This is a genomic window from Rhodococcus sp. H-CA8f (assembly GCF_002501585.1).
Lineage (GTDB): Bacteria > Actinomycetota > Actinomycetes > Mycobacteriales > Mycobacteriaceae > Rhodococcus_F > Rhodococcus_F erythropolis.
In genome coordinates, this window is sequence record NZ_CP023720.1 from 968,120 (window position 1) to 1,082,288 (window position 114,169).

107 protein-coding genes and 1 pseudogene (2 of these 108 cut by a window edge) are annotated in these 114,169 nt (G+C 61.8%); 65 read left to right on the forward strand and 43 right to left on the reverse strand.

Features of this window, described 5'->3' with window-relative positions; all coding sequences use genetic code 11:
• The 8 genes from CPI83_RS04670 to CPI83_RS04705 all read right to left on the reverse strand — a co-directional run.
• A protein-coding gene (locus tag CPI83_RS04670) for a cytosine permease (RefSeq protein WP_020909179.1) crosses the window boundary here: on the reverse strand, positions 1-1,323 show its 5' portion. 114 nt of this gene lie to the left of the window's left edge; 1,323 of the gene's 1,437 nt are visible here — the first part of the coding sequence; the start codon lies at positions 1,321-1,323; its stop codon lies beyond the left edge, outside the window.
• A gap of 202 nt (positions 1,324-1,525) precedes the next feature.
• Positions 1,526-2,890: an FAD-linked oxidase C-terminal domain-containing protein gene (locus tag CPI83_RS04675; RefSeq protein WP_020909178.1), complete on the reverse strand. Its 1,365-nt coding sequence runs from the start codon at positions 2,888-2,890 to the stop codon at positions 1,526-1,528.
• A gap of 16 nt (positions 2,891-2,906) precedes the next feature.
• Positions 2,907-3,980: a histidinol-phosphate transaminase gene (locus CPI83_RS04680; RefSeq protein ID WP_031333802.1), complete on the reverse strand. Its 1,074-nt coding sequence runs from the start codon at positions 3,978-3,980 to the stop codon at positions 2,907-2,909.
• On the reverse strand, positions 3,977-5,545 hold the full coding sequence (hutH, locus tag CPI83_RS04685) for a histidine ammonia-lyase (protein ID WP_097386854.1): 1,569 nt from the start codon (positions 5,543-5,545) through the stop codon (positions 3,977-3,979). Before hutH ends, CPI83_RS04680 begins: the two co-directional genes overlap by 4 nt.
• Positions 5,546-5,654: 109 nt before the next feature.
• On the reverse strand, positions 5,655-6,446 hold the full coding sequence (locus CPI83_RS04690; protein WP_019745347.1) for an IclR family transcriptional regulator: 792 nt from the start codon (positions 6,444-6,446) through the stop codon (positions 5,655-5,657).
• Positions 6,447-6,536: 90 nt separating this feature from the next.
• Complete coding sequence (locus CPI83_RS04695) at positions 6,537-7,199, reverse strand: IclR family transcriptional regulator (protein ID WP_019745346.1); 663 nt, start codon at positions 7,197-7,199, stop codon at positions 6,537-6,539.
• A gap of 37 nt (positions 7,200-7,236) precedes the next feature.
• Positions 7,237-8,379, reverse strand: a complete 1,143-nt coding sequence (locus tag CPI83_RS04700) for a CoA transferase (protein ID WP_097386855.1) — start codon at positions 8,377-8,379, stop codon at positions 7,237-7,239.
• Between the two features lie 11 nt (positions 8,380-8,390).
• Complete coding sequence (locus CPI83_RS04705) at positions 8,391-9,560, reverse strand: acyl-CoA dehydrogenase family protein (RefSeq protein WP_019745344.1); 1,170 nt, start codon at positions 9,558-9,560, stop codon at positions 8,391-8,393.
• 235 nt (positions 9,561-9,795) lie between these two features.
• Here CPI83_RS04705 and CPI83_RS04710 point away from each other — a divergent pair, with 235 nt between their 5' ends.
• From CPI83_RS04710 to CPI83_RS04735, 6 genes are all read left to right on the forward strand, one after another.
• Positions 9,796-14,442 carry an NAD-glutamate dehydrogenase domain-containing protein gene (locus CPI83_RS04710; protein ID WP_232816864.1) on the forward strand — a complete coding sequence of 1,549 codons (4,647 nt, stop codon included), beginning with the start codon at positions 9,796-9,798 and terminating at the stop codon, positions 14,440-14,442.
• Between the two features lie 109 nt (positions 14,443-14,551).
• Entirely contained in the window at positions 14,552-15,307 is a 756-nt protein-coding gene (hutC, locus tag CPI83_RS04715) for a histidine utilization repressor (RefSeq protein ID WP_198586358.1), read from the forward strand.
• Between the two features lie 217 nt (positions 15,308-15,524).
• Positions 15,525-16,919, forward strand: a complete 1,395-nt coding sequence (locus CPI83_RS04720; protein WP_029537034.1) for a serine hydrolase domain-containing protein — start codon at positions 15,525-15,527, stop codon at positions 16,917-16,919.
• A 98-nt stretch (positions 16,920-17,017) separates the two neighbouring features.
• A complete protein-coding gene (locus tag CPI83_RS04725) occupies positions 17,018-18,097 on the forward strand; it encodes a dipeptidase (RefSeq protein ID WP_097386858.1) in 1,080 nt (359 codons plus the stop codon).
• A gap of 32 nt (positions 18,098-18,129) precedes the next feature.
• Positions 18,130-19,065 carry an alpha/beta hydrolase gene (locus CPI83_RS04730; protein ID WP_097386859.1) on the forward strand — a complete coding sequence of 312 codons (936 nt, stop codon included), beginning with the start codon at positions 18,130-18,132 and terminating at the stop codon, positions 19,063-19,065.
• 87 nt (positions 19,066-19,152) lie between these two features.
• Positions 19,153-19,659 carry a ClbS/DfsB family four-helix bundle protein gene (locus CPI83_RS04735; RefSeq protein WP_097386860.1) on the forward strand — a complete coding sequence of 169 codons (507 nt, stop codon included), beginning with the start codon at positions 19,153-19,155 and terminating at the stop codon, positions 19,657-19,659.
• Here CPI83_RS04735 and CPI83_RS04740 read toward each other — a convergent pair.
• Positions 19,650-20,228: a GNAT family N-acetyltransferase gene (locus tag CPI83_RS04740; protein ID WP_097386861.1), complete on the reverse strand. Its 579-nt coding sequence runs from the start codon at positions 20,226-20,228 to the stop codon at positions 19,650-19,652. The two genes, CPI83_RS04735 and CPI83_RS04740, sit on opposite strands and share 10 nt — an antisense overlap.
• 214 nt (positions 20,229-20,442) lie before the next feature.
• On the opposite strand from CPI83_RS04740, the gene CPI83_RS04745 reads away from it, so the two are divergent.
• Complete coding sequence (locus CPI83_RS04745) at positions 20,443-21,237, forward strand: SDR family NAD(P)-dependent oxidoreductase (protein WP_097386862.1); 795 nt, start codon at positions 20,443-20,445, stop codon at positions 21,235-21,237.
• A gap of 1 nt (position 21,238) precedes the next feature.
• On the opposite strand, the gene CPI83_RS04750 is transcribed toward CPI83_RS04745, so the two are convergent.
• Genes CPI83_RS04750 through CPI83_RS04765 form a run of 4 tightly spaced genes read right to left on the reverse strand, consistent with a single transcriptional unit; the run spans position 21,239 to position 24,005 of the window.
• Positions 21,239-21,697 carry a nuclear transport factor 2 family protein gene (locus CPI83_RS04750; RefSeq protein WP_021331968.1) on the reverse strand — a complete coding sequence of 153 codons (459 nt, stop codon included), beginning with the start codon at positions 21,695-21,697 and terminating at the stop codon, positions 21,239-21,241.
• A 51-nt stretch (positions 21,698-21,748) separates the two neighbouring features.
• Complete coding sequence (locus tag CPI83_RS04755; protein WP_097386863.1) at positions 21,749-22,537, reverse strand: SDR family NAD(P)-dependent oxidoreductase; 789 nt, start codon at positions 22,535-22,537, stop codon at positions 21,749-21,751.
• Positions 22,538-22,567: 30 nt separating this feature from the next.
• Positions 22,568-22,864: a hypothetical protein gene (locus tag CPI83_RS04760; protein ID WP_019745334.1), complete on the reverse strand. Its 297-nt coding sequence runs from the start codon at positions 22,862-22,864 to the stop codon at positions 22,568-22,570.
• Positions 22,842-24,005 carry a Rieske 2Fe-2S domain-containing protein gene (locus CPI83_RS04765; RefSeq protein ID WP_019745333.1) on the reverse strand — a complete coding sequence of 388 codons (1,164 nt, stop codon included), beginning with the start codon at positions 24,003-24,005 and terminating at the stop codon, positions 22,842-22,844. Before CPI83_RS04765 ends, CPI83_RS04760 begins: the two co-directional genes overlap by 23 nt.
• Positions 24,006-24,242: 237 nt before the next feature.
• Between CPI83_RS04765 and hsaA the strand changes: the two genes are divergently transcribed.
• From hsaA to CPI83_RS04800, 7 genes are all read left to right on the forward strand, one after another.
• Positions 24,243-25,409: a 3-hydroxy-9,10-secoandrosta-1,3,5(10)-triene-9,17-dione monooxygenase oxygenase subunit gene (gene hsaA / locus CPI83_RS04770; protein WP_020970820.1), complete on the forward strand. Its 1,167-nt coding sequence runs from the start codon at positions 24,243-24,245 to the stop codon at positions 25,407-25,409.
• Between the two features lie 38 nt (positions 25,410-25,447).
• A complete protein-coding gene (locus tag CPI83_RS04775) occupies positions 25,448-26,740 on the forward strand; it encodes a glutamine synthetase family protein (protein ID WP_097386864.1) in 1,293 nt (430 codons plus the stop codon).
• Positions 26,741-26,805: 65 nt separating this feature from the next.
• Positions 26,806-27,165, forward strand: coding sequence for a metalloregulator ArsR/SmtB family transcription factor (locus CPI83_RS04780; RefSeq protein WP_097386865.1), 360 nt, complete (start codon positions 26,806-26,808; stop codon positions 27,163-27,165).
• The gene (locus CPI83_RS04785; RefSeq protein ID WP_232816865.1) at positions 27,158-27,514 is read left to right on the forward strand and encodes an SRPBCC domain-containing protein; all 357 of its coding nucleotides are present in this window, start codon (positions 27,158-27,160) and stop codon (positions 27,512-27,514) included. Before CPI83_RS04780 ends, CPI83_RS04785 begins: the two co-directional genes overlap by 8 nt.
• A 186-nt stretch (positions 27,515-27,700) precedes the next feature.
• Positions 27,701-28,582 carry an SMP-30/gluconolactonase/LRE family protein gene (locus CPI83_RS04790; protein ID WP_041816247.1) on the forward strand — a complete coding sequence of 294 codons (882 nt, stop codon included), beginning with the start codon at positions 27,701-27,703 and terminating at the stop codon, positions 28,580-28,582.
• A gap of 1 nt (position 28,583) precedes the next feature.
• Positions 28,584-29,600 (forward strand): TIGR03617 family F420-dependent LLM class oxidoreductase, encoded by a 1,017-nt coding sequence (locus CPI83_RS04795; RefSeq protein ID WP_097386866.1) that lies wholly within the window; start codon positions 28,584-28,586, stop codon positions 29,598-29,600.
• Between the two features lie 30 nt (positions 29,601-29,630).
• A complete protein-coding gene (locus CPI83_RS04800) occupies positions 29,631-30,182 on the forward strand; it encodes a pyridoxamine 5'-phosphate oxidase family protein (RefSeq protein ID WP_097386867.1) in 552 nt (183 codons plus the stop codon).
• 79 nt (positions 30,183-30,261) lie between these two features.
• Here the strand turns inward: CPI83_RS04800 and CPI83_RS04805 are convergent, their stop codons facing one another.
• Positions 30,262-31,794: an FAD-dependent oxidoreductase gene (locus tag CPI83_RS04805; RefSeq protein ID WP_020909157.1), complete on the reverse strand. Its 1,533-nt coding sequence runs from the start codon at positions 31,792-31,794 to the stop codon at positions 30,262-30,264.
• 153 nt (positions 31,795-31,947) lie between these two features.
• Here CPI83_RS04805 and CPI83_RS04810 point away from each other — a divergent pair, with 153 nt between their 5' ends.
• From CPI83_RS04810 to CPI83_RS04840, 7 genes are all read left to right on the forward strand, one after another.
• Entirely contained in the window at positions 31,948-32,574 is a 627-nt protein-coding gene (locus tag CPI83_RS04810; protein WP_019745323.1) for a TetR family transcriptional regulator, read from the forward strand.
• A gap of 193 nt (positions 32,575-32,767) precedes the next feature.
• Positions 32,768-33,931, forward strand: coding sequence for a steroid 3-ketoacyl-CoA thiolase (locus tag CPI83_RS04815; protein ID WP_029256270.1), 1,164 nt, complete (start codon positions 32,768-32,770; stop codon positions 33,929-33,931).
• A gap of 34 nt (positions 33,932-33,965) precedes the next feature.
• Positions 33,966-36,146, forward strand: a complete 2,181-nt coding sequence (locus CPI83_RS04820; RefSeq protein ID WP_047889699.1) for an acyl-CoA dehydrogenase — start codon at positions 33,966-33,968, stop codon at positions 36,144-36,146.
• A gap of 7 nt (positions 36,147-36,153) precedes the next feature.
• Positions 36,154-37,356 (forward strand): lipid-transfer protein, encoded by a 1,203-nt coding sequence (locus tag CPI83_RS04825; RefSeq protein ID WP_019745320.1) that lies wholly within the window; start codon positions 36,154-36,156, stop codon positions 37,354-37,356.
• Positions 37,356-38,225: a MaoC/PaaZ C-terminal domain-containing protein gene (locus CPI83_RS04830; protein WP_020909153.1), complete on the forward strand. Its 870-nt coding sequence runs from the start codon at positions 37,356-37,358 to the stop codon at positions 38,223-38,225. The genes CPI83_RS04825 and CPI83_RS04830 overlap by 1 nt, the downstream gene beginning before the upstream one ends.
• On the forward strand, positions 38,225-38,875 hold the full coding sequence (locus tag CPI83_RS04835) for a PaaI family thioesterase (protein WP_019745318.1): 651 nt from the start codon (positions 38,225-38,227) through the stop codon (positions 38,873-38,875). Before CPI83_RS04830 ends, CPI83_RS04835 begins: the two co-directional genes overlap by 1 nt.
• Before the next feature lie 23 nt (positions 38,876-38,898).
• Positions 38,899-39,687, forward strand: a complete 789-nt coding sequence (locus CPI83_RS04840) for a glucose 1-dehydrogenase (protein WP_029256266.1) — start codon at positions 38,899-38,901, stop codon at positions 39,685-39,687.
• Between the two features lie 31 nt (positions 39,688-39,718).
• Here CPI83_RS04840 and CPI83_RS04845 read toward each other — a convergent pair whose 3' ends face one another.
• Positions 39,719-40,543: a mycofactocin-coupled SDR family oxidoreductase gene (locus CPI83_RS04845; RefSeq protein WP_097386868.1), complete on the reverse strand. Its 825-nt coding sequence runs from the start codon at positions 40,541-40,543 to the stop codon at positions 39,719-39,721.
• Positions 40,544-40,678: 135 nt separating this feature from the next.
• Between CPI83_RS04845 and CPI83_RS04850 the strand changes: the two genes are divergently transcribed.
• Positions 40,679-40,861, forward strand: a complete 183-nt coding sequence (locus tag CPI83_RS04850) for a hypothetical protein (RefSeq protein WP_097386869.1) — start codon at positions 40,679-40,681, stop codon at positions 40,859-40,861.
• A 40-nt stretch (positions 40,862-40,901) separates the two neighbouring features.
• Here the strand turns inward: CPI83_RS04850 and CPI83_RS04855 are convergent, their stop codons facing one another.
• The 5 genes from CPI83_RS04855 to CPI83_RS04875 all read right to left on the reverse strand — a co-directional run bounded on the left by CPI83_RS04855 (position 40,902) and on the right by CPI83_RS04875 (position 46,029).
• Positions 40,902-42,398, reverse strand: a complete 1,497-nt coding sequence (locus tag CPI83_RS04855; protein WP_097386870.1) for a DUF222 domain-containing protein — start codon at positions 42,396-42,398, stop codon at positions 40,902-40,904.
• Between the two features lie 78 nt (positions 42,399-42,476).
• Complete coding sequence (locus CPI83_RS04860) at positions 42,477-42,992, reverse strand: nuclear transport factor 2 family protein (RefSeq protein WP_021331984.1); 516 nt, start codon at positions 42,990-42,992, stop codon at positions 42,477-42,479.
• A 1-nt stretch (position 42,993) separates the two neighbouring features.
• Entirely contained in the window at positions 42,994-43,890 is an 897-nt protein-coding gene (locus CPI83_RS04865; protein ID WP_021345554.1) for a TIGR03619 family F420-dependent LLM class oxidoreductase, read from the reverse strand.
• Between the two features lie 10 nt (positions 43,891-43,900).
• A complete protein-coding gene (locus tag CPI83_RS04870; protein ID WP_020909146.1) occupies positions 43,901-44,371 on the reverse strand; it encodes a nuclear transport factor 2 family protein in 471 nt (156 codons plus the stop codon).
• On the reverse strand, positions 44,368-46,029 hold the full coding sequence (locus CPI83_RS04875) for a class I adenylate-forming enzyme family protein (RefSeq protein WP_097386871.1): 1,662 nt from the start codon (positions 46,027-46,029) through the stop codon (positions 44,368-44,370). Before CPI83_RS04875 ends, CPI83_RS04870 begins: the two co-directional genes overlap by 4 nt.
• A gap of 182 nt (positions 46,030-46,211) precedes the next feature.
• On the opposite strand from CPI83_RS04875, the gene CPI83_RS04880 reads away from it, so the two are divergent.
• Genes CPI83_RS04880 through CPI83_RS04890 form a run of 3 tightly spaced genes read left to right on the forward strand, consistent with a single transcriptional unit; the run spans position 46,212 to position 49,644 of the window.
• A complete protein-coding gene (locus CPI83_RS04880; RefSeq protein ID WP_051636507.1) occupies positions 46,212-47,915 on the forward strand; it encodes an AMP-binding protein in 1,704 nt (567 codons plus the stop codon).
• 20 nt (positions 47,916-47,935) lie between these two features.
• Complete coding sequence (locus CPI83_RS04885; protein WP_020909144.1) at positions 47,936-48,766, forward strand: SDR family oxidoreductase; 831 nt, start codon at positions 47,936-47,938, stop codon at positions 48,764-48,766.
• Positions 48,763-49,644, forward strand: coding sequence for an LLM class F420-dependent oxidoreductase (locus CPI83_RS04890; RefSeq protein ID WP_019745306.1), 882 nt, complete (start codon positions 48,763-48,765; stop codon positions 49,642-49,644). Before CPI83_RS04885 ends, CPI83_RS04890 begins: the two co-directional genes overlap by 4 nt.
• Before the next feature lie 85 nt (positions 49,645-49,729).
• Here CPI83_RS04890 and CPI83_RS04895 read toward each other — a convergent pair whose 3' ends face one another.
• Both CPI83_RS04895 and CPI83_RS04900 read right to left on the reverse strand, forming a co-directional pair.
• Positions 49,730-50,293 carry a GtrA family protein gene (locus tag CPI83_RS04895; RefSeq protein ID WP_003939753.1) on the reverse strand — a complete coding sequence of 188 codons (564 nt, stop codon included), beginning with the start codon at positions 50,291-50,293 and terminating at the stop codon, positions 49,730-49,732.
• Between the two features lie 65 nt (positions 50,294-50,358).
• A complete protein-coding gene (locus CPI83_RS04900) occupies positions 50,359-51,714 on the reverse strand; it encodes an enhanced intracellular survival protein Eis (protein ID WP_019745305.1) in 1,356 nt (451 codons plus the stop codon).
• Here CPI83_RS04900 and CPI83_RS04905 point away from each other — a divergent pair.
• Entirely contained in the window at positions 51,698-52,918 is a 1,221-nt protein-coding gene (locus tag CPI83_RS04905; RefSeq protein WP_003939858.1) for a fatty acid desaturase, read from the forward strand. The genes CPI83_RS04900 and CPI83_RS04905 overlap by 17 nt on opposite strands.
• Before the next feature lie 4 nt (positions 52,919-52,922).
• Here CPI83_RS04905 and CPI83_RS04910 read toward each other — a convergent pair whose 3' ends face one another.
• The 4 genes from CPI83_RS04910 to CPI83_RS04925 all read right to left on the reverse strand — a co-directional run bounded on the left by CPI83_RS04910 (position 52,923) and on the right by CPI83_RS04925 (position 56,051).
• Positions 52,923-53,591, reverse strand: coding sequence for a methionine ABC transporter permease (locus CPI83_RS04910; protein WP_007732650.1), 669 nt, complete (start codon positions 53,589-53,591; stop codon positions 52,923-52,925).
• A complete protein-coding gene (locus CPI83_RS04915) occupies positions 53,588-54,607 on the reverse strand; it encodes an ATP-binding cassette domain-containing protein (RefSeq protein ID WP_097386872.1) in 1,020 nt (339 codons plus the stop codon). The genes CPI83_RS04910 and CPI83_RS04915 overlap by 4 nt, the downstream gene beginning before the upstream one ends.
• Before the next feature lie 12 nt (positions 54,608-54,619).
• Positions 54,620-55,477, reverse strand: coding sequence for a MetQ/NlpA family ABC transporter substrate-binding protein (locus CPI83_RS04920; RefSeq protein WP_097388123.1), 858 nt, complete (start codon positions 55,475-55,477; stop codon positions 54,620-54,622).
• Positions 55,478-55,592: 115 nt separating this feature from the next.
• Entirely contained in the window at positions 55,593-56,051 is a 459-nt protein-coding gene (locus CPI83_RS04925) for a nuclear transport factor 2 family protein (RefSeq protein ID WP_019745302.1), read from the reverse strand.
• A 130-nt stretch (positions 56,052-56,181) separates the two neighbouring features.
• Here CPI83_RS04925 and CPI83_RS04930 point away from each other — a divergent pair, with 130 nt between their 5' ends.
• From CPI83_RS04930 to CPI83_RS04955, 6 genes are read left to right on the forward strand one after another with little or no spacing between them, the layout of a single operon-like run.
• Entirely contained in the window at positions 56,182-57,348 is a 1,167-nt protein-coding gene (locus tag CPI83_RS04930) for an acyl-CoA dehydrogenase family protein (protein ID WP_020970792.1), read from the forward strand.
• Entirely contained in the window at positions 57,345-58,292 is a 948-nt protein-coding gene (locus CPI83_RS04935) for a MaoC family dehydratase N-terminal domain-containing protein (protein ID WP_097386873.1), read from the forward strand. Before CPI83_RS04930 ends, CPI83_RS04935 begins: the two co-directional genes overlap by 4 nt.
• Entirely contained in the window at positions 58,292-59,407 is a 1,116-nt protein-coding gene (locus CPI83_RS04940; protein ID WP_021345543.1) for an acyl-CoA dehydrogenase family protein, read from the forward strand. The genes CPI83_RS04935 and CPI83_RS04940 overlap by 1 nt, the downstream gene beginning before the upstream one ends.
• On the forward strand, positions 59,404-59,832 hold the full coding sequence (locus tag CPI83_RS04945) for a MaoC family dehydratase (protein WP_003940399.1): 429 nt from the start codon (positions 59,404-59,406) through the stop codon (positions 59,830-59,832). The genes CPI83_RS04940 and CPI83_RS04945 overlap by 4 nt, the downstream gene beginning before the upstream one ends.
• A complete protein-coding gene (locus tag CPI83_RS04950) occupies positions 59,832-61,010 on the forward strand; it encodes a lipid-transfer protein (RefSeq protein ID WP_020909132.1) in 1,179 nt (392 codons plus the stop codon). Before CPI83_RS04945 ends, CPI83_RS04950 begins: the two co-directional genes overlap by 1 nt.
• A gap of 14 nt (positions 61,011-61,024) precedes the next feature.
• The gene (locus tag CPI83_RS04955) at positions 61,025-61,846 is read left to right on the forward strand and encodes a MaoC/PaaZ C-terminal domain-containing protein (RefSeq protein WP_029537016.1); all 822 of its coding nucleotides are present in this window, start codon (positions 61,025-61,027) and stop codon (positions 61,844-61,846) included.
• Positions 61,847-61,956: 110 nt separating this feature from the next.
• Here CPI83_RS04955 and CPI83_RS04960 read toward each other — a convergent pair whose 3' ends face one another.
• Positions 61,957-62,733, reverse strand: coding sequence for an SDR family oxidoreductase (locus CPI83_RS04960; RefSeq protein WP_070386386.1), 777 nt, complete (start codon positions 62,731-62,733; stop codon positions 61,957-61,959).
• Between the two features lie 198 nt (positions 62,734-62,931).
• Between CPI83_RS04960 and CPI83_RS04965 the strand changes: the two genes are divergently transcribed.
• Positions 62,932-63,693: an SDR family oxidoreductase gene (locus CPI83_RS04965; protein ID WP_020909130.1), complete on the forward strand. Its 762-nt coding sequence runs from the start codon at positions 62,932-62,934 to the stop codon at positions 63,691-63,693.
• Between the two features lie 15 nt (positions 63,694-63,708).
• On the opposite strand, the gene CPI83_RS04970 is transcribed toward CPI83_RS04965, so the two are convergent.
• The 3 genes from CPI83_RS04970 to CPI83_RS04980 are packed head-to-tail and all read right to left on the reverse strand — an operon-like array spanning position 63,709 to position 64,869.
• Positions 63,709-64,053, reverse strand: coding sequence for an SDR family oxidoreductase (locus tag CPI83_RS04970; RefSeq protein ID WP_019745294.1), 345 nt, complete (start codon positions 64,051-64,053; stop codon positions 63,709-63,711).
• Between the two features lies 1 nt (position 64,054).
• Positions 64,055-64,234 (reverse strand): hypothetical protein, encoded by a 180-nt coding sequence (locus tag CPI83_RS31165; protein WP_097386874.1) that lies wholly within the window; start codon positions 64,232-64,234, stop codon positions 64,055-64,057.
• The gene (locus CPI83_RS04980) at positions 64,231-64,869 is read right to left on the reverse strand and encodes a hypothetical protein (RefSeq protein ID WP_097386875.1); all 639 of its coding nucleotides are present in this window, start codon (positions 64,867-64,869) and stop codon (positions 64,231-64,233) included. The genes CPI83_RS31165 and CPI83_RS04980 overlap by 4 nt, the downstream gene beginning before the upstream one ends.
• 188 nt (positions 64,870-65,057) lie before the next feature.
• Between CPI83_RS04980 and CPI83_RS04985 the strand changes: the two genes are divergently transcribed.
• The 5 genes from CPI83_RS04985 to CPI83_RS05005 all read left to right on the forward strand — a co-directional run bounded on the left by CPI83_RS04985 (position 65,058) and on the right by CPI83_RS05005 (position 70,011).
• Positions 65,058-65,957: a LysR family transcriptional regulator gene (locus CPI83_RS04985; protein ID WP_097386876.1), complete on the forward strand. Its 900-nt coding sequence runs from the start codon at positions 65,058-65,060 to the stop codon at positions 65,955-65,957.
• A gap of 84 nt (positions 65,958-66,041) precedes the next feature.
• On the forward strand, positions 66,042-67,073 hold the full coding sequence (locus CPI83_RS04990) for a hypothetical protein (RefSeq protein ID WP_097386877.1): 1,032 nt from the start codon (positions 66,042-66,044) through the stop codon (positions 67,071-67,073).
• A 5-nt stretch (positions 67,074-67,078) separates the two neighbouring features.
• Positions 67,079-68,065, forward strand: coding sequence for a hypothetical protein (locus CPI83_RS04995; protein ID WP_084324962.1), 987 nt, complete (start codon positions 67,079-67,081; stop codon positions 68,063-68,065).
• Positions 68,066-68,077: 12 nt separating this feature from the next.
• Positions 68,078-69,364: an adenylosuccinate synthetase gene (locus tag CPI83_RS05000; RefSeq protein WP_097386878.1), complete on the forward strand. Its 1,287-nt coding sequence runs from the start codon at positions 68,078-68,080 to the stop codon at positions 69,362-69,364.
• Positions 69,361-70,011: an NUDIX hydrolase gene (locus tag CPI83_RS05005; RefSeq protein WP_097386879.1), complete on the forward strand. Its 651-nt coding sequence runs from the start codon at positions 69,361-69,363 to the stop codon at positions 70,009-70,011. The genes CPI83_RS05000 and CPI83_RS05005 overlap by 4 nt, the downstream gene beginning before the upstream one ends.
• A gap of 6 nt (positions 70,012-70,017) precedes the next feature.
• Here CPI83_RS05005 and hppD read toward each other — a convergent pair whose 3' ends face one another.
• The gene (gene hppD / locus CPI83_RS05010; protein ID WP_019745286.1) at positions 70,018-71,223 is read right to left on the reverse strand and encodes a 4-hydroxyphenylpyruvate dioxygenase; all 1,206 of its coding nucleotides are present in this window, start codon (positions 71,221-71,223) and stop codon (positions 70,018-70,020) included.
• Between the two features lie 195 nt (positions 71,224-71,418).
• Between hppD and CPI83_RS05015 the strand changes: the two genes are divergently transcribed.
• Entirely contained in the window at positions 71,419-71,931 is a 513-nt protein-coding gene (locus tag CPI83_RS05015) for an Lrp/AsnC family transcriptional regulator (RefSeq protein ID WP_003939810.1), read from the forward strand.
• Here the strand turns inward: CPI83_RS05015 and CPI83_RS05020 are convergent.
• On the reverse strand, positions 71,919-73,463 hold the full coding sequence (locus CPI83_RS05020; protein ID WP_097386880.1) for an MFS transporter: 1,545 nt from the start codon (positions 73,461-73,463) through the stop codon (positions 71,919-71,921). The genes CPI83_RS05015 and CPI83_RS05020 overlap by 13 nt on opposite strands.
• 56 nt (positions 73,464-73,519) lie before the next feature.
• Here CPI83_RS05020 and CPI83_RS05025 point away from each other — a divergent pair, with 56 nt between their 5' ends.
• Positions 73,520-74,170, forward strand: a complete 651-nt coding sequence (locus CPI83_RS05025) for a TetR/AcrR family transcriptional regulator (protein WP_019745284.1) — start codon at positions 73,520-73,522, stop codon at positions 74,168-74,170.
• A 4-nt stretch (positions 74,171-74,174) separates the two neighbouring features.
• On the opposite strand, the gene CPI83_RS05030 is transcribed toward CPI83_RS05025, so the two are convergent.
• Positions 74,175-75,320 carry an adenylate/guanylate cyclase domain-containing protein gene (locus tag CPI83_RS05030; protein ID WP_097386881.1) on the reverse strand — a complete coding sequence of 382 codons (1,146 nt, stop codon included), beginning with the start codon at positions 75,318-75,320 and terminating at the stop codon, positions 74,175-74,177.
• 161 nt (positions 75,321-75,481) lie between these two features.
• Between CPI83_RS05030 and CPI83_RS05035 the strand changes: the two genes are divergently transcribed.
• Positions 75,482-76,201, forward strand: a complete 720-nt coding sequence (locus tag CPI83_RS05035; RefSeq protein WP_003940205.1) for a DUF6319 family protein — start codon at positions 75,482-75,484, stop codon at positions 76,199-76,201.
• 74 nt (positions 76,202-76,275) lie between these two features.
• Positions 76,276-76,932, forward strand: a complete 657-nt coding sequence (locus CPI83_RS05040) for a S1 family peptidase (protein WP_007732621.1) — start codon at positions 76,276-76,278, stop codon at positions 76,930-76,932.
• Positions 76,933-76,945: 13 nt separating this feature from the next.
• On the opposite strand, the gene ilvD is transcribed toward CPI83_RS05040, so the two are convergent.
• Positions 76,946-78,640, reverse strand: coding sequence for a dihydroxy-acid dehydratase (ilvD, locus tag CPI83_RS05045; RefSeq protein WP_003940201.1), 1,695 nt, complete (start codon positions 78,638-78,640; stop codon positions 76,946-76,948).
• Between the two features lie 142 nt (positions 78,641-78,782).
• Here ilvD and CPI83_RS05050 point away from each other — a divergent pair, with 142 nt between their 5' ends.
• From CPI83_RS05050 to CPI83_RS05060, 3 genes are all read left to right on the forward strand, one after another.
• Complete coding sequence (locus CPI83_RS05050) at positions 78,783-79,124, forward strand: hypothetical protein (protein WP_019745280.1); 342 nt, start codon at positions 78,783-78,785, stop codon at positions 79,122-79,124.
• Between the two features lie 103 nt (positions 79,125-79,227).
• Positions 79,228-80,916, forward strand: a complete 1,689-nt coding sequence (locus CPI83_RS05055; protein WP_069145606.1) for an alkaline phosphatase D family protein — start codon at positions 79,228-79,230, stop codon at positions 80,914-80,916.
• A complete protein-coding gene (locus CPI83_RS05060) occupies positions 80,913-82,187 on the forward strand; it encodes an alkaline phosphatase family protein (RefSeq protein WP_020909119.1) in 1,275 nt (424 codons plus the stop codon). Before CPI83_RS05055 ends, CPI83_RS05060 begins: the two co-directional genes overlap by 4 nt.
• On the opposite strand, the gene CPI83_RS05065 is transcribed toward CPI83_RS05060, so the two are convergent.
• Positions 82,184-82,741 (reverse strand): TIGR03086 family metal-binding protein, encoded by a 558-nt coding sequence (locus CPI83_RS05065; RefSeq protein ID WP_020970773.1) that lies wholly within the window; start codon positions 82,739-82,741, stop codon positions 82,184-82,186. The genes CPI83_RS05060 and CPI83_RS05065 overlap by 4 nt on opposite strands.
• A 101-nt stretch (positions 82,742-82,842) precedes the next feature.
• Here CPI83_RS05065 and CPI83_RS05070 point away from each other — a divergent pair, with 101 nt between their 5' ends.
• The 6 genes and pseudogenes from CPI83_RS05070 to CPI83_RS05095 all read left to right on the forward strand — a co-directional run bounded on the left by CPI83_RS05070 (position 82,843) and on the right by CPI83_RS05095 (position 89,350).
• Entirely contained in the window at positions 82,843-83,838 is a 996-nt protein-coding gene (locus CPI83_RS05070) for an aldo/keto reductase (RefSeq protein ID WP_019745276.1), read from the forward strand.
• A 45-nt stretch (positions 83,839-83,883) separates the two neighbouring features.
• Positions 83,884-85,155 (forward strand): MFS transporter, encoded by a 1,272-nt coding sequence (locus tag CPI83_RS05075; RefSeq protein WP_019745275.1) that lies wholly within the window; start codon positions 83,884-83,886, stop codon positions 85,153-85,155.
• A 70-nt stretch (positions 85,156-85,225) separates the two neighbouring features.
• Complete coding sequence (locus CPI83_RS05080; RefSeq protein WP_019745274.1) at positions 85,226-85,654, forward strand: DUF6325 family protein; 429 nt, start codon at positions 85,226-85,228, stop codon at positions 85,652-85,654.
• A gap of 24 nt (positions 85,655-85,678) precedes the next feature.
• The gene (locus tag CPI83_RS05085) at positions 85,679-85,999 is read left to right on the forward strand and encodes an SHOCT domain-containing protein (RefSeq protein ID WP_021332003.1); all 321 of its coding nucleotides are present in this window, start codon (positions 85,679-85,681) and stop codon (positions 85,997-85,999) included.
• Between the two features lie 68 nt (positions 86,000-86,067).
• Entirely contained in the window at positions 86,068-87,975 is a 1,908-nt protein-coding gene (locus CPI83_RS05090; protein WP_097386882.1) for an alkyl sulfatase dimerization domain-containing protein, read from the forward strand.
• 114 nt (positions 87,976-88,089) lie between these two features.
• Positions 88,090-89,350 (forward strand): annotated as a pseudogene (locus CPI83_RS05095) (DUF222 domain-containing protein).
• A 70-nt stretch (positions 89,351-89,420) separates the two neighbouring features.
• On the opposite strand, the gene CPI83_RS05100 reads toward CPI83_RS05095, so the two are convergent.
• Both CPI83_RS05100 and CPI83_RS05105 read right to left on the reverse strand, forming a co-directional pair.
• Positions 89,421-90,416, reverse strand: a complete 996-nt coding sequence (locus CPI83_RS05100; protein ID WP_097386883.1) for an endonuclease/exonuclease/phosphatase family protein — start codon at positions 90,414-90,416, stop codon at positions 89,421-89,423.
• A 67-nt stretch (positions 90,417-90,483) separates the two neighbouring features.
• Positions 90,484-91,905, reverse strand: a complete 1,422-nt coding sequence (locus tag CPI83_RS05105) for a short-chain fatty acyl-CoA regulator family protein (protein WP_097386884.1) — start codon at positions 91,903-91,905, stop codon at positions 90,484-90,486.
• Between the two features lie 167 nt (positions 91,906-92,072).
• Here CPI83_RS05105 and prpD point away from each other — a divergent pair, with 167 nt between their 5' ends.
• The 6 genes from prpD (at position 92,073) to CPI83_RS05135 (ending at position 97,981) form a co-directional block, all read left to right on the forward strand.
• Positions 92,073-93,575 (forward strand): 2-methylcitrate dehydratase PrpD, encoded by a 1,503-nt coding sequence (gene prpD, locus CPI83_RS05110; protein ID WP_019745268.1) that lies wholly within the window; start codon positions 92,073-92,075, stop codon positions 93,573-93,575.
• A complete protein-coding gene (gene prpB / locus CPI83_RS05115; RefSeq protein WP_097386885.1) occupies positions 93,575-94,492 on the forward strand; it encodes a methylisocitrate lyase in 918 nt (305 codons plus the stop codon). Before prpD ends, prpB begins: the two co-directional genes overlap by 1 nt.
• Positions 94,489-95,610: a bifunctional 2-methylcitrate synthase/citrate synthase gene (locus tag CPI83_RS05120; RefSeq protein ID WP_020909098.1), complete on the forward strand. Its 1,122-nt coding sequence runs from the start codon at positions 94,489-94,491 to the stop codon at positions 95,608-95,610. The genes prpB and CPI83_RS05120 overlap by 4 nt, the downstream gene beginning before the upstream one ends.
• 189 nt (positions 95,611-95,799) lie before the next feature.
• A complete protein-coding gene (locus CPI83_RS05125; protein ID WP_097388124.1) occupies positions 95,800-96,582 on the forward strand; it encodes an enoyl-CoA hydratase in 783 nt (260 codons plus the stop codon).
• 60 nt (positions 96,583-96,642) lie between these two features.
• A complete protein-coding gene (locus CPI83_RS05130) occupies positions 96,643-97,503 on the forward strand; it encodes an SDR family NAD(P)-dependent oxidoreductase (RefSeq protein WP_097386886.1) in 861 nt (286 codons plus the stop codon).
• 10 nt (positions 97,504-97,513) lie between these two features.
• Positions 97,514-97,981: a MerR family transcriptional regulator gene (locus tag CPI83_RS05135; RefSeq protein WP_031330817.1), complete on the forward strand. Its 468-nt coding sequence runs from the start codon at positions 97,514-97,516 to the stop codon at positions 97,979-97,981.
• A gap of 11 nt (positions 97,982-97,992) precedes the next feature.
• Here CPI83_RS05135 and CPI83_RS05140 read toward each other — a convergent pair whose 3' ends face one another.
• The 4 genes from CPI83_RS05140 to CPI83_RS05155 form a co-directional block, all read right to left on the reverse strand.
• Positions 97,993-99,498, reverse strand: a complete 1,506-nt coding sequence (locus CPI83_RS05140; protein ID WP_097386887.1) for an MFS transporter — start codon at positions 99,496-99,498, stop codon at positions 97,993-97,995.
• 112 nt (positions 99,499-99,610) lie between these two features.
• Entirely contained in the window at positions 99,611-101,014 is a 1,404-nt protein-coding gene (lpdA, locus tag CPI83_RS05145; protein ID WP_097386888.1) for a dihydrolipoyl dehydrogenase, read from the reverse strand.
• Between the two features lie 26 nt (positions 101,015-101,040).
• Positions 101,041-102,537, reverse strand: coding sequence for an MFS transporter (locus tag CPI83_RS05150; RefSeq protein WP_232816866.1), 1,497 nt, complete (start codon positions 102,535-102,537; stop codon positions 101,041-101,043).
• A gap of 236 nt (positions 102,538-102,773) precedes the next feature.
• The gene (locus CPI83_RS05155; RefSeq protein ID WP_037127430.1) at positions 102,774-103,409 is read right to left on the reverse strand and encodes a TetR/AcrR family transcriptional regulator; all 636 of its coding nucleotides are present in this window, start codon (positions 103,407-103,409) and stop codon (positions 102,774-102,776) included.
• A 235-nt stretch (positions 103,410-103,644) separates the two neighbouring features.
• On the opposite strand from CPI83_RS05155, the gene CPI83_RS05160 reads away from it, so the two are divergent.
• The 6 genes from CPI83_RS05160 to CPI83_RS05185 all read left to right on the forward strand — a co-directional run bounded on the left by CPI83_RS05160 (position 103,645) and on the right by CPI83_RS05185 (position 110,491).
• The gene (locus CPI83_RS05160) at positions 103,645-104,628 is read left to right on the forward strand and encodes a thiamine pyrophosphate-dependent dehydrogenase E1 component subunit alpha (RefSeq protein ID WP_097388125.1); all 984 of its coding nucleotides are present in this window, start codon (positions 103,645-103,647) and stop codon (positions 104,626-104,628) included.
• Positions 104,625-105,647 (forward strand): transketolase C-terminal domain-containing protein, encoded by a 1,023-nt coding sequence (locus tag CPI83_RS05165; protein ID WP_097386890.1) that lies wholly within the window; start codon positions 104,625-104,627, stop codon positions 105,645-105,647. The genes CPI83_RS05160 and CPI83_RS05165 overlap by 4 nt, the downstream gene beginning before the upstream one ends.
• Positions 105,648-105,672: 25 nt before the next feature.
• Complete coding sequence (locus tag CPI83_RS05170; protein ID WP_097386891.1) at positions 105,673-106,986, forward strand: dihydrolipoamide acetyltransferase family protein; 1,314 nt, start codon at positions 105,673-105,675, stop codon at positions 106,984-106,986.
• A gap of 25 nt (positions 106,987-107,011) precedes the next feature.
• The gene (locus CPI83_RS05175; RefSeq protein ID WP_097386892.1) at positions 107,012-108,109 is read left to right on the forward strand and encodes an alcohol dehydrogenase catalytic domain-containing protein; all 1,098 of its coding nucleotides are present in this window, start codon (positions 107,012-107,014) and stop codon (positions 108,107-108,109) included.
• A gap of 50 nt (positions 108,110-108,159) precedes the next feature.
• On the forward strand, positions 108,160-109,197 hold the full coding sequence (locus tag CPI83_RS05180) for a phosphotransferase family protein (protein ID WP_097386893.1): 1,038 nt from the start codon (positions 108,160-108,162) through the stop codon (positions 109,195-109,197).
• An 82-nt stretch (positions 109,198-109,279) separates the two neighbouring features.
• Positions 109,280-110,491 (forward strand): acyl-CoA dehydrogenase family protein, encoded by a 1,212-nt coding sequence (locus CPI83_RS05185; RefSeq protein WP_097386894.1) that lies wholly within the window; start codon positions 109,280-109,282, stop codon positions 110,489-110,491.
• Positions 110,492-110,920: 429 nt separating this feature from the next.
• Here the strand turns inward: CPI83_RS05185 and CPI83_RS31300 are convergent, their stop codons facing one another.
• Complete coding sequence (locus CPI83_RS31300) at positions 110,921-111,049, reverse strand: hypothetical protein (protein ID WP_257784562.1); 129 nt, start codon at positions 111,047-111,049, stop codon at positions 110,921-110,923.
• Between the two features lie 569 nt (positions 111,050-111,618).
• Between CPI83_RS31300 and lipA the strand changes: the two genes are divergently transcribed.
• Positions 111,619-112,647 carry a lipoyl synthase gene (gene lipA, locus CPI83_RS05195; protein WP_097386896.1) on the forward strand — a complete coding sequence of 343 codons (1,029 nt, stop codon included), beginning with the start codon at positions 111,619-111,621 and terminating at the stop codon, positions 112,645-112,647.
• Positions 112,648-112,685: 38 nt separating this feature from the next.
• On the opposite strand, the gene CPI83_RS05200 is transcribed toward lipA, so the two are convergent.
• Positions 112,686-113,207, reverse strand: coding sequence for a MarR family transcriptional regulator (locus tag CPI83_RS05200; protein ID WP_097386897.1), 522 nt, complete (start codon positions 113,205-113,207; stop codon positions 112,686-112,688).
• A gap of 95 nt (positions 113,208-113,302) precedes the next feature.
• On the opposite strand from CPI83_RS05200, the gene CPI83_RS05205 reads away from it, so the two are divergent.
• Positions 113,303-114,169 carry the 5' portion of an NAD(P)/FAD-dependent oxidoreductase gene (locus tag CPI83_RS05205; protein ID WP_060938000.1) on the forward strand. 102 nt of this gene lie beyond the right edge of the window, so the window shows 867 of its 969 coding nt (coding positions 1-867); its start codon is at positions 113,303-113,305; its stop codon lies beyond the right edge, outside the window.

The window sequence follows — 114,169 nt, forward strand, 5'->3', positions numbered from 1 at the left end:
GATCCAGGAGATGTCGGCGCCGCCGAGCATGTCCGTGACGGGGCCGGTGTACATCTTCTGGGCGAGGAACGGGATCTGGGCGAGAACGCCGGCGGCGTAGCAAGCCAATGCGGTGAAGTTCCATGCTCCGTATCGACCGTTGACGTCGTAGAGCGCCGGAATGTCGATGCGCTCCTTGGAGATCAGGTAGTAGTCGATCAGATTGATCGCACTCCACGGCGTGAACACCATCAGCAACACCAGGACGAAGTTCTTGAAGTTGTCCAGGAAGTCGGCGCTGGCGGCGATGGCGATCAACACCGAGACAGCGGTGAAACCGAGAATGTAGAGGGTACGGGCGGTGCTCGAGATTCGTGACTGGCCGTTGAAGGCTGTGACGGTGGTCAGGATCGACATGAATCCGCCGTACGCGTTGAGCACGTTCACCGTCAGCTTGCCGACCAGGATGACGAAGTAGATCAGGAAGGCGATGGCAGCGGGTCCGGCCAGATCTCCCATGAAGCCGACCTGGTTACCCAGGAACGCGTCGCCGGCGCAGGCCGCGACGAGGGCGCCGAAGGTCATGGACCACTGTGACCCGATGACGCTACCGAGGAACGTCGACCAGAAAGTGGTGCTCTCGGAGGTGCTGCGCGGCAGGTATCGCGAGTAGTCGGCGACGTACGGGCCGAACGTGAGCTGCCAGCCGGCACCCAGCGAGATCGCGAGCAGGAAGGTGACGATGTCGAAGCCCTTGATACCGACGTACGAGGCGACGTCGTACTCGAGGAACAGTCGAACGGCCAGGTAGGAGAATCCGACGATGCCCACGACGGTGGCGATCCTGCCGACGATGTGGATCAGCTTGTAGCCGGTGACCGCGACGAATGCGGTGAGGAGACCGAAGACGACGATGCCGACGGTGGGGCTGTCGATGTGCAGGATCTTGTTGACGGCTTGGCCGGCCAACACGGTGCCGGTGGCAGCGAAGCCGAGGTACATCAGGATGACGAGAACAAGCGGTACGACGGCTCCCTTGACGCCGAACTGGGCGCGACTCGAGATCATCTGGGGGAGGCCCATGCGCGGGCCCTGTGCGGAGTGAAGCGCCATGACAGCGCCACCGAAGATGTTGCCGATCAGAAGTCCGACGATTGCCCAGATGGCGTCCGCGCCGAATACGACGGCGAGAGCACCGTCGACGATTGCCGTGATCTGCATGTTGGCGCCGAACCAGAGAGTGAACTGGCTGCGCGGGGTGCCGTGTCGTTCTGCATCCGGGACGACGTCGATAGTGCGTCGTTCCGGAGTGAGGATGACCTCGGCCGGTCCATCGTGAGTCATAGGCCTGTCTTTCTGCTGCGAGCCCGTCGAGCGACGGAATCGACGTCGGGGTATTGCCCACCTTCTTCGTGCTTGGTGCTTTGCGCCTGGCGCTCTGTGCGCTGGGTCACTGTCACTGCGGATAAATGTATATGCCTGTATATACAGGCGTCAATACCTGAAACCCGATTTCGCGTAAATGCTGTGTAACACCGCTCGAGAATCAGAAACCCTTACCAGGGTTGAGGATTCCGAGTGGATCGAACGCGGCCTTGATCGATCGGTGCAGTTGCATGCTGTCCTCACCGAGCTCGAGAGAGAGCCAGCGACGCTTCAGAACGCCGACGCCGTGCTCTCCGGTCAGAGTTCCGCCGAGTTCGAGAGCGCGCCGGAAGACCTCGTCCGCGGCGGTCCACACGGCTTCGGGGACCGAGCCGTCGGCAGTGCGGTCGAAGACGAAGGTCGGATGGACGTTGCCGTCACCCGCGTGCGCGACGGTCATGATCTTGACCGAGTGCTCGGCGGCAGCCCGGTCGATACTTTCGAGCATGTCGGGCAGTTTCGACCGCGGGACCCCGACGTCTTCCACCAGACATTGCCCGAGTCGTTCGGATGCAGGATAGGCGAGTCGGCGAATCTCGAGTAGCTGTGCGGCTTCTGCTGCGTCCTGTGAGACGGCGACAAAATCGGCGCCGGCCTGCTCGAAGTGCTTCTGCATCGCCGCGGCTGCTGCGTCGGCGTCGACCCCATCGGCCTGTGCGATCAGCATCGCGGCGGTGTTGTCTTCCAACCCGATTCGTTTCCAGTCGTCGACTGCGCGAAGGGTTGCTCGATCGATCAGCTCCAGCAGGCTCGGCCCGATCCCGCCGCGAACGACCGCGGCAACCGCGTCCGCTGCGGAGCGGAGAGAATCGAAACTGCCGACGACGGTGACCGGTGCTCTCTTGGGCTTGGGCTGCAACTTGAGCGTGGCACTCGTGACGACTCCGAGTGTTCCTTCCGAACCGACGAGAAGACTGGTCAAGTCGTATCCCGCAACACCTTTGACGGTCCTTCGGCCTGTCCGCACGATCCGACCGTCGGCGAGCACAACCTCGAGACCCAAGACTGAATCGCGGGTGACGCCGTACTTCACGCAACGAAGTCCACCGGCGTTGGTGGCGATGTTTCCGCCGATCGTGGAGATCTCGAAGCTGCTCGGATCGGGGGCGTACATCAGCCCGTACTCGTCTGCTGCTCGACTGATGTCAGCGTTGATCACCCCGGCTTCCACGACAGCGAGCTGATCGTCCGGATTGACCTCGAGAATCGAGCGCATGCGAGTGGTCGAGATGACCAGGCAGCCCTCGACGGCTGTCCCGCCACCCGCCAAACCGGTTCCCGCACCGCGGGTTACCACCGGGACACGGTGAGCAGTAGCCCATTTCAGAGCCTCGGAAATGTCGGCCGCAGTTTCAGCGAGCATGACGGCTGCCGGATGGCCGGGTTCGGCGAGATGGGCCTCGTCGCGACGGTACGAGTCCATTACCGCCGGGTCGGTGATCAGGCGACTCGAACCGATCGACCGAGCGAGTTCGTGGACGGACATTCTTTTCTCCAGTCGGTCAAAGGTTGTGTGCGAGAGCATCCACAGCGGCGATCACGGCGTCTTCTGCGGCCCGCTCGCCGACGGTGACCCGCACTCCCTCGCCGGGGAACATCCGGACCGAGACACCCTGGGCGACGCAAGCCGCTTCTAGTGCAGAAGCTCTCTCGCCGAGAGGGATCCAGACGAAGTTCGCTCCGCTGGGGACGGACTCGACGCCGCGCACAGCGAGTTGCTCACGTAGGTGAGCGCGACCCGCGGTTACCGTTTCGACTATCGAATCGGTGTGCGCCGGATCGGTCAGCGCTGCGCAGGCCGCGGCCTCGGCAACGGCGCTGAGCCCGAAGGGCGGTGCCGCGCTGGAAAGATCCGCTGCGATCGCCGGATTGGTGATGGCATAGCCGGCACGAAGGCCGGCCAATCCGTAAGCCTTGGAGAAGGTTCGGAATACGACGATGTTGGGAAAGGCTCGAAGCAGGTCGACGCCGTCGACATCGCTGGTCGCGAACTCCCGGTAAGCCTCGTCCAGAAGGATGAGGACGTCACCCGGGATCGAGCGGGCGAACGAGACGAACTCGGCGGTCGAGAACTCGCTTCCGGTCGGATTGTTGGGGTTGCAGACGAGTACCGCGCGGGTCTGCGGAGTCACGGCTGCCGCCATTGCACTCAGATTGTGCCGGTGTTGGGAATCGAGTGCGACGGGTACACCGCTCGCCCCGGCGATTCCGATCAGTATCGGGTACGCCTCGTAGCTGCGCCACGGGTAGACGACTTCGGTGCCCGGGCCCGTGTATGCGGTCAGTACCTGCTGGAGCAGTGCCAACGACCCGGCGCCGACCAATACCTGGTCGTCGCCGACACCCAGGCGGTCGCTCAACCGGGCGATCAGCGTGTCGCCGAACAGCGACGGATACAAGTGCGAGTGTGAGGCCGCGAGATTGACGGCCTCGAGAATTGCCGCCGAGGGTGCAACCGTCGACTCGTTGCTCGACGCCCGCCACCGAACCTGCTCGAGGCCGGCGGCTTTGGAGTACCGAGGGAGTGCTTCGATTTCGGGTCGGGGGCGAGGCCGCAGCGCTCCGGGCGCGCTCATGCCAGGGCGCCGATCGCGTTCTCCGCGGCCGCAACGAGTGCACCCGATGCCGCCAAGTCCACCGCGGCCTCGATCTCGGGGGACAGGAAGCGATCGGTGCCCGGCCCCTGCACCTTCTCGCGGAGGGCCCGAAGGACGGCTCCGGTGGCTGGTGAGGGTTCGAGTGGGGAGCGCAAATCGATTCCTCGTGCTGCAGTGAGTATCTCGATCGCGAGAACGCGGGTGAGACCGTCGATGGACCGGCGGAGCTTACGTGCACCCGACCATCCCATGGAGACGTGATCTTCCTGCATGGCCGAGGAGGGAATCGAATCGACGCTGGCGGGGCTTGCGAGTCGCTTGAGTTCGGACACGACGGCAGCTTGTGTGTACTGCGCGATCATCAGTCCGCTGTCGACTCCGGGGTCGTCGGCAAGGAAGGGAGTCAGACCGTGGTTGCGTGCTACGTCGAGGAAGCGGTCGGTGCGGCGTTCGCTGATCCCCGCGACATCCGCGGTCACGATGGCGAGGAAGTCCAAGACGTAGGCCACGGGAGCTCCGTGGAAGTTTCCGTTGGATCGAACCCGTCCGTCGAGGGTGACAACGGGATTGTCGACAGCACTGGCCAATTCGCGCCCGGCGACGAGGCGGGCGTGATCGACGGTGTCGCGTGCGCCGCCGGCGACCTGCGGTGCGCACCGCAGTGAGTACGCGTCTTGAACCCTGGTGCAGTCAGGGCCCGCATGGCTGGCGACGATCGGGGAATCGGCAAGCAGACGCACCATGTTCGACGCGGCCGCGCCCTGGCCGGGGTGGGGGCGAAGCGTTTGGAGGTCCGCGGCGAACACCTGATCGGTGCCGAGCAAGCCCTCGACGCTCATGGAGGCAGCGATGTCGGCCAACTTGAGCAGATGATCGAGATCGGTGATCGCAAGGGCCAGTTGGCCGAGCATCCCGTCGGTACCGTTGATCAGTGCGAGGCCTTCTTTCTCGGCCAGAACCACCGGTTCGAGGCCATGGGCAGCCAATGCTGTTGCCGCATCGGTGAGTTCACCGTCGGCGGTGCGGACGGAACCTTCGCCGATGATTGCCATCGCCACATGAGCCAGTGGTGCCAGATCTCCCGAGCATCCGAGGCTGCCGTATTCGTGCACCACCGGGGTGATGCCTGCGGTGAGTAGGTCGGCGTACGCCTGTGCGACCACGGGGCGCACTCCGGTCCTTCCGGTGGCGAGCGTCGACAGGCGCAGAAGCATCAAGGCCCGGATCACTTCGCGTTCGACTTCCGGTCCCGAACCTGCCGCGTGTGAGCGGATCAGGCTGCGCTGCAACTGCGTCCGCAGATGCGCCGGAATGTGCCGGGTGGCAAGTGCGCCGAATCCGGTGGAAACCCCGTAGACCGGCGTGGGATCTGCGGCCAGGGCCTCGATGCGTGCACGACTTTCGGCGATCGCGGTCAGTGATTCCGCGGTCAATGCGACGCCGTAACCGTTGCGCGCGACGTCGACGACGTCGGCGATGGTGACAGCGCCGATTCCGACCTCAATGGTTCGGGTGGCTGTATGGGTGGCAGGGGTGGCGTTCATGGGACTCCAATGATGATGCGGTGGTGATCCAGCAAGTCTTGTATACGAGACTCTAGTCTTGAATATGAGACGAAAACAAGGCCCGCAAAGTACGCAGCGGAGAAATTGGCTACATGTCTGCGGTCGGGGTCTCCACCATTCGATCTCCGAGATCGGCAGAGAACTCGGCGCTGACGGCGCGCACTCGGTCGGCGATCAGGGCACTCTCCTCGGCCGATTTGGAGCCCGAGAGGAAGGTGACGCCGAGAGCTGCGACCGGACGACCGTCCCGCGTGATCACGGGGCTGGCGATGCAATTGATCCCGGATGTCGTCGCATTCTCTTCGACCGCATATCCGCTCTCACGTGCTGCGGCGAGCAGTTCTCGCAGTTCGGCGAGCGTCGACGGTCCCGTTCCGGTCCGCGTCGGCCAGGTGTATCCCTCGTAGAGCGCGCTGATCTGTTCCACGTCCAGACGGCTCAGAATCGCGCGCCCGACTGCGGTGAGATGCGCTGGAAGGCGAGTCCCGATTTCGGTCACCAATCGCACGCCCGGCTTCAGTGGTTCACGTTTGTCGAGGTAGATGACGTCAGACCCCTGTAGTACCGCGAGATGAGACGTCTCATCCGTCGACTGAGTGAGTGCCAGCATGAATCGTTGGCCCTCACGGTGAAGTGGGCCTGAGCGCATGTACGACGCACCGACTTCGAACGCCGAGACACCCAGGGTCCAGGCGCGTTGATCAGCCCAGTACGAGACGAACCGTCGATCCCGCATGACATTGAGCAGATGATGCGTCGTGCTCTTGGGCAGGTCGAGGGCGCTGGAGATGTCCGCGGTCGCCAGCGGCACACCCCGGCGAGCCAGCAGATCGAGCACGTCGAGCACGCGCTCAGCGGATTTCACGCGGCTCGTGCTCATGGGGTGTGTCCTTACAGGTAGGTCGGAGGAGGGAGTGGGGAACCCACATTGTCTCGGATACGAGACTGAATCGCCAAGCGCTCGGGGTGGTCAGGGAGTCTGGCTGCCGAGTTCCGCGGACAACCGTGCGCAGTGCTCCACCAAGACGCGACCGTGGCTGGCGCAGACCTCGTCCGTCAGACGGAATGTCGGGCCGACGACGCTGAGCGCTCCGGCTATCTGACCGACTGCGTTGTAGATCGGCGCGGCAACTCCGGTCGAGTGATCCTCGATGGTGTCGTGCGCAATGGCGTACCCGCTCTCTCCTACCTTGCCGCTCAACGCTGCGCCGACGGCGGTGCCGTCCAGGGGAACGCTCTGTCCCACCCACCCCATGTGGCGGATCGCGTGCGTGCCCTCGATCTGATCGAGATACAGCGCAGTGTCTTTCGGTCCCATCGTCGACAGGTAGGTCGATTCCCTCGTGGTTTCGGCGATGGCCTTCATCGCGGGCCGGGCTCTCGGCAACAGTTGATTGTCACCGAGAGCGCGAGCTCCGATCTGCAGTAGCCGCGGGCCGACGCGATAGACGTTGTCCTCGCCGCGAACGACGAACTCGGTTTGTTCGAGGCTTCTGATCAGGCGAAGGGCGGTACTGGTTGCCAGATCGGTTGCCTTGGCGGCGTCGCCGAGCGTCAATCCGCCGTGCTCGACGATCGCACCGAGAAGTTCGAACGTGCGATTCGCGCTGCGGGTCACGTCGCCGGGGGCCATGTCCTACTCCAAGTGCCGAGGGATGTCTGCGCTGAATCTATCGCGAGCCCGGCAGTACCTCACCGTGGTGCTCGTCCAGCAGGGGACTGCGGCGGACATCGGGGCGTCGGCTCTCACCGAACACGACGGGTTGTCGTACGTAGGAGATCTTTCCTGCTACCGGGTGCTCGAACGATTCGACGACTCCGCGATACTCGGCCTGTGCGGAGGTGAGTGCCTGCTGGACGTCCCAGATCTCCGAGCCGGCGAGGCCCGCGTCGCCGAGAATGCCGACCACGTCGGCGACGGTCTTTCCTGCAGCCCAGTTTTCGATCTCCTTGCGCAGTGCCGGCTCGTTCTCGGTCCGGGCGGTGTCGTCGGCAAATCGAGGATCTGCGATCAGGTCGATGCGATTCATCGTCTGCGCCAATTTCTCGAAGCCGGATTGGCTCGCAACTGCGAGGACAAAGAGACCGTCGTCGGCCTTGTAGGTGTCGAACGGTGTCGACACCGGATGACGGTTGCCGACGCGTGGGGGAGTGACCCCGGTGGATTGCAGTTGGCTGTGTGCTGTCGGCAGCATGGCGAGCATGCTGTCGAACATCGCGACGTCAAGGTGCTGCCCGAGTCCGGTCGCCCGTGCACTCAGCAGGGCGGTACTGATTCCCCAGGCAGCGAACAGCCCGGCGACCAGGTCTCCGAACGACTCACCCAGCCGGGTCGGGCCGGATTCTTCCGAGCCGGTGATGCTCATGATTCCCGAAAGAGCCTGGACTACAAGGTCGTAGGCGGCGGCGCCGGACATGGGCCCGTCCTGTCCGAAACCGGAGATCGACGCGTACACGATCCGCGGATTGCGAGCCCGCGCAGCCTCGTAGTGGATTCCCAGGCGCTTGGTGACGCCCGGGCGAAAGTTTTCCACGACGACGTCGGCGGTCTCGATGAGCGTCAGCAGCGCCTCACGGTCCTCGTCGTTCTTGAGGTTGAGTGCCACCGAACGCTTGCCGCGATTGAGCACGTTGAAGTAGATGCTTTCACCGTCGCGGAACGGGCCGAGGTGCCGAGAGTCTTCACCGTGTTCGGATTCGATCTTGACGACGTCCGCACCGGCGTCGGAAAGCAGTGCGGTGCAGTAGGGTCCGGCGAGGACGCGCGAGAGGTCGATGACCCGGATGCCGTCGAGTGGGGGAAGTGCAGACATGTCCGCGCCTTTCAGAAATCGGTGGAACGCGGCGACGGAGCGTTGCCGGCAATGGTGAGCAATTGGATCTGCGAGGTGCCCTCGAAGATGCGGAGAATGCGGCAATCGCGGTACAGGCGTTCGATTTCCGATTCGCGCATGAATCCCGCGCCACCGTGGATCTGCACGGTTTGATCGACGATCGAGAAGCAGGCCTCGGTGGCGACGTACTTCGAAATCGATGCGGCGCGGCGGATGTCCTGACCGGCATCCTTGACGTCGGCGGCCCAGTCTGCGGTGACGCGTGATGCGACCAGTTGCGCGTCGCAGCCACCGAGGAGTAGCTGGATTGCCTGGAAGTCGAAGATCGGCGTGCCGAACTGCTTTCGCTCCGTTGCGTACTCGCGTCCCAGTTCCCAAGCGCGCAAAGCGATGCCGTTTGCCATTGCCGCTACGTCGATGCGTGCTCGGTTCAGGGCGGTCAAGGCGATGTTGCCGCCGCGACCTTCGGTGCCGATCACCGAGTCGAGCGGCAGCACGACGTCGTCGAGGTAGACGGTGTATGTCGGAGCCGAACGAATTCCCATCTTGTCCTGCGGCTCCGAGTAACTGATTCCCGGAGTGCCCTTGGGGACGACGAAGGCGGTGATGCCGCGGAATCCTGCGCTCGGGTCCGTCTTGGCGAAGAGCACGACCAGGTCGGCTTCCTTCGCGTTGGAGATGTACGTCTTGGATCCGGAGAGATGCCAGCCGTCGTCCTCGCGTCGAGCGACGGTACGCATCGAGGCGATGTCGGAGCCGGCGTCGGGTTCGGTGAGTGCAAATCCGGCCAGCAGTTCGCCCGACGCGAGCTGGGGCAACCAGCGGTGCTTCTGCTCTTCGGAACCGCCGACGAGAATCGGCTCGAGGCCCAGGTAGTGCGCGGTGTAAATCGATGCCAGTGCGGCGTCGGTGCGTGCAACTTCTTCGATGGCGACCAGTTGGGTTCGTGTCGACAGGCCCAGACCGCCGAATTCCTCCGGCACGGAAATGCCCATGAGGTCCTGCTGTCCGAGGCGCTTGACCAGCTGCGCCGGGAACTCTTTGGATTCGTCGCGTGCGGCTGCTCCGGGTTGGATCTCGGCGTTGGCGAAGGCTCGGACGGTGCTGCGGAACTCAGCGAGATCAACGCTGTCGATGTCGTGCGCGGTCTGGGTGGTCACGGGGGGCTCCTTCGAAGCGAGGTAGTTCACGAATTTCATCTAATGGAATCTAATTGCCATTAGTTGGCACGACTGACTATGGCTGAGGGTGGCGAATTTGTCCAGGGGTGGAGCTGTTGTGTCGCGGCTCACGTTCTGCAATGATCAACTTGTCTAAACCTGTATAGACAAGTTGATCGCGGATCGAACCCACTACAAGTCGGAAGCAGCGTGGCTTTCGGCGGAAGGTGCTGACATGAGCCTCGTTTCAGTCGACACGACACCGGACTCCGAGAATGTGAGGAGGGTGTGCAGTACGTATTTCGAGGGCTTGTCGGCTGATCGATACGCGGCGCTCGCCGAAGACCGCAAGCTTGCGATGGTCGCCGCGCACATGGATCTTTCGCGCCGACGGGGACACAACTCGTCGATCTCGAGACTCGCGCCGGCCGGGGAGCTGGGGGACGGGCCGGCAATTCAATACGTCGGCGACGACATGCCGCAGCTCGTCGAAGCGGTACTGGCGACACTTGCCCGCGCGCGCATGGAGCCGGAATTCGTGGTGCACCCTGTGCTTCGCACAGTCGTGCATCCGGCGCACAGCACCGAAGACGCCCGGGTCGGGGAGCGTGCCGAATCATGGATCCACATAGGACTACCCGCACATTGTTCGGACGCGCAGGCGCAGGTGATCGCTGATGACGTCGGTGGAATCCTCGACCGTATCGCGCGTGCCTTCCGCGATTCCGTGCCCCTGCGAGATCTCGTCGACGAGGCGCGCGGGCAACTGACCTCGGGCGGTCACGCCGAAGAAGCTGACTTCCTCCAGTGGTGCAGTGCCGGAAACTTCAGTGTCGTCGGCGGTGCGCGAACAATCGACAGGCACGAGCCGTACACCCTCGGCGTGCTCCCCGATCCAACCGGCTCTTCGGATTCGAAGGCGGTGCCCCTCGCGATCGGAGTGGTGTACCTCGGGCAAGGGTTCGGTGGATCCGCATACGCCACAGAGATCGACGTGTCAGTCGGTGACCGTGAATACCGATTCATCGGGTCCTTCACCTCGACCGGACTTGTCGCAGACGTCAGGCGATCCCCCCTCGTGCGAGGGCGCGTCGCAGACATCTTCGACGCCTCCGGATCCACCGTGGATTCGTTTGTCGGACAATCGATGCTGGCGGTGATTCAGTCGATTCCGATCACAGTCCTCTTTGCCGCCGACCCGGCCCGAATTGCGGACGCACTGGACGAACTCACTTCTGTGGACGGCCGCACGTCGTTCCATCTGTTCCTGCAACCCGTGGGATGCTCTCCGACGACGGGGCAAGACCAGGAGCTGTCGGCTTTGCTGTTCGTTCCGCGCGAGAAATTCAGTACGACGATCAGAACAACGGCCGAGTCGGTACTCGCCGAGGCGCTTGGTGCCCGCACCATCGAGTTCTCCAGTCGAGTATCGGAATCTCCCTTGGCCGTCGTGCATTTCACGGCCACAGTCGGCGGCGGCGCGAACTTTGCATCGGCGCGACAAGCGCGGGAGATTCGGGATCTCGTCGTCGACGCGTGCCTGACGTGGGACGAGCGTTTCGTTCTGGATGCTTCGCACTACGACGAGCAGCGCAGGCGTGCTCAGTTCGCCGAGCGAGTTCCGGTGGCGTACAAGCAGGATTTCGACGCCGTCCGAGCCGCCGAGGACATGGCGGTATTCGACGGCCTCGAACTCGGAGAGGTGAGCCCACGGTTGGCCCGATCTGTCGACGGACCCGGTACTCACCGACTCGGGCTGTACGTATCGGGTGACCCGCTCTCGCTGGGCGAGGTGCTGCCCGTATTGCAGAGCCTGGGCGTCGACGTGGTCGACGAGCGTCCGTACGAGCTCGTCTCGGCAGGCTCGGAACAGTCCTGGATCTACGAGTTCACGCTCGACTATCCGAGTGCGCCGGTCGAAGGCTTCGACAACTTTGCCGCGCGGTTCGCGGCGACGTTTGCCGCGGTTCGAAACGGCTCCGCCGAGCCGGACTCGTTCAACGAACTTGTCGCGATCGCCGGACTCGGTTGGAAACAAGTAGTGGTGCTGCGGGCATACGCGGAGTTCTTGCAGCAAGCAGGATTTCCGTACAGCACCAGTCGCGTCGCCGAGGTACTTGCCGATCATCCCGAGATCGCCGCCGGTCTGTGCGAATTGTTCGAGAGCCGTTTCGATCCCGACGTCGTAGACGGAGATCGAGGTGCGCATGCAGCAGCGGAGATGGAAACGGCCGTGGCACAAGTGCAAGGACTCGACGCCGATCGGATCCTGCGTGCATTGTCCGAACTGGTCCGTAACACGTTGCGTACCAACTACTTCGTCTATGGCACCGAATCGCTCGGCGCACTCTCGTTGAAGTTCGATTCGGAGAAGCTGTCCGTACTGCCCTTCCCTCGACCGAAGTTCGAGATATTCGTGTACTCACCCGATGTAGCAGGTGTGCACCTTCGCTTCGGTACGGTTGCCCGCGGCGGCTTGCGTTGGTCGGATCGGAAAGAGGACTTCCGCACCGAGGTACTGGGATTGGTGAAGGCGCAGGCAGTCAAGAACGCGGTCATCGTGCCTGTCGGTGCGAAGGGCGGATTTGTCGTCAAACGCCCGCCGGTTCCAGGGCAGGGTGTAGACGCAGACCGAGAAGCTACCTTGGCGGCCGGGATCGAGTGCTACCGATCCTTCATTCGCGGACTACTTGATCTCACCGACAACGTCGACAAACAGAGCGGCGCCGTTGTCGCGGCGCGAAGGGTCGTTCGCCACGACGGGGACGACACTTATCTTGTTGTCGCCGCGGACAAGGGCACTGCAAAGTTCTCCGACATCGCGAACGACGTTGCCGCGCAGTACGGATTCTGGCTCGGCGACGCCTTCGCATCCGGTGGATCGGTCGGCTACGACCACAAAGCCATGGGTATCACGGCGAAGGGCGCCTGGGAGAGTGTCAAGCGGCACTTCCGGGAATTCGGCGTCGATACCCAGCACGACGACTTCACCGCGGTGGGGATCGGAGACATGAGTGGTGACGTCTTCGGCAACGGTATGTTGTGCAGCAAGCACATTCGTCTCATCGCGGCGTTCGATCATCGGCACGTGTTCGTCGACCCGAACCCGTCACCTGAGCGCTCGTACGACGAGCGATCACGTCTCTTCTCGCTCCCACGATCGTCGTGGGCCGACTACGACCCGACCTTGATCAGTGCGGGTGGCGGAGTGTGGGAACGCTCGGCGAAGCGCGTTCCGATCAGTGACGAGATGCGAGAGGCACTGGGTCTCGACGCCGACGTCACCGAACTGACTCCACCGCAACTGGTTCGGGCGATTCTGCGGTCCCCGGCAGATCTCTTGTGGAACGGCGGCATCGGAACGTACGTCAAGGCCTCCGGTGAGTCCGACCTCGAAGTCGGCGACAAGAGTAATGACGCGGTTCGGGTGAACGGCAACGAAGTGCGTGCACGTGTGATCGGTGAAGGAGGCAATCTCGGCCTCACCCAAGCAGGACGAATCGAATACGCGCGTATCGGCGGACGGATCAATACAGACGCCCTCGACAATTCCGCGGGAGTCGATTGCTCCGATCACGAGGTGAACATCAAGATCCTTCTCGACTCCCTGATCAGCTCAGGCGTCGTCGCGGACTCACATCGCGACGCACTGCTCGAATCGTTGACCGATCAGGTCGCCGAACTCGTTCTTGCAGACAACCGTTCACAGAACGAACTGATGGGCACCACGCGTGCGGATGCGGGGGCAATGATCGGCGTGCACGGCAGAGTGATTTCGAACCTCGAATCTCGCGGAATCGTCGACCGCGTCATCGAAGGGTTTCCGACCAAGAAGCAGTTCGCCGCGGCCGAGAAGACGGGAACGGGGCTGACGTCGCCGGAACTCGCCACACTGATGGCCCACGTCAAACTCGATCTGAAATCCACGCTGTTGGCTGGAAGCTCGATCGACAACCAGATCTACCGCAAGGCGCTGGTGAACTACTTTCCGGAGGGCGTTCGAGATGCAGGGGGCGACGCCCTCGACCGGCACCCACTGCGGCGCGAGATCGTCGCGACCGTGCTGACGAACAACGTCATCGATCGGGGCGGCATCACCTATGCGTATCGGCTCGGTGAAGAGGTCGGCGCTGATCCGGAAGACGCGGTACGTGCCTTCACCGTGGTTTCCGAGGTGTTCGGACTGTGGAAGTTGTGGCACGACATCAGCAAAGCCTCGATCTCGACCGCCGTATCCGACGAGTTGATCCTGCTCACCAGGCGACTGCTCGACCGGGCGTCACGGTGGATGCTGACGCGTCGGCCGCAACCGCTGGCCGTCGGGGCCGAGATCAGCAGATTCGGTGATCGCATCGCGGAGGCGTCGACCGAGCTCGATGACTGGCTGGTAGGCGCAGATCAGCGGAACCTGGCTGCGCGAACGGTCCTCATTACGGACAAGGGCGCGCCGGAGAACCTGGTCAGGCGAGTGGAGATATTGCTCGATCAGTTCGGACTGCTCGATGTGGTGGAGATCGCTGACCTCGCCGATCGCGCAATCTCGGAGACCGGTGAACTCTACTTCCGGCTCGGTGAGCATGTTGGGCTCGTCCCGATGCTCAATCGAGTGTCGGCATTGAGCAAGGACGGAAAATGGAACGCGTTGGCGAGGTTGTCGCTGCGGGACGAGTTGTACTCGACGGTGCGGGCCTTGACCCTCGACGTCTTGGCCGACGCGGAAGCGGGTGACTCGACAGCGGAAAAACTCTCCAGGTGGGAAGAAAGGAATGCGTCGAGAATCGAGAGGTCGACTCTCGCGCTCGCCGAGATCGAGGCATCGGGGCAACGCGATCTTGCTGCGCTTTCGGTTGCGACGAGCCAATTGCGGCGCATGGTGGGCTAGGCCCGGCGCGGACGCCCGCGGATTGATCGGAAAGGTGCGCGAGACGGATAGACTTCGAAGGCCGAACGGGAGAACCGACTCGGTGGTTTTCGACGAACGGGTGGTGGCGATGGCGATTGCTGAAGTGGACGCAGAACTCGCCGTGCTGTTCAACGAGGCAGGCGGCGAGTCCGCCCCTGCCTACGAACGGGTGAAGAACCTCGTGGTCTCGCAGATCAATTCGGGTCGGTGGACCGAAGGCGATCAGCTGCCTTCGGAAAATCAACTGGTCAGTGCGCTTGGGTTGTCACGCATGACGATCAACCGAGCGCTTCGTGAACTCACCAGCGACGGTCTGATCGTGCGGATGATGGGGGTCGGTACTTTTGTCGCCGCCACGAAGACCGCGTCCCCGCTGTTCGAAGTAAAGAACATCGCCGACGAGATTCAGCGCCGCGGCCACCGTCATCGAACCGAGGTCGTGTTCGTTCGTGAGGAAGAAACCGACCACGGGCAGACGTTCCTTCGTGAATCGGTGGGCAAACGGGTGTTCCATTCGCTGATGGTGCACTTCGAGGACGAAACCCCGATTCAGGTGGAAGACCGGTTCGTGAATCCGAACGAGGCGCCCGACTATCTGCGCCAGGACTTCACCGCGATCACCCCCAACAACTACTTGAGTGACGTTGCGCCTCTGGTTCGCGGCGAGCATGTCGTGGAAGCAGTGTTAGGGAGCCCGGACGAATGCGAGCTGCTCCGCATCGGTCGAGGGGAACCGTGTCTGTTGATTCGCCGCCGCACCTGGTCGGCCAACGGGTTGGTCAGTGCGGCGCGCTTGATCCACCCCGGTTCACGCAATCGCTTGGAAGGAACCTTCGAGCGCTGATCGTTTCGAGTGGCGAGTCCTGAACGCAGGCTCGTCCGATCGCACCATTTTCGGGGTCGAGTTCGGTGCAATCGACCAGGACGTGACTGCGAGCACACTGAGATCATGGGTGGACGGTTATTGCTTCCGCAACCTCACTTCCCGACGAGTGAGACCTGAGCGGATCGCAGCAACGCTATCTACGCCACTGGCTTCCATGATCGAAGGAGTTCGACCTGTGACCGACTTGCCCAAGGACCTACTTGTCGCCCCGAAGTGGCAGGAACGCCTCGACGAACTGGCAGCCAAGCATTCGGTACCTGGCGCGCAGGTCGGTGTGATCGCGCTGGGCGAAGACGGTGCAGCGGATATCCGTGTCATCACCACCGGAGTGACGAGCCTGAACACGCGTGTCGACGTCGACGCAGACACCCTGTTCCAGTACGGATCCGCGAGCAAGATCTGGACGACGACGCTGATCATGCAGCTCGTCGACGAGGGCAAGCTGACGCTGGACACCCTGGTGGTGGAGGTGCTTCCGGAGTTCACGATCGCGGATCCTTCCAACACGAAGGAAATCACGATCCGCCAGTTGCTCACGCACACAAGCGGTATCGACGGAGACCTGTTCAACGACACCGGCGACGGCGACGACTGCGTCGAGAAGTACGTCGACGAACTCGCGACCGCGATCAGCGTCACCGAGCCCGGCGGGCATCTGAGTTACAGCAATGCAGGTTTCGCCGTTGCCGGCCGTATCGTCGAGGTTCTTCGTGAGATGACGTGGGACGAGGCGTTGGTCGAATACCTCTGGAAGCCACTCGGATTGACGCACATCATCACCAAGGCCAAGGATGCCCCGCTGTTCCGCACCGCCGTCGGTCATGTGGCGAACCCGGATCGGACGTCGCCGGACAAGGTGGTTCCGACCAAGCAGTGGCTGCTTCCCCGCGGTATCGGTCCGGCCGGGATCATCACCGGATCCGTCAGCTCGCTTCTGACCTTCGGCGCTGCACACATGCGTGACGGCCTCGCGTTGACGGGTGAACGCATTCTGTCCGAAGAATCCGCGCGTCTGATGCGCACCCCACAGTTCGACCTGACTGCCGTCTCGAGCGTCGATCAGGCCTGGGGTCTCGGCTGGATCCTGTCCGACTGGGGCGGTGTTACGTCCGCGCAGCACGGTGGTGCGACGATCGGCCAGATCACTCGTTTTCACACCTTCCCCGAACTCGGCCTGGCCATGGCAGTTGTCACCAACTCGCGTGGTGGCGGCGCCCTGGCTCACGACATCGAGAAGGAGATCGCTCAGGAGCTCGATCTCGTTCTGCCGGAGCCGAAGTCCGAACCGGATGCAGCAGACATCGATCTGTCTCACATTCTCGGGACCTATGAATCGACAACCGTTCGAATCGAACTCACGCGTGGCGACGACGGCGGATTCCAGGTTCAGAACTTCGCCAAGGTCGAGATCGACGGCGAGCCGCCGGCCCCGCCCACCAAGGTCGTGCCTCTGTCTGCTTCCCGGTTCTCGATCAGTAACGAGAGCGCTTCTGGCGAGATGGCTCACCTCACGATCGATGGCGAGGAATATCTGTACATGACACGGCTTTTCAAGAAGATTTCCGACTAGCCGCGGCGAGATGATTCTCTCCGCTGAATGAAATCTCGGGCAGGTCGAGGGCGATGAGGGCCCTCGACCTGCCCGCACTACTTTCTCGAGGAAAACTCATGTTGAAACCTCTCGCTCCTTTTCCGGACGTGAATCACCCAGCGGCACTGGATGCTTACGGCCTTGCGCCGATCATCGACGGTCACAACGATCTGGCATGGACGGCTCGCGAAACTGCCGCATACTCGGTGGAAAATCTGGAGAAGGATTCCATATTCCAAACCGACATCGACAAACTCGGTCGCGGTGGCGTCGGTGCGCAGTTCTGGTCGGTTTACACCCCGTGTGACAGGACGGAGGCCGAGGCTGTTCAGTACACACTCGAGCAGATCGACTATGTATACCGGATGATCGAGCGGTACCCGGATACTTTCGAATTCGCGCGCACCGGTGACGACGTGCGTCGCATCTGGAGCGAGGGCAAGGTCGCGTCATTGTTGGGTGCGGAGGGCGGTCACAGCATCGGCAGTTCGCTCGGCGTTCTGAGAATGATGGCGCGCCTTGGTCTTCGGTACATGACTCTGACGCACAACGACAACACCGGGTGGGCGGACTCCGCGACGGACACTCGAGTACACGGCGGGCTGACCGACTTCGGTCGCGAGATCGTGCGCGAAATGAACCGGCTCGGCGTGCTCGTCGATCTGTCGCACGTCTCGGTGGAAACGATGAGAGATGCCATCGAGACGTCGTCGGCGCCGGTGATCTTCAGCCATTCGTCCTGCACTCAGCTATGCGGTCACCCCCGTAATGTTCCCGACGACGTCATGAGGCTGCTCGCGGACAACGGCGGGGTCATCATGATCGCCTTTGTGCCCATGTTCCTTTCTTCCGAGTACAACGAGTGGTTCAAAGGCGGGCGGGTCGGCCCACGGCCGGCGATGACGGTGGACCATCTGGCCGATCACGTCGAGCATGCCCGAGACGTCGCGGGCATCGATCACATCGGTTTGGGTAGTGACTACGATGGGTTCGACGACTTTCCGGACGGTATGCAGGACGTATCCGGTTTCGCGGTGTTGATAGACCGTCTGGCGGAACGCGGTTGGTCCGCGGAGGACTTGGCAAAGCTGATGGGCAACAACGTGTTGCGTGTGCTCGACGAGACCAGTGCGGCCTCGATATCGAGCCTTTCCTAGCCGTATCGACGCCCGAGAAGATGAGGATGAGAATGAAGAAGATTCGTACCGTTGCACTGAAGGTGGTTGCTTCGGTGTCCGTAGTTCTGGTTGTGCTGGTATCGATAGCGCTCGTATTCAACGTCGGCTCCAGCAAGGCGAACGTTCCGACCGCGGAAACGGGCAACCAGTTCGTGTCCGTCGACGGCAAGAACATGAGCTACTCGATTCGCGGCAGCGGTGATCGGACCATCGTGCTGCTGCCCGGGTTCGGAACGTCCGCACCGATCCTCGACTTCAAATCACTCATCGACGAGCTTGCACCTGACTACCGAGTTGTCGCGATCGAGCCCTTCGGCTACGGATACAGCGACGCAACCGACAAGGACCGCACGGCTGAGAACATCGTCGAAGAGATACACGAGGCTGTGCAGGCCTTGGGGATTGACGAATACATCCTCATGGGTCACTCCATCACAGGTGTTTATGCCTTGGACTACACCGCGAAGTACGGCGACGAGGTCACCGCTTTCGTAGGCATCGACAGCAGCGTCCCGGGGCAGCCGAACATGGACACCAAGTTCCCGATCGAAGTCTTCCGCGTTGCAAAGAAATTGGGCTTCTCCGACGTTCTGGCGAAACTCGGTGGCAGTGAGGAAACCGATGCCTACCTCGATGAAGCCGAGAAGGCAGAGATGAGCCGACTGGTCGCGAAGAACAACTTCAGCGACACGTATCTGAACGAAATGGATCACCTTTCCAGCAACTTCGCCGCGGCGATCGGCAAGACGTTCCCTGCCGATCTCCCGATTCTGTTGTTCGCTGTACAGAATTCCAAGGTCCAGGGTTGGACAGAGCTGCACGAAGAACAGGCAGCATCGGTCGATCACGGTGAATTGGTCTTGCTGGACGGAGACCACTACCTACACCACACCAAGTCGAAGGAGATCGCCGAGAACCTCGAAAGGTTCCTGGGCGAGCTGAACTGAAACCCGTAGGACGTTAATGTTGAATGCGGGGCCATCGAGTCGAGATGGTCCCGCTTCTTCTTTCTCTACTGATCGTTCGGAGGCGTTGTGGCACAGACCTTGTCACGTGATGAACTGGCGAGTGCGCTGGACTCGGCGTATTCGAAACTCGACGCGTTACTCGACGGCGTCGCCGAGGCCGATGCGTTCGACGCCGTTGCCGTCGATGCGTGGACGGTGCACGACGTACTCGCTGTGCGTGTCTGGTGGGCAGAGGCCGTCGTAGAGTGGATAGGTGCCGGACTGCGAGACGAGACACCGCAGACGCCGGCTGCGGGTTACAAGTGGACGCAAACACCCGCGCTGAACCAGTCGGTGGTCGAGGCGAGTGCAGGTACCTCGGTTCGAGAGCTTCGGGATCGTTTGCGCGCGGCTGTCGCAGCGCTGCGTCGATACGTGGGAACTCTCGAAGACGATCAACTGCTGTCGGTCGGGGTTTTCTCGTGGACCCGGACGTGGCCGGTCTCGAGGTGGATCGCCGTCAACACGATCACCCAATACGCGTCGTTGTCGAAAATGATTCGGCGAGTGCTGAAGTCGAACAATCAGCCCTGAAGTCGATGCATCCGCCATACGTCCGGTCCGTCGGGGAGCGAGGTCTGGCCGACGATCGTGAAACCGAACCGTTGGTACAGCGGGAGATTTCGTTCGGTCGACGTGTCGAGCCAGCAAGCCTGTTCGGTTCGATCCAGTTCCGCCAAAGCATGTTTCAGTAGTGCAGAGCCCAATCCACTGCCCTGCGAACGCGGTGTCGTACCGATCGTTGCCAACGACCACGCGTGCTCGAGGGCGGGAAGCGCAGACAGTTGTTCGTCAGCCTGGAGAACGCGCTCGAACCGATCTCCGTGCAGTTCCACGATCTTCTCGACAGTCGCTTCATCAGGCTCCGGGGCGTCGGGCGGCAGGACTGCGATGACGCCGTTGCCTGAATCATCGATGTATGAACGTCCGAACGGTAGTGCCAGGTGTTCGAGGTAGATCCGTTGCAGAGCGGCGACCCGTTCCACGTGAGAGTCTTCGGCGACGCACCAGTTCGTCCAGGGATAGTCGGCAAAAGCCTCGCCGAGAACCTCGGCGGCACGGTCGAGGTCGTCGATGGACAGCGGTCGAACAGAATTCTGCATAGTGCCACTTCAGCACAATGGTGTCTTCCGTCGCCACTCGATTTCGGCGGTGTAGCAGGTGCGCGGGCCGTGGTCACGTACTTGTGAGTTCATTCAAGAAAGTTGGACGCGGCTGTCGATCCTGCGTTCACTGGTAGTGATCGGGTAATCGCCGAGCTGTCAATTTCGGGCACATGAGATCCGGGTACGGCGATTCCCCGCGAAGGGAATGAATATGAACAGGCTCGAAGGCAAAAATGTAGTGATCACCGGCGCCGCCAGCGGAATCGGGCGTGCAGCAGCACAACTCATGGCGGCAGAAGGCGCCAAGGTGCTGGTCGCCGACCTCGATCCAGCTCGAGCGGAGGAAGCAGCGGCGGCGATACGCGAGACCGGCGGCACTGCGCTGGGTTTCGGCGTCGATGTCATGAACGAGGAGTCTCTGGCAGCGATGATCGAAAGGGCGGTCGCCGAATTCGGTGGCATCAACGTCTTGTGCAATCACGTGGGCGGTAGTAATCCGCGCAAGGATCTCGACCTGCTCCGGATGGACCTGGACGAGTGGGATCGCGTGATGTCGCTCAACGTCCGCAGCACTGTCGTCGCTTCACGACTTGCCATTCCGCACATGAACAGTGCCGGTGGAGGATCGATCGTCAACACGGCCTCGGTAGGTGGATTGATCGGGGATTCCCTGCAGTCTGCCTACGGATCCGCCAAAGCGGCAGTCATTCGTCTGACGCAGTACATCGCAGTCCAGTACGGAGCAAACGGTGTTCGGTGCAACGCCGTAGCGCCGGGCGCGATCATGACACCCGCACTCGTGGACAACATCCCTGCTGATGTCATCGACGGCATGAAGCAGGCAAACGCGCTGCCCTACCTCGGTGAACCCGAGGATATCGCACACGCCATGGTCTACCTGGCCTCGGACGAATCTCGCTACATGACGGGGCAAACCTTGGTGGTCGACGGTGGACTCACCAGCAAGAGTCCACTCGCGACCGGCCGTTCGTCGATGTTGAGCTGAGTCAACTCCGCCAACCGCTGGGGCCGGCGCCCAGAACCTCGATGGATCCCTGACTGGCGTGTGAATGCTTGGTGCGGTGCGTCATTCGCCACCTTCCGTCGATTCGGGTCCACGAATCGTGGTAGTCGCCGAGGGTGAAGAAGTTCAGGTGAGCTTTGCTCCCGGTGCCCACATGCATGTCGCTGACATAGGAGCGGCTGGTGGCAATATCACCGACCACCTCGACCAGCACGTTGCCGATCAGATGTTGGGTGGGACCGCACTCGTCGAGGAACGAGCGGATGGAAGCCACAACCTCGGCAGGTCCGCGCAGAGTTCCGGTTCCCAGTTCTGCCGTAGCGTCCGGAGTCATGATCCGGTGGAGTTCATCCCAGTCCCGCGCATCCATGGCTCGGGCGAACTCGAAAATGGAGCGGGTGATCTCGCGTTCGTCGAGAAGAGTGGTGATGTCGACGCCCATGCTGTGCGCCTTTCTTAACGTCGGGGGGTTAATAAAGGCGCACAGCAGAAGTCAGCGGTTCAGCAGCTTGCGCATCGCTTCGGCAGCGCCCTTGACCATCTTGTCTCGGGGGAAGCCGCTGCGCTTCTTGGCGCCTTCGTAGTTTCCTGCAGCAACCCAGATCGGGCCGTCGGCAAGGTGTTCGAGGCCTTCGCGTGCAACATCCTTGGGCTCTGCGACGTTCATGCCCGGGATGTCGAAGTTCAATCCCGCGCGAATCATGGCCGGCGTGCGAGTGACACCGAGAATGAACTCGACGACGTGAACGCCGTACGGCTGAAGTTCGAGCCACAGGCTTTCGGCGAAGATGCGACCGAAAGCTTTCGAGGCCGCGTAGATGCTCTGGTGCTCGGAGCCCATGAATCCGGCCAGCGAACCGAGCAGCATGATGCCGCCTCGTCCGCGGTCCTTCATCAAACCGCCGAAGTGGTGCGAGAGTTCGAGTTGCTTGTTGATGTTCAGCTCGATGACTCCGGCAAATCCCGTCAGATCACCGGTGACGAACTCGTGGCCGTAGCTGTTGGCGCCGGCGTTGAAGATGAGCAGGCCGACCTCGACGTCGTCGGTGACAGCCTTGATCTGGTCGAGCGCGTCGGGAACCAATAGATCCAGTGCGAGAGTGCGTACTTCGACGCCGTTGGCGCGTGCCTTGGCCGCAGTCTCCTCGAGCGGCCCCGGCTTGCGGGCGATGAGAACGAGGTTGATGCCGATCTTGCTGAGCTCGTCGGCGAACCCTGCGCCGACACCTTCGGAACCGCCGGCGATGACTGCCCACGGGCCGTAGTACTGGGGATCGATCATTACTACCTTCTTCGAAAGATGTTGGCTCGGCTAGTGAAACGGAGCGGGTACTGGTTCGCTGTCGTCGACGATCGGCTGAGGCACCGGCTCGTCGTTGAGAATCTCGAGCTTGCCGGCCGTTGCAGCGTTCACGATGGACGCGATCAAGGCGCCGCACTCCTTGCGGGGAGCACCGGGTCGTCCCTCACGTTGCCCGAATTCACGGTCGTCGGCGATTTCGAGGCACTGGGCGCGGGCCTGGTCACTCCACTGAACGGTGGTGTGTTCCCAACTGTTCTTCTGGACCAGGACCTGCGCCTTGCACTCAGCGCACTGAAGAGGCTGCATCTTCGTCTGCCTTCTTCGCAGCGAGGTTGTCTTCGACTTCCTTCTGCCAGGCGGCGACGGGTCGCGCGGTGTCGAGTTCGAATTCGAAGCGTTCGGTCATCTCGGGAGCGATGTCCGCGACGTCGACGTAGAACTGCTCGTACCAGCGGCGGAGCTGGTAGACCGGGCCATCCTCTTCGCACAGGAGCGGGTTCTCGATGCGAGTCTTGTTCTTCCAGATCTCGACGTCCTGCTCGAAGCCCTTGGCGATGAACGTGCCGAAGTTCGCGGCCATCGCGTCGGCGGCTTCACCCTGGAAGCGATCGGACTTCTTGACGATGATGCCGTACTGGAGCACGAACTTGTCAGCGCTGACCGGGTAGTGGCAGTTGATGAGCACAGAGTCGACGTTGTAGTCCTCGTACTCGTAGGTCAGGTCGTCGACCATGAAGGAGGGGCCGAAGTACGTGGCAACCGAGTTGCTGCCGACCATCTTCGGGGTGCCTGCTGCGTGGGGACGCATATCGGAGCGAGCGACGCCGCGCATGTACTGCGTTGCGGCGTGGCCTTCGAAGACGTTCTTGAAGTACGTCGGGAAGGAGTAGTGCACGTAGAAGAAGTGCGCCATGTCGACGATGTTGTCGACGATTTCACGACAGTTGGTGTCGACGGTCGTGGTGTACCAGACCCAGTCGCTCCACTCGTCGCTGAGCGCGCCTTCGATACGGGGGATGGCTACGTCGTCGGTCGGCGGGTTGCCCTCGGGGTCGTGCCAGACGAAGAGCATGCCGTCCTGGTCGAGGGTCTGCCATGCGCGCGTCTTGGCCAGTGGGGGAACGCGGCGTGCATACGGAATCTTCTGGCACTTGCCGTTGCCGCCCCAGCGCCAATCGTGGAACGGACAGGCAATGGCGTCGCCCTTGATGGTGCCCTGGCTCAGGTCGCCACCCATGTGGCGGCAGTACGCGTCGAGGATCTTGACGTTGCCTTCACTGTCGGCGAAGACGACGAGCTTGGTGCCGAACGCCTCGATGGAGTGCGGCTGGCCGTCCTTGAAGGACTCCGTGAGCCCAATGCAGTGCCATCCACGTGCAAAGCGAGTAGGCGCGGTTCCAGCTTGGATCTCGCGAACTTCGTCGTTGTCGGACTGATTGATCGTCACGATGAGTCCCGTCCTTTCCAGGGTCAGTGTCGACGCCCGACGCTAGGGGAGCGTGAATTACCGCTGGGGCCTCGTCTCACTGGCCGGGACCAGCGGCGAGCGAGTGGATCCGGCGGCTGATCCCGGCCTCCGGGACTTCAGATCATCGGAACGCGTGACCGACATATCGTGACGGGGCAGCCGTTATGTCTATCTGCCGATCCGCTCCCTCACGGTTCGGTGCGAGGAGTGTCTTCCATGGTCAACAAGGTTCTGAGCTCAGTCCGTGATCTGCTTCCGAAGATCGCGGCCCGCGCTCAGAAGGTCGACGATTCGCGCAAGATCTCCGAACGGACCATCCGGGAGCTTTCCGAAGCCGGCGTCTTCTCCATGCTGGCGCCGAAGAGATATGGGGGCGCCGAGAGCGACCCGGTCCACTTCTACGAAGTGGTCAGGGCAATCTCCGCTGCCTGTGGTTCGACCGGTTGGGTCGCGTCGGTGGTGGGAGTGCACCCGTGGCATCTGGCGCTTTTCGACGACCAGGCACAGGCCGACGTGTGGGGAGAGGATCAGACGACGCTCATCTCGTCCGCGTACGCGCCGGTCGGTCGACTGACGGCGGTGGACGGTGGTTACGAACTGTCGGGCCAGTGGGGCTTCTCTTCCGGCTGTGATCACGCGAGTTGGGCATTGCTGGGCGCGATGGTGGTCGGGATGGACGGCCGGCCGGTCGATTTCATGACGGTGTTGGTGCCGCGTACGGATTACGAGATCCGAGATGTCTGGGATGTCGTGGGGATGCGCGGCACCGCGAGCAACGAGATCGTGGTCGACAAGGCCTTTGTGCCCGAGCACCGATTGAAGCGCAACTACGAGACCGCACAACTTCGCGGCCCAGGCCAAGCAGTCAATCCTGGTCCGCTGTACAAGCTTCCGTTCGGGAGTATCTTCACCTCGACGGTCGCGGCTCCGTGTGTGGGCATCGTCGCCGGTTGTTACGAGGGATACCTGGACGTGATGCGTGAGCGGGTCCGTCTGAGCTTGGGTGGTGGACGGTTCAGTGAGGACCAGTTCGCTCAGGTTGCCGTCGCGCGTGCGTCGTCGGAGATCGATGCCGCGATTCTGCAGATGGATCGCAATATCCGGGAGATGTACGAACTTGCTGTCGCCGGCAAGGAGCTTCCGCTCTCGATGAGGCTGCGCGCGCGTCGTGATCAGGTTCGCGCGACGGAACGTTCGGTGGAGGCGATCGACATGCTGTTCAAGACAGCAGGCGGGAACTCCCTCTCTCGTGGAAACCCGATCGAGCGTGCGTGGCGAGACGTTCATGCGGGCAGCGTTCACGTTGCCAACGAACCCGAGCGCGCGTTGGCGCTGTACGGCCGGGCGGCGTTCGGACTGCCGGTGGAGGACAACCTGATCTGACCGGTTGGCGTGCCGCCGAGTGGGGTATTTGCCTCTGGATGAGGGAAGTTCCGGCGCTGACTATCGGCTCGATCGTGGACATGGCGGGTGTCGCGCGGGCGAAAGTGATGCCGGCAGGCCGAAGCGGTGTCTTCGAGGAAGTCGGTGCGGGGGTCTCGCCGAGTTGGAATGTTTTCTGCAGCGACGATCGGATTGCCTTCACCGATTCCTTTTCCGTCGTGGGTGATCTCCGGTTGCGTATCGACCGTTCCGACCTCCGTGATCTCGGCGAGGGTGTGTCGTGGGCGCCGGCCACTTTGTACGAGCAAGACGGTTCGACGGCTGCCGTGTGCACCCGGTCCGCACTCACTGCCGTCGTGGCGCGGCTTGCTGCCGACGGACTGGAAGCTCGGGTGGGTCACGAGATCGAGTTCACTCTTTTCGGTGATTCGCGCGACGGAGCGTGGTCGGCGTACGGGTTAGGTGCAGTCCTTCGCCGCGAGGACTTCCTCAAGGACCTTCTGCGCAATGCCGAACGCGCACAACTTCATATCGAGCAAGTTCATGCGGAGTACGGACCGGATCAATTCGAGATCTCCATCGCTCCGAGCGCTCCTGTTCAAGCGGCCGATCTTGTGGTGCTGGCCCGGATCTTGATCAGCCGCACTGCCAGAGCCCATGGATTGGCGGCATCGTTTTCACCGATACCTACGATCGGAGGTGCCGGGAACGGTGCACACCAGCACTTTTCGTTGATCTCAGGTGGGCGGCCCGTCTTCTCCGGTGGTGGTCAGGACTACGGGATGACCGACGAAGGATCATCAGCTTTGGGTGGAATCCTTTCTCACCTCACGGAATTCACGGCCGTCTTTGCTTCCTCGCCGCTCTCCGGCCCCAGGCTGCGTCCGGACAATTGGTCGGGGGCCTACGTCTGTTGGGGGCTCGAGAACCGGGAAGCGGCACTGAGGTTCTGCACGGAGTCACTGTCGAATCCACACGGCGCCAACGCCGAAGTCAAGATCATCGATCCATCGGCCAATCCGTATCTGGCCACCGCTGCGGTACTCGGTCTTTCGCAGATCGGTATCGACAATGCCGCGCCATTGCCGCCTGAAATCGTGGTGAACCCGTCGACTCTCACAGAGGCGGAACGTGATGAGCGCGGGGTGACCCGAGTCCCCACCGATCTCGGCGAGATCGTGCAGAAGTTCAACTCCTCCTCGGTGGCGAGGGAAATCTTCGGGGAGTCGATCATCGAAGCGATGGTGTCCGTGAAGGGAGCTGAGCGGGAGACGTTCTCCCAGATGGACGAGGCGACAACCGTCGAGCGGCTTCGATACACCTGGAGTTGAAGGGGTTGACGCTTAGGATCGTGAATTCTATGTTTAAGTTATTCCTTAATTAAGGAGTTGCTTACATGGACGAGCGAAGTGGTCGACTCGATTCAGTGTTCAGCGCACTGGCCGACCCGACGAGGCGTGAAATGCTCTCTCGCCTGACGGATGGTTCGATGACCGTCGGTGAGCTGGCCGAGCCGTTCGAGATGAGTCGGCCCGCCATCTCGCAGCATCTGAAGGTGCTCGAGCGAGCCGGTCTCATCGAACGAACCGCCACCGCGCAATGGCGCACGTGCACCCTTCGCGCAGAGGGTCTCGACGACGCCAGCGCATGGGTCGACGAACACCGGCGCGGTTGGAACGAACGCTTCGACCTCCTCGACGAGCGTCTACGTGAGCTGAAGCAACGCCGACCGAAGAAGGAGAAGGACAATGAGTGACCAGAATGCCGATGCCACCGCAGAATTCACCATCACCCGGATCTTCGATGCGCCGCGTGACCTTGTCTGGCGAGCGTGGACCGATCCCGACGAGGCGGCGCGGTGGTGGCACCCCGAGGGTGTCAGCAGCCCTCGGGAGCACGTCACGATCGACCCCAGAGTTGGCGGAACGTACCGCTACCTGATGATCAACGACGAGAATGGTGCCGAGTTTCCCACCGGTGGAACCTATCTCGAGGTCGACGAGCCGAAGAAGCTAGTCTTCACCTGGGGGATCCGGGAGATTCGGTGGACACCGCGCCTCGAATCACGGTCACGCTCGCAGATCGGGGAGACAAGACCGAGATGACATTCCATCTGGTCGGGATCCCGGGTTTCAAGGGCGACGGCAACGTCTACGACGGGTGGGAATCCGCGTTCGACGTGCTGGACAAGGTATACCGCGGCGAGTAGTCGGGAATCGGACACCGCCACCGGGGCACCGGTGATTGAATGGAGTGAACACACCATTCAATCACCGACGTGGGAGAGCCTGATGGCACCAGAGGTTGCGGTAGTTCTCGAGGGATATACCTACTTCGAATGCCCGCGCTGGCACGAGGACCGAATTTGGGTGTCGGACTTCTATACCTACCAGGTGATTTCGGCCCGTGAGGACGGGACCGACGTACGCGTCGAGGCGGAGATTCCAGGGCAGCCGTCCGGGTTGGGGTGGCTTCCGGACGGCAGATTACTGGTCGTCTCCATGCGGGACCAGAAGATTCTGCGGCGAGAATCTGATGGCGATTTGGTGGTGCACGCAGACTTGTCCGAGTACGTGAGTGCCAACGTCAACGACATGCTGGTCGACGCGCAGGGACGAGCGTACGTGGGCAACTTCGGGTTCGACCTGATGAACCTGGCCCCCGTCGAGACGGCAGATCTCCTCCGCGTCGACCCGGACGGATCGGTGCACGTCGTGGCGCGAGATCTCCACTTCCCCAACGGGATGGCTCTGACGTCGACCGAAGATCTGCTCGTGGACGAAACGCTGGGAAATCGAATCAGTGCGTTTGCCGTCCAGCCCGACGGCTCTCTGGGCGAACGCCGTGATTGGGCGTCGTTCGGGCCGGTACCTGGTGGACCCGAGATGGAGACCACCCTCGCTGAGATCGTTGTTGCGCCCGACGGATGTTGCATCGACGGAGACGATTCGATGTGGGTGGCCGACGCACTCGGAAGTCGAATTCTCCACGTCGACCCGTCTGGCAAGACAATCGATGAAATTGCCTTCGACAGCGGCGTCTTCGCTTGCGGGCTCGGCGGTTCCGACGGTCGTACGCTGTTCGTCTGTGCCGCCCCGGACTTCAACGAACACGCTCGCAAGGTGGCAACAGAAGGAAAGCTGCTGTCGATTCGTCTGGAGCCTTTGGGCTGACATGGAATTGGTGACCTCGCTACCTGCCGACACTCCGCTGCGGCAGGTGGCTCAGCACGTCGAACGCATCGAGAACCTCGGTTTCGACACGGTGCACATCTCCGAGACCATTCGCGACCCCTTTGCCGTGGCGGCACTGGCCGTCGAGCACAGCAGTACTCTCACTGTCCGGACGTCGATGGTTGTCGCGTTTGCGCGCAGTCCCATGGTGACGGCTTTGGCTGCCTGGGATCTTGCAGGTTTCTCGGGTGGGCGATTTCAACTGGGGCTCGCAACGCAGGTGCGCGGGAACATCGTCGGGCGGTACTCGATGCCGTGGACCAATCCTGTTGCACAACTGCGCGATTACGTCAGTGCTGTACGGGAGATATTTCAAGCGTTCCAGACGGGCGGCGAACTCGACTATGCCGGCTCGCACTACACCTTCAACCGACTGCAGCCCTACTTCAATCCGGGGCCGCTCGACGTTCCAGCTCCCGAGATCTGGACCGGGGGAGTGAACTCCCGCATGTGCTCACTGGCAGGAGCCGTCGCCGACGGCTTTGTTGCTCACCCCACCAGCTCCCATCCGAAGGTGCTCGCGGAGAGGATCATTCCATCATTGACGGCCGGCGGAAGGAAGCCGCGGCTGATTGCCGTTCCGAAGACGATCACCGGCAAAGATCGTGCCGCGATACTTGCTCAACGAGAAGCGGTGCGCAGTGAACTTGCCTTTCTCTACTCCACACCGGCATATCGAATCGCGCTCGAGGTTCTCGGCTTGGCGGGGATCGGCGAGAAGCTGACTGCGATGGCACGAACGGGTGATTGGGCTCGACTACCAGCTGTGCTCACGGACGATGTTCTCGACATCTTGGTCACGCAATGCACCTACGCCGAACTCCCCGGGGTGCTGAGTTCGAAATACGCGAGTCTCTGCGACGGCATTGCACTGGCAGTGCCGGCGGATCCCGCCGACGACCGCGCCTTCGCAGCGATGTGTGAGGAGATTCGAGCCGCCGCAGCGTCTGCCCCCTGACGTCCAGTCGGCGCGAACTACACTCTCGACATGGGGCGCGTCTACGAAGGCATCGATGAAAAGCTCACCACGTGGTTGCAGGCCCAACCGCTGTTCGTCGTTGCTACCGCACCTTTGTCTCCTGACGGGTTGATCAATTGCTCACCCAAAGGGGGAGTCGGATCGTTCGTGGTGCTGACATCAACCCGCGTGGCGTACCTCGATCTCACTGGCAGCGGTGTGGAAACCATCGCGCACGTGCGCGAGAACTCGCGAATAACCCTGATGTTCATGGCATTTGACGGACCACCGAAGATCGTTCGACTGCACGGTCACGGACAAGTTCTGCCCGCAGGGTCGGAACCGTTCAACGAGCTTGTCGGTAGGTTCCCCGAGCACCCGGGACTGCGGTCGATCGTCGTGGTCGATCTGACGCGCATTTCGGATTCGTGCGGATACGCAGTACCGCTGATGGACTACCAATCCGATCGTGACGTGCTCGACCGCGTAGCGGAGAAGAAGGGTCCGGAGCGGCTCATCGCCTATCGCGCCGAGAAGAACGCGAAGAGTGTGGACGGCTTACCTGGCATCGACGCGGAGTGATACAACATCGCGACGCCGTGAGAAAGAGTGTGGGGCAGGTGATTCTGACATCGCCTGCCCCACGTCCTCGTTGTGCTGGTTACTTCGCCATGTCCTGGGCTGCTCGGTACGAGAAGACCATGGCCGTGCCGAGTGGAACTCCGGGGCCGGGGTAGAAGCGGCCGCTCAGTGACGCGCTCGTGTTGCCTGCGGCGTACAGGCCGTCGATGGCGCTGCCGTCAGCACGCAGGACTCGGCCGTTGACGTCGGTGACCAATCCGCCCTTGGTGCCGAGGTCACTGAGGACGATGCGGGCCGCGTAGAACGGACCGTTCTCGATGGCCGTCAGTGCCGCATTCGCGCCGCCGTTGGGTGGGCAGAAGAACGCGTCGTACGGGTCTTCGCCGCGATGGAACTCTTCGTCGACGCCCAGTTTTGCGGCATCGTTGAACTTTTCGACAGTGCTGCGCAATGCGTCGGCCGGTAGTCCGGTCTTGGCAGCGAGTTCTTCGAGAGTGTCGGCACCGACCCACGTTCCGGCTTCGAGGTGCTTGGCGGGCGCCGTGTTCGGGATGCAGATGGCGGGCAGTCCGCCACCCTCGCGCGAGTCGAAGATCATGAACGACGGCACGGCAGAACCGTTGTCGTCGTGAGCATCCATGGCTCGTCCGAACTGGTCGTACGGAAGCGATTCGTTGAGGTAGCGCTCACCGGCGCTGTCGACGACGAGCCCACCGCGAACGCCGACCATGAAGGCGGCGCTGCCGTCGGGCTGCTCGACGCCGGGGCAGAACCACGCCTGATCGAGCAAGGCTGTTGCGCCGCCGACGGCAATTCCGGCGGAGATCGCGTCGCCGGTGTTGGCGCCGAAGGGACCCATACTCCAGATCGCCTTGCCGGGGGTGCCGGCCTGCTCACGCATCTCGGCGTTGCCTTCGATGCCGCCTGCTGCCATCAGGACACCGCGGTTCGCCTTGATTCGCTGGGTTTCGCCGCCGGATTCCACCTCGGCGCCGACAACACGGCCGTCTTCCACGATCAGGGAGGTGAGGACGGATTCGGTGCGAAGTTCTGCCTTACCGGTGCTCTGAACTGCGGCCAGCAGACGGCCGATCAGTGCGCGCCCACCGATCATCGGGCCGGGAGCATGATCCTGACCGGTGCGGTCTTGGTCCAGTTCCGGACGCACCTTGCCGGCGAGGTCACCGATGTCGGCGGGATCGAGATCGAGAGGGTTGATGGAGCGTCCCGTGTCCATCCGGCCTTCGGCTTTGTAGTAGTCGGGGAACGCACGGAACTCGAATTCGATGTTCGGGTTCTGCTCGAGTAGAGCGACGACAGCGGGAGCAGTCTCGACGTAGGCGTCCTGGCGCTCGGACTCGGCGTCACCGAGCAACGCGCGCAGATAGGTGCGGGCATTCTCGGTCGAGTCGGGAAGTCCGGCGCGTTCCTGCACCTGGGTACCTGGGAGCCAGATCGAGGCACCCGAGTAGGCGGAGGTCCCGCCGAAACGATCGGTTTTCTCGAGGACGATCGTCGTCAATCCCTGAGCAGCGGCGGTATATGCGCCGGTCAGCGCTCCGCCGCCGGAGCCGACTACCAACACGTCGCACTCGCTGGTCCAGTCCTGCATCATTGCGTCCTTACTCCAAGAGGGTGGGGTGTCCACGGAATACCGCACGGCACTGGAAGGCCATGCCAGGTCCCACTGAGCGGGCAATATGCCGAGATGGGTGGTCCAGGTGAGAGAATTAGCGCGGTCGTTCGCGGCCGGGACACATAATCGATGATGGGGGCGACGTTGCCGAGAATTGCCGAGGTCAGGGACGCTGCTGAGCCCAGTTCGGACGAGCAGCGGGCGCGCCATGTGCGGATGCTGGAAGCGGCCGCCGAATTGGGGACCGAGAAAGAACTCTCACGGGTTCAGATGCACGAAGTTGCCAAGCGGGCAGGCGTGGCCATCGGCACTCTCTACCGTTATTTCCCTTCGAAGACGCACCTCTTCGTCGCTGTGATGGTCGAGCAGATCGATCAGATCGGCGACAGTTTTGCCAAGCATCAGGTGCAGTCGGCCAATCCGCAGGACGCCGTGTACGAGGTCCTGGTGCGCGCGACTCGCGGGTTACTGCGTCGGCCGGCCCTTTCGACTGCGATGCTGCAGTCGTCCAGTACCGCCAACGTCGCGACGGTGCCGGACGTGGGCAAGATCGATCGCGGCTTCCGGCAGATCATCCTCGATGCGGCCGGGATCGAGAACCCGACCGAGGAAGACAACACCGGGTTGCGTCTGCTGATGCAGCTGTGGTTCGGGGTCATCCAATCGTGCCTCAACGGTCGAATTTCCATCCCGGATGCGGAGTACGACATCCGCAAGGGGTGCGACCTGCTTCTGGTGAATCTCTCACGACACTGACGTGACCTCGCCCCTTCTCGGGGTGGGTTCGTCGTATCCTCAAAATTGAAATCAATTCTATTATTTGAGTCAGGCTTGGTTCAAAGATGACGTTCATTCCGGCATTGCCCTGACATCAACAATAGAATACATTGCAGAAAAGTTGACGGTGAGTCAGCTCACCGACCGAAAACTCCACGAAGGAGCGCACATCATGGGTCATGCAGTCATCGTCGAGGCCGCTCGGACACCGATCGGCCGTCGTCGCGGCGCCCTGGCGGGGCTGCACCCCGCCGAGATTCTGGGAGCAGCGCAACTCGGCGTTCTCGAACGAGCAGGCGTCGCACCGGAAGACATCGGGCAGATCATCGGTGGCTGTGTCACCCAGGCAGGTGAGCAGTCCAACAACGTCACGCGGCAAGCGTGGCTGCACGCCGGATTGCCGTACAGCACAGCGGCAACCACCATCGACTGCGCCTGTGGATCTGCCCAGCAGGCAGTGCATTTGATTTCCGGCCTGATTTCCTCGGGTCAGATCTCAGCCGGTATCGGCTGCGGCGTCGAGGCGATGAGCCGTGTGTTCCTGGGCCAGGCAAACGCGCCCGGTACGGGAAACCCGTACCCGGACGACTGGACCATCGACATGGGTGACCAGTTCACCTCTGCGCAGCGTATCGCCGAGAAGCGTGGCATCACACGCGCCGACGTCGACGCCTTCGGCCTGGAATCGCAGCGCCGCGCAGCCCAGGCTTGGGCAGAAGGACGCTTCGACCGTGAGATCGTGCCCGTCAAGGCTCCTGTCGTCACCAAGGAAGGTGTGCCGACCGGTGAGATCGCCACTGTCACGCGCGACGGTGGCCTGCGCGAGACGACAGCCGAGGCGCTGGCCGGACTCAAGCCGGTCATCGAAGGCCATATCCACACCGCCGGCAACTCGTCGCAGATCAGTGACGGCGCGGCTGCGGTACTGCTGATGAGCGAAGAGCGCGCACAGGAACTGGGATTGAAGCCCCGCGCGCGGATCGTCGCGTCCGGCATGGTCGGATCTGATCCCTTCTATCACCTGGACGGACCGATCGAGTCCACCCAGATGGTGCTCGACAAGGCCGGAATGACTCTGAACGACATCGATCTCGTCGAAATCAACGAAGCGTTCGCCTCGGTAGTGCTCTCCTGGGCGCAGGTTCACGACGCAGATCTGTCCAAGGTCAACGTCAACGGCGGTGCGATCGCACTCGGGCATCCCGTCGGTTCGACCGGCGCTCGTCTGATCACGACCGCGCTGCACGAACTCGAGCGCTCGAACAAGTCCACGGGGCTGGTCACGATGTGCGCCGGTGGCGCTCTCTCTACCGCCACCATCATCGAACGCATCTGACCCGTACTCAAACTGTCGAATTGACGAGGTAGACATGACCATTGGATTGAGTGAAGAAGATCGTGACCTCCGCGACTCCGTACGGGGCTGGGCGGCACGTCACGCAACACCCACCGCTATCCGTGAAGCGGTCGAGGCGAAGGTCGAAACTCGCCCCCAACTCTGGAGCGGGCTTGCCGAGCAGGGACTTCTCGGACTACACGTGGCCGAGGAATTCGGCGGCGCTGGATACGGATTGGTCGAGCTCGCGATCGTCGTCGAGGAACTCGGGCGCTCCATGGTTCCCGGCACGTTCCTGCCGACAGTCGTGGTCAGCGCCGTTCTCAGCGACGCCGGAGTCACCGCTCCGCTGGCCGGACTGGTCGACGGCAGCACGCTCGGAGCCGTTGCACTGCAGCCGGGTTCGCTGAAGATCGCCCGCGACGGCGACACCGCCACCCTCAGCGGAACATCCAGCCAGATTCTCGGTGGCCATGTCGGCGACGTGTTCCTCCTCGCGACGGACAGCGGATTCGTTCTGCTCGGACGTGACCGCCTCGAGGTCACGGACTTGGCCAGCTACGACGTCGTACGTCGTAACTCCGAGGTCACCGTCGACGGTCTGATCCTCGCCGATTCCGAGATCCTCACCATCGATACGCAGCGTGTACTCGACATTGCCGCAACACTGTTCGCGGCCGAGGCATCAGGTTTGGCCGACTGGGCCGTCACGACCTCGGCCGACTACGCGAAGGTGCGTCAGCAGTTCGGTCGCCCGATCGGCCAGTTCCAGGGCGTCAAGCACAAGGCCGCTCGGATGCTCGCTCTTGCCGAGCAGGCGCGCGTCTGCGCGTGGGACGCTGCGCGCGCACTGACGCCCGCCAACGGCGTCGGTGCCGAAGAGGCTTCTCTCGCAGCAGCTGTCGCTGGAGCCACGGCCCTCGAAGCCGGCTTCTCCGTCACGCGTGACTGCATCCAGGTGCTCGGCGGAATCGGCTACACGTGGGAGCACGACGCGCACCTGTACCTGCGCCGCGCGCAGTCCCTGCGAATTCTGCTGGGTTCCACGGCATCCTGGCGTCGTCGCGTTGCCGAGCTGACCATTGCCGGCACCCGTCGCGTGCTCAGCATCGAGTTGCCGCCCGAGGCCGAGGCGATCCGCGCCGACGTCCGCGCCGAGCTCGCTCCGGCTCTCGAACTCGAAGGTGCCGCGCAGAAGACGTACCTCGCGGAAAAGGGCTACACCGCACCGCACTTCACGGCTCCGTGGGGCAAGTCCGCCGACGCCGTCAGCCAGCTGGTCATCGCCGAAGAACTGCGCGCTGCGAAGATCAAGCCGCACGACATGATCATCGGCAACTGGGTCATCCCGACGCTCATCGCGCACGGCAACGAAGAGCAGCTTGCCAAGTTCGTCCCGCCGTCATTGCGCGGCGACATCGTCTGGTGTCAGCTCTTCTCCGAGCCCGGCGCAGGTTCCGACCTCGCGGCTCTGAGCACCAAGGCCACCAAGGTCGACGGTGGCTGGAAGTTGCAGGGCCAGAAGGTGTGGACATCGATGGCACGCGACGCGCACTGGGGAATCTGCCTCGCGCGCACCGACGCCGACGCCCCCAAGCACAAGGGCCTGTCCTACTTCCTGATCGACATCAAGAACAGCGGCCTCGACATTCGCCCGCTTCGCGAGATCACCGGTGAAGCACTGTTCAACGAAGTCTTCTTCGACGACGTCTTCGTCCCCGACGAGTGCCTGGTCGGCGAGCCGGGGGACGGCTGGAAGCTCGCTCGCACCACACTGGCCAACGAGCGTGTCTCGCTGTCCAACGACTCGTCTCTCGGATCGGGTGGTGAGGCTCTTCTGAGCCTGGTCGACGGACTACCCGGTGGCATCGACGACGAGCAGCTGACGGTGCTCGGAAAGGTGCTGTGCGACGCGCAGTCCGGCGGTCTGCTCGGTCTGCGCACCACGCTGCGCTCGCTCACCGGCGCGCAGCCGGGGGCCGAATCCTCGGTGGCGAAGTTGATCGGTGTCGAGCACATCCAGCAGGTCTGGGATGTGGCAATGGAGTGGGCCGGGCCGAGTTCACTTCTGGGCGACCAGCATCGGATGTCTGCAACCCAGATGTTCTTGAACTCGCAGTGCATGTCCATCGCGGGTGGTACAACCAATGTTCAGCTCAACATCATCGGTGAGCGAATCCTGGGTCTGCCTCGCGACCCCGAACCGGGAAAGTGACCTGCACATGAGCAATCGCACCTTCGTCATCGGCGTGGGCATGACCAAGTTCGAGAAGATCGAGACCCGCGACTGGGAATACCCGGACATGGTGACCGAAGCCGTCTCGAATGCACTCACCGATGCCGGGATCAGCTACGACCAGATCCAGCGTGCTGCAGTCGGTTACGTGTTCAACGCGTCGACAGCAGGCCAGCGTGCCCTGTACGAAACGGGTCTGTCCGGTATCCCGATCTTCAACGTCAACAACAACTGCGCCACCGGCTCGACGGCACTGATGACGGCGCGCGAGTGGGTACAGGCCGGACAAGCGGACTGCGCACTGGCCGTCGGCTTCGAAAAGATGACCAAAACGGCGCTGACCGGAACCGGTGAGATGCCCAAGGTCACCACTTTGGACTCGCAGCTGAAGATCATGGTCGAGGACTACGGCTTCGCCCGATCGCCCATGACCGCTCAGTTGTTCGGTAATGCCGCCGTCGAGCACATGAAGAAGTACGGCACCACGGTCGAGCAGATTGCGGCCGTGGCGGTCAAGAACCACAAGCACTCGGTCAACAATCCGTATGCGCAGTTCCGTGACGAGTACACCCTCGAACAGGTGCTCGGCGACAAGATGATTCACGAGCCGCTGACGCGCTCGCAGTGTTCACCGACTTCGGACGGTGCCGGTGCTGCCGTCGTCGTGAGTGAGAAGTTCGTCCGTGAGCACGGACTCGAGGACCGTGCGATCGAGATCGTCGCTCAGGCCATGACCACCGACACCTCGGCAGCGTTTGCCGAGAAGTCGATGATCGACGTAGTCGGCGCGCCGATGACGGCTGCGGCCGCCGAGCAGGTCTTTGCCGAAGCCGGCATCAGCATCGACGACGTCGATGTCATCGAACTGCACGACTGCTTCGCGATCAACGAGATCATCACCTACGAAGGTCTCGGAATGTGTGGCGCCGGTGAAGGCGGAAAGCTCGTCGAATCCGGTGCCACTACGTACGGCGGCCAGTGGGTCGTCAACCCGTCTGGCGGTCTGATCTCGAAGGGCCACCCGCTGGGTGCCACCGGGCTGGCACAGTGCGCCGAACTGACGTGGCAGCTTCGCGGGACCGCAGATGCTCGCCAGGTCGAAGGCGCACGAATCGGATTGCAGCACAACCTCGGACTGGGCGGCGCGTGCGTCGTGACCGTCTACCGAGCCGGAACTTTGGAGAACTGATGGCTATCGATCTCGAGGTGGCATTGTCCGCCGAACCGACTGTGCGCGAAGCGTCGTGGACCGACCGCGACGTCATGCTCTACCAGTTGGGGCTCGGAGCCGGCGTGAACGCTCTGGATCCCGCCGAGCTCACCTGGGTGTACGAAAAGGGTCTGAAAGTGCTCCCGACCTTTGCAATGGTTGCGGGCCAGGGAGTTTCGGCGGGTGTACTGCCCGCAGCGTCGATGAGTATGCCGGGAATCGACATCGACCTGCGCAAGATTCTGCACGGTGGGCAGTCGCTGACACTTCACGCGCCGATCCCGTCGACGGGTGCTGCTCGTATTTCCACTCGCATCGCTGACGTGTGGGACAAGGGCAAGGCTGCCGTCATCGTGCTCGAGACGGCGGCCGAGGACCTTGACGGGAATCCGTTGTGGACCACCGGAATGCAGATCTGGGCCCGCGGCGAAGGTGGATTCGGCGGCAGCGCCGGTCCCGAAGTTGTTGCCGGGGTGCCTGACCGGGCGCCCGACAAGGTACTGACGTCGAGCACGAGTACCTCACAAGCCCTGGTGTACCGACTCAGTGGAGACATGAACCCGCTGCACGCTGATCCCTCCTTCGCGAAGATGGCGGGATTCGACGCTCCGATTCTGCACGGTCTGGCGTCGTACGGCATCGTCTGCAAGGCGGTGGTCGACGGAATTCTCGACGGAGATCCGACGCGGGTGAAGAACTACTCGGTGCGGTTCGCCGGTTCGCTGTTCCCCGGCGAATCCATCACCACCTCGGTATGGCAGGACGGCAACACACTGACCTTGGCGGCGACGTGCCCCGAGCGCGAGAACTCCCCGGTTCTCACACACGCAACAATGGAGATCAACTGATGGACCTCGGCACGCACCCCACGGCAGCCACACACCCGGGCGGCACGATTTTGACTTCGCCGCCGCAGGACGCCCCGGTCGACCGGGCCACGGCAGCAGCGCGTCGCGTTGTCGACGCGATGCTGCGCACCGACCGCGGAAACGCCAATCTGGATCGGGTTGCGGAGGAGCTCAACAGCATTGCCGAGCACCTCGAGCAGCACTCGCCCGAGGTGGCCGAGCGCTTGATCGACATGTGGAACGGTGAGGGCGTGACTCGTCACGATCCGGTGACCGGCCCCGAGAATGCCATTGCGCCGCCGCTGGTTCTGGAAGGGCTCGCTGACGGGTCGGTGCAGGGAGTGGTCACGTTGACGCTGCCGTACCAGGGCCCTCCCGGCCATGTACACGGCGGTGTTTCGGCGCTGCTGCTCGATCACGTTCTTGGCGTCGCGAACGCCTGGGGTGGAACTTCGGGCATGACAGCACAATTGAGCACTCGGTACCATCGCCCGACTCCACTGTTCGAGCCCCTCACGATCAGCGGCAAATTCCTTTCCAAGGACGGCCGCAAGATTCACACCGTCGGTGAGATCAAGACTGCGGACGGCGAATTGTGTGTGTCGGTAGAGGGATTGTTCATCGACAAGACCGTGCCGCGCCCCAGGTAGGGGTTCTGACGAAGGAGGGCCCAGTGGGCAAGCTCGACGGACGTGTAGCAGTGGTCACCGGTGCCGGTATGGGCATCGGGCGCGGAGTGGCAGGCGCGTTCGCGCGTGAAGGCGCGTCGGTGTTGGTTGCCGAGATCGACGAGGCAGCGGGCCTCGAAACCACCCAGTGGTTGCGGGACGAATGGGGCGCGGAGGCGGAATTCGTCCGGACCGACGTCACCGACAAAGCTCAGGTTGTTGCCATGGTCGACAAGTCCGTCGAGCGGTTCGGACGCCTCGACATCCTGGTCAACAATGCTTGGCGGACTTTCGGTTTCGCTCGGCTCGAGAAGATGACCGACGAGCAATTGCGTGGCGGTTTCGACATGGCAGTGATGGCCGCTTTCTGGGCCATGCAGGCTGCGTTGCCAGAACTCGAGCGTCACGGCACCGGCCGCGTGATCAATATGTGCAGCCTCAACGGCGTGAATGCTCACATGTACTCGGTGCAGTACAACGCGGCCAAGGAAGCATTGCGAACACTGACTCGCACTGCTGCCCGCGAGTGGGCTCCCAAGCACGTGAACTGCAACGTCATCTGTCCCGGTGCGCAGAGTGCGGCGTACAAGCGTGTCGCCGAAGCCAATCCGGAAAACGCGGCAGTGATGGCCGCACAGAACCCGATGGGGCGGATCGGCGATCCCCTCGACGACATCGGCCCCGTTGCGGCCTTCCTGGCGAGCGACGACAGCCGTTACGTCACCGGCAACACTCTCTTCGTCGACGGTGGTGGGCACATCAACGGTGTGCAGTGGGCGCCGACCGTCGACTGATCGGCAGTAATTCGGCTCGAGAATCCGGCGTCTATTTGGCCGTGAATCCCGCATCGACCGGCAACGCGATACCTGTGACGTATCGAGCCTGATCCGAGACCAACCAGGCTATCGCGTTGCTGACGTCGGAAGCTTCGATCAGCCCGACGTCCAAGAGATTGCCGACGTCGGCTCCGCTCGATGCGGGGGAGTCTGCGAACAGTTTCGCGACGGCATCGTTGACGACCATCGGTGTATTCGCTCCCGCCGGATGCACGGAGTTGACACGAATGTTGTGGGGAGCAAGCCAGTGCGCCCACGTGCGCCCCAACCCGACGATGGCGTGTTTACTCGCGCAGTAGCCGTCGGATCCGCCGGTTCCATCACCTCCGCGGCCGACAAGTCCCAGTGTTGATCCGGTCAGGACTATTGCGCCGCCTGTCCCTTGCTCGATCATCGCGGGCGCTGCGGCCTGGACGGTATTCCAGACGCCGAAAAGATTGACCTCCATCTGGTCGCGGAAGGCGCGGGCATCGTCGATGTCCGGGGACATCATGCCGATACCGGCGTTGGCCAGGACGATGTCGAGGCTGCCCAACACTGCGATACTTTCGGCCACTGCAGCTCCCAGCGCGGGTAAATCGCGAACGTCGACTTCTCGCGCGACGGCATTTCGCCCGAGAGCCTCGATCATTGCCGCTGTCTGCCTCAAATCCTCGGCGGTACCCATCGGGTAGGCCACCGATTCGATCTGGCGGCAGATGTCGAGTGCGATGATGTCCGCACCCTCCTGCGCCAATCGCACGGCATGGCTTCGGCCCTGACCTCGGGCGGCTCCGGTGATCAGTGCGGTTTTGCCTTCCAACTGTCCGGGCATGGGTGCTCCGTCCGTCGTGAATCATGAGTACTCGGTCATGAGTACTGACTCGAGGGGACGGCGAAACTCGTCGCCGGCGACGTAGTCTGAGTTCAGATACAGCGGGAACTCGCTTCGGAAGAGAAGAGGCTCGGTATGTCCGATTGGGAGAAGAAGTTCGAAGCTGAAGCCAAGGGCCTCCTGGCCGAGGTTGAAGAAGAGCTGACCGTCCTCGAAGGTGTCGACACCATCGATCCGTTTGGTGAAGACGATCCGGACCCGGTTGCTGGAGACGATCCGTCAGCGGGAGATGACGACACCAAGCCGGCCTCAGGCTGACCCTGCGACACGTCGACGCGCCTCGACGCCGCTCGGTATCTCAGAACGGTGGTGGGTCATCCCCGTAGTCGATGGGTTCTCGGTGGGCTCGCGGTGATTTCCGCCGCTTACGTTGAGCGTGTTGTTCTAGCTGCCTTTGAATCCGTCGGCGTTGACGATTGCGTTCGGACTGGATACGGGCGGCCTTGTTCTCCGACTGGGTCCGCCGATCTCGACCGCACTGCGGCGGCATCGGGCCGTGCGGCCCGGCCATCAACCCTGCGGGGCGTGTTCGGTAGCAATGCCCAGTCGGCGATGTCAGCGACATGGTCCGATCCTGGTTCGACGCGAATTGCCACCGGTCGGAATGCTTGAGGCGATGGTGGTTGCGGCAGAACGCACTCATATTCGATTCGACTGTCTTGCCGCCACGTTCGGGGTCGCCATGATGGAACGGTTCATTGTGGTCCAGATCGGAATTCCAGGCCGGGACATCACAATGCAGCCATTGGCAGCTGCCCGCGATGATCCGCAACCAGGTATCGAGAACTGAACCCGGCCGGTAGACGTACGCCGAAGCAAGCACCGGTTCGGTGGCGGCGTCAGCGGGTACTCGGACGTTTCGAATTACGGCGTCTTGGGCGATGTCGCGAGCATGCTCAGCGCTGATCACCCCGTACCCGTCGAGGTGAGCGGGCTCGCCGCCTCCGCGCAGAGTGGAATCAGTCATCACGACGTGAACCACGGGCCGACGAACGACAACACCACCGCTACGATCCTGCGGGCAATCAGCTCGGCCACAGTTGCACGGCAAGAACGGAGATCCGTTGGTCAACTCGAAGAGCGCGTCGGCTCGTCGCTGCTCGTATGTTCGAGAGTCGTTTCGGCATACCGACATTGCCAACTCGCGTAGTCGGCCGTCGAATGCCCGAGCCTGCTCTGCCGGAATGCTGCCCAAGATCTTTGCCATCCCGTCCTCGGCAGCGCTGACCCCGACGAACCGATCGGTGAGAGCACGGCGTCGACGTTCTCGCATACCTTCCGGGTCCACCATCGCCACGATCCGATCGATCGCCGCTGTCAGTCGCCTTCCCGTCAAGCCCGTTCCGCCGGCTACTGGTGGGGCGAGAACCTGCTCGAGCAGTAGTCGTTCCACTTCGTCGATCAATTCGTCTTTCACGTTCGCGGTCGCGGAATCGATCAAACCAACTCGGTACAGATCCAACTCGCCACGCGCCATCGCCGCTCGAGTGCGATGCAAACGAGTCTTCAACGAGAACCCCAACCCGATCAGCTTGCCGGCAGCCGCGCGGCCCATCGTCAGTGACGCACCGACTTCCGATTCAGCCAACTCGTGTGCGGTCGACGACCACGCACCACTGGCGGCATGCTCTGAGCTTCGCCGCGAAAAGAACTCGGCAATCACAGCGAGCTTGCGTTCGACCAGCATCGCCTCACATGCGTGCAGATCTGTCATGAGATCAACCAGCGCACAATCAGTTTCGGTACCGGTCAGCTGCGCTGAGATACCGAAGAGCTCTGTTGTCGGGTTGAACATGCATCCATTCTATTCGAATGTGTGTTCGATATGAACTGAATTCTCAAATCAGTCGGAATAGTCCGAGTTTTCTGATTCTCAGCGAATTTCCAAGGCCTGTCGTAGTGCGCTCAGAGGATCCGAGGCGTCACGACGCCCACGCGGACCAGGCCCTTCTGGGTTGACGAAGCGGCCCTCGTCCGAGCGAGTCCACTCTCGTACGGCCCATCGCTCCTTGATCGCCCAGCGACCGTTGCGACGCTCCATGTGGTCGATGAATCGCGCACCGCTGGTGAAGTTGATCATCCCGATGCCTTCGGGCCCACCCCAGTGTGTGGACATCGAATACGCCTCGCTGATCGCGTGGTCGCCGTGCAGTTCGACCAGATGGTTGCCGATGTGATGCATCGTGCCGCCGATCGCCGAGAGTTTTGGTGTCACCCAGGCGATGTACTGGTCGATGTTGCCGTCGAATCCGGTGTGATGGTCGATCGCATCCGGGTGGTAGGCGCTGCGGACGAGATCGAAGTCGAGGCGGTCGATGCCACGGCAGTACGTCAGAACCACCTCACGGATTGCCTGCTTGTCGATGAGATCTTGCAGTGCCCGGTCCATGTCACGCCTCCTTGATGCTGGTCATCCAGTCGAGTAGTTCTGGTAGTTCTTCGGCGGCGCAATCGAATACGGCGGGTCGGAGAACGACGACGGACGCGCCGCGGGCGAACCAGTCCCGGGCCTTGTCTGCGGTTGCCGAGAGGTCGACGGACCCGTTGTCGCGTCGAACCGGCGCCGCAGACACTTGCACGCGCGCCGACTCCGGGTCACGTTGGTGAGCTTCGAACGTGTTGCGCAACAGTGCAACACTGTCGGTGAACGTTCCCAGATCGGTCGGGTTCACGGTCCAGCCGTCTGCGACGCGTGCGATGCGGTCGAAGTTCCGCCGGCTTGGTCCGAAACCGAAGAGCACCGGTATTCGGGGTTGGATCGGCAGCGGGAGGCTGTGGTAGTTCTCGAAAGCGAAGTCGCGCCCCTGGAAGGTGGCCGGTGCATTGGTCCACAGTTCGCGGCAGGCTGCGACGGTCTCCTCCATGCGCCCGAATCGCGCGTCGAAAGGCATGTTGGTGGCGGTGTATTCAGCTTCTTGCCATCCAACGCCGAAACCCATGACAGTTCGACCTTCGGACAATGAGTCGAGAGTGGCAACCTGCTTTGCAAGCAGGGCCGCCGGGCGAACAGTGGCGATCAGAACCGATACTCCGAGGCGAGCTCGTTCCGTCACCGCGGCGATCGAAGACAGAAATGAAATCGGTTCGTACCAAGGGTGATCCAACGGGAACAGGAAGTTGTGTTCGACTACCCGCTGGGCGTGAGCGTCGGCATTGAACCCGAGGTGGTCGCCGGTGCAGATCAGATCGATCCCGGCACTGTCAGCACGCGCGGCGAAGTCCAGGACCGGGCGGACCTTGCCGTCGAACAGGGCCTCGAGACCCAAAACGTTGACACCGATTTCCACAGTCGTTCCTCTACAGTGCCCGCTTGGCATGAGCGGACATGTCGCCCATGTTGTCCAAACAGAAGAGCCTCGAGCTGAACTGCCACGACCCGTCGATGCACGTGAAGCGATCGAAGTAGCGCCCCGACAAAATAGGTTGCAGGGCAAGATCTTCGGTACCTTGTATGACCGTTACGTACGAGAGCGCCGTCGCTGATTCACCGTCGACCGAGATTCGCGTGTTGGTCAGCAGATGTTTGGTGCGTGGAACCGGCGGATCTCCGTACATCCGAATGAAGCCGCTGCAGGCTGCGAACACTGCGTCGGCGTCGGACGAAATGAGAGTGGTGGCAACCCCGTCCGGTCCGCACTGCCCGTAGTCGGACTGGGCGAACAATGCAGCGACTTCACCCAATCTGCCCTGATCGATCAAATGCGTGTACTCACAGAGCAGGTCACGGATCGCAGACTCGGCGACGATCCGTGACAGCTCCGCGGTCATACGGTGATCTCGCGCCGAACCATCTTGCCGGTTGCGTTGCGAGGCAACAGATCACTGGTGATGCGCCACTTCGACGGCACCTTGAAGTAGGAAAGTCGCTCGGCGGCGTAGTCGCGCAGCTCCGCCTCCGTGGTGGCAGCCCCGGGACGCAGTACAACCACGGCGGACACTTCCTGGCCGAGGTCGGGGTGCGGCATGCCGATGACAGCGCACTCGATCACGTCGGGGTGTTCGTCGAGCGTCTGCTCGATCTCGGTGGGGTAGACGTTCTCGCCACCACGCAGGATCAGGTCGGAACGACGACCGGTGAGACGGAGACGTCCGTTCTCGATGACGCCGAAATCGCCGGTGCGGAGCCAGCGTCCCGGTGCAATTGCAGACTCGGTCGCCTCGTCGTTCTCCCAGTATCCGAGCATGACGAACGGGCTGCGCACGCACACTTCACCTTCGATGCCGTCCGGCAGCCACTCGCCGAAGGGATCGCGAATCTCCATCGAGACGGTGATGATCGGACGTCCGAGAGTACCTGGGAACTCTTCGAGTTCGGCGCCGACGGCGACCGCAATTGCGGTGCTGCATTCGGTGAGGCCGTAACTGTCGACCAGAGCGTTGCGTGCGAACGGCACCTGCTCCTTGAGGCGTTCCTTGAACGCGGGCGACGACGGCGCGGACGCCAGCGAGAATGCAGTCAACGAAGAGACGTCGTACTTGGCGATGTTGCCGTGTTCGAGTAGCCGCGATGCCATCGTGGGGACAGCACCCCAGTTGGTGACGCGCTCGCGTTCGACCAACCCGAGCACCTTGTCGACGTCGAAGCCGCCCTCGGTCAGGATGACGGCGCTGCCTGTCGCGAGACGGGGGACCACCAGATTGTGCAGGCTGGCGATGTGGAAGAGCGGGGAGGTGAGTAGATAACGCAATGGGCTCGGCTTGGAAGCGTCGTACTCACGGCCGGTGAATGCAGCGCCGATCGCGTCGCTGTATTTGTGGTAGTCGACGACGGCCATCACGTTGCGGTGCGAGTGGAGTGCGCCCTTGGGGCGGCCACTGGTACCGCTGGTGAACAGGATGACGGCGGGGGCGTCCTCGTCGATGTCGGTGCTCGGCACGTCGGAGCCTGCATATTCCGCGATGAGCGCGGGCAGATCCTCTTCCATGGTGAGGACCGTGATGTCTGCCGGCAGTTCGGGGAGGGCGGCGCCGCGCTTGGCGTCCACGACCAGAACCTTCGGGCGTGAGAGCTCGATCCCGTGGGTGACCTCGCGCGGAACCCACCAACCGTTGAGACCGACAGCGATCGCGCCGAGCGCCTGCGTCGCGAAGAACGTCATGACCCATTCGGGAGTGTTGGCAGCGAGGATGCCCACACGGTCGCCCTTGCGGACTCCGTACTTGTCCCGCAGAGCAGTTGCCAGCGCGGCGACGGAATCAGCGTGCTCGGTGAACGAGATTCGACGATCGCTGGTGACGAGATAGTCGCCGTCGCCCCAGGCGCGAGATGCCGAGATGAGTTCACCGATGGCGTGACCACGGTTCTTCATCACGGGCATGACGGTGCCGAGAACCTCTTCTTCGACGATCTCGAATGGCCCACCTGGACCGGTGAGGCGTGAGACCGCCTGGTCCAGAAGCAACTGCGGATCTGCGGGGGCAGTCATGGAATGGCCTTTCGTATTGTGGCGCTTTTCACGTCACAAAATCTCACGAGAAAATCATATCTGTGGCGGCGGTTACCACTGAGCGAGACTGGGACGGTTCCGGCATTGAGGCGTCGATACGTTCGAGTCGTATCGCAGTTGGAGTAATCGACATTCCGATATCGACTAGGACACAGGACACGATGACGAACACCGCCACCGAAGCATCTTCGAATGCAGCTCTTGCAGCTCCTCAGCGCGAGGACGTCGCGCAGATGTTGATCGACCGTCTCGGTGATCAGCACCTGGGTCTGCGGACGCGGACGCAGGACTGGAGCTGGGACGAGGTGGTGCGCGAGAGCGCGGCGCGCGGCTCGCTTGCGAAGTCGCTTCGCGCGCCTGGACCGTTTCACATCGGAGTACTTCTGGAGAACGATCCCGAGTTCCTGTTCTGGCTCGGCGGCGCGGCCCTGACCGGGGCCACGATCGTCGGCATCAATCCGACCAGGCGTGGAGCTGAACTCGAGGCTGAGGTTCGGTACGTCGACTGCCAGCTGATCGTCACCGACAAAGCGGGCTACGAGAAGTTGTCCGGCCTTGACCTCGGACTGACCGAAGATCGTTTTGTTCTGGTCGACGACGCGTCATACCCGGACAAGATTTCCGCTCACCAGGTCGAGTCGCCTCAGGTCGACCTCGGCGTCGACGCGTCGACGCTGTTCTTGCTTCTCTTCACCTCGGGCACCACCGGAATGTCCAAGGCAGTGCGGTGCAGCCAGGGGCGTCTGACGCGGTTGGCCTACGCGAACTGCGCCAAGTACGACATCGACCGCGACGACGTCTGCTATTGCTGCATGCCGCTCTTCCACGGCAACGCGTTGATGGCTCTGTGGGCGCCGGCCCTTTCGCAGGGAGCTACGGTCTGCCTCGTTCGTAAGTTCACCGCCTCGGGATTCATGCCGGACGTTCGGTTCTACGGCGCAACATATTTCACCTACGTCGGTAAGGCTTTGGGGTATCTCATGGCGACGCCGGAACTGCCCGACGACATCGAGAACACCCTCACGCACGGCTTCGGGACCGAGGCGTCGCCGGGGGACAAGGCAGAGTTCATCCGTCGTTTCGGTGCGCAGCTTTTCGAGGGATACGGTTCGAGTGAAGGTGCCGGTTCGGTCGTGCTCGATCCGAACCAACCTGCCGGCGCGCTTGGCCGTCCCGCGAGCGAGAACATCGTCATCGTCGATCCCGATACCCGCGAAGAGCGACCCCGCGCAATTCTCGACGAGCACGGTCACGTGCTGAACCCCGACGAATCCATCGGCGAGATGGTCGACAAGGCCGGATCGAAGAAATTCGAGGGGTACTACAAGAACGAAGACGCAATTGCCGAGAAGATTCGCCACGGTTGGTACTGGACAGGCGATCTCGGCTACGTCGACGAGGCCGGGTTCATCTACTTCGCCGGACGTAAGGGTGACTGGATCCGCGTCGACGGTGAGAACACCTCGGCTTTGATGATCGAGCACATCTTGCGTCGGCACCCCAAAGTGATTGCCACGGGCGTCTTCGCGGTACCGGATCCGCGTTCGGGCGATCAGGTGATGGCAGCTGTCGAGGTCGCCGACTTTGCCGATTTCGATCCGGCCGAGTTCGCTGCCTACCTTGCCGCGCAGGCGGATTTGGGTACCAAGGCAGCGCCGCGATTTGTTCGTGTTTCGACTGATCTGCCCGTCACGGGCTCCAACAAGGTACTCAAACGTGAACTTCAAGCCGACCGCTGGCGGACCGACGAACCAGTGTTCCACTGGGTGGGCCGCGGTACTCCCGAATACACGTTGATGACCGAAGCTGACGTGGTGGACCTGGAGAAGGAGTTCGAGACGCACGGCCGCACGCGGTTCCTATGACACGGCCGCACGCGGTTCCTATGAGTGGTGTTGCGCTGGTTACCGGCGCTTCCCGAGGGATCGGCCGTGAGTGCGCGCTGGCATTCGCGCGCGCCGGATTCGACGTTGCAATCACTGCTCGCACCGTTCGTGAAGGCGAAGGGCGGGCGGCCCCGCGAACGAGGCAGGGGGAGCAGGTCATTCCGGTACCCGGCAGTCTGGAGACGACGGTTGCCGAGATCGAGTCCTTCGGTGTGCGCGCCTTGGCCGTTCCGATGAATCTGCTCGATCTGGCCTCCGTCCGCGGCGCCGGTGAACGGGTGCTGGCGGAGTGGGGACATGTCGACGTGTTGGTGAACAACGCCTACGCACAGACGGTCGGAAACATGGACCGGGTGCTCGACATCGAGATCGACGACGCCCAGGCGATGGCGATCGGCAACTATCTGCACCAGCTTGCGTTGATTCAGGTGATTCTGCCGTCGATGATCAAGAGCGGCAACGGGGTGGTCGTCAACCTCGCATCTGGTTCGGCGACCCTGGATCCGCCTGCGCCTCCCGGCGAGGGTGGTTGGGGTTTGTCGTACGCCGCGTCGAAGGCGTCGTTCGGACGTATCGCCGGAGCGATCAACTCGGAGTATCGAGGCGCCGGAATCAAAGCGTTCAACCTGAGTCCGGGATTTGTCATCACGGAATCAGGGAAAGCCCGTGGTGGCGCGGACGCGATAGTGGAAGCCGGATTTGCGGCCACACCGGCATCCGTGCCCGCCGCTGCTGCGGTGTGGCTTGCAACAGATCCGGATGCGGACCGGTTCCTCGGTCGCGTCGTGGACGGTCCGAAATTGATGGCGACACTGGAGGAAACGGTATGAAGCTCGGCGTAGTTGTTCCGGTCGAATTGGGTCGAAGTGGAGATCCCGACTGGATTCTGCAATTCGCCCGTGCTGCCGAATCGTTGGGTTTCGACGAGATCTCGGCCGTGGAGCACTCGGTTGTCATCGCGGATACGGCGAGCGAATACCCGTACTCTCCGACCGGAAAATCTCACCTACCCGATGACTGTGACATCCCGGACCCACTGGAACTACTGTCATTTGTTGCCGGCGCCACAACGACTTTGGGTCTGTCCACCGGAGTTCTGGTGCTTCCCAACCACAATCCGGTAGTGCTTGCCAAGCGCTTGGCGACGCTGGATCGACTTTCGGGTGGGCGATTGCGCATCTGTCTCGGTCTGGGCTGGATGAAAGAAGAGATCGAAGCGTGCGGCGGTGACTTCGAGCGCCGCGGCAAGGTAGCCGATGAGGCCATCGCGGTGATGCGTTCACTCTGGGAGGGCAAGGAAGCAGTCGATTTCGACGGCGATTACTTCTCGTTCAAGGGTGCGTACAGCTGGCCGAAGCCGCACCGCGAATCCGGAGTTCCGCTCTACATCGGTGGACACAGTCTCGCTGCTGCTCGGCGAGCAGGCCGGTTGGGTGATGGTTTCCAGCCGCTGGGACTGGCCGGTGAAGATCTCGACAAGGCTGTAGCGGCGATGAAAGCGGCTGCGGTGAAGGCAGATCGAGATCCTGCCGACGTATCGCTGGTACTCGGTGCGACACTGCCCAGGCTCGACGAAGCGAAACTCGAGTGGGCACGCGGGTTGGGAGCCGATCGAATCGTGTTGTCCGCGAGCCGTCGTGGCACGTCGTTGGAATTGATCATCGACGAAATGGCTGAATGCTCGAAGCGGCTGGGGCTCGGCGCGTAGTCCTTCGTCTGATCAGGGATGCGCCAGCCCGTTCAGGACCATCGCGCCACGAAGCGCGAGCGATCGGGTGCGTCGATCCGGGACGTCAGTCGAGGGCGGTGGCGTCGGTTGTCGGCGTCTTCGTGCCGGGTGTCGCTTCGATGTCGAGAACGACCTGGCTGTCGGTGGCTTCTTCGGGGAAGACGTACCGACGCATGGCCCACCAGCGGAAGGCCGTCGCCAGCAGGGTCCCGATGATCGATCCGCTGATGAAGTCCGCGAAGTTCTCCATCAACACCGACACCTCGGGTTGACGCAGGTGGAACACGTACCTGGAGGTCCAGAGAGGTACCTGGTTGATGGCCAAACCGATACCCGCGACGATGAAGAACAGAGCGGCCTCGTGATGGCGCTGTCGACCACCGCGCTGAGCAAACGACCATTCGCGGTTGAGGACGTAAGACAGAACCGTCGCGATCAGGACCGCAAGGATGTTGGCCGTCACCGGGTGCTGAGGCAGAACCGTCCACTTGATGCCGAAGAACAGCACCGTGGTGACGATGAAGGCGATGCCGCCGACCACCAGGAACTTGAGCATTTCTGCGTGCGGCAGGACGCGCACGAGAACCCGCTCAGGAAGCCTATTGACCATCTTTTCGACAAACGCCATTGTTCGAGGCTAACCCTGAATACGACCGACGGCACAAATCGTCGATGCCCGTGTCGGCAAGATCATCAGAATCCGTACCCGAGAATTGCGGGCTTCTCTGCGTTGAAGGCGAAGTCGAAATTCCGGATTTCCCGCGGATCGGACGCGTGGAGTCGGTGCGCCGCCGCGAAGGTCTTGGCCTGGTGCTCGCCCAGGTACAAGCTGCTCAGGACATCAGAGGGCATCGTGATCGCGGGCTCCGCGTCAGTGGCCGTACAGGTGGCCTTGCCACCCTTGACCTGAAGTGCAAAAGTTCCGCCGGCCTTCAGGAACGGATCTTCGACCTTGATGACGGTGTCCAGGTCAGCAGCATATTCACGAGCCTCGAGAGCCGCGGGCACGTCCATGATGCGCAGCCACAGTCGATCGGAGCGCGTCGTCGTTCGGGCAAGGCGGTAGTCCGTCAGCATCAGCCGGAGTGGATCGGCAGGATGTTGGCGTGTCTCGATCCGGGTGACGAGGTCGAGGCCGCAGATCGTGCGCCACAGCGCCGCGTGCGCGTCTTCGGTGATCGTCACGAACTCGTCGATCCGGGCGATGCTGTCGCGGCCCTCGCTCGTGTGCCGGTAAGCGATGTATCCGTCCGCGTGTGTCAGAAAGAACAGTCCGGAGGCGCCGTCACGATCCTCGGACGGGTCGGCGAACATGTGGTCCCAGAGCGGTTGCGGACGCAATTGAGCGCCGGGTGTCAGCAGTCGCCAGCGGTCGTAGATCTCGGGTAGAAGCGTCGAGGCAGCTTTGACGTCGACGATCGACACGCCACCGTTGTCGGGCACCTCGGGGCGGAACCGCGCGAAGCGGCGATCGAGGGTGATGCCCTCGCTGAAGGTGGCCGGGCCGTATCCGAAGCGGTTGTAGATGCCGGCCTCGCTGGCCGTCAGGGCGGCAAGTGGTGCTCCGGTCGACTCGATGTGGGCGTGAAGTGCAGTGAACATCGAGCGTAGGACGCCACGGCGACGGTGAGTCGGGGCGACGGATACCCAGGTGATTCCGCGCGTGGGGAGTTGGCGTCCGCCGGGCACGGTGAATTCCATGTCGATTTCGATGGCCACGCCGACGGGTAGGTCACCGTCGACGGCGAGGATGATGTCCTCGGGCTTGTAGAGAGCCTTCGTCAGTTCGCTGACCGCGGGAGACGGGTGAAAACCGAACCCCACCGAGTCGAGTAGTTGGAGAGCCGGCCAGTCGCTCTCGGTAGCGGTGCGGATGGTGATCTTGTTTTCGGGGCTCACGTATATCGACTTTGGCATAGATTGCGTGAAGACGCACATGAATATCGGGGCTGACGTTTCCGCACCGGCTCCCAGGGGTACCGCCCGACGGACCAGTCCTGCGGCACGGAGAAAACCGATACGGAGAAACACTGTGGCGATCACCGACATCAAGGAATATGCCCATCTCACCGAGGAAGACGTCGAAGCGCTCGGGCGCGAGTTGGACGCCATTCGGCTCGACATCGAGGAGAAGCGCGGCGCGCACGATGCTCGATATATCCAGCGGACGATCGCGTTTCAACGCTCTCTGATGGTGGCCGGCCGCATCGTCTTGTTCGCCAGCAAGAAGAAGCCTGCCTGGATTCTGGGGACTGCGCTGCTGGGGGTCGGCAAGATCATCGAGAACATGGAACTCGGCCACAACATCATCCACGGTCAGTGGGACTGGATGAACGATCCCGAGATTCACTCGAGCAACTGGGAGTGGGACAACACCTGCCCGTCCTCGGGATGGAAGCACTCGCACAACTTCACTCATCACAAGTTCACCAACATCGTCGGCCTCGACAACGATGTCGGCTACGGCATCATGCGCGTCACGCGCGATCAGAAGTGGCACGCCGACTATCTCTTCCAACCGATCACGAATTTCGTGCTGGCGACCCTCTTCGAGTGGGGCGTCGCACTGCATCACCTCGAGACCGACAAGCTTCGCAAGGGCGAGGTGAAGTGGTCCGAGAAATCGGAGATGGCCAAGGACGTCGGAAAGAAGATCGCGCGACAGGTGGCGAAGGATTACATCCTGTTCCCCGCCCTGACCGGCCCGGCGTGGAAGACCACGTTGACGGCCAACGCCGTTGCAAATCTCATCCGCAACTATTGGAGTTACGCCGTCATCTTCTGCGGGCACTTCCCCGACGGTGCCGAGAAGTTCACGCTCGAGGAATTCGAGAACGAATCCCGCGCTCAGTGGTACTTACGACAGATGCTGGGGTCCGCCAACTTTCATGCCGGCCCCGTCATGGCCTTCATGAGCGGCAACCTCTGCTACCAGATCGAGCATCACTGCTTCCCTGACCTGCCGAGCAATCGGTACTCGGAAATCGCGGTGCCGCTGCGGGACTTGTGTGACAAGTACGACCTCCCGTACACCACCGGGCCGCTGTGGAAGCAGTACGGATTGACGTTGCGGACCATCTGGAAGTTGTCGCTGCCCAACAGGTTTCTCTCCGCGTCCCAGGACGATGCTCCGGAGACGCACTCGGAGTTGAAGTTCCGCATCCGCGGCGGAATCAAGGAAGTCTTCGGCGTCGATCCGCAGACCGGTAAGCGGCGAGGCCTGCGAACTGCGATCGCGATGGTGTCGAGCTGATCGGTTACCGCTTGTGGGCCATCGAACGAACTACGAGATCGCCGGTCGACTGGATCGCCTGAACCAACACGATCAAGATCACGACAGCGACGAACAACACCGGGGTGTTGAATCGTTGGTAGCCGTACTTGATCGCGAAGTCGCCGAGACCGCCGGCGCCGATGGCGCCTGCCATGGCTGAGAAACCGATCAGCATCACCGCCGTCAGGGTCGCTCCGGCTACCAATCCCGGAACTGATTCGGGCAGTAGGACCTTGGTGATGATGTCCTTGTCGGTGGCGCCCATGGATCGTGCTGCTTCGACGCGTCCGGAATCGACCTCACGCAGTGCGTTCTCGACGACGCGAGCGAAGAAGGGCACCGAGCCGATGGTCAGCGGGACGATCGCTGCCGTCGCCCCGAGCGCTGTTCCGACGATCGCCCGCGTCGCCGGGATGAGGAGGACCAACAGAATCACGAACGGCAGCGAACGGCCGATGTTCACCACGGTGCCCAGTACCGAATTGAGAACGCGGTTCGGACGGATTCCGTCGGGCGCGCTCGCGTGCAACAGAACGCCGAGGGCGATACCGATGATCACGGTGAGCACGAACGAGACGCCGACCATGTAGAGCGTGTCGAGTAGGGCTTCCCATGCTTCGCCCAGGGAATCCTGCCAGGACGTCTTGTTCATGAGAACGTCACCTTCACTCCGCGCTGCGAAAGATGTTCTTCGACAGACTTTCTTGTCTCTTCGTCGTTGGCGAGTCCGGTGTGCGAGGCGAACTCCACGCGAAGGCGGCCGACCTGATGGGCTCCGATGTCCTCGATACCGCCGGAGATCACGGTGACGTCGACATCGAGATCACGCGAGAGTTGGGAAATCACGGGCGAGGTCGACAGCGAATCGACAAAGGTGAGGAGTGCCGGAATTCCGGTCGGGGACGTTCGCACCGTTCCGGTCGGCAGTAGCGCCTCGCCGAGGGGTGAGTCCGGGTCCGCAACCAGTTCGGTGAGCGTTCCCTCGTCGACGATACGTCCCTGGTCGATCAGGGCGGCGCGGTGACAGATCCGTCGAACCACGTTGAGCTCGTGGGTGATCAGAACGATGGTCACACCCAGACGTCGATTGAGGTCGGCGAGCAGGTCGAGGATCGAATCGGTCGTATCCGAGTCGAGGGCGCTCGTGGCTTCGTCGCACAGGAGGACATCGGGAGAAGCCGCCAAGGCCCTCGCGATCCCGACCCGTTGTTTCTGTCCGCCGGACAGTTGCGAAGGGAAGGCGTCACGTCGGTCTTCCAGGCCGACCAACTCGATCAGCTCGTCGACGCGGGCACGGCGATCTGCCCGCGAGTACCCCGCCACTTCGAGAGGAAAGGCGATGTTGGCGGCGACCGAGCGGGAGTGCAGCAGGTTGAAATGCTGGAACACGACACCGATCCGCTTGCGTGCATCGCGCAACTGCGCCGGGCTCAACGCGGTCAGATCGGTGTCACTCAACAGAATCCGGCCACTGGTCGGGCGTTCGAGCAGGTTGAGGCAGCGCAGCAGAGTCGATTTACCGGCGCCGCTCTTGCCGATGATGCCGAAGATTTCGCCGTCTTCGATTTTCAGGGACACGGAATCGAGTGCATGCAGAACCTTTGTGCCGCTGCGGTATTCTGTGCCGCTGCGGTATTCCTTGGAGACCGATTCGATCGAGAAGACCATGACGGGTCTCGATCAGGTAGCGCTGGCCGGAATGACCGAGCCCTGGTAGGTCTGCTCGATGAACGTCGCGACGTCGGTGGACGTCAACGCCTCGGCCAACTTCTGCACTCGCGCATCGTTTTCGAGGGAGGTACGAACCGTCAGGACGTTGGCGTACGGGTTGCCCTCGGCCTTCTCGAGCACCAGTGCGTCCTTGGCGGGATGGAGGCCGCCTTCGATTGCGTAGTTGCCGTTGATGATTGCAAGATCGACATTTCCGTCGTCGAGAGTGCGCGGAAGCTGCGGGGGATCGACCTGGGTGAACGTGAGTCCCTTGGGGTTGTCGATGATGTTCTTCTCGCTGATCTGCGTGATGTCGGTGCCGGGGGCGCCCAACTGCTGATCGAGCTTGATCAAACCGGCCTGCTGCAGCAGGTACAGCCCACGGGCGAAGTTCGTCACGTTGTTGGACAACGCGACCGTTGCGCCCTGGCGCAGGTCGGCCACGTTGGTGACCTTCTTGGAATATGCACCGAGGGGCTCGACGTGGACCTTCGCCACGGCGACCAGGTCGTCGACGCCCTTTTCCTTCGACCACGATTCCTGGTACGGCACGTGCTGGAAGAAGTTGGCGTCGGTGTCGCCCGCTTCGAGCACCTCGTTGGCGTCGAGGTCGCCGGTGATCTCGCTGACCTCGATCTTGGTGTCGCCGAGCAGGCCCTTTTCTTCGACGAACTTCAAGATCTCGGCGTGCGGAACCGAAGAAGCGACGATGCGAAGGGGCGCGTTCTCATCGGAAGAGTTGTCGCTCGAGCACGCTGCGACGGTTCCGACTGCGACGGCGGCCACTGCGAAGGCAGCGAGGAATCTTCTGGTGCGCGAGCGTGACATGTGAATCTCCAAGACATAGCCGAACGTCACGCCGAGATGGCGTGACAGTTGCTGAACGCTAGCCCGGTAAACCTCCCGTGAGGAGATACAGAATCACCGCGATTTTTTCCTGTACCTATTGTCCGAGCAGGATGACCGGAACGTCCTCGGCAAAATCGACTACCAATTCACGACGCGAGAACAACCAGGTGCCGTCGACCTTTTCGAAGCTGTCCTGATAACGAATCTCGATCCGGTTGTCCCGGTGGCCCTCGCCCCGCGGATAGATGTGGTGAGCGGAGCAGTAGGCCTCACCGTGCGCGGTGGTGGGGCTGTCGAGGTCGAGGATCTGCTGCTCGACGATGTGCCGGGTCGAGTGCAGATGTGAGACGGCATCGACCACCGAACTGCTGACGACGGTGTTCCCACGTATCTCCGTCGGCGCATCCGTTCCGTTCAATGCCGGCGGCAAGACGAATGCCACGTCGTCAGTGAAGAGAGCCGCAAGCGCGGTGGTGTTTCGGCGGTCGACGGCCTGTGCATACCTGGCGGCCAAGTCGGTGAGAGCGACGCGATCCGAGGAGTCCATGCGCATATCTCACCCTATGTGACGCCGCTCATGTTTCGGCTTCCCGCTCAACGAGACATTCACAGCGCCCACCTGGGCATCTGGTTAGCGTCCAGACCAAGAGTTGCCAGCCATGAATGCCATAGGAGAAACAGCGATGGATCTGAGGGAATCGCCCGAGCAGCAGGAGCTCCGCAAGGAGTTGCGCGCGTACTTCGCGGCGCTGCTGCCGGAAGAGAAGCGTCGCGCGGCCGGCGAGCAAGGTGTGGGCGGCGAGTACTTCCGCGAGATCGTGAAGTTGCTGGGTAAGGACGGCTGGCTCGGCATCGGCTGGCCCAAGGAATTCGGTGGACAGGGCCGCTCCATCGAAGAACAGTTCGTGTTCTTCGACGAGGTTCAGCGCGCGGGACTGCCGTTCCCCTTCGTGACGGTCAATACCGTCGGACCGACGTTGATGAAGTACGGCACCGAAGAGCAGAAGGAACGATTCCTGCCCGGCATTCTTGCCGGCGACATCGTCTTCGCCATCGGCTACACCGAGCCCGAGGCCGGCACCGACCTCGCATCACTCAAGACTCGTGCGGTTCTCGACGGTGACGAGTGGATCGTCGACGGCAACAAGATCTTCACCAGTGGCGCAAACACTGCCGACTACGTGTGGCTGGCCTGCCGCACCGACGCGGACGCCCCCAAGCACAAGGGCATCTCGATCCTGATCGTCCCCACCGAGGACGCAGGCTTCGAGTGGTCACCGATCAACACCGTCGGCGGTTTGATGGTGACGTCGACGTACTACTCCGGCATTCGTGTTCCGTCGAAGGACGTTGTCGGCGAGGTCAACGGCGGTTGGCAGCTCATCACGGCTCAGCTCAATCACGAGCGAATCGGCTTGGCGGCCATCGGTGGTCGCACTTACGGTCTGTGGAACCTGGTTCTGGACTGGGCCAAGGAAAACGGTGCCATCAACATCCCGTGGGTGCAGCAGGACTTCGCTCGTACACACGCCAAGCTCGAGGCCATGCGCCTGCTGAACTGGAAGATGACGGCAGCCGTCGCACAGGACACGCTCTCCGGAGCCGACGCCGGCGCTACCAAGACGTACGGGACCGAGACTCACGTCGACGTCTACCGCACCCTGCTCGGAATTCTCGGCTCCGCCGGACGCATCCGCCCCGAGTCTCCGGGCGCTTTGCTTGCCGGTCAGATCGAGCAGATCTCGCGTCAGGGTGTCGTGAACACCTTCGGCGGCGGCGTCAACGAGGTTCTGCGTGACATGGTCGGCACCATCGGCTTGGGACTCGTTCGCGAAAAGAGGGTCAAGTGAGCGACATTTCGGCGCAACTCGACGCTTTTGTCGGCCAGACGCTTGTTCCCACAACCTGGGGACCCGACGAGGTCAACATCCCCATGATCCGGCATTGGGCCGAGACCATGGGCGATACCAACCCCGTCTACCTCGACGACGACGCTGCCCTCGCCACCGGCCGTGACGGCGTCGTCGCTCCCGCTCAGATGCTCCAGGTCTGGATCATGCGGACGTTCACCGACAAGATGGCGGGCAACGACCCGTCGCAGGTGTGGACCGATCTGATCGCCACCCTCGACGCAGCGGGCTACAGCTCCGTCGTGGCCACCGATTCCGATCAGGAGTTCTTCGCCGAACTGCGCCCAGGCGATCGCGTGAACTACACCGAGGTCATCGAGTCGATTTCCCCGGAGAAGAAGACCGGCCTCGGCGTCGGACACTTTGTCACGACGCTCAAGACGTACCGCAACGGCGACGACGAAGTTGTCGGCACCCAACGGTGGCGGACACTGCGGTTCAAGCCTCAGGAAGCTGCTGCACCGGAGGCGCCGCGCGCTCTGCGTCCGCGTCCGGCTCTCAACGCGGACAACGCTTTCTGGTTCGAAGCGGCCAAAGAGCATCGTCTGGTGATCCAGCGCTGCACGTCCTGCAAGACGTTGCGTCATCCCACCGGCCCGATGTGCGGGGAGTGCCAGTCACTCGAGTGGGACACGATCGACGCGTCGGGGCGGGGCACGGTGTTCAGCTTCGTGGTCAATCATCACCCCAAGATCGACGCGTTCGACTACCCGCTCATCGTTGCGGTAATCGAACTCGAAGAGGGAACCCGATTGATCGCCAACATGGTGGGTATCGCGCCCGAAGATGTCGTGGTCGACATGCCCGTGGAACTTGACTGGATCGACGCCGACCCGGATCTGACGCTTCCCGCGTTCCGGCCGGCCGTACGCGAGGAGCACTGATGGACTTCAATTTCAGCGAAGAGCAGGACGCGATTCGCTCACTGGCCGACGAGGTCTTCACCAGCAAGGCAACGATCGAGCGCACCAAGGAGATCGAACTCTCCGCCGAGCGCGTCGACCGTGAACTGTGGCGAGAACTCGCGACCACCGGCCTGCTCGGTATCGCCCTGCCCGAGGAGTTCGGCGGCGGCGGACTCGGCTTGTCCGAGCTGTACGCACTGCTGGAGGAGCAGGGCCGTCACGTTGCGGCCGTGCCGATCTGGGAAACGACCCTTGCGGCATTGGCTGTCAATGAATTCGGTTCCGATTCCCTTCGTGCCGAGCTCCTTCCGAGTGTTGCCGACGGCAGTCGATTCCTGACCGTCGGTCTCGAAGAGTTCGGTCCGTACACGGGCGGCGACCCACTGACCACGGCCGAGCAGGACGCCGACGGCAACTGGACCGTGACGGGTGAGAAGGCAGTAGTGCCGATGACTCACGTCGCAAACCTTGCTCTCGTTTCGGCAACCGCTTCCACCGGTACGGCACTGCTGCTTGTGGATCTGAGCGCCGAAGGAGTGACGCTCGAACAGACGCAGTCCACCAACTGGGAGATCTGTGCCAACGTCACCTTTGCCGGTGCCCCCGCGCAGCTGATCGGTGCGGCCGATGGTACGACGGTTCCGTGGCTGATCGACCGAGTTGAACTGGCGTTGGCAGCAATTCAATGGGGTGTCGGCTCGGGTGCAGTCGCACAGGCTGTCACGTACCTGAACGGCCGCAAGCAGTTCGGCCGTCCGCTGGCGACCTTCCAGGCCGTCAATCATCAACTCGCTGACTGCTACATCGATCTCGAAGCGATGAGGGTGACTCTGTGGCAGGCCGCCTGGCGCATCTCCGAGGGACTGGATCTCGGCACCTCTGTACTCGTCGCCAAGTGGTGGGCCACCGACGGCGGACAGCGCGTCGTGCATCGCACCACGCATGTCCACGGCGGTATGGGCGTCGACACCGACTACCCGGTTCACCGTCACCTCTTGTGGGGCAAGCAGATTGCTGCCACCCTCGGCGGTTCCAGCTCCGATCTCGCGCGTCTGGGTGCGCAGCTCGCATCCGGTGTGGAGGTGCTCGCATGACCGTTCTTGCCGGTCGTAGCTACGCAGACGTCGTTGTCGGAGAGGCATTGCCCGAGTTGGCGATCCCGCTGACCCGCACGTTGATCGTCGCCACGGCAATCGCCACTCGCGATTTTCAGGACGTGCACCACGATCCGAGCCTGGCCCAAGAGCGCGGATCCAAGGATGTCTTCATGAACATCCTCACGAGCAACGGTCTTGTCGGTCGATACGTCACGGACTGGGCCGGATCTGCATCGACCTTGCGCCGCATCGCCATTCGTCTCGGGGCGCCCAACTACCCGGGTGACACCATGACGATGACCGGTGAGGTCGTGTCCAAGGAAGACGGAGTGGTCGTAGTCAAGGTGCAGGGTGCAAACAGCCTCGGCAACCATGCATCCGGCACCGTCGCAGTCGCTTTCAAGGAAGAGGAGAGGCCCTGATGGCGATCAGCCCACTCTCGGGAGCCGCCGCTATCGTCGGCATCGGATCCACCGAGTTCTCCAAGAACTCCGGCCGCACCGAACTGCAGTTGGCGTGTGAGGCCATCGTCGCGGCACTCGCTGACGCCGGTATCGATCCGTCCGAGGTCGACGGTCTGTCCACCTACACGTCGGAGACGAACGGCGAAGCCATTGTGGCTCGCAACTGTGGCCTCGGCGAGCTGAAGTTCTTCTCGCGCATTCACTACGGTGGCGGCGCCGCGTGTGCCACCGTGCAGCAGGCGGCTATGGCAGTTGCGACGGGTGTTGCCGACGTCGTGGTCTGCTACCGCGCCTTCAACGAGCGCTCCGGTGTGCGCTACGGCCTTGGCCAGCACGATCGCCCCATGGACAGCACCGCTGATCGCGCGGCATATGCGTGGATGACTCCGCAGGGATTGTCGACTCCCGCTCAGTGGGTCGCCATGTTCGCCCGCCGCTACATGCACCAGTACGGTGCGACGAGTGAGGACTTCGGACGAGTTGCAGTGGTGGCGCGCAAGCATGCCGCCAACAACCCGGCTGCCTGGTTCTACGAGCGTCCGATCACACTCGAGGACCATCAGAACTCGCGCTGGATCGCCGAGCCTCTGCACCTGCTCGACTGCTGCCAGGAAACCGACGGCGGCCAGGCATTGGTCATCGTCTCTGCCGAGCGTGCAAAGGATCTGGCCAACAAGCCCGTCATCATCAAGGGCGCCGCTCAGGGCAGTAGCAAGGATCAGCACATGATGACCAGCTACTACCGTCCTGACATCTCGGGTATCCCGGAGATGGGCCTGGTTGCTCGTCAGTTGTACGGCCAGAGCGGCCTGACCCCTGATGACATCAACGCCGCGATTCTGTACGACCACTTCACCCCGTTGGTGCTTCCGCAGCTCGAAGAACTGGGCTTCTGCAAGCCAGGCGAAGCCAAGGACTTCATTCGCGAAGGCAACCTCGAGATCGGTGGACGCTTGCCGTCCAACACTCACGGTGGTCAGGTCGGCGAGGCATACCTGCACGGTGTCAACGGAATTGCCGAAGGTGTGCGACTGGTCCGAGGAACGTCGACCAATCAGCCCGATGGCGTCGAAAACGTCTTGGTCACAGCCGGAACGGCAGTGCCCACCAGCGGTCTCGTTCTGGGCGCTGTTTAAGAGAGGAAATGACAGTGACAACATCGGAAGCTGCGAAGACCGCCGGCGATTGGCGCGGAGCCGATCTCGGTACCCGCACCGTGGCGTACACCGAGCGCGACGCGATCTTGTACGCACTCGCCGTGGGCGCCAAGGCAACCGAGCTGGACCTCGTCTTCGAGGATCAGCTTCGGGTACTGCCGACTTTTGCTCTGACGCTGGCACAGTGGGCTCCCGACGCTCTGGGTTCCGCGGGCGCCTTCGACACCTCGACGGCACTGCACGGCTCGCAAGAGTTGAAAGTGCTTGCTCCGCTTCCGCGTAGCGGTGAGGTGACGTTGAAGGCTTCGGTCGGCGAGGTGTGGGACAAGGGTGCTGCAGCCGTTTTCGAAGTGAAGGTGGAGTGCGAATACTTCGTCGCGACCTGGTCACTTTTTGCTCCCGGTGCCGGCGGATTCGGCGGAGAACGTGGACCCTCACGTCCGGCGGAGCCGACCGGTGAGCCTTCGTTGACCGGTGTGCTGACCACAGCGGAGAACCAGACGGCGATGTACCGGCTCCTGGGCGACAAACACCACATCCACATCGATCCCGAGGCTGCGGCGCGGATCAACCAGCCGCGTCCGATCATGCACGGGCTGTGCACGTTGGCCGCCAGCACACTCGAGCTTGCTCGGGTCGCCGGAGTGCATCCGGCTGATCTTGTCAGTCTCGAGGGCCGATTCGCTGCGGCGATCCATCCGGGTGAGTCGCCGTCCATCGTTGCGTGGGGAACTCCCGACGACCTGGCCTTCCAGGTCACCAAGGGTGATCAGGTAGCGATTTCCGGTGCACGAGTGAGCTTCTCCGCTCACTAGTCCCTCCAGACTCAACTGCGGGGTGCTTGACCCCTTGTCGCGCCCCGCAGTTGTTTGCACGAAGAAGCAGCCCCTGAGCGATTCGCTCAGGGGCTGCTCTGTGCTTGTGTTCAGTCCTGATGGGTCGCCATGTAGCGAGCCGGGTACTCACCGCCGCCGTGAACGGCGATGTCGGCGCCGTTGACGTACGAGGAGAGTGGGCTCGCCAGGAACAGGCAGGAGTTGGCGATATCGGCCGGGACGGCCATGCGCTCCATCGGAATGGTCTTCGTGACCGCCGCGCCGCCGTCGGCGCCGTAGACCTCGGCGGCAGCCTCGGTACGGATCAGGCCGGTGGTGATGTGGTTGATCCGGACCTTCGGCGCCCATTCGAGGGCCAATGCCTTGGTCAGAACGAGGAGGCCGGCCTTGGCTGCGCTGTACGCCGCGGTTCCGGGCTGCGGATCGATTGCCGAGACACTGCCGATGTTGATGATGGCACCGCCGTCGTCCTGAGTCTGCATCACTGCGTTGGCGGCCTGGGCAACGTTGAAGGGTGCCAACAGGTTCAGGGCCACGATCTTCTCGACGAAGCGCGGTGACACCGTCGCAGCATCGGCATCGGGGGAGCCGCCGGCGTTGTTGACCAGGACGTCCAGACGGCCGAAGCGCTCGACGGCATCCTGGACGAGGGCTGCGGCGTCGGCGGGATCGCGGACGTCAGTGGCGCGAAAGGCTGCGCTACGGCCGTCGGCGGTGGGTAGGTTTTCGGGCTCGTTACGGCCACAGACCAGCACGTTCGCACCCGCGGCGAGGAAGGTTTCGGCGATGACGTAGCCGATGCCTTTGGTGCCGCCGGTGACGATCACCGAGCGTCCGCTGAAATCGACGGGGTTGGGCAGTGTCACGGTGGAGCCTTCCTGGTGCGGTGCCGAGCTGAATTGCCGCCCAATGTGATTGACGCGACGTGGTCGCACACCTTAGGGTCAAGCAAGTGCTTGGTTGTTTTGTAGGTCGAGTGTAGACGACAAACGGCGGCAGTCACCAGAATCGACCGGTCCCTCCCGCAAAGGGACCTCTGCGTCGACAGACATTGGAGTAGTCACATGGGCAAGCTCGAAGGCAAAGTTGCACTCATCACGGGTGCGGGTCAGGGAATCGGGCAGGGGATTGCCCTGGCCTTGGCCAAAGAGGGCGCCGTGATCGCCGTTGCCGGTCGCACCGAATCCAAGTTGCACACCACCTGCGGACTACTCGCTGACATCGGTGCGCGCGGTGAGGCCGTGGTTTGTGACGTCAGTAAGAAGGACGACATCACGGCGGCCGTGGACCGAACCGTCGAACTGTTCGGCGGAATCGACATCCTGGTCAACAACGCCAACGACTGCAAGCCCGGCCCGCTCTTGAGCGTGCTGGACGAAGACTTCGAGCGTTCTTTCGCGACGGGCCCACTCGCCACCCTGCGCATGATGCAGGCGTCGTACCCGCACATGAACAGTCGTGGGGGCGGCGTCATCATCAACATGGTCACCTCGGCCGCCGTGCGCTGGGATGCCAGTAACTACGGCGCTTACGGTTCCATCAAGGAAGGCATGCGCTCGTTGACCCGCGCTGCCGCCTGTGAATGGGGCAAGGACAACATCCGCGTTCTCAATGTTGCCCCGCACGCCAAGACCCCCGCGTTGCAGTGGTGGATGGACAAGAATCCGGAAGAGGCTGCGGCTTTTGTCGCGGGTATCCCGCTGGGACGCGTCGGAGATCCCGAGACCGACATCGGTCGTGCCGTCGTCTTCCTCGTCAGCGAAGACGCCGGTTACCTGACGGGTGCCACGATCCCGCTCGACGGCGGTCAGTCGCGCTGGGGCTGACCGCCATCGACCCGATCAGGTCATCACGGCGCCGCCGTCGACGGCAATCGTCTGCCCGGTGACGTTGCGAGCCTTGTCGCTGAGCAAAAACGCGACCATCTCGGCGATGTCTCCGGGCGTCTGGGCTCGACCCATCGGAACCATTTGGGCAACAAAAGAATCGAAGACATCAGCATCGGAAACGCCCGCTAGTGCAGCATCGCGCCGACGCAGTTCCTTGATGGTTCGCAGCCACATGTCGGTGAGGATCAGCCCGGGCATGACCGTGTTCGAACGGAGCCCTCGAGTCGCGCCGATCCGGGCGACGCTGTGACTCATCTCGATCACGGCGGCCTTCGACGGCCCGTAGTGCGCGAGCATGTCACCGCCCAAGCGGGCACCGATCGACGCCAAGGCTTTCCAGGCGTGCTGCGGTGTCGGCGAGTGCAGCCTCTTCGATGTCGAGTAGTAGCAGGGTGCCGAAGTCCTCGGCAAGCCGCTCGGCAATAGCGGCGCCCAACTCGGCCGCTGCGCCCGTGACAATGGCTACGGGCGCGCTCACGGCAGGTGCGTTTCGAGCAGTGGGGCAAGCAGTTCGGCTGCGCGCGCTGCCGTGATGACCTCGCTCGGATCCACCTTGGTGACGACTTTCGAAGCAGAATCTTCGTAGACGTGCTCACCGATGAGTCGACCCTGCTCGTCGTACGGCCAGACGAATGCCAAGGTCCGACGCACGAGATACCAACCGTCGGAGTCGATGCCCGACGACTGTTCAGGGGCTGCGGACGTGGATCCGCCCGATTCGTGCACCGCGCCGAACACCCCGTCTCCGAGGATCGAACCGGGGACGAACTGACTGAAGAGGGTCTCGCCGGAGAACCCACTGTCGGATACGGCGAAGTCGGACTTCCCGGTCCACATGACAAGGGTGTCCGTCTCGGCGAGTGACTGGTAGAAGGTGGTGACGGCGTCCATGCCGTCGAGGACAATCGACTGACCGTCTTCGAACAACCGGTAGACGGGTTCTTCGACGGTCATGTCCGGCGAGAGGATTTCCTTGTAGCGACCGGAGACCTCGAGCAAGGCGTGGCGTCGGTAGTTACGGAGGATCTTCTGGTGCCGCGGATTGTCGATGGTTTCCAATTGCTTTTCGACGCCATCCATCATGTGGACGAATTCGTGCTCGTACTTGCTCATCACATCTCCTGGTTTCGCAGATTCGGCGGGCTGTCCGGATCTGCGACAACTGTGACCTGGCGAGGCATTCGCTGTACATGTAGATCTTCGTTCGAGAATTGCCAGTTTGCTTAACTTCGCTGTTCAGATACCGTGATGGTCGTCACTTTAAGTCGAGCGGCGGGCCGAAAACAACCGAATGGACGGTAATGAAGAAGGCGAGAAGAGGCGAAGATCTGAATCTGCGTTTGGTGTCCTCGTTGCTCGTCGTCGTGGCGGAAGGGCGCTTCGGGCGAGCGGCAGACCGGCTGTTCGTCACCGCGCCCGCCCTCAGTCAGCAGATTCGTCGACTCGAGGAGCAGGTGGGAGTCGAGTTGGTCGATCGCAGTTCGCATCCGGTGGTGCTCACCGCCGCGGGTGAGGTGTTCGTCGCGGATGCGCGGCCCGCTCTCGAGTTTGCCGTTCGCGCGATGAACGGTCTCGACGCACTCGAGCGTCGGCGGGCCAGGCGGTTGCGGATCGGATTCATCAACGGGGCTGCCGGGAGTTTGGGGCGTGCGGTGATCGATTCGTTGCATGCGGAGGTGGAGCTCGTCCAGTTGGATTGGTCCCAACAGGTTTCGGCGGTGGCGAGCGCGACCGTCGACGCGGCATTCGTGCGACCGCCGCTGCCGGTGCTCGACGGTGTGGTGCTCGAACGGATAGGCGTCGAACCGCGGGTGGTGGCTCTGCCTCGAGGGCACCAACTGGCGGGTCGCGCGAGCATCGAGATTTCTGAAATAGATGGGACTGTGCAGGTTTCGAGTGACGGCGCACCACCCGAATGGGTGAAATGGTGGTCGGTGGACCCGCGCCCGAGTGGTGTACCCGTCCGGTACGGCCCCTCGGTCCGCACGATGGACGAAGCACTCGAGGTTGTCGCCAACGGTCGGGCGGTGGTGATAACGGCAGCAACCATTGCCGAGTACTACACCCGCTCGGATATCAGTTTCGTGCGCATTTCCGACATCGAGCAGTGTTCGATCGATCTGTGTACCCGCGAGGGCGACAGCAGTCCGGCAGTGATCGAGCTACGCAAAGCTGTTTCAGCCCTCGGTGCCGCCAGGTGATTGCCGTGTCCTGATGTGATGCGCATGTACTCGGATGTAATACGCATTCTTGCCGTCTTCGTTTTAGTCGGTTAGACTAAAACCATGAAAACGATCAGCACGGCACTTGAAATCGTCGAGGCAGCACGAGTTTCGGCCGATGTGTTCGGGGGAGACTCCAGCGATCTCGACACCCGTCGCGCTGCGAAGCGTCGTTTTCATCGGCTCGCCTCCGCCATTCATCCGGACCGGGCGAAGCCCGAAGATCGGGTGCGATACTCGGCCGCAACATCTCGGTTGAACGAGCTTTACCGCAGTTGGGCAGCGGAGTTCGAGCCGGCAGATTCTCGACCCGTTTATGTCGGCGAGCGGGGCGAGTACACGTTGGGTGGACTGGTAGCGCGCGGCTCGGTCGCTAACCTGTACCGGTCCGATGCCGGTGTCGTACTGAAGATTCCGCGAAACCCTCGGGCGAACTCGATGATCGAGGCCGAACGGAATGTGTTGACGGACATCGAGAATTCGTGCGAAGCCGGTTGGGCAGTCTCGTACTTCCCGCGATTGATCGATCAAATCACCCATGTGGGCAGCGGCACGAGACGTCAGATCGATGTGCTGGACGATCTGACCGAAGGTTTTGTGAGTCTCGCCGACGTCCGTGAGGCGTATCCAGGTGGCCTCGATCCACGGGACTGGGCGTGGATGCACCGACGGCTACTTCGGGCTCTGGCAGCAGCGCATGCGACTGGTTGGGTGCACACCGCGATTACCGCGGAGAACGTGCTGATCGAGCCTGATCGGCACGGGGTGGTGCTGGCCGGCTGGTCCTTTGCCACCCGTACGGGCAGCCGCCCGGTGGCGACGATCGGTTCCGATCGTGATTCGTACCCACCGGAACTCGGCGAAGGAGCGTCTCCGGCCTGGGACGTCTACATGGCTCATCATTTGATGCTCCGAATGCTGGGCGAGCAGACCCACGAACGGATGAAGGCGTTTGCCGACGGCTGCATGCAGGACAACCCGAGATTGCGTCCCGACGCGGTCGACCTACTTGGCGAGTTCGACGAACTCCTCGATCTTCTCTATGGCCAGCGGACATTTCGTCCGTTCGCCGTTCCATCCATGAAAGGACAGTGATTGTCATGGGCTACGGATACTGGGACGACAACACCTATTTGGCGGGCAAGACTTTTCGTGCCGCACGCGGTGTCGACGATTTCGGTTACACCGATTCGCTTCGGTCGCGTCCGCGAAGCAGTTGGAAAGCGGACCCGACCCTCGACCCCTTCGGCGTCGACAAGCGTGAATGCCGAGACTCGGACGGGCACCCCGATTCTCTCCCGATAGCAGTGCTTTTCGATGTCACCGGCTCGATGGGCGCTGTTCCTCGAATCATGCAGGACAAGCTCGGAAAGCTGCACGGGCTGCTGCAACGCAAGGGATATGCGGATGATCCGCAGATTCTGTTCGGTGGTATCGGCGACGCCGATTCCGATCAGGTGCCACTACAAGTCGGCCAGTTCGAGTCGGGTAACGCGATGGACGAGCAGCTTCGGACCATCTTCCTCGAGGGCAACGGTGGTGGTCAGAAATCGGAAAGCTATGAATTGGCAGCATATTTCATGGCACGTCACACCAGTACGGATGCCTGGGAGAAGCGCGGAAGGAAAGGCTACCTCTTCATCATCGGTGACGAGCTGAACAAGCCGCGGCTCTCGGCTCGTCACATCCGTTCGGTGATCGGGGACAAGGTACGTCAGGACGTGTCGGTGCCGTCGATCTACAGTGAACTCGAAGAAAGATGGAACGTCTACTTCGTTCTGCCGGATCAGTCGTCGTACTTCAACGATCCGGAAATCGCGGATCACTGGAAGACGTTGCTCGGTGAACGCTTCGTCAAACTCGACGATCCCGCCGCGGTGTGCGAACTGATCGCGCTGACGGTCGGAATCGGCGAGGACCGCATCGACCTGCGTGACGGACTGGCGGATCTCCGCGACATCGGTTCAAGAGCTGAAGCCGAGACTGTCGGCAAGGCTCTCGCCCTGATCCCAGGGCGCAGCACCGCGACGGTGGCCGGGTTGCCCCGCGATCTCGGAACCGGCACGGACGATGTCGATTTCGCCTAGAAGGAGAACATAATGGAGCCGTTCGAAGACCGCGATATCGTCGTCGTAGACCTCGGGTTCGGAGATGCAGGGAAGGGAGCAACCGTTGATTGGCTTTGCTCCGATCGAGCCGATCTGAATGTGGCCGCAGTGGTCCGCTTCAACGGTGGGGCACAGGCAGCGCACAACGTAACGGTCGGCGAGCGCCACCACACGTTTTCGCAGTTCGGCTCGGGATTGCTGTCCGGCGTCCCGACGTTTCTCTCGAAATTCGTGTTGGTCGAGCCCATCGCGCTCGCGCGGGAAGCACGTGCTCTGGAAGCGCTCGGAGTTCGAAATCCGTTCGACCTGATACGGATCGACGCGCGCGCATTGTTGACGACGCCGATCCATGTGGCCGCCAACAGGGCCCGTGAGGATGCTCGCGGCGATAACCGACACGGCTCGTGTGGCAAGGGGATCGGTGAGACGGCGGCGTATGCGCTCGAAGTTGCGAGTGCGCCTACGGTGGGAGACTGCCGGCGACCTGATTCCTTGCGTCGTAAGTTGTCGGCGTTGGCCACATTCTACGGACCGTTGATCGCGGAGAGTCGCCACGGGTTTCCGCCGATCGACGACATGGTCGACATGTACGCCGAATTCGGTGCCGTCGTGGACATCGCCGACCCGGATGCGCTGGGCGCGTTGGGTGCCGGTGGTCGTCTGGTATTCGAGGGGGCACAAGGTGTCCTTCTCGACGAGTGGCGGGGGTTTCACCCACACACCACGTGGTCGACGGTCGAGCCGTCCAACGCGCGAGCGATGATCGACGAGTTGGGCCGGGACAGTTACGTACTCGGCGTCACCCGCACCTACATGACACGACACGGAGCTGGGCCGTTCCCGACGGAGGATCCGGAGCTGGCGAAGGTGTTGCCCGAGCTGCACAACGGGACGGGTGAGTATCAAGGCGGATTCCGGACGGGCCACCTCGACGAGTTGTTGTTGCACTACGCAATCGAGGTGAGCGGTGGCGTCGACGGCTTAGCGCTTACTCATCTCGACGCGATGGATCGCGCGCGGGCTGCAGGCATCCCGATCCACGGGGTGCACGCGTACGAAGGATTGCCGTTCGTTCCCGTCGGAGAGTGGAAGGATCTCGATCACCAGCAGGCGCTGACAGATTCCCTGAAAGCCGTAGGGGTCGTGCCGAAGGAACTTCCGGCCGACCCGGAGGATTTCGCCCGGTATCTGAGCGAGGAAATGGGTGCGCCGGTAGTGCTGACCGCGAACGGTGCCGACCGGGTCGATCGTCAGATGCGATGCCCAGTGCCTGCATGATGGACGGTGTGGACCAGTCACTTGTCTCGATCGATGTCATCGCGCTCCGGTTCGGCAATCCGGAACCCGGGATGTTGCGATTTGCCGTCACTCCGCGGCGAGCGGAGCCGTACACCGGGCAGTTGGCGCTGCCCGGTGTACTGCTGGGCGCCGGTGAGCGGTTGCAGGACGCCGCCAGGCGAGCCGTGACCACCAAGCTCGGAACTCCCGACGAGAAGATCCTCGTCAGCGGTCAATTGACCGTGTTCGACGAACCCAATCGCGACCCCCGCGGTCCGACGCTCTCGGTGACCATGTGGGCAGTGATCTCGTCGGACGAGGTGCCGGGTTCGGCCGAATGGGTGAGCTGGGACAACCCGGGGGACCTTGCGTTCGACCACAATCGGATAGTCGCCGATACCCGCCCGATCCTTGCTGACACCCTGTTGTGGCGAGATCAGGCTTTCACGCGGGCACTACTGGGTCCGTCGTTTCCGGCGTCGTACGCACTGGCCGTGGCGGAGGAGCTTTCCGGTGTGCGTCCGGACCCGGGCAACTTGAACCGGACGCTCAAAGCGTTGCCAGGGCTGGAACGTACGGACGAACGAGTCCGGGTCAGTGCCACCGGGCGACCCGCGGTGGTCTGGGCGTGGACCGAAAACAGCTGACCTACCTCAGAAGTTGCCCCGCGCGGCCTGCTCACGCTCGATCGCTTCGAACAGGGCTTTGAAGTTTCCCAGCCCGAATCCCAGTGAGCCGTGGCGTTCGATGATCTCGAAGAACACGGTGGGACGATCTCCGATCGGCTTGGTGAAGATCTGAAGAAGATAGCCGTCCTCGTCGCGGTCGACGAGGATGCCTCGCTTCTGCAATTCCTCGATCGGAACTCGAACCTCTCCGATACGCGCGCGCAATTCGGGATCCTCGTAATACGAAGCAGGAGTAGAGAGAAACTCGATTCCTTCGTCGACCAGAGCATCGACTGCTCCGAGGATGTCGTTGGTCGCAAGCGCGAGATGCTGAGCGCCGGGACCTTGGTAGAACTCGAGGTACTCGTCGATCTGTGACCGCTTCTTCGCGATGGCAGGTTCGTTGAGTGGGAACTTGACTCGGTGATTGCCGCTCGAGACGACCTTGCTCATCAGCGCGGAGTAGTCGGTGGCTATGTCGCCGCCCACGAACTCGGCCATGTTGGTGAATCCCATGACCCGGTTGTAGAAGTCGACCCACTGGTCCATCTTGCCGAGTTCGACATTGCCGACGACGTGGTCGAGGGCCTGGAAGATTCGCTTGGGCGCGCCGTCACGCTTGCGGTACGACGACGTCCGTTCAACGTATCCGGGAAGGTAAGGGCCGGTGTAGCGGGAACGGTCGACGAGGGTGTGCCGAGTCTCGCCGTACGTCGCGATGCTGGCCAGGCGAACGGTGCCGTGCTCGTCGGTGATGTCGTGCGGTTCGCTCAACACCGTCGCGCCTTGGGTGATGGCGTGTGCGATGCACTTGTCCACGTCAGGGACGCTGAGCGCGATGTCGCGGATACCGTCGCCGTGACGGCTGTGATGTTCGATCAGCGGACTTGCCGGATCCACAGCGCCCTTGACGACAAACCGCACCGCCCCACTCTTGAGTACAAACGCGTGGTGGTCGCGGTTTCCCGTCGACGGGCCTGAATAGGCCACCAATTCCATGCCGAACGCGGACTGGAAGAAATGTGAAGTCTGCGTGGCATTTCCGACGATCCATTCGAGGCCGTCCCAACCGCTCACGGGGAAGGGATCGTGATCGCTGTCGTACTCGACCAAGCCGACCAACTGGCGCAATTGCTCCAGATCCAGGCCGGCCAGCTGTTCGTCGTCGGTGAGAGTCTGTTCGACGGTCATGATGAGTCCCCTCTGAGTGCGATGTACACAGCGCGGTGCTCGAGTTATGTTCGGCACTGCCAGTACAAACAGATAAGTCCTTCAGAGGTTGGGTAGTCAACGGAGGTAGTTGAAAGTAGACACAGCGCCGGAATGCGAAGATGGTGGCACTGTTTTGTAGGCAATTTGCATAGTTGAACGACGAGTGGAGCAGACGTGAATCTCGACGCAGTGGATCTGGCTCTGTTGGACGCGATGAACAAGCACCCGAGAGCCGGTGCGTTGGAGCTTTCGCGTCAGGTCAAGGTTGCGCGGGCGACAGTGCAGGCGAGATTGAAAAGGATGGAAGATGCGGGCGTCATCGCCGGATACGCGCCGCACATCAATTTGGCTGCAGCGGGTTTCGGAGTACAAGCATTCGTGACTTTGCAGATCGCCCAGGGGGCGCTCGACACCGTCACCGCGGAACTCGAGGCAATCCCCGGTGTGCTCGAAGCCTTTGCCACCACCGGCTCCGGCGACGTGCTGTGCCGGATTGCCGCTGCGTCGCACGAGGATTTGCAAGCGACGCTGCTCGAACTGAATCGGTCGGGGATAGCCACCCGGTCGACCAGCGTCATGGTTCTCTCGGTTGTGGTGCCGCTCCGGTCGATGCCCCTACTGCAGACTCTGCAATCGGAGCAGACGACCAAGGCCCCGGCGTACCGACGAGGCGGTCAGTCTCGCTGACGACCCGGAGCCCAGAATCCCAGAACGATCGCGGATACCCACATGATCGCGGCGAGCGTGAGTGCTCCTTGATCCATGCCTTTGATGAAGGCTTCACGGGCGAATTCGGCCAACTGGGCACCCTGCGGCCCGGCTGCTTCGGCGACATGGAGAGCGGCGGCCAGAGAACCGGATACCGGTTCCTTGGCGGGTTCGGGCAGCAAGTCGACCGCGGGCTGGACGTGATTGCCGTAGCCGGCGGCGAGGATACTTCCCGCCAGTGCAACGCCGATGGCAGAGCCGATCTCACGGGTTGCGTCGTTGACTGCTGAGGCAACACCCTGTTTGGAGTCTGGTGCGTTGGAGACGATCGCAGCAGTGGCGGGGGTTGTCGACAAGCCCAATCCGATAGCGGCTACTACCAAGGGGACACAGACTTCGGCGTAGGTCGAACTGGCGTCCAAGCGCGTCAAGAGTGCAATTCCGGTTCCGAGGAAGGCAACACCGGTGGCGGTGAGAGCGCGAAGGCCGATACGCGGAATCAGTAGGGGAGCAACCACGGACAGCGCCATCACCGGCACAGCGATCGGCATGAGGGCGAGCGCCGATTGCAGGGGGGAGTAGTCGAGCACCAGTTGGAGATACTGCACGATCAGGAAGAACAAGCCGAAAGTCGCCAGGAATTGCAGGGTCAGTGACGCTGCGCCGCTGCCGAATGCGCGATTGGCGAACAGTCTCACGTCCAGAAGTGGATGGCGAGTACGTAATTCGACCCAGCTGAATACCGCGCCCATGGCAATTCCGCCGACCAGCAACGCGAGAACTACCGGATCGAGCCAACCACGGGCCGGCGCCTCGATCATCCCCAGGACGAACAGTCCGATCGAGCCGGCGATCAGCGCTGTACCAGGTAGATCGAGTGGAGTTGCCTCCGTGTCCTTCGACGTCACGATCGTGAACGACACCACGAGGATGAGGACCGAGACGACGGCCAGGCTGACGAAAATCGAATGCCAGGACCATTTTTCGAGGAGTAGCCCGGAGACGACGAGTCCGGCGATTGCACCGGACCCTGCGACGCCGGACCAGACTCCGACGGCACGGGCACGCTGCGCCGGCGGGAAACCTGCAGTGAGTAGAGACAGCGTCGCCGGCATGACAAATGCGGCGCCGACGCCGGAGATCACGCGGGAGACGATGATCCACGACGGTTCGTCCGCGAAGACCGGAATCGACGAGCCGGCAGCAAAAACGAGTAGTCCGAACATGAGCAGTTCTCGTCGACCGTATCGATCGCCGAGTGCGCCCGCCGGCAACAAGAGACAAGCCAGCGTGAGCGTGTACCCGTCCACGATCCACGTGAGCTGGCTCTGTGTTGCACCGGTATCACGGGCCAAGTCGGGAAGGGCCGTGTTGAGAGCGGCCATCGCTGCGACGACCAGCGCGACGGCGCAGCACGCGACCGTCAGCATCCAGATCTGTCGGATGGTCCACGTGGACTGTTCGAGCGTCGTATCGCTACTCACGAAACCTCCCGATAGAAACAAGACCATCAGTATCGTTACAAGAACAGCAGTTCCACAACCCCCAAGTGGGTATAACTGAGGTTGTGACGGCGGGAATCGACAAGCAGGAAATCGACAAGCAGGTCAGCGACGAGGATCCGCGTAAACAGCGTTCCAGGTCCAGGTTGCTCGACGCGGCGACCAAGCTGCTGGCAGAAGGCGGCGTGGACGCGGTGACGATCGATGCCGTCACCAAATTGGCCAACGTCGCACGTGCGACGCTGTATCGGCATTTCGACAGCGGCACGGAGTTACTCGCCGCGGCATTTGCTCGCCTCTTACCGCCGGTGCCCGAGATGTCCGGGGAAGGTGACCTCCGCGCGCAATTGCTCGAGTTGTTGACCAGTCAGGCCAAGGCCATCGAAAGCGCACCGATCCAGGTGACGGCCATGTGCTGGCTCGGCTTGGGGCCGGAGCTGAAGGGCTATTCGAGCGTCGACGCGCTGTCGACGGACAAGCCCGAATTGCGATCGTTGCGCCAGACGGTCTTCGAGCAGTACCGTCACGCGTTCGATCGGATCCTGCGCTCGCCGGATGCGATCGAAGCGTTGGGGGAGTACGACTACGACGTCGCACTTGCTCAGTTGGTCGGACCTTTGGTGCTCACCAAGCTGGCCACGCTGACGCCTCTCGGGGAGGCCGCGTGTGAGCAGATCGTGGACGATTTTCTGGCTGCACGCGGAGTGTCGAGCTGACAGCTCACGGCTCCAGATTGCGTCGTAGCACGTACTGCTCGAGGCGGTCGATGCCGCGCACTCGTCGTGGACGAAGGTGTCGCAGTTTGAAATTGGCGTCCGAGCCGAGCTGGGTGGCCAGCTCGGAGTCGATCAGCACGGTGCCGGGGCGAGCAGAGCTGGTCAGGCGCGCGGCCTTGTTGACCACCGAACCGTAGAGATCTCCGAAGCGAACCAACGTCGGACCCATGGCCAGACCTACCCGAAGCTGTGGATCGTCGTGATCGGCGAGGACCGCCTGCTGGATCTGCAAGGCGATCTCGGCGGCGTGGTGGGGGCTCTCGGCGGCAAACATGACCTCGTCACCGACGGTCTTGACCACCCAGCCGTAGTTGCGTCCGATGATTTCGGTGGACGCGGACTCGAACCGCTCGAGCAGATCGTTGAGTTCGGCGGAGTCGAGGCCGCGGGTCAGCGAGGTGTACCCGACGATATCGGCGAAACCCACGACCAGAACGCGACTCGCGACTTCTTCGCCCGGGTTTCCCACGTTGCGGCCCGTCGACGACGCGACGTGACGCTTCCATACGTACGTCTGCAGAGATTCGACAGCAGGAATGATCTCGGCGCCGAGGCTCAGGACGACATTTCTGATGGCGTCGGGTTCGTGATCCACCGAGTCCGCAAGCTGATCGATGATGTGTGTGCTGATCAGCGATACCTGCCACTCCGCCAACCTCGACATCGACTGTCCGAGAGAACGGGCGGCTGCCACCTCACTGTTCTGCGAGATGACTCCTCGATTGACCATGTCGGTGATGGTCTTGAGGGCGTCGGCGTCTTGCTGCGTGAACATGACCGCGTCGGGATCCTCGTCGACGGCAAAGCCCATCGCCACCCACAGACGATCGGCGCGCTCGCGTGTCGCCCCGGCGAAATCCGCGATCTGCGACTGTGTGAAGCAGCGCGGTCCGCCGAGGAGGGACTCCTCGATGTCGGCTTGAATCCGGCTGAGCAGATGAGCATCGACGTCGATCGGCTCAGCAGCGTGAGATTCAGCAGCGTTAGATTCAGCAGGGGCGGGTTCGGTGACCTCGTCGATCCACTCTGACTCCGAACTGCTCACCGTGCTCCTTCTTGCCGCAACGAATTTCTGTCCACCATCTTCCACGCGGTGCCCCGAGAACAGTACTGAATTGGCCGAACCGCCTACGGATCCTCGGGCCCAGGCGGGCGGTGAGAGTCAACACGTCGGTGGCTTGTGCAAGAGTTGCCCCGAGAAAAGCACTGTCGATACTGAAATGCACGAGATACTTCTGAAAGGACCTGCGCATGCCACCCCGTAGACGTTCCGGCGCTGCCGCATCAACGCCGGATCACCTCACTGCGGACAATCTGGCAGCGCTCGCCACGGCTGTCGCCGAAGGCAAGCGCGCCACCGTCTATCTGCGCGAGGCGACTCCCAGCCTGGGGATCGAAGCCGGTACCTCGGCGAAAGTCGTGTCGGTGGACGGCAACACCGTGATGATTCGCCCCAAGGGCGTGAACGACGAATTGCCTTTCGAGGCAGAGGAATTGCGCATCAACCGCGTCTCCGCGGCACCGGCCAAACCGGCGCCACGGCCCAAACCAGTTGTGGAGTCCGAGCCCCTGATGGAGCCACTCGTAGAGCCTGTTCGACCGAAGCCGCGTGCGCAGCCTGCACCCGCTCCGGTACCGACTACCACTGCTGCCCCTGCCGCGACACCTCGTCCGGCCGTCAAGCGTGCGAAGAAACTGCCGGCCGGCATCAGCGTCACCATCCATGCGGGCGCGGACAACGACTGGAGCGTGACGGTCACACAGGGCGCCAAGCGTCCGGGCAAAGCAGTTCCGGTCGCACCCGATGCGGTCGAGCGAGCTGTCCGCGAGTTGGGTGAGCCCACCGCAATCGAAGCTGTCGAGTCCATCATCGTCGCTGCACGGGACATGGCTGCAGCGCGAGTCGACGAGTTGAGTCGTCAGCTCGAGGAGGCACGCAAGATGCTCGAAGCGCTCGGAGCTACCGACTAGAAACGCTGCGTAGGTCCGCACTTTCCGGGGTATGCGTTTTTTGCAGCGGGGAGATTACCGGCGGAGAGATTGTGATGTTGCAGCGAATTGTTTCGGCTCTGGCAGCGTTGGTCTTGGCACTCGGACTCGGGTTCATCGTCAGCAGCAACGCGGTTGCTGCACCCACGCCCATGGGTGGTGGTTCGGGCATCATCATCGACAATCAGCTGGTCTGCACGTTGACCACTATCGGGCACGACAACGGCGGCAGACTCGTGGGTATCACCGCAGGTCACTGCGGTGGTCCTGGATCGTTCGTGATCCCGGAAAGCAACGAGGACGCAGGCGTGGTCGGCACGTTCGTCGAGTCGAACCCGGACCTGGACTACGGGGTCATCCAGTTCGATCCGGGCAAGGTCACACCAGTTCGAACGGTGGGCGCGGCAACCATCACCTCGATCGGCGCTCCGGCCAGCTTCCCGGCTACAGCCTGCAAGGAAGGCCGTACGACGGGCACCACCTGCGGCGTCGTCTGGGGAGACCTGAGCGCCGACGCATCCACCTGGACTCAGATCTGCGTCGACCACGGTGATTCGGGAGCCCCGGTCACGGTCGGCACGACGCTGGTCGCGATGGTCAACGCCTACCTCTGGGTGCCGTGCCTGGGGCCGGAACTCGGCACCAACATGACCTCCATCGTGGACACGATCAATGCCCACGGAGGCGTCGGCGCCGGGTACCGGCCCATCTAGCTGCGAGCTGGGATCAGCCGCACACTGCTCCACCCGAGGCTGATCCCACGAGCTTGGAGTACTTGGCCAACACACCACGTGTGTAGCGAGGCGGCAACGGCTCCCAGCCCTTCTTGCGGGCTTCCAATTCGGAGTCGTCGACCAACAACTCGAGTTGTCCGGTACCCACGTCGAGCCGGATCTGGTCGCCGTCGCGAACGAACGCGATGGGACCGCCGTCGACGGCCTCGGGCGCAACGTGTCCGACACACAGGCCGGTGGTGCCGCCCGAGAATCGTCCGTCCGTCAGCAGCAGGACGTCCTTGCCGAGACCCGCACCCTTGATCGCGCCCGTGATGGCCAGCATCTCACGCATTCCGGGACCGCCCTTCGGGCCCTCGTAGCGGATGACAACGACGTCGCCACCAGTGATGGTCCCGTCTTCGAGCGCGTCCATTGCGGCACGTTCACGTTCGAAAACCCGTGCAGTGCCGACGAATACATCAGACTCGAATCCTGCCGACTTGACCACCGCGCCGCCGGGCGCAAGTGACCCCTTCAGGATCGTGATGCCTCCGGTCGGGTGAATCGGCTTGTTCATCGCCCGCAGGACCTTGCCGTCCGGATCGGGCGGGGTGATGTGCGCCAGGTTCTCCGCAACAGTCTTGCCGGTGACGGTCAGGCAATCTCCGTGCATGAGTCCCGCGTCGAGCAATGCCTTCATGATGACGGGGACGCCGCCGATACGGTCGACGTCCGTCATGACGTGCTTTCCGAAGGGCTTGACGTCGGCGAGGTGCGGGACCTTCGCGCCGACGCGAGCGAAATCGTCGAGCGTCAGCGGGACGTACGCTTCGTGCGCGATCGCGAGGAGATGGAGCACCGCATTGGTGGATCCGCCGAACGCCATGACCACCGCGATGGCGTTCTCGAACGCTTCCTTGGTGAGGATGTCCCTGGCGGTGATGCCCCGACGAAGGAGTTCGACAACGGCTTTGCCGCTCTCGCGGGCGAATCCGTCGCGGCGACGGTCCGGCGCGGGCGGTGAAGCGCTGCCGGGCAGCGACATTCCCATGGCCTCGGCGGCGCTGGCCATCGTGTTTGCGGTGTACATGCCGCCGCACGCGCCTTCGCCCGGGCAGATCGCCCGTTCGATGGTGTCGACGTCGGCGCGGCTCATCAGTCCGCGCGAGCAGGCGCCCACAGCCTCGAACGCGTCGATGACGGTGACTTCCCGCTCGCTGCCGTCGGAAAGTTTGGCGACGCCGGGGAGGGTGGAACCGGCGTAGAGGAACACGCTGGCGAGGTCGAGGCGGGCCGCCGCCATCATCATGCCGGGCAACGACTTGTCGCAGCCGGCGAGAAGAACCGATCCGTCGAGGCGCTCGGCCTGCATGACGGTCTCGACGCTGTCCGCGATCACTTCACGGGAGACGAGGGAGAAGTGCATGCCCTCGTGACCCATCGAAATGCCGTCAGAAACGGAGATGGTGCCGAATTCGAGGGGGAATCCACCGGCCTCCCGGACACCTTCCTTGACGGCCTTGGCCAGGCGATCGAGGGACAGGTTGCACGGTGTGATCTCGTTCCAGGACGAGGCGACGCCGATCTGCGACTTGACCCAGTCGTCGTCACCCATTCCTACTGCACGCAACATGCCGCGCGCTGCGGTCTTTTCGAGTCCGTCGGTGACGTCACGACTTCTGGGCTTGATGTCGGGTTCGGTCATTTTCCAAGCATAGGCGTCAGCGGGATGTCTTTCCGGCAGACGAGCGACTCGAGTTGCCAACAGACGTCGTCCGTCGTGAATAGACTCGTCGCATCGCAGTTGGGGCTGAGTGTGCAGGTGATTGACGTACAGGGGGATTCAGGTGGAGTCGGAACTGATTTCAGCTTTCGGGTTTGCAGTTCTGGCGGCCGTCTTGACCGGTAGTGGTGTCTTCCTGGTTGTTCTGACGGTTCTGCACGAGATTGCCCGGTGGAAGGGCCGCTTCGTATCGGTGTGGGTGACTTTCTTTGCCGCACTGCTGATACTGCCTGTGCTGTTCGGTGCGTTGATCGCCGGCTATTCCGCGTTCTCCGAGATCGACGGGTCCGAGGCTCTGATTCCGCCGGCGTTCTGGATCCTGATCGCGGCCGGGGGTGCACTCGGCGGTTACATCGGAGTCAAGGTCGGTGTGGTTCGAGGCTCGGCCCTCGACTACCGGTTGTGATCGGGATCGACTCGGTCAAACTTTCAGAGAATCGCAGGCGAAGCCTGGGTGAACATCCCGAAGCTCTCTTGAACGGCCGTTCAGGTGCGGGTTCACTCCTAGCGTGCACACGAATGCCTTCGATCGAATATCCAGACGTGGCCTACTGCAGGGATCGGCGGCTCTCGCCGGCGCAGTAGGTCTCGGTGTCGCTTCGGCGAGCCACGCCGGTGCCGAGGTTCCGGGTGGCAGCCCGGGATTCGCGCACGGCGTGGCATCCGGTGACCCGTTGCCGGATGCCGTGATCATCTGGACCCGCATCACCCCGACGGCAGACGCAACGCCAGGTTCGGGCGTCGGGGCGGCGGTGACGCTCAACTGGCAGGTCGCGACCGATGAGGGGTTCGCGAGCGTTGTGGCGTCGGGAAGTGTTGCTGCTTCGGCAGAATCCGATCACACCGCGAAGGTCGACGTCACCGGACTCGATTCGTCGACGACGTACTGGTACCGATTCACTGCGGGTTCGGCTGTTTCTCCGGTGGGACGCACCCGCACGGCTCCGTCGAACTCGGCAGATCTCGATCGTCTCCGCTTCGGCGTCGTGTCCTGCTCCAACTGGGAAGCAGGATATTTCGGTGCTTATCGCCACCTCGCATTCCGCGAAGACCTCGACGCGATCATTCATCTCGGTGACTACATCTACGAGTACGGGCAGGGGGAGTACGGCGCGCGGAACGGATCCGTTCGCCTTCACGAGCCGGCCCACGAGATCATTTCGCTGGCCGACTACCGAATTCGGCACGCGCAGTACAAGACCGACCCGGATCTGGCTGCTCTTCACCTGAAACTCCCGTTCATCACTACGTGGGACGATCACGAATCGGCCGACAACGCGTACCGGGACGGCGCCGAAAACCACACTCCCGGTGTCGAAGGCGATTGGGCAGATCGAAAGGCGAACTCGGCCAAGGCGTATTTCGAGTGGATGCCCGTCCGCCCGTCGGGTAGTGGTTCGAGCGTTCAGCTGTATCGACGGTTCCGCTTCGGGAATCTGGCCGAGATCTCGATGCTCGACCTGCGTACCTACCGCGACGAGCAGCCGACAATGAAGCAGGTCGACGATCCGTCACGCACCATTACCGGACGCGCACAGATGGATTGGTTGACCAGCGGAATCGTCACCTCCCCGACGCAGTGGAAGATCGTCGGCAATCCGGTCATGATCACACCGTGCGTGTTCCCGCCGCTGGAGCCGGCGACCACCGCGGCGTTGACCGAACTGGTGGGAGTGCCGCAGGCCGGTGTCCCGTACAACACGGATCAGTGGGACGGGTACACCGCCGACCGCACTAGGCTTTTCGACGCGATCACCTCGAACGGTGTGGACAACACCGTCTTCATCACGGGTGACATCCACACGTCGTGGGCTTGCGACCTACCGACCAATGCCGCGAACTACCCAGGCGGGCCGACTGTCGGCGCCGAGTTCGTCGTCCCGTCGGTGACGTCGCCCAACATCGACGACATGCTGAAAGTGCCGCCGCGCACGGTAACCGTTGCGGCAGAAGAAGCATTCAAGGCCGTGAACCGGCACGTGCGGTACGTCGAACTGGATTCGCACGGCTACGGCGTATTCGAAATCGCCCGCGAAGGTACTCAGATGGATTGGTACTACGTCGATGATCTGACCAATCCGCAGAGCAATGCGCACTACGCCGTGAGCTACCGTCTTCCGGCAGGCGCGGGCAGTAGAGTCTCACCCACCTCGGCCGCCCTCGATCAGGCCTCGTACCGACCAGGAGTCGACCAGTGAGTATCGAAGTTTCGCGTCGTAGCGTTCTGATCGGTGGAAGTGTTGTCGCCGGAACGGCATTGCTCGGAACGCCCGCTCGCGCGAGCGTTCCCACCAGCGCAGGCATCCCAGACCTGGACGTGCATGTCATCGTCGTCGACGGCATGCGTCCGGACGAGTTGCGATCGGAGCTCACCCCGACGCTGACCGGGCTTGCGGCCGGCGGTATTCACTACCCGGACGCCAGTGCCATCACGATCGCGGAGACGCTGCCGAATCACACGGCGATGATGACGGGAGTGCTGCCGGCGCGTTCGGGAGTACCCGCCAACTCCGTCTACGATCCGTCCATCGACAAGAAGCGTGACCTCGATCGGCCTTCCGACCTGCAGGCATCGACGGTTCTGGATCGGGTGCGCGCCGAACTCGGATTGACCACTGCGAGTGTGCTGTCGAAGCGCTACCTTCACGGGTTGTTCGGTGACCGCGCCTCACTGGTGTGGGATCCCCAGCCGCTCGTTCCCGGCACGGAGCACGCGCCGGACAACTTCACGATCGACGCCTTGATCCGTATCGTCGGCGGGAACTCGCCGCGGCTCTCGTTCACCAACCTCGGTGACGTCGATCGGGTTGGGCACCTGGATCTGTCCGGTCCGTCCATCCGGATCGCTCGCACGGCCGCACTTCAGAACACCGACAACCAGGTTCGCCGCTTCGTCGACTTCCTTCATGACACGGGTCGCTGGAATCGGAGCATTCTGATCGTGTTGGCCGACCACTCCATGGACTGGTCGGAGCCCGCGCGGCTCATCGGACTCGATCGACCGCTGAACGCGGACCCGTTGCTGGCAGGCAAGATTCGAATCGCCCAGAACGGTGGCGCAGACCTGATCTACTTCGTCGGACCCGATGGCGAACGGGCGGAAGCCGTCAGCCGGATTCAGCAGATCGTGGATGGTGTGGACGGCGTCGAATCCAGCCACCTCCCCACCGAATTCGATCTCGGCACCAATGCCGGTGACGTCGTTGCGTTTTGCGCTCAGGGCTGGCGGTTCAGTGATCCGACTCCACTGTCCAACCCGATTCCCGGCAACCACGGCCATTTCGTGACACTGCCCATCCCGTTCTTCCTCAGCGGCGGGCATCCCGCTCTCGACGGTGGACGGAAGATCGACACGCAGGCTCGCACGATCGACGTCGCGCCGACGGTTGCGGCTCTGCTCGGCCTCGGTGCACCTGCCGGCGGCTGGGACGGCGTCGCCCGCACGACGGGCGTGACGCTGAACGTCTAACGAGGATCGCGGCCGGTCAGGGCAATCAGCTTGTCCTGCAACGACGCATCGTCAGGAAGATCGACGGGAGCGGAGAACAGGCCGCTCTCGGCGAGCATGTCGCGCTGCCCGTCGAGGTCGGACCAGACGGCCTCGACGAGGTCTGGATCGAGTCGCTCGTCTGCTCCGACCGCTCGCGCGAGATCCCAGGTGTGGATCGTGACGTCCGAGGTCTGCTGGCGCAGATAGGGTTCCACCTTCACTGTGCCGTACGAGAGGTGAACGTGGGCACTGAGGTCCGTCGATTTCCACGCTTTGATGGCGGCATCGGAGTACTTCTGCCATTCGGTCCACAGGTCGTCCCCGACGGGAACGATGTCCGGTGTCGCCTCGCCGACCGTCAGTCCGGCCAGGAGCGGCGGTACCCACTGCTGCTCCTCGATGACGTGGCGGACGAGGTGTTCGACGTGCCAGTCGGAGTCGGGCGTGGGTGCGTTCCAGTCCTCGACTGCGGCGAGTCGTGAACCGAATTCGCGGTGGGCGGTGAGCACGAGTTCGAGCCAATCGAATGCCATCACTCGAGGGTAACCCGATCAGCCTGACGTTAATCGGTGCGTGAGGCTTCGATTCGGTGAAGACTGTCGAGGTTGTCGCTTAGTCGAATCGAGGAGTTTTCATGACCGTCCCCACCGTCACTCTGGCCGAAGGTCTCACTGTCAGCGCCCAGGGATACGGCGCGATGTCCGTTGCCCCTGTCTACGGCCCGGTGGATCCGGCCGAGGCGCTTGCCACATTGCACCATGCGGTGGACATCGGGATCACGTTCATCGACACCGCCAACGTGTACGGCGAGGGCTCGAGCGAGCGTGCGGTGGGAGAGCTTCTCAAAGACCGCCGGGACGAAGTGCAGTTGGCGACGAAGTTCGGTCTGGTCGGCAACATCGCCAACGGTCAGCGCGGGATCAACGGAGACCCGGCCTACGTACCGCAGGCACTCGACGAGTCTCTGGGACGACTCGGCGTCGATCATGTCGACCTCTACTACTTGCACCGGGTCGACCCGAACGTTCCGATCGAAGACACCGTCGGCGCGATCGCAGAGCAGGTGAAGGCGGGCAAGGTCCGCAACATCGGCCTGTCCGAGGCGACCGGCGATGAACTGCGTCGTGCGTACGGGGTGCATCCGATCGCGGCGATCCAGTCGGAATGGAGCATCTGGAGTCGGGACGTCGAGAACAAGGTAGTACCCACCGCCGCGGAACTCGGAGTCGGATTCGTGCCCTTCTCACCTGTGGGCCGAGGCTTCCTGGCGGGATCGTTCGATGCGGAGACGCTCGGTGACAACGACCTGCGCCGACGCTTCCCACGCTTCTCGGACTCCGCGCTCCCTGCTAATCAGAAGGTTCTCGACGTGGTCCGCGCCGTCGGTGAGGAGCTCGGCGCGACGCCTGCACAGGTTTCCCTGGCATGGCTCGATGCCAAGGGCCGTCAGTACGGGTTGCCTTCCGTTTCGATTCCCGGCACGCGGTTCGCTGCACGAGTCACGGAAAACGCCGGAGCGTTGGACATCGTTCTGAGCGAAGACCAGATCGCTCGCCTCGACTCCCTCGCCGCGATTACCGAAGGCTTCCGTTCGGCTGATTTGAATTGGGTCTCTCAGGGCCGCGAATAATCATGTCCTGAGCCTTGCGAAAGACAGGAGTAACATACAGACCCGATGAAAAAAGTGTGGTTGGTCTGGGGTGTCGGTGTTTTTGCCTACGTGATCGCCGTGCTTCACCGCACTTCGTTCGGTGTCTCGGGTCTGTCTGCTGCTGATCGGTTCTCGATCTCGCCCAGCGTTCTGTCGAGCTTCGTCGTGCTGCAGATCGTTGTGTACGCCGGTATGCAGATTCCGGCAGGAGTTCTCCTCGACCGCTACGGTTCGCGGATCATGATCGCAGTCGGTGCGTTCATCATGATGTCCGCGCAGTTGGCTCTCGCCTTCACCGAATCGCTGCCCGTCGCGATCGGTGCACGTATTGCCGTCGGTGCCGGGGATGCACTCACCTTCATCTCGGTGTTGCGGTTGGTACCGCAGTGGTTCCCGCCCCGGCAGGTGCCGTTGGTCTCGCAGTTCACGGGCATCCTCGGTCAGCTGGGCCAGGTGATGTCTGCGCTTCCGTTCATGTTGCTGTTGTCCGGACCGGGCTGGACTTTTGCCTACGGCAGCGCTGCCGCTGTCGGACTGTTGGCGTTTGCACTGGCGTTGAGTGTCATCCGCGACGCGCCGCCCGGTGCCGACGTGGTCGCCGTGCCGGCCGGCGCCAAGGAGATCGGGCGACAGATCAAGACGGTGTGGATGCGGCCCGGCACCCGCCTCGGGTTCTTCAGCCACATGGGGACTCAGTTCTCGATCACGACGTTCGCGCTGCTGTGGGGTGTGCCGTACCTGAAATCGGCTCAAGGCCTCGACTCCACGACGGTCGGCTCGCTGCTGACGCTGTCGGTCATCTCGGCAATCGTGGCGGGCCCGATCCTCGGCATTCTCACCGGTCGCTATCCCATGCGTCGATCGTGGTTGGTTCTCACCATCATGGTCGCCAGCGCGCTCATGTGGACGATCGTGCTTTCGCGTAGTGAACCGTCTCCGCTCTGGTTGTTGACGATCCTGGTGGTCGTCATCTCGGTGGGTGGACCGGGTTCGGTGATCGGCTTCGACTACGCGCGTACGTCCAATCCGAGTTCGGCGATGGGCACCGCACAGGGCATGGTCAACATCGGTGGATTCCTCGCTTCCCTCATCGTGATTCAAGTGATGGGCGTAATCCTCGGACACATGGGTGGGTACACGTTCGACGGATTCCGCGTCGCCTGGATGGTGCAATATCCGGTCTGGGTTCTCGGTATCGTCGGTGTGCTCGTCACTCGAGGCAAAGCCCGGCGAGCCCTCGCGGCAGAAGGCGTACACGTACGGCCGATTCGCGAAGTCATTCGTCGCAACAAATAACTCGATCGCATCGGGTAATTCATCCCCTGCGGGTGAGGTTCCCAAGCGTCCGAGCCACCAGGCTTGATGGATGAACGACGCAATGAACATCGGACCGGTCGAGCTCGTGGTGCTGGCATTCCCAGGTTCCACTGTGGATCCTGAAGCCGTCGCCGCGCTGCAAAACGTGGTGGAACGAGGTTTTGTCACCCTGCTCGACCTCGTGTACATCGCCAAGGACGCCGACGGACAGGTGTCACAGATCGACGTCGACGAAGATCTCACAGAGATCGGACTGGCGATTCTGTCCATCGAAGCCAAGGCATTGATCAGTGACGAGGATCTGGACGTGGTCCGTGAGTCACTCGAACCAGGAACGTCCGCCGCAGTCATCGTCTACGAGCAGACGTGGGCGCGTGAGCTCGCGTCGACGGTTCGCGGCGGCGGCGGCGATGTAGTCCTTCACGTTCAGGTACCGCGCGAGGTAGTCGTCGCAGCGGTCGAAGCAGCATTTCAGTAGCGACAATTACCCAAGGAGTTCGGCATGGTTTTTCGAGGTGGACGCAGAGGGCGGCCGGGGTTGCTCGGCACGGTGGCGCGCACTGCGGTAGTGGCTGGAACCGCAAAAGCGACGTCCAACGCCATGGATCGACGGAGTCAACGGAAGGCCAGCGAGCAGCAGCAGGAATACCAGCAGGAGTACCAGCAGCAACAGCCGCCGCCGCAGGTCGCACCCGTGCAGTCCGTTCCCCCTTCTGGCGCGGACGATCTGGTCTCCAAGCTGCAGGAGCTGGGTCAGCTTCATCAGACCGGCGTGTTGACCGACGCGGAGTTCGCCGCGGCAAAGTCGCAGTTGCTGAGCTAGTGCCCGCTGGTTCTTGAAGCCTTGAACGGGTTTACCACACTGGACAATTGAGCATGAAAGGCTGATCTATGATCGACCCACGCGCAGCATCGGCCGCAATCGAAGCGGCGAACTCCCGAGTCACCGAGACCCTGCCGTTCTCCGACAAGACCGATTTCACCGATGCCGAGCGCGGGTTCATCGGCGCGCTCGATCCCGGCGTGGTAACCGGACCCGACGGAAAAGTGCTGTGGGACAACGACTCGTACTCATTCCTGGATGAAGAGTGCCCGCCGACCGTCAATCCGAGCTTGTGGCGTCAATCGAGGTTGGTGGCCAAGCAAGGGCTATTTGCGGTGACGGATTCGATCTATCAGATACGCGGCCTCGATCTGTCGAATATGACCCTTATCGAGGGGGAGAGCGGGATCATCGTCATCGATCCACTGATTTCTCGGGAAACCGCGGCCGCTGGTCTCGCGTTGTATCGGGCGCATCGTGGTGATCGACCGGTTGTCGCGGTGATCTACACGCATTCGCATATCGACCATTTCGGTGGGGTCAAGGGGGTGACCACCGAAGACGACGTCGCTGCCGGGCGATGCGTGATCTATGCCCCAACCGGATTCGTGGAGCATGCCGTCGAGGAAAACGTCTATGCGGGAACGGCAATGGCTCGACGCGCGGCATACATGTACGGGGCGGCATTGCCTCGCGGTCCTCGAGGTGGTGTCGGTGCAGGGTTGGGCCAGACCACCTCCACCGGTACGCCGACGCTGATTTCACCGACGGTGTCGATCTCGAAGACTGGTCATACGGAGACGATCGACGGCGTTCGGATCGAGTTCCAGATGACCCCAGGCACCGAGGCGCCGTCCGAGATGAACTTCTACTTCCCGGACTTTCGCGCACTGTGCATGGCGGAGAACGCAACTCATAATCTGCACAACCTGCTCACACTTCGTGGAGCGTTGGTGCGAGATCCGCATGTGTGGTCGGCGTACCTGACCGAATCGATCAATCGCTACGCCTCACGATCCGATGTCGTGTTTGCATCCCACCATTGGCCGACGTGGGGGACCGAACGGCTCACCGAGTTCATGTCATTGCAGCGCGATCTCTACGGGTACCTTCACGATCAGACACTTCGTCGAATCAATCAGGGGTGGACCGGTCTAGAGATCGCCGAATCCATCGAACTGCCAGCCGCCTTGGCGCAGGCGTGGCACACACACGGGTACTACGGTTCCGTCAGTCACAACGTCAAAGCCATCTACCAGCGCTACATGGGATGGTTCGACGGCAACCCAGCGCACCTGTGGGAGCATCCACCCGTCGAATCGGCCAAGCGTCACGTGGAGTACATGGGCGGATCGGCAGAGGTGCTCCGAAAAGCTCGGGAATCGTACGAGAGCGGAGACTTTCGGTGGGTCGCGCAGGTGGTGAACTACGTCATCTTTGCTGAACCGGACAACGCGGAGGCCAAGACCCTGCAGGCCGATACCTTCGAGCAACTCGGGTACGGCGCCGAGAACGGCACCTGGCGAAACTTCTACCTCACGGGTGCATATGAACTGCGCAACGGTTCGGTGGGTACGCCCACAGTTGCTGCAGCTCCTGATATCACCGCAGCGTTGTCGGTGAAGCAGGTGTTCGACGCCGTGTCGCTCCGCGTCGACGGAGTGAGTGCAGCGAATTCCCACATCGTCATCGATTGGAACATCACCGACGAAAACATCGTGCACCGAACGGAACTGAGCAACGGAGTGCTGATCCATTTCGACGTGGAAGGTGGGTCTGCAGATGCTGGGTCTGTGGATGCGACGTTCAGTTTGAGTCGTCTCGGCTTACTCGGTGTGCTGCTCGGTGGTGCGGACCTGGGCGCCGAGATTGCGAATGGCAGTATCACGGTGGCCGGCGACCCGGCGAAGCTCGCAGAACTTGCGGGGCACCTCGACGAGCCTGACCCGAACTTTGCGATAGTCACGCCGACGTAGCAGCGTGTGGCAGTCGAGAGAGGCTGTATTTCAACGAGTCTCGAGTTCTTGGCGCTCGTGAAGTTGTCCGTTTTGTCTCTGGTTATCGAAAGTATGTTCGATTAAACTTTCGGTATGGACAGTCGGGATGCGTGGCAGCTGGATGGTGAGGGCCTCAAGGGTGAGGTTCTGGATCTGGTGCGTGTCCGGCACGAGTTGCAGTCGCGGATGGTGTTGCTGATCGTGGAGATGTTTTCCCGTGACGTTCTCGGTGGGAAGGGTTTTCGGGCGATCGCGCAGTGGTTGCATGGTTCGACGAATTTGGAGATCGGTGAGTGCAGTCTGCTGGTCGGGTTGGCGCGGTTGCTGATGCTCGAACCTGTGGTGGGCGATGCGTTTCACCGGGGTGATGTTGATGCGTTGAAAGCCCGGCAGGTGGCGTCGTTTTGTCAGCATCCACCGAAGAAAATGACGCCGGCGGATGTGGACGAGGCCCGGGGGATTCTGTTTGGCCTGGCGTCGAAGAACATTGCCGATTGTGATGCGGTGCGGGCGGCGATTCGGCGGATCGAGAAGCAGTACGGCACGCGTGAGGACGGTGTTCCGGTCGGCGAGGATTCGGAGCGCAACGAGTTCTACGCCTCGAAAGGCTTGTACGGCAGAGTAACTGTGAAGGGTGATCTGGATGCGGTCAACGGGGCACGGTTGATCACGTTGTTGTCGAGCCTGTCCGCTCCGACGCCGGAGAAGGACGGCGTCAAAGACACGCGCACTCCGGCGCTACGGCGGGCGGACGGGTTTTGCGAGTTGTTGCGCCGGTACGAGCGGGCGGGGTTGGGTCCGATCGAGGGTGGGGTGAAACCGCACATCACCGTGACTGCGTCGGCGAAAGACATGACGGACCTTAAAGTTCTGAAAGACCTCTTGCCGTCCACCGAGGAGTTGGGGTTCGCATGGACGGATTGGGTGGGCCCGATCAGTATCGACACGGCCCGGATGCTGGCGTGCGACTGCACGGATGCTGGCGTGCGACTGCACGGTCACGCGGATTTTGTTGGATGAGAATGGTGTTCCGCTCGACTGCGGCAAGGAAGCGAGAACGGCAACGGTTCCGCAGCGGCGGGCGTTGGCGGTTCGTGATGGTGGGTGTGCGTTTCCGGGGTGTGGGACGCCGTCGGGGTGGTGCGATGCCCATCATATTGTTCACTGGAACGATGGTGGCCCAACAGATCTCGACAATCTGATCTTGTTGTGCGGTCATCACCACCGGACGATGCACCACACGGAGTGGCGGGTGGAGATCGGCCCGGATCGGAAGTCGGTGTTCTATCCACCGATGTCGATCGATCCGTATCAACAGCCGATCGGCGGGAACAGCCCACCGACAGCAGCCTGAAGTGAAACAACTCGAGACGCGAGCACCGGGGCACAACAATGCCCCGGTGCTTGCTCGATCCAGGATTTAGTCAAGACAACGTGATGTCGGCAATCAGGCCGTGGTGATCGGATCCCTCGATCTCGATCCGTTGCAAGGATGTCGCCACGGCGCCTTTGGTGATGATGTGGTCGATACCGACCACCGCCGGATACCACTTGTCGGTCGGGTACGTCGGGATCAGGCCGGAACCCAATTGATCGGCGGCGCTGGTGTATCCGTTGCTGAGGAGATTCCGGAACTGTTTGTTCGAGTACGACGCATTGAAATCGCCGCTGACTATCACATTGTCCATCCCGGCGACTTCGTCCATGTAAGACCCAAGCTTTTGCTGCTCGGCCGCCCACACCGAAGCCGGCGAGATGTATGCCGGTGCCGGATGCACGGCGAACAATGTGACTGGCTGCGCCAAGCCGACATTCAGCACTGCGGACAGCGTTTCGGGTGAGAACCCGTCGAGGCTACGTGGATTGGAGAGAGGAAAGCGACTGTAGATTCCGGCCCCGCCACCGCCGTCGGCGTAGGGGATCAGGAACTGGTGGCTCAGAACCTCTTCAAGCCCGGCGGCTTCGAGCGCTTCGACTTCCTGGTACGTCAACTCCTGGACCGTCACCACGTCGACGTTGCGTTCGCGGACCATCGCCACAAGCGACTCCGGATCCGCTGCACCGACCATCAAGTTGGCCTGCATCAACCGAATCGATGGACCGTTCGCAGACGTCGACTCCCCAGTTCCGCCGATGTACAGCGGGCTCACAGACCATCCGAACAGTGCAAGGACGACAAGGGATGCGGCACATACGATCCACTGACGCCCGATACCCGAGACGACGGCACCGATCAGCGGAGCAATCATCAACAAGGGTGCCACTGACGCCAGAACGATCACGATGTTGTGATCGACGTCCAGCTGAGTTGCGATCAAGGCAACCAAACCCGTCACGATTCCGGCCACACCAACCACGGCCGAAAGGCGGCGAAGAACCAGTCGACGAGGGGTCACGGTATCGGGTTGCATGACATCCATCGAAGCAGAAAGGCGCCGTAGCTCCGGGGAAGCGCAGGTGGAGTCGGTGCGCCCTATTGTTTGCGCCCTACTGTTGCGGATACGGCAGATGGCTGCTGCTGTTCTGACTGACGGAGATCGAGCGGCCGAGTTGGGGGAAGGCGCGTTGAGAGCACGCCGGTCTGTCACAGACTTTGCACCCCGCGCCGATCGGCACGATGGTCGCGGGGTCGTCCGTCTGGATTCCGTGGGAGTAGACCATGCGATCGGCGTAGCCGATGTCGCAACCGAGTCCGACGGCGAAGTTCCGCTCGGGGGCGAGGTACCCGAGCCTGCCGCTGTGGGTAGTGCGCGCCACCCAGAGGTATGTCCGGCCGTCGGGCATCTTCGCGACCTGGGTGAGGATGCGCCCTGGGCTCGCGAACGCCTCGTGGATGACCCACAGCGGGCAACTGCCGCCGACTCTGGAGAAGTGAAAAGCGGTAGCGGACTGTCTCTTCGAGATGTTTCCGGCGCGATCGGTTCTGACGAAGAAGAAGGGAATGCCGCGCTGGCCGTGCCGTTGGAGTGTGGACAGCCGGTGACAAACTGTTTCGAAGCCGACCTCGAATTTGAGGCTGAGCAGATCGATGTCGTACCGCAGCGCCTCGGCCGATTCCAGGAATTGGGTGTACGGGAGTAGCAGTGCGCCGGCGAAGTAGTGCGCGAGTCCGATTCGAGCGAGTGCCGCGGACTCGGCACTCAACGATTCGTCTTCGGCGACAAGGGAATCGATCACGTCGGCTTGGGTGAAGAAGGCCAACTGCATCGCGATCTGGAACGCGCGTTGCCCTGCCGACAGACGACGGGCGAGGGTGAGTACCGACTTGTCCGGATCGTAGAAACGCTTGGGGCCGAGCTTGTCTGGTTCGTCGGTCCGGATCGTCACGGTGACGCCGTGCTGATCGCGAAGTAGTCGTGCCAGTTGCAAATCCACTGCGCCCACGGACAATCCGTTATCCACGAACATCTGCTCGGCAGCGTCGTCCAGAACGGCGATGTGATTCTTTCGGTCGTAGAAGAAGTCCCGAACTTCCTCGTAGGGCATGGGTACGAGCGACACATCAGATGCGGCCTCGCCGGACAGTTGCGTCGAGAACTGGTCCAACTGCTCTGTTGCGGCGTGCAAACGACGGTGCAACATCACGAGGGTGCGTCCGACCGCGGGCATTCGGGCCACCAATTCGTCTACCTCTGCCAGCGATACGTCCCCGGATTCCGAGGTTTCGGCCAAGGCGTGATGAACGTCAGCAACGAGGCGTGCGTCGGAATCGGAGGCGAAGAATTGCACGTCGAGATCGAACTCGGCGTTGAGCTTGAGAAGGACGGGGACCGTCAGCGGTCGTTGATCGTTCTCGAGTTGATTGACATAGCTGGGGGAGAGTTCGAGTGCCTTCGCCAGTGCGGACTGTGACAGGTTTCGTTCTTCCCGCAGTCGTCGCAGCCGCGCTCCCGCGTACATCTTCTTCATCGAATCTCCTCGGTGCCGATCGCGTTCACCCTACCGAGGAGCCATTCGCAACATTCGCAACATTGCAGGATCGTTATTGCATAAATAGGCAATTGCGAGGGCCTATCCCGAGGTGAATGAGCTGCGTAGCGTGCAAATAGATACCGAAGCACGTGAGAAGAGGATCGATGAAGACGCATCTCGTACGCACCCACCGCTCTGCCGAAGAGTTCCCCAAGGAAGACCACCTCGCGTGGAAGATCGCGGAAGTTGCGACGGATTCCGTCGAGGTCACCGACGCCACGTCCGACATGATCGTCAACCGGATCATCGACAACGCGGCAGTTGCCGCAGCTTCCCTGGTGCGCCGCCCCGTAGTGAATGCGCGTGCACAGGCGCAGTCTCATCCGTACACGCCCGGGTCCACCGTCTTCGGTATCTCGGGTGCTTTCTCGCCCGAGTGGGCCGCCTGGGCCAACGGCGTCGCGGTTCGTGAACTCGACTTCCACGACACGTTCCTCGCCGCCGAGTACTCGCACCCCGGTGACAACATCCCGCCGATCCTCGCCGTCGCTCAGCACACCGGCCGTGACGGTAAGGACCTGATTCGTGGTCTCGCAACCGGCTACGAGATTCAGATCGACCTGGTTCGGGCTATCTGTCTGCACGAGCACAAGATCGACCACGTCGCACACCTCGGCCCCTCGGCTGCGGCAGGTATCGGAACCTTGCTCGGCCTGGGCACCGAGACGGTCTACCAGGCAATCGGTCAGGCGCTGCATCTCACGACGGCGACACGTCAGTCCCGCAAGGGCGAGATCTCCAGCTGGAAGGCCTACGCGCCTGCGCTGGCCGGCAAGGTTGCCGTCGAGGCAGTCGACCGTGCGATGCGCGGTGAAGGTGCGCCGTCACCGATCTGGGAAGGCGAAGACGGCGTCATCGCCTGGCTGCTCGGTGGCCCGGACAAGGAGTACCACGTTCCGCTTCCAGGTTCTGGTGAGGCGAAGCGCGCCATCCTCGACTCGTACACCAAGGAACACTCCGCGGAGTACCAGAGCCAGGCACCGATCGACCTCGCACGCCGGATGCGTGCCCGCGTAGGTGATCTCGATCAGATCGCCTCGATCGTCCTGCACACCAGCCACCACACCCACGTCGTCATCGGCACCGGATCCGGCGATCCGCAGAAGTTCGACCCCACCGCATCACGCGAAACTCTCGACCACTCGGTGATGTACATCTTTGCCGTTGCGCTGCAGGACGGTACGTGGCACCACGAGCATTCCTACGCGCCCGAGCGTGCACAGCGCCCCGACACGATCGAGCTGTGGAACAAGATCTCCACGCGCGAAGATCCCGAATGGACACGCCGTTACCACTCGACGGATCCGGACGAGAAGGCTTTCGGTGCTCGCGCCGAGATCACCTTGAAGAGCGGCGAGGTCATCGTCGACGAGCTTGCGGTGGCTGATGCGCACCCGCTCGGCGCACGTCCGTTCGCTCGCGATCAGTACGTCGCGAAGTTCCGCACCCTCGCCGAGGGCGTCATCGAGCCGAGCGAACAGGACCGCTTCCTCGACGCGGCACAGCGCACCGCCGAATTGAAGGCAGGCGAACTCGATCAGCTGACCTTCACCGTTTCCGAAGACGTTCTCGCTCGGGCTCCCAAGGTCGCCAAGGGACTTTTCTGATGTCCGGCCTCATCGCAGCAGCGACGTCTGCAGCCGACAAACGCATCGGTTTCCGTGCCGGGCTGACGTCCGGAAAGATTCAACGACTCCCCGGTGCGATCAATCCGTTGACAGCCAAGCTCATTCAGGAAATCGGGTTCGAAGGCGTCTACGTTTCGGGTGGTGCGTATTCGGCCGGATTGGCGCTTCCCGACATCGGGCTGACCACGTTGACCGAGGTCGCCGCCCACAGCAAGCAGATCGCGCGGGTCACCGACCTCCCGACGCTGATCGATGCCGACACCGGTTTCGGTGAACCCATGAGTGCTGCCCGCACGGTCACGATCTTCGAGGACGACGGTATAGCCGGTCTGCACCTCGAGGATCAGATCAACCCCAAGCGCTGTGGGCACCTCGACGGCAAAGCGATCGTGCCTACCGAAGACATGGTTCGCCGAGTTCGTGCTGCAGTCTCGGCACGTCGTGACCCGAACTTCGTCATCTGCGCGCGCACCGATGCTGCCGGAATCGACGGTATCGACGCAGCGATCGAGCGAGCAAAGGCCTACGCGGATGCCGGTGCCGATCTGATCTTCACCGAAGCTCTTGCCACCGAAGCAGACTTCGAGAAGTTCCGCGCAGCAGTCGACACTCCGTTGCTCGCCAACATGACCGAGTTCGGGAAGTCGAATCTCATCTCGGCGAAGACATTGGAAGAGATCGGTTTCAACGCCGTCATCTACCCCGTGACCACCCTTCGTCTGGCGATGTTCGCTATCGAAAAGGGTCTGCGCGAGATTTTTGCGGAGGGCACGCAAGAAGGACTGCTCGGCGAGATGCAGCAGCGCAGCAGGTTGTACGAGATTCTTGAGTACGAGCGTTACAACGAATTCGACAGTGGCATTTTCAATTTCAGCGTGGAGGGGAGTAGGACATGACCGAACAGATTCCGACGATCTACAAGGGCTTGGCCGGGGTTGTCGTCGACACGACGGCTATCTCCAAGGTAGTGCCCGAGACGAATTCGTTGACGTATCGCGGTTACGCAGTGCAGGACCTCGCCGCGAATTGTAGCTTCGAAGAAGTTGCGCACCTGCTGTGGTACGGCGAACTGCCGACACCCGAGCAGCTCGAATTGCTCTGTCTGCGTGAGCGTGCGGCTCGCCGTGCCGATCGATCACTGCTCTCGCTCCTGACCAAGATGCCGGACAACTGCCACCCCATGGATGTGGTCCGTACGGCGATCAGCTACCTCGGCGCCGAGGATCCGGCGGAGGACGACAACTCCGAGAAGGCCAATCTGGCCAAGGCACTGCGGATGACGGCTGTGCTTCCGACCATCGTCGCAGCCGATTTCCGCCGCCGGCGTGGTCAGGATCCCATCGCGCCGCAGTCGGACCTGGGTTTCGCCGAAAACTTCTTGAACATGTGCTTCGGTGCTGTTCCGGAGCCGGCGATCGTAAAGGCCTTCGAGGTCTCGCTGATCCTGTATGCGGAGCACTCCTTCAACGCCTCGACGTTTGCCGCTCGTGTTGTGACGTCCACACTTTCGGACATCTACAGCGCAGTGACGGCTGCGATCGGCACGCTCAAGGGCCCGCTGCACGGCGGTGCAAACGAAGCTGTCATGCACGACATGCTCGAGATCGACGACCCAGACCGCGCGGAAGCCTGGATGTCGGAGAAGTTGGCCGCCAAGGAGAAGGTCATGGGCTTCGGACACCGTGTCTACAAGAACGGTGATTCGCGTGTTCCGACCATGAAGCAGGCGCTCCTCGACGTAGCGGCAGCGACGGACGGCGAGAAGTGGGTGCAGATGTACGAGATCCTCGAGAAGACGATGGTCAGTGCCACCGGAATCAAGCCGAATCTCGATTTCCCCACGGGCCCTGCGTATTTCCTTATGGGCTTCGACGTCGAGATGTTCACGCCGATCTTCGTGATGAGCCGCATCACCGGATGGACGGCGCACATCATCGAGCAGGGGCAGTCGAATGCACTGATCAGGCCGCTGAGTCAGTACTCCGGTGTGCCGCAACGGACCGTTGTGGCATAACGCTTTCAACAATCGTGGCATGACACCCCACTAATGCTGCGTCGGCGAGGTTCGGTTCTGGCATCACCGTCTCCTGGCCTCGTCGACGCTTCTCCGTTCGCACTATCTGCAACTTCGCACCGAATATTCGCAAAGATACTCGAGTGCAATGTGTTTCGTTTGTTCCTTGCCGGTAATAGCGTCAGTGTCATGACTGAAACGCACGAAGACATCTCGATCATTCGTCATGGCGACACGCTTGACGTCGTGTTCAACCGGCCGGAAAAACACAACGCATTGACTCCTCAGATGTACGACGCCATGGCCGGAGCCTGCCGAAGCGCCGACTTCGACCGCGAGATCCGGTTACTCACTCTCCGAGGTGCTGGGGGAGAGGCGTTCTCGGCGGGTTCCGACATATGCCATTTTCAGACCTTCTCGAGTTTTCACGACGGGCTCGACTACGAAAGTCGGTTCGTCGGCGTGCTGACCGAACTCGAGAAAGTGCGGGTTCCCACGCTGGCGGTCATCGACGGTGTGTGCGCGGGAGCCGGGCTGTTGTTAGCGGCAGCGTGCGATGTGCGGATCGCGACGCACGGGTCCCGCTTCTGCCTCCCGATCGCGCGCACGCTCGGAAACTCGTTGTCGGTCCATTCCGTGGCGTTGCTGGCGGACAGGATCGGCAGTTCGCGTCTGATGTCGTTGGTCGCTCGGGCGGGGGTCATGTCGAGCGACGAGGCTCTGCGGAACGGCTTCCTCAGCGACTGTGCAACAGAGACAGAGTTCGCGAGCCTGACTGCCCAGGTATCGCGGGAACTCCTTGCGGCTGCCCCGATGACCGTGTGGACGATTCGAGAGTCCCTGCGCCGCATCAGGACCCGATCGATCACCGACAACGATGATCTGATGCGCATGATCTACAGCAGTGACGACTTCAAAGCCGGTGTCGACGGTTTCCTTCGCGGCGAGCGACCGGTTTGGGCCGGCGCGTAGCTCGGCTGTAGAACCAAAGGCTTGCGTTGGAGCGCGCTCTAACCCCTAGCGTTGCCCACCATGACAACAAAAACCTGGATCATCACTGGAGTTTCTCAGGGTTTCGGCCGCGAGCTTGCAGTGTTCGCACTTCGAACCGGGGACGCGGTAGTCGCGGCAGTTCGTAGGCCCGAGTCCGTTGCAGATATCGCGTCGGAGCATCCGGATCGGTTCTCGGCGGTGACGTTCGACGTCCGCGACACCGCGGCGGCACCCAGCGTCGTCGAACATTCGCTCGAGCATTTCGGTCGTGTCGACGTGCTGGTCAACAATGCCGGTCGCGGGATGGTCGGCGCGGCGGAGATGGTGGACGATTCGACGTTGCGGGATCTCATGGAACTGCACCTGATCGGACCCGCCGCGTTGGTGCGCGCCGTCCTCCCTTCGATGCGAGCGCAGGGCAGTGGAACGATCGTGCAGATGAGCAGTCAAGGCGGCCGCATGTCGTTTCCCGGCGTCGGGGCGTATTCGGCGTCCAAATTCGCGATTGAAGGCTGGTCGGAGGCCCTTGCCGGTGAGGTCGGGCAGTTCGGCATCCGGGTCATGATCGTCGAGCCCAGCCGATTCCGTACAGCATTCAACACACCTGGCGTTCTGAGCTTCGCCGAATCATCCTCGGACTACCGTGATTTGCTCGATCCTGTTCTGCGGGACATGGCGGCGGCAGACGGTGTTCAGGAGGGTGATCCGGAGAAGGCAGCAGAGATCATCACCTCGCTGGTGCACAGCGAGAATGTGCCACTGCGTCTGCCGCTGGGAAAGGAAGCCGTGGAGCGGATATCCACGTCGTATCGGAAGAATCTCGCCGAGGTATCCGTCTGGGCCGACCTCGCTCGCAGCGCCGATTTCGCGGATGCTGCCGGACCTGTCCGCCCGTTCTAGGCTGGGAGTCATGGCTACCGAAGACTTGATGCGTAAGGCGCTCGAGGCACTTGGGGAAGTGGACGGGCCCATGTCGATCGAGGTCATTCACCGGCTCGTCGATGCAGGGGACGTCGAAGATCCGATGTCGATCGCCGAAGTGTCAGACCTGCTGGATGTTTCGGCACATACCCTGCGCTACTACGAGAAGATCGGCTTGGTTGCGGTGGATCGTGATTCGAGCGGACATCGTGTGTACGGGCCGGAATCTATTCGCAGGCTGGTGTTTCTGACCCGCATGCGTATCTCAGGCATGGCGATTCGCGACCTGCAGCACTACGTTGAACTGGTCGACGCCGGTGAAGGGACAGTTCCGGAGAGGCTCGACATGCTGCTCGAGCACCGGGACACCGTTCGTCGGCAGATCAAGGAGCTCACATTGTCTTTGGCTGCGACGGAGTACAAGATTGCGACGTACGGCGGGCGGACCGGAGAGTAGGAGTGATCCGTTCAGTGGATGTGAGTGGCTGTTTTCGTGACTCGCCCTCTTCTGATTCCGATCGAGACGAACGCGCCAATCAGGGAGACGATGGCGCCCACCCACATCGTCGTCTGCAGCCCATACATGAATGCAGTCTCGGTCGCTGATCGCAGTGTGAGGGAAAGAGCCGGGTCAGTTTCTGTCACGACTGGTGTGGTGCCCTGGGCGACGGCACGAACCGCATCTTCCGAGACTCGATCGACTATGAAGTCGGGAATGACGTTGCCCAGTAGTGTTTCGTGGAACTTTGCTGCGGATGCCGCCGCCATCACGGCTCCGAGCACTGAAGTTCCGAGGATACCGCCAACTTGAAGTGAGGTCTGATGGACGCCCGCAGCAGGTCCGGCGTCTGCGACGTTCGCATTCCCTAGGATCGCTTGGACTGACGCAGTCATCACAAACCCGATTCCCAGGCCCAGTACCACAAACGGAATGGCCAGAGAAAGGTAGCTTCCGTGTGGTTCGATGGTGGTGAACAGTAGGAATCCCACTGCGCTGAGCAACATTCCCACAAACAAGGGCGGACGTGCGCCGTACCGTTTGATGATCCAACCGCAACTGCTCGAAGCGACTACATTCGCGATACTCATCGGGAGGATGTGGAGTCCGGCAGCCATGGGGGAGTCACCGTTGATCTGTTGCAAGAACAAGAGAATGAAGAACAGTGAGCCGACAAGCGCAAAGAAGGAGATGATTGTCAGGATGACTCCGAGTGTGATTGACCGGTCAGCGAATAGCCGAAGCGGCACCAAAGGATCCGATGCGCGCCGCTCCGCTTCTACGAAGGCCAAACCAGTGACGGTTCCACCGACCAGCCAGCCGATGACATGCCAATCAGTCCAACCACTTTCGGGGGCTTTGATAAGTCCGTAGGTTATGGCGAGGAGTGAACTCGTCAGCAAGATCGAACCCAGGACGTCGAACTTTACAGTCCGTACGACCCGGCCCTTGGGGAGCAGAAACAATCCTGTAGCGAGGGAAATCGCCGCAACGGGGACGTTGATCAGGAAGGCCCATCGCCAGCTGGTGTGCTCGATCAGCAATCCGCCGATCAGGGGGCCGGCGGCGGATGAAGCGCCGATCAGCGATGCGAAGACCGCAAGCGCCTTCGGAAGTGTTGCCTCGGAGAAGAGGGACCGAAGCAATGCCAGAGCATTGGTGACGATCAGTGCGCCGAAAATTCCCTGGCCGAGTCTCGAGAAGATCACCATTTCTACACTGTGCGCCAGGGCAATTCCCGCTGATGCCAACCCGAAACCGACGATCCCTGAAAGGAACACAGATCGTCGTCCGAAGCGATCGCCCAACCTTCCCGCGAGAACGAGCGTTGCCGCCATCGCGAGCAGATAGATGTTGGTAATCCATTGCAAACCAGAGAGACTCGCGCCTAGATCGACGACAAGAACCGGATTGGCCACTGCCGTTATCGTGCCGTCGAGCGAAACGATGAGAACGCCGAGTGCGATCGCAGTCATGGCGACCCAGGGATTGGAGTCTCGAGGTGGATCGGTGACTGGGAGTGCGTGGATATCAGTACTGCCAGTAGATGTCACTGAGGTCTACTACTTTCTGATCGATCGGAGTTCTTCAGAGGTTGATCATGTGGCCGGCGAGGCCGTGGATCGCTTCCTGCAGTGCCTCACTGAGTGTGGGGTGGGTGTGGACGTTGCGTGCCAACTCGTTGACCGTGAGGTCCCACTTCTGGGCCAAGGTCAGCTCGGGCAGCAGTTCCGAAACGTCCGGTCCGATGAGGTGCCCGCCGAGCAGTTCGCCGTACTTCTTGTCGGCGATCAGCTTGACGAAACCGGTCGGGTCACCGAGACCGTGTGCCTTGGCGTTGGCGGCGAACGGGAAGTTCGCGACCTTGACGTCGTAGCCCTCGGCTTTGGCCTGCTCCTCGGTCAAACCGAACGAGGCGACCTGCGGCTGGCAGAACGTCGCACGCGGCATCATCCGGTAGTCACCGAGTGTCTGCGTCTCCGCGCCGCCGATGGTCTCGGCAGCGACGACAGCCTGAGCTTCTGCGACGTGCGCGAGCTGCAGCTTGGCGGTGACGTCACCGATGGCGAAGATGTGCGGGACGTTGGTGCGCATGTAGTCGTCGATCGCGATGGCGCCGCGATCGGTCAACGCGACCCCGGTGTTCTCGAGACCGAAGCCCTCCACGCGCGGTGCGAAGCCGACGGACTGCAGAACCTTGTCGACGACCACGGTCTCGATCTCGCTGGACTTGTTGTCCTTGATCGAGACGGTGACCTTGCTGCCGTCGTCGCTGATGGACTGCACAGCGGCACCGGTCTTGATGGTGACGCCGAGCTTCTTGTACTGCTTGGCGATTTCCTTCGAGACGTCGGCGTCCTCGTTGGGCAGTGCCCGATCGAGGAACTCGACGATCGTGACGTCGACGCCGTAGTTCTTGAGGACGTAACCGAACTCCATGCCGATCGCGCCGGCACCGACGATCAGGATCGAACCCGGAAGGTCACGGGTGAGGATCTGCTCTTCGTAGGTCACGACGTTCTCGCTCAGCGAGGTGCCGGGCAGCAGCTTGGTGTACGAACCGGTCGCGATGATCGCGTTGTCGAACGTGATCGTCTCGGTGCCACCCTTGCTGAGCTCCACGCTGATGGTGTTGGCGTCGACGAACGTGCCCTTGCCGTCGTACTCCGGGATCTTGTTCTTCTTCATCAAGAAGTGAATGCCCTTGACTCGCCCGTCCGCGACCTTGCGGCTGCGATCGAAAGCGGAGCCGAAATCGAAGGACACGTCTCCGGACATGCCGAACGTCTTCGCTTCTTTCGTGAAGATGTGCGCGAGTTCGGCGTTACGGAGAAGCGCCTTGGACGGAATGCAGCCGACATTCAGGCATACACCGCCCCAGTACTTCTGCTCGATGATGGCGGTGCTCAGGCCCAGTTGTGCCGCGCGGATAGCAGCGACGTACCCACCGGGGCCGGCTCCGAGGACAACGACGTCATAGTGTGAGGTCACGATAATTCTCAGATAGTCGATTCAGATCAGGTCAGTGCTTCCACAGACTGGGGCTTTCGGCCATGCGGCATGAGGAGAGTCGCGGCGAGTCCGGCTACCGCCAGACCTGCTGCAACGAAATAGACTGTCGTGTAGCCAATTCCAGCGTAAATAGGCGTTCCGTCAGCAACCGTTGCAATGTTCAGGGCGAGGATGGCAAAACCAATCTGTACAGCAACAGCACTGCCGACGGATCCCACCACGTTGACCGTTGAGGCAGTGACGGCCTGCAGTCGAACCGGCGCGGCGGCGATCACCAGATTGGGTATTGCCGCACTGATCAGACCGGCGCCGAATGCGTATATCAAGTATCCCAACAGTATCGGCCAGAATTCCTTGTGGGAGAAGGCGAGTGACACGGAGCCGATCGCCATCAAGGCGAAGCCGATCCAGTTCGGCAGGCGTGCGCCCCGACGTTCTGCGATTATGCCGACAAGCAACCCCATTGCGACGGTGGCCACGCCGGCCGGTGTGGTCAACCGCGCCATGTAGCTTGCGCTTTCCCCCAACCCGTAGGTAACGCCGAGGGCGATAGGTGTCTGAACGATGAAAGACAACAGGACGAATTGGAGAACGATGACGGCCTGGCCGGTAAATTGCGCGACCAGTGTCGTCACGACAGCGCGACCGCGCAGCACCGCAATGTCAATCAGTGGGTTCTCGATTCGCTTTTCGTATCGAGCCCATCCGATGAAAATTGCCACCGCGGCGATGGCGCAGAGAAGTGTCTTCCACGACGTCCAGCCCCACGTTCCGCCTTCGCCGATGCAGTACAGGAGGAGTGCGATCGAGAGCCCGAGCATGATCCCACCAACCCAGTCGATGGACGTTTTCACTCGGATCGGGGACTCGGGAACAACGAGCATTACCAAGGCGCCCAGGAGCACAGGGAAGAGCGCCAATGCGAAGAACACTCCGCGGAAGCCGAAATTATCGATCAAAACTCCGGCAATGACAGGACCGGTGATCGTGGTGACACCAATTCCAGCGGTTGTCATGCTGACCGCCATCGCCAGCATGCGCTTCGGGAAGATGTCGCGCATCAGCGAGTAGGTTATCGGCACGATTGCAAGACCGAGTCCTTCAACGGTACGACCGACTAGTACTACGGAAAAGGTCGGCGCGATTGCGACGATCAGCGAGCCTGTTGCCATGCAGGCGGTTGCGATCAGAAGCCATTTCTTCTTGCCGTCTCGATCTGCGAGCTTGCCGATCAACGGTGCGCTGATAGCGCCGGAGAGTGTGAACAGTGTTGACACCCAAGCGATGTTCGAGGTCTCGAATGAACCGGCCATGCTGGGGAGTGCAGGCGTCACCAGATTGAACGCGTATGCGACTTCTTCGGACAGAAGGCAGAGGATCAGGAGGATTCCGACCCAGCCGGCGGTTGATCGATTTCCCACGCCTTCTATCGCGAGAGTGGGGTTTTCGGAAGAAGACTCCGATGGAGTCGAGGAAGGATTATCCGTGGATGGAGCGGTCATCGTGGCTCCTGCATCTTTCTGACGGGAAGACGGGGCAGTGAGCGGGACAGTCGGCGCGGCGAGTGTGCAGACCCACTGAAGCATTTTGTGATGTGAGGCACAGTAAAATGGATCGATTGATTCTGTCAAGTGATCCACTAAATTTTTCCCGAGAAAATTGCAAAAGCGCGCACGGAGACGGCGCGTTCTGTGGGTGGTGGATCCGCAACCCTACCTGGGAAGATCCATCCACAAAGCTAGGTCCGGGTTGGATCCATGAGTGACTCGAGCCCGCCTGCGACAAAATCCGCCAGTGTGTCGAATCGACCGTTGGATAGCGCGCGAGATCCCTCGATGCTTGCGTCCGACCATCGTGCCGCCATCACGATCAGCGTGTTCACGGTGAGTGACCAGTTCAGTTCGATCGCGGTGTCGTCGGCTGAGGGGTAGGCGCGTTCGAGTAGTTTGCGCAGCAGCTCTGCTGTGTCGTCCTTGACGGGGAAGAGTCGAGGATCGTTGGCGAGGCTGAGTTGGCCACAAATAGTCAGCCATCGAACACCTTTGTCAGGTTCCTGATCGAGGAACTGGCGATACGGCAGTGCCAGGAGATCGACGATCTGCCTCGCTGTCGGAACGGTGTCGGAATCGACCATGTTCTTGGCCAGGCGATGAATGTGCGCGAGCACTTCGGCGCCGGAGTCGAGGAGGACGGCGTCGAGGATCGCGTCCTTGGATCCGAAATGATAGTGCGCGGACGCTGCTCCCAATCCGGCTTCGGCATTGATCGCTCGAATCGAGACGGCCTCGACTCCCTCTGCTGCGAACAGCTTTGCCGCTGAGTCGATCAGAGCACGGCGAGTTGCTGCGCCGTCGCGTGGACTGGATCGTGGCATTTCCGCAACCTTTCGGTTTGTTGACCCCATCATATCGCGATGCCGCGGCCTGATTTCCGGCCTGCTGACCCGGTGATGTCTGAGTAGACCTCAGCCGATTTAGAGAATGCACTTGATTGAATCACTTGATCCACATATGGTGATGTGACAGCAGCCACACGAATGGCAATCGATGCCGGGTTGTCAAAGGCGCGAACCTCGTACTTGCATGTCGGACTGTCAGAAGGAGATCGGAATGGCCACGCACACAAGCGAACAGCTGACCGAAGTAGTGGAACCGGAGTCACTCGACCCACGGTTGGCGATCGACATTTTCACCGTCATGGCCCGTGCGCGTGCGATCGAGGACGCGGTGCAGATTCACATCCGGGACCACGGATTTGCCGGATTTTGGCATCCGGGCAAAGGGCAGGAAGGTGCTGTCGCTGGAGCGGTGGCAGCGATGCGAGACGACGACTATCTGTTCTATCAGGGAAGAGGAGCCACATGGCCGCTTGCCAAAGGGATGGCGATGGGGCCGATCATCGGTGACCTGCTTGGAAAAGTGACAGGTTCTACCGGCGGAAAAGGCGCCGGGGTTCCTCACTGGGCAGATCCGGCGCTCGGAATCATGGGGGAGGGGGCGACGCTCGGATCGGTGTATCCGGTGGCAGCAGGCGCGGCGTTGTCGGCGCAAATGAGAGGCACGGGGCAAGTTGCGCTGGCTGACTTCGGCGACGGAACGGCGGCACGTGGCACCTTCCATGAAACTCTGCTCGAGGCATCGCGGTGGAAACTACCTTTGGTCTACTTCTGCGAGAACAACGGAATCTCGGTAACCACCTCTTTTGAGTCTGTAAGTCCGACAAGCACTATCGCCGAACGGGCGTCTGCATACGGGATTCCGGGAGTTCGCGTCGACGGTCACGACGCCGTCGCTGTCTACCATGCGACACAGACCGCGATCGATCGAGCGCGCGATGGTCATGGGCCGTCGTTGATCGAGGCAGTCGTCACCCGGGTCGGCGGACACTGGGAAGGCGACGCGCAGAAGTATCGCCCGGAAGATTTCTTGTCGACGTACCGAGATCCGTTGGATATCATGCGTTCTCGACTCGATGCTTCACTGGCCGACCAGATCGTCGCCGCAGCACGTGCGGAAGTTGCCGATGCTCTCGTCGCGGCAGAAGCCGCTCCTTTGCCTGACCCCTCCGTTATCCTGAAGGACGTTTTTGCATGACTATCACTGACGACACGCCTGTCAACCGCACGGCTCCGGAAACCACGGTGCAAAGCTACGAGGCCGCACAGGGTGCGGCGATTGCCGAGGAGATGCGCCGGGATCCCTCGGTGTTTCTCATGGGCCAGGACATTGCGTCAGGCGGGTTCTTCGGCGGAACCCGGGGCCTGGTAGAGGAATTCGGACTCGAGAGGATCCGAAACACCGGAATTACCGAAGCATTCATGGTGGGTGCGGCCGCCGGTGCCGCCATGACCGGAATGCGTCCGATCGTACAGCTGGGGTTTGCAGACTTCAGTTTGATCGCCGGGGACGAGATCTTTCAGAAACTGGGTAAGTGGCGCCATATGCACGGTGGTCAATTCGAACTTCCCGCTGTGATCATAATGCCGATCGGGCCGAGCGGTGGTGCAGGACCCGAACATTCGGGTTCGATGGAGATGCTACCGATGCATTTTCCTGGACTCAAAGCAGTTGTCCCGTCCAATCCTGCCAACGCGAAAGCCCTACTCAAGGCCGCAATCCGGGACCCAAATCCTGTTCTGTACTACCCGAGCAAGCAGCTCAACTTCAAACGGGGTGAGGTATTCACCGATCCCGAGTACGTAATGCCCTTGGGTAAAGCATCGATTCCACGGCGTGGCGACACAGTGACTGTCATCAGCTATGGATGTATGGTGCCTCGCTCGCTTGAAGCAGCTGTCGTGCTGGCTGCGGAGGGTATCGAGCTCGAAGTTGTCGACCTGCAAACGCTGGTTCCGCTGGACCACGACACGATCATCGCGTCGGTGATGCGGACCGGGCGGGCGATGATCGTTCACGAGGCGCCGAGAACCGCTGGTCCTGGCGCCGAGATCGCTGCGCTCATCCAGGAGCGTTGCTTCTACTGGCTCCACGCTCCGATCGCGCGTCTCGGTTCTGTGGATGCGCCGATTCCGGCGAGTCGGTTCCTCGAAGATCATTGCTTCCCAAGTGTTTCCGACATCATCGAGACAGCCCGTCACCTGGTTCGCGACTAATTACTCGACTACGAGGACATTCACCATGCTCACACTATTCGACGTCCACATGCCCCACATGGGGTCGGTGGAATTCGCGTTGCTCACCGAATGGCTGCTAAAGCCTGGGGACAGGGTCGCCGAGGGCGATCCGCTTTGTGAGGTGTCGACCGACAAGGTCGACACCGAAGTTGACTCGCCAACTTCGGGAATCCTCATCAGTTACGTTGCCGCAGTGGATCAGGAGGTTCCTGTCGGGGACGTCATTGCTCGATTTGCCTCACTCGATTCCGACCCGGTAGCCGTCGCGCAAGCCATTGCCGGTGAAGATGCAGCCGGTGAAGATGTCGCGCCGGAGGCGCCGACATCGGATCCGATCGCAGCTCCGTCCCCGATTTCCCCGGATCGGGCTCTCGCGAGCGAGGCCGCGGCAGTCGTCGCCGAGGGTTCTCGCCCACCCAACGATTCACTGGTGTTGGCTGCGTCGTGGTTCTCTCCGGTCAATCGTCCGCCCGAAGGAAGTCGACGCCTCCGCCTCGATTCGGGCTCGACTGATATGTCGCTGGAGAGCAAGAGCGAATTCTTGCCGGGAGCCAGGGATCGAGTACCGGAAGATGCTGACACCGTGGCGATTCCAGCCGGATACGAGGCTGTGACCTACACGGCTATCGAACACACTCGCCTGCGTAGGGCAATCGCCAAGAATCTGACAGAATCGTGGAATACGGCTCCTCAATTGACGGCGCAGGTTGATGTCGATTTCACTGCGGTCTCAGTAGCCCGAGCGAAGATCAACCGTGAGAGATCAGCTCGAGGTGAAGGGAAACTCAGTTTCCTTCCCTTTGTCGGTCACGCACTGTGCCGGGCGCTCGCAGACCACCCGGATGCCAATGCCACGTTCACGGACAAGCACCTCGTGCGATGGAACACTGTCAACCTGGGAATTGCCGTGGACACTCCGGACGGACTGATCGTCCCCGTCATACGTGATGCGCAGAATCTCGAACTGGAGGCACTGTCGGACGCAATAGTCGCGACCAGTAGTGCGATACTCTCGGGTTCCGCGCAGCCGGAGGATCTTTCGGGCGGAACAATTACGATCAGCAACTCGGGAAGTGTCGGCGGCGTGGTCTCGACTCCGATCCTGACTCGTCCGCAAGTTGCCTCGATCGGTCTACCAGCCATCGTGCGTACCCCCGTCGCGCGAAAGAGCGTCGACGGTGAATCCGAACTCCTCACCATCAGGCCCATTGCACGACTCGGATTGACCTTCGACCACAGGGCATTCGACGGCGCCGAAGCCTTGCGCACGCTGATGTCCGTACAGAAGTATCTCGAACAATGGCCGACAAAATCGTAGGCACTTCTCGACGTGAGGACATCAGATGAGGGCAGCAGTGCTTCGAGGCGGAGACGTCATACTTGCCGACATTCCGGAGCCGTCACCGGGACCGAATCAGCTTCTGGTGGAGCCGATAGCCACCGGGATCTGCGGCAGTGATCTTTCGGCCTGGCAGCACACCGATGATTTCCTGGCTGCGCATCGTGAGGCGGACGTGCCGGGAGCGCTGTTCGATCCGGCGCACGATGTTGTATTCGGACACGAGTTCACTGCAACGGTGACCGAGTTGGGAACCGGAGTGGTCGATTACGCAGTCGGTGACCGTCTGGTGGTTCTGCCGTGGGTCGTTGACGACGATGGATTGACTCATACAGTCGGATACTGCAATTCGAAGCCCGGAGGGCTGGCTGAAAGGGTTGTTATCCAGGCTGGAGGGCACCTGCACATCCCTCCGGACGTGGATCCGGTTACCGCTGCAGTGACCGAACCTCTCGCTACTGGTGTTAACGCCGTGCTGCGTTCACGAATCGTTGCCGGCGCCGCCGCAGTGGTGACCGGTTGCGGGCCTGTGGGACTCGGCGCAGTCATCGAGTTGGCAGAACGCGGCATCCACCCCATCGTCGTATCCGACCCTTCGGAACTTCGACGAACTGTGGCTTTGGCGTACGGGGCCGATGTGGCAGTCGATCCGAGGCACTCGGATCCACTGAGCACACTTGCAGGAATGATTCCGGCAGATACCGAAGTATTTGTCTTCGAAGCATCCGGAGCGCGGAATCTACTGGGTTCCTTGATGTCTGTCGTTCCACCGTTCACACGCATTGTGATTGTCGGATCGGCAATGGAGCACGAGTCGATTCGACCCGTAATCGGGATTCTCAAGAATGTGAGTTTGGAATTCGTGGGTGGTCCGGGGCGTGGAGAACATACGTACCAAGCATTTTCCCGAACTTTCGAACATATCGTGGAGCGTCGTTTCGATCCGGGATTCATGGTCACGGGCTTTGCCGGGCTGGATGCGGTGAGTGAGGTGTTCTCTGCGCTGCGTCCGGCCGCGGGAGACGAGATAGAACACGTGAAGGTTTTGGTGCGGCCCGACCTGCCCGCCGGTGCGGGTGTGGTGCGTTGTGTTGTCGATTAACGGCCGTGTTGTCGACTAGCGAAGGTGGACTACCTGATGAGGACGTTGTGATGAACGAGGTGGAATCAATAGCGGTGCGCGAGCAGTTCAACGCCGACTTGGTTCGGTCCAGGTTGGTCGAGATGGGCGAGTTGGCCGCTGGCGACGAATTGGCGGTGCGACTACTTGCCGGCGGTCGTTCGAATTTGACGTTCGAGTTGGCGAGTAGGTCGAGAAGATGGATTCTGCGTCGTCCGCCGATCGGTCACCGTCTGGAGACTGCTCACGACATGAGTCGGGAAGTGACCGTTCAGCGAGCCCTCGCGGAAAGCACTGTCCCGGTTCCGCGGATCGTGTTCTCCGAGGAGCTCGACGCTACATCGGGTGGAAGTTTCTACGTCATGGACAAGATCGAAGGTCAGGTGTTGCGAACCGATGACGACTTCGCTTCCGTGGACCAGAGCAATCGCTCCGAGCTGGCGTTTCGCTACGTCGATTGCCTGGCTGCTCTGCATACGCAAGACTTTCGTAGCCTGGGTTTGTCTGGTTTCGGTAGGCCGGAGGGATACCTCGAGCGGCAGGTAAGGTGCTGGAGTAAGCAGTTGGCGTCGTCGAAGTCCCGCGATCTTCCGATGTTGGAAAAACTAGGGGTAAGGGTCGCGTCGTCGATTCCGAGGCGGTCTGCAACCTCGATCGTCCACGGCGACTTTCGATTCGACAACATGATTGTTCGGTTAGGTGCCCCGTCGGACATCGTCGGAGTGCTGGATTGGGAGATGTCAACACTGGGTGATCCGTTGACAGACTTGGGTTTAGTCCATCTGTTCTGGTCGGGATGGGCAGGTATCGATAATCCGATTGCCGGGACACCCTCTGCGCATGAGGGTTTCCCCTCGTTCGACGACGTTGTCGAAAGATATTCCCTAAGCACTGGGTTCGATATCGATGCGCTGCAGTGGTATTCGGGCTTTGCATTCTACAAGATGGCAGTGATTCTGGAAGGCATCCATCTTCGCTTCGTCAATGGGGAAACAGTCGGCGACGGTTTCGAGGACATCGGCTCGATGGTCGTTCCTTTGGCAGAGCGCGGGCTTTCGACACTTGCGTAGCCGAAAATTGTTGTGAAACAGTGATTTCTGATCTCGGTCGTACTCGGTCGTACTCGGCCGGCGAAGGGTAAAGGTGTGTGACATGGACTTCGAATTCGACGCGAAGACTATTGATTTGAAGGAACGCGCGTCGGCATTCATGGACGAGTTCGTTTTTCCCGCAGAGCATTTCTTCCACGACAACCCGGAAGTAGGGGATCGGCAGTGGGAGCGTCCGGCGGTGATGGCGGAACTGAAGGAACACGCGAAGGCACAAGGGTTGTGGAATTTGTTTCTTCCGCACGATCCGCGTGGTGCGGGACTGTCGAATCTGCAGTACGCACCGTTGGCCGAGGTCACGGGTTGGAGTCCGGAGGTTGCGCCCGAAGCGTTCAACTGCAACCCACCCGATACCGGGAACATGGAGTTGCTGACGCTGTTCGGGACTGACGAGCAGAAACATCGGTGGCTCGATCCGTTGTTGAACGGTGACATCAGGTCGGCGTATTGCATGACGGAGCCGGACGTGTCGTCGTCTGATCCCGCGAACTTGACCTGCTCAATCACTGATGGGGGTGATTGTTGGAGGATCAATGGACGTAAGTGGTGGTCGACCGGCGCGATGAGCAGCGATTGTGTGTTGTTGATCGTGATGGGGGTGTCAGATCCTGATGCGGATCCGCGGTCGCGCCACAGTTTGGTTCTGATTCCGCGTGAGACTCCTGGCGTGCGTATTGTCCGGGGACTGAAGATGTTCGGCTTCACACACGGTGCCCATGGCGGTCACGCGGAGGTGCATTTCGAGGACGTACTTGTTCCCAAGGACCACATGCTCGGCGAGCGTGGTCGGGGGCAGGCGCTGGCGCAGGCCAGGCTCGGTCCAGGGCGGATTCATCACTGCATGCGCATGATCGGGATGGCGGAGCGTGCGATCGAGTTGATGTGTCGTCGGGCGAACGAGCGTGAGGCCTTCGGTAAGTCGTTGGCGGATCAGGGAATTATTCAGCATTGGATCGCGCAGTCCAGGGTAAAGATCGACCAGTTGCGGTTGTTCGTTCTGCGGACTGCCTGGTTGATCGACACAGTTGGGGCGCGTGAGGCGCGCACGGAAATTTCGGCTATCAAGGTTGCTGCCCCAGACGCTGTGGGCTGGGTGATCGACAAGGCAATTCAGGTGCATGGCGCCGGCGGAATGACGCAGGACTATCCGCTGGCGATGTTGTGGGCGCAGGCTCGGACCATGCGCTTCATCGACGGCGCTGACGAGGTTCATCGGATGGTTGTCGCGTCGCGTGAATTGCGGCTTCATCGATAGCAGTCCGGGTTGCACGAATGACGAATCGATTCCGAATGGGGATAACTGGTGGCAATGCGGCTCCCATTCGATATCGGTGAGATTCGACGTCGTCTGATCGACTGCGGCGAGTTGGATCGATACTCGCGATTCAGTGCTAACAAGGTTTCCAGTTCGCCGCCTGGGCAGGCGTACTCCTTGACCAGCGATGAAGGAGCGTGGATCCTGCGCTGTTCGTCGAGCAGTGATGACAGTCTTGGAACACAGGGAATTCGAGCAGAGGCCACTGCGCTGCATATGCTCGAAAAGAGCAGCATTCCAGTACCTCTCCTTGTCTACCGGGACGAAGCCTCTGGATTGGTCGTCTCTCGACGGGTGCATGGGTCATCTCTCCGGACCGATATTCAACTAGCCGACGTCGAGATCGGCGCGAGAAGCCTGGTAGCGAACTCATTTGCCGATACGCTTGCCGGGATTCATTCGCTCGAAGTCGGCCTCGACGGTGTGAGTACCCTCCCCGGGATGTGCGGGGAACTGCACAACTACTTGTCCGAGATCGGGATAAGGCTCGCTCGGCACGAATTGAGTGTGAGGCCGGCGTTGAACGCTCTCCTCGATTCCCTCGCGCGATCGGTGCCGGAACCGCGGAAGCCCTGCTTGCTCCACGGCGAATATCGTCTGGATCGAACGGTTTTCGACCTCGACGACTCCCCACTATTGCGCGCAGTGACAGATTGGCGTCGAGTAGGTTTCGGTGACCCGCTGTTGGACGTCGGTATCGCCTACGTTTTCTGGGCAGGTCTGAGAGGAATTCCCAGCGTTGTATCGGGTTGCCCTTCAGTTCATTTCGGATACCCGGCATTCGAGCAGGTGTTGTCCCGGTATCGAAGGTCAGTTACCTTCCATGTCGATACACGCGTGTTGCCGTGGTTCTACTCGGTGGGGTTTCTCGAGGTTGCTGCACGTGTGCTCGAACTGTGCGATGAGAGAAGCGAATGGCTATCGAGCACAAATAGATTCGGCGATGTGTCGGCCTTGGTAACACCATTGATCACTCGCGCAGTTGCAGCCTTGGAAGGCAGTCACCTTGCCGCATCCTTTGCACTCACGCGAATGGCAGAGACCCGACGAATACTTGGAGGAAAGTCGTGACGCACGACAGTCGAACCACCGGGGAGGGACGTAAGCTGCTCCGTCTCGAGATCCGAAACGCGGAGACGCCCATCGAACGCAAACCCAACTGGATCAAGACCCGCGCAAAGATGGGCCCCGAGTACACGGAGCTCAAGGGCCTGGTCAAGCGTGAAGGTTTGCACACCGTCTGCGAGGAAGCAGGCTGCCCCAACATCTACGAGTGCTGGGAAGACCGCGAAGCCACGTTCCTGATCGGCGGCGAGCAGTGCACACGCCGCTGCGACTTCTGCCAGATCGACACCGGCAAGCCCGAGGCCCTCGACCGCGACGAGCCCCGTCGCGTCGCGGAAAGCGTTCAGGCCATGGGGCTTCGGTACTCCACGATCACCGGCGTCGCCCGCGACGACCTCCCCGACGGAGGCGCCTGGCTTTACGCCGAGACCGTCCGCAAGATCCACGAACTCAACCCGGGCACCGGCGTCGAGAACCTGGTTCCGGACTTCAACGGCAAGCCCGAATTGCTCGACGAGGTCTTCGCCTCACGCCCCGAGGTGCTCGCACACAACCTCGAGACCGTCCCCCGCATCTTCAAGCGGATCCGTCCGGCATTCCGGTACCAGCGCAGCCTCGACGTCATCACCGCAGCACGCGACTACGGACTGGTCACCAAGTCCAACCTGATCCTCGGTATGGGCGAAACCCCTGAAGAGGTCACCGAGGCGATGGCAGATCTCCACGCCGCCGGTTGCGACATCCTCACCATCACCCAGTACCTGCGCCCCTCGCCCCGGCACCACCCCGTCGAGCGGTGGGTCAAGCCCGAGGAGTTCGTCGCACACTCCAAGGCTGCAGAAGAGATGGGCTTCGCCGGCGTCATGGCCGGTCCGTTGGTTCGCTCGTCGTACCGCGCCGGCCGCCTGTATGCGCAGGCCATGGCACAGCACGGCCGTGAACTGCCCGAGGCGCAGCGTCATCTGACCGAGGGCGGAGACGCTGCCCAGGAAGCCAGCTCACTCATGGCGCGCCCCGCCGTCGATATCTAGTGCGCCAACGTCAGTTCGATACAGGAATCGGGCGACTCTCAGGTACGCGAACGGGCATCGCTCATCCGATCCAGCCCGCCTTCCATGGATAGCGCCAACTGCTCGAGTGCCGCGAGAATTTTTCCGCGGTCCCGTCCGAGTTCGGTGAACAATTCACCGTGAGCGGCGAGTTCGCGAGGAAAGACATCATCGACGACAGCGTTTCCCTGGATTGTCATCGTGATCAGTGCAGATCGCCTGTCTTCGGGATTTCTCGTGCGGGAGACAAGGCCTCGCTTCTCCAATCGTGCGAGTGCCTTGCTGACTCCGGCCCGAGACATACCGAGGCGTTCGGCGAGACGAATCGCGGTGACCGGTTCCTCGGCGTATCGAAGCGGCACAAGCAGTTCGACTTCCGACACGGTGAGGTCCGCGGATCGGTACACCGGTTCGACGGCGAGTTCGAGAAGCGCCGTGATCCGCTTGAGTTGCGCGACAACTTCCATGGGCGACGTGTCGAGGTCAGGATTGTTTTCGGCCCAAAGGTTGCACGTACGGGAGCGGAGTGTTGGTTCGTTCACGATTCCTCAGTTTTGTTAACTGGTAAACAAATTTGCTAGATTGCCAGAATAGCTCACCGTCTGGGGTGGGACGAACTGCGGGACTGGGGGAGTGCATGAGGTTCGATGTGGTGATTGTCGGTGGCGGTGCGGCGGGGTTGAGTGCCGCGCTCGTTCTGGCTCGGGCTCGGCGGCGAGTGATGATCGTCGATGCTGGTAACCCGCGCAATGGTGTCTCCGAGCACCTGCACGGGTACCTGACGCGGGACGGGCAGAGTCCGACGCAATTACTTGCGGCCGGACGCAAGGAGGTTCTCGAGTACGGCGGCGAAATGACGACTGGCACCGCAATCGGAATCGAGCAAACGGAGGACGGTGGATTTCTGGTGCAAACCGACGCGACTGCGTCGCTGGAGGCACGGACTGTTCTGGTGGCGACGGGGTTACGTGACGAGCTGCCGAACATCGCTGGGCTGCAGGATCGCTGGGGAGTCGACGTTTTGCATTGTCCCTACTGCCACGGGTACGAGGTTCGTGATACGCCGATCGGTGTACTCGGGGGTGACAACAGGCCGTTCACCATTCATCAGGCGTCGTTGGTGCGCCAATGGTCGGACGATGTTGTCTTCTTTCCGAATCGCATCGAGCTGACCGGCACCGAGCGGGAGCGGCTGACTGTGAGGGGGATTCGCATCGTAGAAGGCGACGTGGCCGGGGTCTCGGTGGCAGACGGTCGATTGGACGGCGTCGAGTTGGCCTCCGGTCAGGTTGTTCCGCGGAGTGTGGTGTTTGTCGGTCCACGGTTTGTTCCACGCGACGCTTTGCTGACTGACCTGGGATGTGAAGCTGACGAAAATGGTTGGGTGGTAACTGATCCTGCGGGAAGTACCAGCATGCCTGGTGTATGGGCCGCTGGGAACGTGTCGGACTCGCCTGCACAGTTGATCACCGCCGCCGCCGCTGGGTCGAAGGCTGCGATTGCC

Excerpts from the sequence above, each read along its gene's own strand:
- CPI83_RS04675 (WP_020909178.1), bottom strand. The coding sequence starts at position 2,890 with ATGTCCGTCCACGAACTCGCTCGGTCGATCGGTTCGAGTCGCCTGATC.
- CPI83_RS04680 (WP_031333802.1), bottom strand. The coding sequence starts at position 3,980 with ATGAGCGCGCCCGGAGCGCTGCGGCCTCGCCCCCGACCCGAAATCGAA.
- hutH (WP_097386854.1), bottom strand. The coding sequence starts at position 5,545 with ATGAACGCCACCCCTGCCACCCATACAGCCACCCGAACCATTGAGGTC.
- CPI83_RS04690 (WP_019745347.1), bottom strand. The coding sequence starts at position 6,446 with ATGAGCACGAGCCGCGTGAAATCCGCTGAGCGCGTGCTCGACGTGCTC.
- CPI83_RS04695 (WP_019745346.1), bottom strand. The coding sequence starts at position 7,199 with ATGGCCCCCGGCGACGTGACCCGCAGCGCGAATCGCACGTTCGAACTT.
- CPI83_RS04700 (WP_097386855.1), bottom strand. The coding sequence starts at position 8,379 with ATGTCTGCACTTCCCCCACTCGACGGCATCCGGGTCATCGACCTCTCG.
- CPI83_RS04710 (WP_232816864.1), top strand. The coding sequence starts at position 9,796 with ATGAGCCTCGTTTCAGTCGACACGACACCGGACTCCGAGAATGTGAGG.
- hutC (WP_198586358.1), top strand. The coding sequence starts at position 14,552 with ATGGCGATTGCTGAAGTGGACGCAGAACTCGCCGTGCTGTTCAACGAG.
- CPI83_RS04725 (WP_097386858.1), top strand. The coding sequence starts at position 17,018 with ATGTTGAAACCTCTCGCTCCTTTTCCGGACGTGAATCACCCAGCGGCA.
- CPI83_RS04730 (WP_097386859.1), top strand. The coding sequence starts at position 18,130 with ATGAAGAAGATTCGTACCGTTGCACTGAAGGTGGTTGCTTCGGTGTCC.
- CPI83_RS04740 (WP_097386861.1), bottom strand. The coding sequence starts at position 20,228 with ATGCAGAATTCTGTTCGACCGCTGTCCATCGACGACCTCGACCGTGCC.
- CPI83_RS04745 (WP_097386862.1), top strand. The coding sequence starts at position 20,443 with ATGAACAGGCTCGAAGGCAAAAATGTAGTGATCACCGGCGCCGCCAGC.
- CPI83_RS04750 (WP_021331968.1), bottom strand. The coding sequence starts at position 21,697 with ATGGGCGTCGACATCACCACTCTTCTCGACGAACGCGAGATCACCCGC.
- CPI83_RS04755 (WP_097386863.1), bottom strand. The coding sequence starts at position 22,537 with ATGATCGATCCCCAGTACTACGGCCCGTGGGCAGTCATCGCCGGCGGT.
- CPI83_RS04760 (WP_019745334.1), bottom strand. The coding sequence starts at position 22,864 with ATGCAGCCTCTTCAGTGCGCTGAGTGCAAGGCGCAGGTCCTGGTCCAG.
- hsaA (WP_020970820.1), top strand. The coding sequence starts at position 24,243 with ATGGTCAACAAGGTTCTGAGCTCAGTCCGTGATCTGCTTCCGAAGATC.
- CPI83_RS04775 (WP_097386864.1), top strand. The coding sequence starts at position 25,448 with ATGAGGGAAGTTCCGGCGCTGACTATCGGCTCGATCGTGGACATGGCG.
- CPI83_RS04780 (WP_097386865.1), top strand. The coding sequence starts at position 26,806 with ATGGACGAGCGAAGTGGTCGACTCGATTCAGTGTTCAGCGCACTGGCC.
- CPI83_RS04785 (WP_232816865.1), top strand. The coding sequence starts at position 27,158 with ATGAGTGACCAGAATGCCGATGCCACCGCAGAATTCACCATCACCCGG.
- CPI83_RS04790 (WP_041816247.1), top strand. The coding sequence starts at position 27,701 with ATGGCACCAGAGGTTGCGGTAGTTCTCGAGGGATATACCTACTTCGAA.
- CPI83_RS04795 (WP_097386866.1), top strand. The coding sequence starts at position 28,584 with ATGGAATTGGTGACCTCGCTACCTGCCGACACTCCGCTGCGGCAGGTG.
- CPI83_RS04800 (WP_097386867.1), top strand. The coding sequence starts at position 29,631 with ATGGGGCGCGTCTACGAAGGCATCGATGAAAAGCTCACCACGTGGTTG.
- CPI83_RS04805 (WP_020909157.1), bottom strand. The coding sequence starts at position 31,794 with ATGCAGGACTGGACCAGCGAGTGCGACGTGTTGGTAGTCGGCTCCGGC.
- CPI83_RS04810 (WP_019745323.1), top strand. The coding sequence starts at position 31,948 with ATGATGGGGGCGACGTTGCCGAGAATTGCCGAGGTCAGGGACGCTGCT.
- CPI83_RS04815 (WP_029256270.1), top strand. The coding sequence starts at position 32,768 with ATGGGTCATGCAGTCATCGTCGAGGCCGCTCGGACACCGATCGGCCGT.
- CPI83_RS04820 (WP_047889699.1), top strand. The coding sequence starts at position 33,966 with ATGACCATTGGATTGAGTGAAGAAGATCGTGACCTCCGCGACTCCGTA.
- CPI83_RS04825 (WP_019745320.1), top strand. The coding sequence starts at position 36,154 with ATGAGCAATCGCACCTTCGTCATCGGCGTGGGCATGACCAAGTTCGAG.
- CPI83_RS04830 (WP_020909153.1), top strand. The coding sequence starts at position 37,356 with ATGGCTATCGATCTCGAGGTGGCATTGTCCGCCGAACCGACTGTGCGC.
- CPI83_RS04835 (WP_019745318.1), top strand. The coding sequence starts at position 38,225 with ATGGACCTCGGCACGCACCCCACGGCAGCCACACACCCGGGCGGCACG.
- CPI83_RS04845 (WP_097386868.1), bottom strand. The coding sequence starts at position 40,543 with ATGCCCGGACAGTTGGAAGGCAAAACCGCACTGATCACCGGAGCCGCC.
- CPI83_RS04850 (WP_097386869.1), top strand. The coding sequence starts at position 40,679 with ATGTCCGATTGGGAGAAGAAGTTCGAAGCTGAAGCCAAGGGCCTCCTG.
- CPI83_RS04855 (WP_097386870.1), bottom strand. The coding sequence starts at position 42,398 with ATGTTCAACCCGACAACAGAGCTCTTCGGTATCTCAGCGCAGCTGACC.
- CPI83_RS04860 (WP_021331984.1), bottom strand. The coding sequence starts at position 42,992 with ATGGACCGGGCACTGCAAGATCTCATCGACAAGCAGGCAATCCGTGAG.
- CPI83_RS04870 (WP_020909146.1), bottom strand. The coding sequence starts at position 44,371 with ATGACCGCGGAGCTGTCACGGATCGTCGCCGAGTCTGCGATCCGTGAC.
- CPI83_RS04875 (WP_097386871.1), bottom strand. The coding sequence starts at position 46,029 with ATGACTGCCCCCGCAGATCCGCAGTTGCTTCTGGACCAGGCGGTCTCA.
- CPI83_RS04880 (WP_051636507.1), top strand. The coding sequence starts at position 46,212 with ATGACGAACACCGCCACCGAAGCATCTTCGAATGCAGCTCTTGCAGCT.
- CPI83_RS04885 (WP_020909144.1), top strand. The coding sequence starts at position 47,936 with ATGAGTGGTGTTGCGCTGGTTACCGGCGCTTCCCGAGGGATCGGCCGT.
- CPI83_RS04890 (WP_019745306.1), top strand. The coding sequence starts at position 48,763 with ATGAAGCTCGGCGTAGTTGTTCCGGTCGAATTGGGTCGAAGTGGAGAT.
- CPI83_RS04895 (WP_003939753.1), bottom strand. The coding sequence starts at position 50,293 with ATGGCGTTTGTCGAAAAGATGGTCAATAGGCTTCCTGAGCGGGTTCTC.
- CPI83_RS04900 (WP_019745305.1), bottom strand. The coding sequence starts at position 51,714 with ATGTCGGTGATCGCCACAGTGTTTCTCCGTATCGGTTTTCTCCGTGCC.
- CPI83_RS04910 (WP_007732650.1), bottom strand. The coding sequence starts at position 53,591 with ATGAACAAGACGTCCTGGCAGGATTCCCTGGGCGAAGCATGGGAAGCC.
- CPI83_RS04915 (WP_097386872.1), bottom strand. The coding sequence starts at position 54,607 with ATGGTCTTCTCGATCGAATCGGTCTCCAAGGAATACCGCAGCGGCACA.
- CPI83_RS04920 (WP_097388123.1), bottom strand. The coding sequence starts at position 55,477 with ATGTCACGCTCGCGCACCAGAAGATTCCTCGCTGCCTTCGCAGTGGCC.
- CPI83_RS04925 (WP_019745302.1), bottom strand. The coding sequence starts at position 56,051 with ATGCGCATGGACTCCTCGGATCGCGTCGCTCTCACCGACTTGGCCGCC.
- CPI83_RS04930 (WP_020970792.1), top strand. The coding sequence starts at position 56,182 with ATGGATCTGAGGGAATCGCCCGAGCAGCAGGAGCTCCGCAAGGAGTTG.
- CPI83_RS04940 (WP_021345543.1), top strand. The coding sequence starts at position 58,292 with ATGGACTTCAATTTCAGCGAAGAGCAGGACGCGATTCGCTCACTGGCC.
- CPI83_RS04945 (WP_003940399.1), top strand. The coding sequence starts at position 59,404 with ATGACCGTTCTTGCCGGTCGTAGCTACGCAGACGTCGTTGTCGGAGAG.
- CPI83_RS04950 (WP_020909132.1), top strand. The coding sequence starts at position 59,832 with ATGGCGATCAGCCCACTCTCGGGAGCCGCCGCTATCGTCGGCATCGGA.
- CPI83_RS04965 (WP_020909130.1), top strand. The coding sequence starts at position 62,932 with ATGGGCAAGCTCGAAGGCAAAGTTGCACTCATCACGGGTGCGGGTCAG.
- CPI83_RS04970 (WP_019745294.1), bottom strand. The coding sequence starts at position 64,053 with ATGCTCGCGCACTACGGGCCGTCGAAGGCCGCCGTGATCGAGATGAGT.
- CPI83_RS04980 (WP_097386875.1), bottom strand. The coding sequence starts at position 64,869 with ATGAGCAAGTACGAGCACGAATTCGTCCACATGATGGATGGCGTCGAA.
- CPI83_RS04985 (WP_097386876.1), top strand. The coding sequence starts at position 65,058 with ATGAAGAAGGCGAGAAGAGGCGAAGATCTGAATCTGCGTTTGGTGTCC.
- CPI83_RS04990 (WP_097386877.1), top strand. The coding sequence starts at position 66,042 with ATGAAAACGATCAGCACGGCACTTGAAATCGTCGAGGCAGCACGAGTT.
- CPI83_RS04995 (WP_084324962.1), top strand. The coding sequence starts at position 67,079 with ATGGGCTACGGATACTGGGACGACAACACCTATTTGGCGGGCAAGACT.
- CPI83_RS05000 (WP_097386878.1), top strand. The coding sequence starts at position 68,078 with ATGGAGCCGTTCGAAGACCGCGATATCGTCGTCGTAGACCTCGGGTTC.
- CPI83_RS05005 (WP_097386879.1), top strand. The coding sequence starts at position 69,361 with ATGATGGACGGTGTGGACCAGTCACTTGTCTCGATCGATGTCATCGCG.
- hppD (WP_019745286.1), bottom strand. The coding sequence starts at position 71,223 with ATGACCGTCGAACAGACTCTCACCGACGACGAACAGCTGGCCGGCCTG.
- CPI83_RS05020 (WP_097386880.1), bottom strand. The coding sequence starts at position 73,463 with ATGGTCTTGTTTCTATCGGGAGGTTTCGTGAGTAGCGATACGACGCTC.
- CPI83_RS05035 (WP_003940205.1), top strand. The coding sequence starts at position 75,482 with ATGCCACCCCGTAGACGTTCCGGCGCTGCCGCATCAACGCCGGATCAC.
- CPI83_RS05040 (WP_007732621.1), top strand. The coding sequence starts at position 76,276 with ATGTTGCAGCGAATTGTTTCGGCTCTGGCAGCGTTGGTCTTGGCACTC.
- ilvD (WP_003940201.1), bottom strand. The coding sequence starts at position 78,640 with ATGACCGAACCCGACATCAAGCCCAGAAGTCGTGACGTCACCGACGGA.
- CPI83_RS05065 (WP_020970773.1), bottom strand. The coding sequence starts at position 82,741 with ATGGCATTCGATTGGCTCGAACTCGTGCTCACCGCCCACCGCGAATTC.
- CPI83_RS05070 (WP_019745276.1), top strand. The coding sequence starts at position 82,843 with ATGACCGTCCCCACCGTCACTCTGGCCGAAGGTCTCACTGTCAGCGCC.
- CPI83_RS05075 (WP_019745275.1), top strand. The coding sequence starts at position 83,884 with ATGAAAAAAGTGTGGTTGGTCTGGGGTGTCGGTGTTTTTGCCTACGTG.
- CPI83_RS05080 (WP_019745274.1), top strand. The coding sequence starts at position 85,226 with ATGAACGACGCAATGAACATCGGACCGGTCGAGCTCGTGGTGCTGGCA.
- CPI83_RS05085 (WP_021332003.1), top strand. The coding sequence starts at position 85,679 with ATGGTTTTTCGAGGTGGACGCAGAGGGCGGCCGGGGTTGCTCGGCACG.
- CPI83_RS05090 (WP_097386882.1), top strand. The coding sequence starts at position 86,068 with ATGATCGACCCACGCGCAGCATCGGCCGCAATCGAAGCGGCGAACTCC.
- CPI83_RS05100 (WP_097386883.1), bottom strand. The coding sequence starts at position 90,416 with ATGGATGTCATGCAACCCGATACCGTGACCCCTCGTCGACTGGTTCTT.
- CPI83_RS05105 (WP_097386884.1), bottom strand. The coding sequence starts at position 91,905 with ATGAAGAAGATGTACGCGGGAGCGCGGCTGCGACGACTGCGGGAAGAA.
- prpD (WP_019745268.1), top strand. The coding sequence starts at position 92,073 with ATGAAGACGCATCTCGTACGCACCCACCGCTCTGCCGAAGAGTTCCCC.
- prpB (WP_097386885.1), top strand. The coding sequence starts at position 93,575 with ATGTCCGGCCTCATCGCAGCAGCGACGTCTGCAGCCGACAAACGCATC.
- CPI83_RS05120 (WP_020909098.1), top strand. The coding sequence starts at position 94,489 with ATGACCGAACAGATTCCGACGATCTACAAGGGCTTGGCCGGGGTTGTC.
- CPI83_RS05125 (WP_097388124.1), top strand. The coding sequence starts at position 95,800 with ATGACTGAAACGCACGAAGACATCTCGATCATTCGTCATGGCGACACG.
- CPI83_RS05130 (WP_097386886.1), top strand. The coding sequence starts at position 96,643 with ATGACAACAAAAACCTGGATCATCACTGGAGTTTCTCAGGGTTTCGGC.
- CPI83_RS05135 (WP_031330817.1), top strand. The coding sequence starts at position 97,514 with ATGGCTACCGAAGACTTGATGCGTAAGGCGCTCGAGGCACTTGGGGAA.
- CPI83_RS05140 (WP_097386887.1), bottom strand. The coding sequence starts at position 99,498 with ATGACTGCGATCGCACTCGGCGTTCTCATCGTTTCGCTCGACGGCACG.
- CPI83_RS05150 (WP_232816866.1), bottom strand. The coding sequence starts at position 102,537 with ATGACCGCTCCATCCACGGATAATCCTTCCTCGACTCCATCGGAGTCT.
- CPI83_RS05155 (WP_037127430.1), bottom strand. The coding sequence starts at position 103,409 with ATGCCACGATCCAGTCCACGCGACGGCGCAGCAACTCGCCGTGCTCTG.
- CPI83_RS05160 (WP_097388125.1), top strand. The coding sequence starts at position 103,645 with ATGGCCACGCACACAAGCGAACAGCTGACCGAAGTAGTGGAACCGGAG.
- CPI83_RS05165 (WP_097386890.1), top strand. The coding sequence starts at position 104,625 with ATGACTATCACTGACGACACGCCTGTCAACCGCACGGCTCCGGAAACC.
- CPI83_RS05170 (WP_097386891.1), top strand. The coding sequence starts at position 105,673 with ATGCTCACACTATTCGACGTCCACATGCCCCACATGGGGTCGGTGGAA.
- CPI83_RS05175 (WP_097386892.1), top strand. The coding sequence starts at position 107,012 with ATGAGGGCAGCAGTGCTTCGAGGCGGAGACGTCATACTTGCCGACATT.
- CPI83_RS05180 (WP_097386893.1), top strand. The coding sequence starts at position 108,160 with ATGAACGAGGTGGAATCAATAGCGGTGCGCGAGCAGTTCAACGCCGAC.
- CPI83_RS05185 (WP_097386894.1), top strand. The coding sequence starts at position 109,280 with ATGGACTTCGAATTCGACGCGAAGACTATTGATTTGAAGGAACGCGCG.